Annotated in this window: 95 protein-coding genes and 1 other RNA gene (2 of these 96 running past the window's edge); 75 read left to right on the forward strand and 21 right to left on the reverse strand. The window is 60.2% G+C overall.

The window, feature by feature from the left end; all coding sequences use genetic code 11:
• The 7 genes from Q9R34_RS07025 to Q9R34_RS07055 all read left to right on the forward strand — a co-directional run.
• Nucleotides 1-4,441, forward strand: partial view of an Ig-like domain-containing protein gene (locus Q9R34_RS07025; protein ID WP_485892927.1) — the 3' end only. The gene continues 12,530 nt to the left of window position 1, outside the view; only the last 4,441 of its 16,971 coding nucleotides appear in the window; its start codon lies beyond the left edge, outside the window; the stop codon is at nucleotides 4,439-4,441.
• Nucleotides 4,442-4,447: 6 nt separating this feature from the next.
• Nucleotides 4,448-5,338: a type I secretion C-terminal target domain-containing protein gene (locus Q9R34_RS07030; protein ID WP_485892998.1), complete on the forward strand. Its 891-nt coding sequence runs from the start codon at nucleotides 4,448-4,450 to the stop codon at nucleotides 5,336-5,338.
• Between the two features lie 187 nt (nucleotides 5,339-5,525).
• Nucleotides 5,526-6,866, forward strand: coding sequence for a TolC family outer membrane protein (locus Q9R34_RS07035; protein ID WP_485892928.1), 1,341 nt, complete (start codon nucleotides 5,526-5,528; stop codon nucleotides 6,864-6,866).
• On the forward strand, nucleotides 6,863-9,043 hold the full coding sequence (locus Q9R34_RS07040; protein WP_485892929.1) for a type I secretion system permease/ATPase: 2,181 nt from the start codon (nucleotides 6,863-6,865) through the stop codon (nucleotides 9,041-9,043). The genes Q9R34_RS07035 and Q9R34_RS07040 overlap by 4 nt, the downstream gene beginning before the upstream one ends.
• A complete protein-coding gene (locus tag Q9R34_RS07045) occupies nucleotides 9,040-10,260 on the forward strand; it encodes an HlyD family type I secretion periplasmic adaptor subunit (RefSeq protein ID WP_434125777.1) in 1,221 nt (406 codons plus the stop codon). Before Q9R34_RS07040 ends, Q9R34_RS07045 begins: the two co-directional genes overlap by 4 nt.
• Nucleotides 10,261-10,443: 183 nt before the next feature.
• Nucleotides 10,444-11,367 carry an agmatinase gene (speB, locus tag Q9R34_RS07050; protein WP_485892930.1) on the forward strand — a complete coding sequence of 308 codons (924 nt, stop codon included), beginning with the start codon at nucleotides 10,444-10,446 and terminating at the stop codon, nucleotides 11,365-11,367.
• A gap of 18 nt (nucleotides 11,368-11,385) precedes the next feature.
• Entirely contained in the window at nucleotides 11,386-11,823 is a 438-nt protein-coding gene (locus Q9R34_RS07055) for a YidB family protein (RefSeq protein ID WP_485892931.1), read from the forward strand.
• A 37-nt stretch (nucleotides 11,824-11,860) separates the two neighbouring features.
• Here Q9R34_RS07055 and loiP read toward each other — a convergent pair whose 3' ends face one another.
• Nucleotides 11,861-12,619, reverse strand: a complete 759-nt coding sequence (gene loiP / locus Q9R34_RS07060; protein ID WP_434125780.1) for a metalloprotease LoiP — start codon at nucleotides 12,617-12,619, stop codon at nucleotides 11,861-11,863.
• A gap of 273 nt (nucleotides 12,620-12,892) precedes the next feature.
• Between loiP and tkt the strand changes: the two genes are divergently transcribed.
• From tkt to Q9R34_RS07095, 7 genes are all read left to right on the forward strand, one after another.
• A complete protein-coding gene (tkt, locus tag Q9R34_RS07065) occupies nucleotides 12,893-14,890 on the forward strand; it encodes a transketolase (protein ID WP_434125781.1) in 1,998 nt (665 codons plus the stop codon).
• Nucleotides 14,891-15,187: 297 nt separating this feature from the next.
• Nucleotides 15,188-16,207 carry an erythrose-4-phosphate dehydrogenase gene (gene epd, locus Q9R34_RS07070; RefSeq protein ID WP_485892932.1) on the forward strand — a complete coding sequence of 340 codons (1,020 nt, stop codon included), beginning with the start codon at nucleotides 15,188-15,190 and terminating at the stop codon, nucleotides 16,205-16,207.
• Between the two features lie 51 nt (nucleotides 16,208-16,258).
• Entirely contained in the window at nucleotides 16,259-17,422 is a 1,164-nt protein-coding gene (gene pgk / locus Q9R34_RS07075) for a phosphoglycerate kinase (RefSeq protein ID WP_485892933.1), read from the forward strand.
• A 104-nt stretch (nucleotides 17,423-17,526) separates the two neighbouring features.
• On the forward strand, nucleotides 17,527-18,606 hold the full coding sequence (gene fbaA, locus Q9R34_RS07080) for a class II fructose-bisphosphate aldolase (protein WP_434125785.1): 1,080 nt from the start codon (nucleotides 17,527-17,529) through the stop codon (nucleotides 18,604-18,606).
• A 209-nt stretch (nucleotides 18,607-18,815) separates the two neighbouring features.
• Entirely contained in the window at nucleotides 18,816-19,688 is an 873-nt protein-coding gene (mscS, locus tag Q9R34_RS07085) for a small-conductance mechanosensitive channel MscS (protein ID WP_434125786.1), read from the forward strand.
• 126 nt (nucleotides 19,689-19,814) lie between these two features.
• Nucleotides 19,815-20,438 (forward strand): arginine exporter ArgO, encoded by a 624-nt coding sequence (gene argO, locus Q9R34_RS07090; protein WP_485892934.1) that lies wholly within the window; start codon nucleotides 19,815-19,817, stop codon nucleotides 20,436-20,438.
• A 142-nt stretch (nucleotides 20,439-20,580) separates the two neighbouring features.
• Nucleotides 20,581-21,321, forward strand: a complete 741-nt coding sequence (locus Q9R34_RS07095; protein ID WP_434125790.1) for an oxidative stress defense protein — start codon at nucleotides 20,581-20,583, stop codon at nucleotides 21,319-21,321.
• Nucleotides 21,322-21,438: 117 nt separating this feature from the next.
• Here the strand turns inward: Q9R34_RS07095 and Q9R34_RS07100 are convergent, their stop codons facing one another.
• Nucleotides 21,439-22,344, reverse strand: a complete 906-nt coding sequence (locus Q9R34_RS07100; protein ID WP_434125791.1) for a LysR family transcriptional regulator ArgP — start codon at nucleotides 22,342-22,344, stop codon at nucleotides 21,439-21,441.
• Between the two features lie 207 nt (nucleotides 22,345-22,551).
• Here Q9R34_RS07100 and rpiA point away from each other — a divergent pair, with 207 nt between their 5' ends.
• Complete coding sequence (rpiA, locus tag Q9R34_RS07105) at nucleotides 22,552-23,211, forward strand: ribose-5-phosphate isomerase RpiA (RefSeq protein ID WP_434125792.1); 660 nt, start codon at nucleotides 22,552-22,554, stop codon at nucleotides 23,209-23,211.
• A 280-nt stretch (nucleotides 23,212-23,491) separates the two neighbouring features.
• A complete protein-coding gene (gene serA, locus Q9R34_RS07110) occupies nucleotides 23,492-24,730 on the forward strand; it encodes a phosphoglycerate dehydrogenase (protein ID WP_485892935.1) in 1,239 nt (412 codons plus the stop codon).
• A 75-nt stretch (nucleotides 24,731-24,805) separates the two neighbouring features.
• Here serA and Q9R34_RS07115 read toward each other — a convergent pair whose 3' ends face one another.
• From Q9R34_RS07115 to zapA, 3 genes are all read right to left on the reverse strand, one after another.
• The gene (locus Q9R34_RS07115; RefSeq protein ID WP_434125794.1) at nucleotides 24,806-25,399 is read right to left on the reverse strand and encodes a 5-formyltetrahydrofolate cyclo-ligase; all 594 of its coding nucleotides are present in this window, start codon (nucleotides 25,397-25,399) and stop codon (nucleotides 24,806-24,808) included.
• Nucleotides 25,400-25,475: 76 nt separating this feature from the next.
• Nucleotides 25,476-25,659, reverse strand: a non-coding RNA gene (gene ssrS, locus Q9R34_RS07120) — 6S RNA.
• A gap of 39 nt (nucleotides 25,660-25,698) precedes the next feature.
• Nucleotides 25,699-26,028, reverse strand: coding sequence for a cell division protein ZapA (zapA, locus tag Q9R34_RS07125; RefSeq protein WP_033752202.1), 330 nt, complete (start codon nucleotides 26,026-26,028; stop codon nucleotides 25,699-25,701).
• A gap of 170 nt (nucleotides 26,029-26,198) precedes the next feature.
• Between zapA and Q9R34_RS07130 the strand changes: the two genes are divergently transcribed.
• The 8 genes from Q9R34_RS07130 to Q9R34_RS07165 all read left to right on the forward strand — a co-directional run bounded on the left by Q9R34_RS07130 (nucleotide 26,199) and on the right by Q9R34_RS07165 (nucleotide 36,253).
• Nucleotides 26,199-26,777: a YecA/YgfB family protein gene (locus Q9R34_RS07130; RefSeq protein WP_485892936.1), complete on the forward strand. Its 579-nt coding sequence runs from the start codon at nucleotides 26,199-26,201 to the stop codon at nucleotides 26,775-26,777.
• A 50-nt stretch (nucleotides 26,778-26,827) separates the two neighbouring features.
• Nucleotides 26,828-28,150, forward strand: a complete 1,323-nt coding sequence (gene pepP / locus Q9R34_RS07135) for a Xaa-Pro aminopeptidase (protein WP_485892937.1) — start codon at nucleotides 26,828-26,830, stop codon at nucleotides 28,148-28,150.
• Entirely contained in the window at nucleotides 28,147-29,325 is a 1,179-nt protein-coding gene (ubiH, locus tag Q9R34_RS07140) for a 2-octaprenyl-6-methoxyphenyl hydroxylase (RefSeq protein WP_485892938.1), read from the forward strand. The genes pepP and ubiH overlap by 4 nt, the downstream gene beginning before the upstream one ends.
• 13 nt (nucleotides 29,326-29,338) lie before the next feature.
• Complete coding sequence (gene ubiI, locus Q9R34_RS07145) at nucleotides 29,339-30,541, forward strand: FAD-dependent 2-octaprenylphenol hydroxylase (RefSeq protein WP_485892939.1); 1,203 nt, start codon at nucleotides 29,339-29,341, stop codon at nucleotides 30,539-30,541.
• Between the two features lie 441 nt (nucleotides 30,542-30,982).
• Nucleotides 30,983-32,077, forward strand: a complete 1,095-nt coding sequence (gene gcvT / locus Q9R34_RS07150) for a glycine cleavage system aminomethyltransferase GcvT (protein WP_485892940.1) — start codon at nucleotides 30,983-30,985, stop codon at nucleotides 32,075-32,077.
• Nucleotides 32,078-32,099: 22 nt separating this feature from the next.
• Nucleotides 32,100-32,486, forward strand: coding sequence for a glycine cleavage system protein GcvH (gcvH, locus tag Q9R34_RS07155; RefSeq protein ID WP_485892941.1), 387 nt, complete (start codon nucleotides 32,100-32,102; stop codon nucleotides 32,484-32,486).
• Nucleotides 32,487-32,568: 82 nt separating this feature from the next.
• Nucleotides 32,569-35,442, forward strand: coding sequence for an aminomethyl-transferring glycine dehydrogenase (gene gcvP / locus Q9R34_RS07160; RefSeq protein ID WP_485892942.1), 2,874 nt, complete (start codon nucleotides 32,569-32,571; stop codon nucleotides 35,440-35,442).
• A 58-nt stretch (nucleotides 35,443-35,500) separates the two neighbouring features.
• Nucleotides 35,501-36,253, forward strand: coding sequence for an SDR family oxidoreductase (locus Q9R34_RS07165; RefSeq protein ID WP_485892943.1), 753 nt, complete (start codon nucleotides 35,501-35,503; stop codon nucleotides 36,251-36,253).
• A 39-nt stretch (nucleotides 36,254-36,292) separates the two neighbouring features.
• Here the strand turns inward: Q9R34_RS07165 and Q9R34_RS07170 are convergent, their stop codons facing one another.
• Nucleotides 36,293-37,732 carry a 6-phospho-beta-glucosidase gene (locus Q9R34_RS07170; protein WP_485892944.1) on the reverse strand — a complete coding sequence of 480 codons (1,440 nt, stop codon included), beginning with the start codon at nucleotides 37,730-37,732 and terminating at the stop codon, nucleotides 36,293-36,295.
• A 113-nt stretch (nucleotides 37,733-37,845) separates the two neighbouring features.
• The gene (locus tag Q9R34_RS07175; RefSeq protein WP_313590422.1) at nucleotides 37,846-38,565 is read right to left on the reverse strand and encodes a MurR/RpiR family transcriptional regulator; all 720 of its coding nucleotides are present in this window, start codon (nucleotides 38,563-38,565) and stop codon (nucleotides 37,846-37,848) included.
• 177 nt (nucleotides 38,566-38,742) lie between these two features.
• On the opposite strand from Q9R34_RS07175, the gene trhA reads away from it, so the two are divergent.
• Nucleotides 38,743-39,393 carry a PAQR family membrane homeostasis protein TrhA gene (trhA, locus tag Q9R34_RS07180; RefSeq protein WP_485892945.1) on the forward strand — a complete coding sequence of 217 codons (651 nt, stop codon included), beginning with the start codon at nucleotides 38,743-38,745 and terminating at the stop codon, nucleotides 39,391-39,393.
• 48 nt (nucleotides 39,394-39,441) lie between these two features.
• On the opposite strand, the gene ygfZ is transcribed toward trhA, so the two are convergent.
• The gene (gene ygfZ / locus Q9R34_RS07185) at nucleotides 39,442-40,425 is read right to left on the reverse strand and encodes a tRNA-modifying protein YgfZ (RefSeq protein WP_485892946.1); all 984 of its coding nucleotides are present in this window, start codon (nucleotides 40,423-40,425) and stop codon (nucleotides 39,442-39,444) included.
• A 217-nt stretch (nucleotides 40,426-40,642) separates the two neighbouring features.
• On the opposite strand from ygfZ, the gene sdhE reads away from it, so the two are divergent.
• Both sdhE and Q9R34_RS07195 read left to right on the forward strand, forming a co-directional pair.
• A complete protein-coding gene (gene sdhE / locus Q9R34_RS07190) occupies nucleotides 40,643-40,909 on the forward strand; it encodes an FAD assembly factor SdhE (RefSeq protein ID WP_434125814.1) in 267 nt (88 codons plus the stop codon).
• Nucleotides 40,884-41,297 carry a protein YgfX gene (locus Q9R34_RS07195; RefSeq protein ID WP_485892947.1) on the forward strand — a complete coding sequence of 138 codons (414 nt, stop codon included), beginning with the start codon at nucleotides 40,884-40,886 and terminating at the stop codon, nucleotides 41,295-41,297. Before sdhE ends, Q9R34_RS07195 begins: the two co-directional genes overlap by 26 nt.
• A gap of 8 nt (nucleotides 41,298-41,305) precedes the next feature.
• Here Q9R34_RS07195 and fldB read toward each other — a convergent pair whose 3' ends face one another.
• Nucleotides 41,306-41,824 carry a flavodoxin FldB gene (fldB, locus tag Q9R34_RS07200; RefSeq protein ID WP_434125817.1) on the reverse strand — a complete coding sequence of 173 codons (519 nt, stop codon included), beginning with the start codon at nucleotides 41,822-41,824 and terminating at the stop codon, nucleotides 41,306-41,308.
• A 68-nt stretch (nucleotides 41,825-41,892) separates the two neighbouring features.
• Here fldB and xerD point away from each other — a divergent pair, with 68 nt between their 5' ends.
• From xerD to recJ, 3 genes are read left to right on the forward strand one after another with little or no spacing between them, the layout of a single operon-like run.
• On the forward strand, nucleotides 41,893-42,819 hold the full coding sequence (xerD, locus tag Q9R34_RS07205; RefSeq protein ID WP_485892948.1) for a site-specific tyrosine recombinase XerD: 927 nt from the start codon (nucleotides 41,893-41,895) through the stop codon (nucleotides 42,817-42,819).
• A gap of 21 nt (nucleotides 42,820-42,840) precedes the next feature.
• The gene (gene dsbC / locus Q9R34_RS07210; protein ID WP_485892949.1) at nucleotides 42,841-43,551 is read left to right on the forward strand and encodes a bifunctional protein-disulfide isomerase/oxidoreductase DsbC; all 711 of its coding nucleotides are present in this window, start codon (nucleotides 42,841-42,843) and stop codon (nucleotides 43,549-43,551) included.
• Between the two features lie 6 nt (nucleotides 43,552-43,557).
• Nucleotides 43,558-45,291, forward strand: coding sequence for a single-stranded-DNA-specific exonuclease RecJ (gene recJ, locus Q9R34_RS07215; protein ID WP_485892950.1), 1,734 nt, complete (start codon nucleotides 43,558-43,560; stop codon nucleotides 45,289-45,291).
• A gap of 5 nt (nucleotides 45,292-45,296) precedes the next feature.
• Here the strand turns inward: recJ and Q9R34_RS07220 are convergent, their stop codons facing one another.
• On the reverse strand, nucleotides 45,297-46,223 hold the full coding sequence (locus Q9R34_RS07220) for an Rpn family recombination-promoting nuclease/putative transposase (protein WP_485892951.1): 927 nt from the start codon (nucleotides 46,221-46,223) through the stop codon (nucleotides 45,297-45,299).
• Between the two features lie 270 nt (nucleotides 46,224-46,493).
• Between Q9R34_RS07220 and prfB the strand changes: the two genes are divergently transcribed.
• The 12 genes from prfB to Q9R34_RS07280 all read left to right on the forward strand — a co-directional run bounded on the left by prfB (nucleotide 46,494) and on the right by Q9R34_RS07280 (nucleotide 58,854).
• Nucleotides 46,494-47,592 (forward strand): peptide chain release factor 2 gene (prfB, locus tag Q9R34_RS07225; protein WP_434125822.1). Its coding sequence is split into 2 segments (ribosomal slippage): nucleotides 46,494-46,568 and nucleotides 46,570-47,592, totalling 1,098 coding nucleotides; the frame shifts between segments, so codons are not numbered across the junction.
• Between the two features lie 9 nt (nucleotides 47,593-47,601).
• Nucleotides 47,602-49,122, forward strand: coding sequence for a lysine--tRNA ligase (gene lysS, locus Q9R34_RS07230; protein ID WP_485892952.1), 1,521 nt, complete (start codon nucleotides 47,602-47,604; stop codon nucleotides 49,120-49,122).
• Nucleotides 49,123-49,878: 756 nt separating this feature from the next.
• Nucleotides 49,879-50,424, forward strand: coding sequence for a helix-turn-helix transcriptional regulator (locus tag Q9R34_RS07235; RefSeq protein ID WP_485892953.1), 546 nt, complete (start codon nucleotides 49,879-49,881; stop codon nucleotides 50,422-50,424).
• A 601-nt stretch (nucleotides 50,425-51,025) separates the two neighbouring features.
• Nucleotides 51,026-51,586 (forward strand): fimbrial protein, encoded by a 561-nt coding sequence (locus tag Q9R34_RS07240; RefSeq protein WP_434125906.1) that lies wholly within the window; start codon nucleotides 51,026-51,028, stop codon nucleotides 51,584-51,586.
• A gap of 87 nt (nucleotides 51,587-51,673) precedes the next feature.
• The gene (locus tag Q9R34_RS07245) at nucleotides 51,674-52,207 is read left to right on the forward strand and encodes a fimbrial protein (protein WP_434125827.1); all 534 of its coding nucleotides are present in this window, start codon (nucleotides 51,674-51,676) and stop codon (nucleotides 52,205-52,207) included.
• A complete protein-coding gene (locus Q9R34_RS07250; RefSeq protein ID WP_485892954.1) occupies nucleotides 52,207-54,750 on the forward strand; it encodes an outer membrane usher protein in 2,544 nt (847 codons plus the stop codon). The genes Q9R34_RS07245 and Q9R34_RS07250 overlap by 1 nt, the downstream gene beginning before the upstream one ends.
• 32 nt (nucleotides 54,751-54,782) lie before the next feature.
• A complete protein-coding gene (locus Q9R34_RS07255; protein ID WP_434125830.1) occupies nucleotides 54,783-55,529 on the forward strand; it encodes a fimbria/pilus periplasmic chaperone in 747 nt (248 codons plus the stop codon).
• Between the two features lie 145 nt (nucleotides 55,530-55,674).
• Nucleotides 55,675-56,214, forward strand: a complete 540-nt coding sequence (locus Q9R34_RS07260) for a fimbrial protein (RefSeq protein WP_485892955.1) — start codon at nucleotides 55,675-55,677, stop codon at nucleotides 56,212-56,214.
• 67 nt (nucleotides 56,215-56,281) lie between these two features.
• Nucleotides 56,282-56,761, forward strand: a complete 480-nt coding sequence (locus tag Q9R34_RS07265) for a fimbrial protein (protein ID WP_485892956.1) — start codon at nucleotides 56,282-56,284, stop codon at nucleotides 56,759-56,761.
• 12 nt (nucleotides 56,762-56,773) lie between these two features.
• Nucleotides 56,774-57,283 (forward strand): fimbrial protein, encoded by a 510-nt coding sequence (locus tag Q9R34_RS07270; RefSeq protein ID WP_485892957.1) that lies wholly within the window; start codon nucleotides 56,774-56,776, stop codon nucleotides 57,281-57,283.
• The gene (locus Q9R34_RS07275; protein WP_485892958.1) at nucleotides 57,283-57,834 is read left to right on the forward strand and encodes a fimbrial protein; all 552 of its coding nucleotides are present in this window, start codon (nucleotides 57,283-57,285) and stop codon (nucleotides 57,832-57,834) included. Before Q9R34_RS07270 ends, Q9R34_RS07275 begins: the two co-directional genes overlap by 1 nt.
• A gap of 78 nt (nucleotides 57,835-57,912) precedes the next feature.
• Complete coding sequence (locus Q9R34_RS07280) at nucleotides 57,913-58,854, forward strand: fimbrial protein (protein ID WP_485892959.1); 942 nt, start codon at nucleotides 57,913-57,915, stop codon at nucleotides 58,852-58,854.
• A gap of 63 nt (nucleotides 58,855-58,917) precedes the next feature.
• Here Q9R34_RS07280 and Q9R34_RS07285 read toward each other — a convergent pair whose 3' ends face one another.
• On the reverse strand, nucleotides 58,918-59,544 hold the full coding sequence (locus Q9R34_RS07285; RefSeq protein ID WP_485892960.1) for a serine protease: 627 nt from the start codon (nucleotides 59,542-59,544) through the stop codon (nucleotides 58,918-58,920).
• 355 nt (nucleotides 59,545-59,899) lie between these two features.
• On the opposite strand from Q9R34_RS07285, the gene Q9R34_RS07290 reads away from it, so the two are divergent.
• Nucleotides 59,900-61,063: an MFS transporter gene (locus Q9R34_RS07290; RefSeq protein ID WP_434125840.1), complete on the forward strand. Its 1,164-nt coding sequence runs from the start codon at nucleotides 59,900-59,902 to the stop codon at nucleotides 61,061-61,063.
• Here Q9R34_RS07290 and Q9R34_RS07295 read toward each other — a convergent pair.
• Nucleotides 61,060-61,980, reverse strand: coding sequence for a LysR family transcriptional regulator (locus Q9R34_RS07295; protein ID WP_434125842.1), 921 nt, complete (start codon nucleotides 61,978-61,980; stop codon nucleotides 61,060-61,062). The genes Q9R34_RS07290 and Q9R34_RS07295 overlap by 4 nt on opposite strands.
• Before the next feature lie 98 nt (nucleotides 61,981-62,078).
• Here Q9R34_RS07295 and lysA point away from each other — a divergent pair, with 98 nt between their 5' ends.
• On the forward strand, nucleotides 62,079-63,335 hold the full coding sequence (gene lysA, locus Q9R34_RS07300) for a diaminopimelate decarboxylase (RefSeq protein WP_485892961.1): 1,257 nt from the start codon (nucleotides 62,079-62,081) through the stop codon (nucleotides 63,333-63,335).
• An 8-nt stretch (nucleotides 63,336-63,343) separates the two neighbouring features.
• Nucleotides 63,344-63,796 (forward strand): GNAT family N-acetyltransferase, encoded by a 453-nt coding sequence (locus Q9R34_RS07305; protein WP_485892962.1) that lies wholly within the window; start codon nucleotides 63,344-63,346, stop codon nucleotides 63,794-63,796.
• Here the strand turns inward: Q9R34_RS07305 and galR are convergent.
• Nucleotides 63,793-64,794: an HTH-type transcriptional regulator GalR gene (gene galR, locus Q9R34_RS07310; protein ID WP_485892963.1), complete on the reverse strand. Its 1,002-nt coding sequence runs from the start codon at nucleotides 64,792-64,794 to the stop codon at nucleotides 63,793-63,795. The genes Q9R34_RS07305 and galR overlap by 4 nt on opposite strands.
• Before the next feature lie 178 nt (nucleotides 64,795-64,972).
• Here galR and Q9R34_RS07315 point away from each other — a divergent pair, with 178 nt between their 5' ends.
• From Q9R34_RS07315 to lplT, 8 genes are all read left to right on the forward strand, one after another.
• Nucleotides 64,973-67,246, forward strand: coding sequence for a molybdopterin guanine dinucleotide-containing S/N-oxide reductase (locus Q9R34_RS07315; protein WP_485892964.1), 2,274 nt, complete (start codon nucleotides 64,973-64,975; stop codon nucleotides 67,244-67,246).
• A gap of 273 nt (nucleotides 67,247-67,519) precedes the next feature.
• Nucleotides 67,520-69,247: a penicillin-binding transpeptidase domain-containing protein gene (locus Q9R34_RS07320; RefSeq protein WP_485892965.1), complete on the forward strand. Its 1,728-nt coding sequence runs from the start codon at nucleotides 67,520-67,522 to the stop codon at nucleotides 69,245-69,247.
• Between the two features lie 462 nt (nucleotides 69,248-69,709).
• Nucleotides 69,710-70,939 carry an efflux RND transporter periplasmic adaptor subunit gene (locus Q9R34_RS07325; protein ID WP_485892966.1) on the forward strand — a complete coding sequence of 410 codons (1,230 nt, stop codon included), beginning with the start codon at nucleotides 69,710-69,712 and terminating at the stop codon, nucleotides 70,937-70,939.
• Nucleotides 70,936-74,142, forward strand: coding sequence for an efflux RND transporter permease subunit (locus Q9R34_RS07330; RefSeq protein WP_485892967.1), 3,207 nt, complete (start codon nucleotides 70,936-70,938; stop codon nucleotides 74,140-74,142). The genes Q9R34_RS07325 and Q9R34_RS07330 overlap by 4 nt, the downstream gene beginning before the upstream one ends.
• Nucleotides 74,139-77,240, forward strand: a complete 3,102-nt coding sequence (locus Q9R34_RS07335) for an efflux RND transporter permease subunit (protein ID WP_485892968.1) — start codon at nucleotides 74,139-74,141, stop codon at nucleotides 77,238-77,240. The genes Q9R34_RS07330 and Q9R34_RS07335 overlap by 4 nt, the downstream gene beginning before the upstream one ends.
• 3 nt (nucleotides 77,241-77,243) lie before the next feature.
• Nucleotides 77,244-78,632, forward strand: coding sequence for an efflux transporter outer membrane subunit (locus Q9R34_RS07340; RefSeq protein ID WP_485892969.1), 1,389 nt, complete (start codon nucleotides 77,244-77,246; stop codon nucleotides 78,630-78,632).
• Nucleotides 78,633-78,709: 77 nt separating this feature from the next.
• Entirely contained in the window at nucleotides 78,710-80,869 is a 2,160-nt protein-coding gene (gene aas, locus Q9R34_RS07345) for a bifunctional acyl-ACP--phospholipid O-acyltransferase/long-chain-fatty-acid--ACP ligase (protein WP_485892970.1), read from the forward strand.
• Nucleotides 80,857-82,059 carry a lysophospholipid transporter LplT gene (gene lplT / locus Q9R34_RS07350; protein ID WP_485892971.1) on the forward strand — a complete coding sequence of 401 codons (1,203 nt, stop codon included), beginning with the start codon at nucleotides 80,857-80,859 and terminating at the stop codon, nucleotides 82,057-82,059. Before aas ends, lplT begins: the two co-directional genes overlap by 13 nt.
• Here lplT and Q9R34_RS07355 read toward each other — a convergent pair.
• Nucleotides 82,056-82,223 (reverse strand): type II toxin-antitoxin system CcdA family antitoxin, encoded by a 168-nt coding sequence (locus Q9R34_RS07355; RefSeq protein ID WP_485892972.1) that lies wholly within the window; start codon nucleotides 82,221-82,223, stop codon nucleotides 82,056-82,058. The genes lplT and Q9R34_RS07355 overlap by 4 nt on opposite strands.
• Complete coding sequence (gene barA, locus Q9R34_RS07360) at nucleotides 82,213-84,942, reverse strand: two-component sensor histidine kinase BarA (protein WP_485892973.1); 2,730 nt, start codon at nucleotides 84,940-84,942, stop codon at nucleotides 82,213-82,215. The genes Q9R34_RS07355 and barA overlap by 11 nt, the downstream gene beginning before the upstream one ends.
• 78 nt (nucleotides 84,943-85,020) lie before the next feature.
• On the opposite strand from barA, the gene rlmD reads away from it, so the two are divergent.
• The 6 genes from rlmD to queE all read left to right on the forward strand — a co-directional run bounded on the left by rlmD (nucleotide 85,021) and on the right by queE (nucleotide 93,524).
• Entirely contained in the window at nucleotides 85,021-86,334 is a 1,314-nt protein-coding gene (rlmD, locus tag Q9R34_RS07365) for a 23S rRNA (uracil(1939)-C(5))-methyltransferase RlmD (RefSeq protein WP_485892974.1), read from the forward strand.
• Between the two features lie 33 nt (nucleotides 86,335-86,367).
• A complete protein-coding gene (gene relA, locus Q9R34_RS07370; protein ID WP_485892975.1) occupies nucleotides 86,368-88,599 on the forward strand; it encodes a GTP diphosphokinase in 2,232 nt (743 codons plus the stop codon).
• Between the two features lie 60 nt (nucleotides 88,600-88,659).
• Nucleotides 88,660-89,448 carry a nucleoside triphosphate pyrophosphohydrolase gene (gene mazG, locus Q9R34_RS07375; protein ID WP_485892976.1) on the forward strand — a complete coding sequence of 263 codons (789 nt, stop codon included), beginning with the start codon at nucleotides 88,660-88,662 and terminating at the stop codon, nucleotides 89,446-89,448.
• Nucleotides 89,449-89,677: 229 nt separating this feature from the next.
• Nucleotides 89,678-91,315 carry a glutamine hydrolyzing CTP synthase gene (gene pyrG / locus Q9R34_RS07380; RefSeq protein ID WP_434125864.1) on the forward strand — a complete coding sequence of 546 codons (1,638 nt, stop codon included), beginning with the start codon at nucleotides 89,678-89,680 and terminating at the stop codon, nucleotides 91,313-91,315.
• Between the two features lie 76 nt (nucleotides 91,316-91,391).
• Nucleotides 91,392-92,690: a phosphopyruvate hydratase gene (eno, locus tag Q9R34_RS07385; protein WP_103794806.1), complete on the forward strand. Its 1,299-nt coding sequence runs from the start codon at nucleotides 91,392-91,394 to the stop codon at nucleotides 92,688-92,690.
• A 162-nt stretch (nucleotides 92,691-92,852) separates the two neighbouring features.
• On the forward strand, nucleotides 92,853-93,524 hold the full coding sequence (gene queE / locus Q9R34_RS07390) for a 7-carboxy-7-deazaguanine synthase QueE (protein ID WP_434125869.1): 672 nt from the start codon (nucleotides 92,853-92,855) through the stop codon (nucleotides 93,522-93,524).
• A gap of 39 nt (nucleotides 93,525-93,563) precedes the next feature.
• Here queE and Q9R34_RS07395 read toward each other — a convergent pair whose 3' ends face one another.
• The gene (locus Q9R34_RS07395; RefSeq protein WP_485892977.1) at nucleotides 93,564-94,160 is read right to left on the reverse strand and encodes an inorganic diphosphatase; all 597 of its coding nucleotides are present in this window, start codon (nucleotides 94,158-94,160) and stop codon (nucleotides 93,564-93,566) included.
• A 128-nt stretch (nucleotides 94,161-94,288) separates the two neighbouring features.
• Complete coding sequence (queD, locus tag Q9R34_RS07400) at nucleotides 94,289-94,648, reverse strand: 6-carboxytetrahydropterin synthase QueD (protein WP_434125871.1); 360 nt, start codon at nucleotides 94,646-94,648, stop codon at nucleotides 94,289-94,291.
• A gap of 296 nt (nucleotides 94,649-94,944) precedes the next feature.
• Between queD and cysJ the strand changes: the two genes are divergently transcribed.
• Genes cysJ through Q9R34_RS07415 form a run of 3 tightly spaced genes read left to right on the forward strand, consistent with a single transcriptional unit; the run spans nucleotide 94,945 to nucleotide 99,205 of the window.
• The gene (cysJ, locus tag Q9R34_RS07405; protein WP_485892978.1) at nucleotides 94,945-96,750 is read left to right on the forward strand and encodes an NADPH-dependent assimilatory sulfite reductase flavoprotein subunit; all 1,806 of its coding nucleotides are present in this window, start codon (nucleotides 94,945-94,947) and stop codon (nucleotides 96,748-96,750) included.
• A complete protein-coding gene (gene cysI / locus Q9R34_RS07410; protein ID WP_485892979.1) occupies nucleotides 96,750-98,474 on the forward strand; it encodes an assimilatory sulfite reductase (NADPH) hemoprotein subunit in 1,725 nt (574 codons plus the stop codon). The genes cysJ and cysI overlap by 1 nt, the downstream gene beginning before the upstream one ends.
• Nucleotides 98,471-99,205: a phosphoadenylyl-sulfate reductase gene (locus tag Q9R34_RS07415; protein ID WP_434125874.1), complete on the forward strand. Its 735-nt coding sequence runs from the start codon at nucleotides 98,471-98,473 to the stop codon at nucleotides 99,203-99,205. The genes cysI and Q9R34_RS07415 overlap by 4 nt, the downstream gene beginning before the upstream one ends.
• Before the next feature lie 39 nt (nucleotides 99,206-99,244).
• On the opposite strand, the gene Q9R34_RS07420 is transcribed toward Q9R34_RS07415, so the two are convergent.
• Nucleotides 99,245-99,529, reverse strand: a complete 285-nt coding sequence (locus Q9R34_RS07420) for a YciI family protein (protein WP_485892999.1) — start codon at nucleotides 99,527-99,529, stop codon at nucleotides 99,245-99,247.
• A gap of 8 nt (nucleotides 99,530-99,537) precedes the next feature.
• On the reverse strand, nucleotides 99,538-100,557 hold the full coding sequence (locus Q9R34_RS07425; RefSeq protein ID WP_485892980.1) for an aminopeptidase: 1,020 nt from the start codon (nucleotides 100,555-100,557) through the stop codon (nucleotides 99,538-99,540).
• A 254-nt stretch (nucleotides 100,558-100,811) separates the two neighbouring features.
• On the opposite strand from Q9R34_RS07425, the gene cysG reads away from it, so the two are divergent.
• The 13 genes from cysG to rpoS all read left to right on the forward strand — a co-directional run bounded on the left by cysG (nucleotide 100,812) and on the right by rpoS (nucleotide 111,959).
• Nucleotides 100,812-102,227, forward strand: coding sequence for a siroheme synthase CysG (gene cysG / locus Q9R34_RS07430; RefSeq protein ID WP_485892981.1), 1,416 nt, complete (start codon nucleotides 100,812-100,814; stop codon nucleotides 102,225-102,227).
• A gap of 9 nt (nucleotides 102,228-102,236) precedes the next feature.
• Nucleotides 102,237-103,145 carry a sulfate adenylyltransferase subunit CysD gene (cysD, locus tag Q9R34_RS07435; RefSeq protein ID WP_033752098.1) on the forward strand — a complete coding sequence of 303 codons (909 nt, stop codon included), beginning with the start codon at nucleotides 102,237-102,239 and terminating at the stop codon, nucleotides 103,143-103,145.
• A 10-nt stretch (nucleotides 103,146-103,155) separates the two neighbouring features.
• Complete coding sequence (gene cysN / locus Q9R34_RS07440; protein WP_485892982.1) at nucleotides 103,156-104,583, forward strand: sulfate adenylyltransferase subunit CysN; 1,428 nt, start codon at nucleotides 103,156-103,158, stop codon at nucleotides 104,581-104,583.
• Nucleotides 104,583-105,188 carry an adenylyl-sulfate kinase gene (gene cysC / locus Q9R34_RS07445; protein WP_434125880.1) on the forward strand — a complete coding sequence of 202 codons (606 nt, stop codon included), beginning with the start codon at nucleotides 104,583-104,585 and terminating at the stop codon, nucleotides 105,186-105,188. The genes cysN and cysC overlap by 1 nt, the downstream gene beginning before the upstream one ends.
• Before the next feature lie 55 nt (nucleotides 105,189-105,243).
• Nucleotides 105,244-105,564 carry a DUF3561 family protein gene (locus tag Q9R34_RS07450; protein WP_434125881.1) on the forward strand — a complete coding sequence of 107 codons (321 nt, stop codon included), beginning with the start codon at nucleotides 105,244-105,246 and terminating at the stop codon, nucleotides 105,562-105,564.
• A 171-nt stretch (nucleotides 105,565-105,735) separates the two neighbouring features.
• Nucleotides 105,736-106,050 carry a cell division protein FtsB gene (ftsB, locus tag Q9R34_RS07455; RefSeq protein ID WP_033752087.1) on the forward strand — a complete coding sequence of 105 codons (315 nt, stop codon included), beginning with the start codon at nucleotides 105,736-105,738 and terminating at the stop codon, nucleotides 106,048-106,050.
• A gap of 3 nt (nucleotides 106,051-106,053) precedes the next feature.
• Entirely contained in the window at nucleotides 106,054-106,770 is a 717-nt protein-coding gene (ispD, locus tag Q9R34_RS07460; protein ID WP_434125883.1) for a 2-C-methyl-D-erythritol 4-phosphate cytidylyltransferase, read from the forward strand.
• Nucleotides 106,770-107,252, forward strand: coding sequence for a 2-C-methyl-D-erythritol 2,4-cyclodiphosphate synthase (gene ispF, locus Q9R34_RS07465; RefSeq protein WP_434125911.1), 483 nt, complete (start codon nucleotides 106,770-106,772; stop codon nucleotides 107,250-107,252). Before ispD ends, ispF begins: the two co-directional genes overlap by 1 nt.
• Complete coding sequence (gene truD / locus Q9R34_RS07470) at nucleotides 107,249-108,298, forward strand: tRNA pseudouridine(13) synthase TruD (RefSeq protein WP_485892983.1); 1,050 nt, start codon at nucleotides 107,249-107,251, stop codon at nucleotides 108,296-108,298. The genes ispF and truD overlap by 4 nt, the downstream gene beginning before the upstream one ends.
• On the forward strand, nucleotides 108,279-109,040 hold the full coding sequence (gene surE, locus Q9R34_RS07475) for a 5'/3'-nucleotidase SurE (protein WP_096073726.1): 762 nt from the start codon (nucleotides 108,279-108,281) through the stop codon (nucleotides 109,038-109,040). The genes truD and surE overlap by 20 nt, the downstream gene beginning before the upstream one ends.
• The gene (locus Q9R34_RS07480) at nucleotides 109,034-109,660 is read left to right on the forward strand and encodes a protein-L-isoaspartate(D-aspartate) O-methyltransferase (RefSeq protein WP_485892984.1); all 627 of its coding nucleotides are present in this window, start codon (nucleotides 109,034-109,036) and stop codon (nucleotides 109,658-109,660) included. The genes surE and Q9R34_RS07480 overlap by 7 nt, the downstream gene beginning before the upstream one ends.
• Before the next feature lie 164 nt (nucleotides 109,661-109,824).
• Nucleotides 109,825-110,916 (forward strand): murein hydrolase activator NlpD, encoded by a 1,092-nt coding sequence (nlpD, locus tag Q9R34_RS07485; RefSeq protein ID WP_485892985.1) that lies wholly within the window; start codon nucleotides 109,825-109,827, stop codon nucleotides 110,914-110,916.
• A gap of 50 nt (nucleotides 110,917-110,966) precedes the next feature.
• Complete coding sequence (gene rpoS, locus Q9R34_RS07490; RefSeq protein ID WP_485892986.1) at nucleotides 110,967-111,959, forward strand: RNA polymerase sigma factor RpoS; 993 nt, start codon at nucleotides 110,967-110,969, stop codon at nucleotides 111,957-111,959.
• A gap of 101 nt (nucleotides 111,960-112,060) precedes the next feature.
• On the opposite strand, the gene mutS is transcribed toward rpoS, so the two are convergent.
• A complete protein-coding gene (mutS, locus tag Q9R34_RS07495) occupies nucleotides 112,061-114,622 on the reverse strand; it encodes a DNA mismatch repair protein MutS (protein ID WP_485892987.1) in 2,562 nt (853 codons plus the stop codon).
• A gap of 359 nt (nucleotides 114,623-114,981) precedes the next feature.
• On the reverse strand, nucleotides 114,982-115,343 hold the end of the coding sequence (locus Q9R34_RS07500) for a prepilin peptidase (protein ID WP_485892988.1). 424 nt of this gene lie beyond the right edge of the window; only the last 362 of its 786 coding nucleotides appear in the window; the start codon falls outside the window, past its right edge — the gene reads right to left on this strand; its stop codon occupies nucleotides 114,982-114,984.

The raw sequence follows: 115,343 nt of genomic DNA on the forward strand, positions 1-115,343 counted from the left end.
CATCACCGATGACAACACGCCGACGCTGAGCGGCACGGCGGAGGCGGGCAGCCTCGTCAGCATCTATGACGGTGACACGCTGCTGGGATCGGTGACGGCGGGCGTCGATGGCGCATGGAGCTTTACCACCGGCGCGCTGAGCAACGGTCCGCACAGCTTGATCGTGACGCAGACCGACGTGGCGGGCAACGTCGGCGCGGCGAGCACGCCTTTCGCCATCACCGTTGAGAATGGCCTGCCGCCGACCACCAGTACGCTGCAGCTCACCGACGACAGCGGCAGCACGCTGGTCAGTCTGACTAACGGTTCCTTTACCCGCGACACCACGCCGGTATTGAGCGGTCAGGCAACCGCTGGCGACGTCATTACTATTCTTGACGGCACCACCACGCTGGGCAGCGTGACCGTGGGGTCAGGCGGCGTGTGGACCTTTACGCCAGCGGCGCTGGCGGAAGGGGCGCACAGCTTTACTATCAACACCGTGGATGCGACAGGCAATCCGGGCGCGTCGGCTGGCCCAGTTGCTATCACCATCGATACCACGGTGCCAGCCACGGCCACCGATCTGCTGCTGAGCAATAACAACGGCACCACGCCGGTAGAGATCGCCAGCGGTAGCGCCACTAACGACAACACGCCTGTGCTCACCGGCACTACTGAAGCGGGCGCGCTGGTTACCGTCTATGACGGCGACACCGTGATCGGCTCGACCACGGCGGGAACCGGTGGCGCATGGAGCTTCATCTCGCCGCTGCTGACCAACGGGCCGCACGCGCTGAGCGTCACGGTAACGGATGCGGCGGGCAATCTGAGCGGACGCTCTGAGGCGATCGGCTTTACTGTCGATACTATTACGCCCGCGCCAGCCGCCAGCCTGGTCATCACCAACGACGCCGCCGATACGGCGGTGCCGAACGGCGGCTTTACCAATGACGACACGCCGGTGGTCAGCGGCACTGCCGAAGCGGGCAGCCTGGTGACCATCTATGACGGCGCCACGGCGCTCGGCTCCGTCACGGCGGACGCTGGCGGCAGCTGGCGCTTTGTCTCGCGCGCGCTCTCCCAGGGGCCGCATACGCTGAGCGCTCGCGTCACCGACGCGGCGGGCAACGTCAGCGCGCCATCCAGCAGCGTGACGATGGTGATCGACACGGCGGCGCCCGCGCCGGTGACGCTGGCCGCCAGCAACAACAACGGCTCGACGGCGACGCCGATCGCCAGTAACGGCACCACTAACGACAGCACGCCGCTGCTGACGGGGACGGCGGAGGCGGGCAGCCGTATCCTTATCTCCGACGGCAACGTGGTGCTGGGCAGCGTTACGGCGGGCAGCAACGGGCAGTGGAGCTTCACCACGCCGACGCTGGCCGACGGCCCGCATACCCTGAGCGTGACCGCCACCGATGCGGCGGGCAACACCAGCGAAGCCGCGCTGCTGACGCTGACGGTCGCGACCGCCGCGCCGGCGCCGGTTGCTGACCTGATCGTTAGCGATAACGTGGGCAGCGTGCAGGGCAGCCTGGCCAACGGCGCAGTGACTGACGACACCACGCCAACGCTCACCGGCACCACCGGCGCGGGCAACATCGTGACCGTCTATGACGGCACCACGCTGCTTGGCTCGGTGACGGCGGGCGCAAACGGCGCCTGGACCTTTACCACCGGCGTGCTGAGCAACGGCCCGCATACCCTGAACGTGACGGTGACCAACGCCGCGGGCAACACCAGCGCGGCGACGCCGTTCAACCTGACGGTGGATACCGTCGCGCCAGCGGCGTCAACGCTGGTGGTCACCAACGACGCTGCCAACGTGACGGTGCCGAACGGCTCCACCACTAACGACAATACGCCGGTGCTGAGCGGCACGGCGGAAGCCAACAGCGTCGTCACCATTTATGACGGCACCGCAACGCTCGGCTCGGTCGCCGTGGGCACCAGCGGCGCATGGAGCTTTGCGTCGACGACGCTTGGCGAGGGCCCGCACGCGCTGCGCGTGACGGTAACGGATCTGGCGGGTAACGTCAGCGGCTCCACCACGGCCAGCATTGTGGTAGACACCACGCCGCCTGCGGCCGTGACGCTGGCGGCAAACAACAACAACGGCGCCACGCCGGTGGCGATCGCCAACGGCAGCGCCACCAACGACAACACGCCAGCGCTCACCGGCACGGCGGAGGCGGGCAGCCGCGTCACCATTACTGACGGCACCACGGTGCTCGGCAGCGTGACCGCCGGCAGCAACGGGCAGTGGAGCTTCGTCACGCCGACCCTGGCGGACGGCCCGCACACCCTGAGCGTCACCGCCACCGACGCGGTCGGCAACACTAGTACGCCGACCACGGTAACATTCACCGTCGATACCACCGCGCCAGCGCCGGTCACCAACCTGGCGATTAGCGACAACGTCGGCAGCATTCAGGGCGACCTGGCGAATGGCGCGGTCACCGATGACAACACGCCGACGCTGCGCGGTACGGCGGAGGCGGGCGCGACCGTGATCGTTTATGACGGCACCACCGCGCTCGGGTCGGTCACGGCGGGCGCCGACGGCGCATGGAGCTTCACCACCGCCGCACTGAGCAACGGCGTCCATCCGCTGAGCGTCACGGTGCGTGACGCGCTGGGCAATACCAGCACGGCATCCGCCACGGTTTCCATCACGGTGGACACCGTGCCGCCAGCCGCTTCGACGCTGCAGATCCTCAACGACGTCACCGGCACGGTGGTGGCGAACGGCGGATCGACCAACGACAGTACGCCAACCCTGAGCGGCACGGCGGAGGCGGGCAGCCGTATCACCATCTTCGACGGCACCACGCTGCTGGGCACGGCCACGGCAGGCGCCAGCGGCGCATGGAGCTTTACCACCAGCGCGCTGACGCAGGGCGCCCATCCGCTGAGCGTCACGGTGACCGATCTGGCGGGCAACGTCAGCGGTTCGACGGCGGCCACGGTGATTGTTGATACCACGGCGCCTGCGGCGGTGACCGCGCTGACGGTGAGCAACAACAACGGCAGCACGCCGGTGACCATCCCGAACGGCGGTGTCACCAACGACAACACCCCGCTGCTGAGCGGCAGCGGCGAAGTCGGCGCGCGGATTAGCGTCTATGAGGGCGCCACGCTGTTGGGCACCACCACGGTGGGCAGCAACGGCCAGTGGAGCCTGATTAGCCCGACCCTGGCCAGCGGCCCGCACACCCTGACCGTGACCGCGACCGATGTGGCGGGCAACGTGAGTCCGGGCGTTAACGCCACCCTGACCATCGACACCACGGCGCCAGCGGCCAGTACGCTGGTGATCACCAACGACTCGGTGACGCCGACCGTCACGGTGCCGAGTGGTGGCGCGACGCGCGATACCACCCCGGTGCTGAGCGGCACGACAGAAGCGGGCGCGCTGGTCAGGATCTATGACGGCACAGCGCTGCTGGGCAGCGTGACCGCCAGCAACGGCGGCGCCTGGAGCTTCACCACCCCTACGCTGACGCAGGGCGTTCATGCGCTGAACGTCACGGTGACCGACACGGCGGGCAACGTCAGCACCACCACGACGGCGAGCGTGACCATCGACAACGTGGCGCCGACGGCGGTCACTGGCCTGGCGCTCAACACGGCAGGCACCACCCTGACCGGTAGCGGCGAAGCAGGCGCGACGGTGACGGTACGCGACGCGGGCGGTAACGCCATCGGTAGCGGCACCGTGGCGGCCAACGGCAGCTTCTCGCTGGCGCTCTCCACGGCACAGACCACCGGCGCGACGCTGTCGGTCACCCAGGCCGACCAGGCAGGCAACGTCTCGCCCGCCGCGACGGTGCTGGGCGCTATTCGCGTGGTGGCGGCCAACGACGTCACCGAGGTGGATTACGCCACCCAGACCGGCACCATTACCAACGCGAATACCAGCACCAGCGGGGTTTCGCTGCTGAACGTGAACCTGGGCGGCGCGGTTACGCTCGGCGTGCTGCAAAGCGCCAACGCCTATCAGTTTTCCGTGGGCGCGGGCGACACCCGTACGGTGACGCTGCACGCCTCGGCGACCAGCCTGGTGGCGCTGACCTCAACCTATACGCTCTATCTCTATCAGCAGCAGGCGAACGGCACCTGGGTGGTGAAATCGAGCAACGCCAACTACATCTCTACCTTCCTGACGATAGGGACGCAGACGGGCGCGAACGTCACCTACAGCAACCTCGGCACCGGCAACTACGCCGTGCTGCTCGGCACCAGCAGCGGCATCGGCGTCCTGCCCTCCACCAATATCACCACCACGTCGGATATCACGACGCTGGCGGTGACGGTGGCGGCCACCGTGACGGGCAACCTGCTTGCGAACGACACCAGCTCGGTGGTCGGCACGATACCGGCCGGCACGCTGGTGACGGCGGTTGGCAGCAGCGCCATCGCGGCGACCGGCAATACGGTGATCAACACCACCTAGGGCACCCTGACCGTCAATGCGCAAGGTAACTACACCTATGCGCTGAAAGCGGGGCTGGATGTCGACAGGGTGCCAGCCACGGATGTGTTCACCTATTCGGTGCGCGACGCCAGCGGCGCGGTGACCTCGGCCGCCCTGACCGTGAACCTGCACAACGGCCCGGCCGCGACGCTCTTCTCGGTCAACAGCCTGTTTGCGGAAGCCAGCGTCGATGACGGCACCACGGCGAGCGGCAGCATCTACGGCGACAGCAGCGTGGCCCACAACGGCGCGCTGAGCATCACCAACGAGGCGGGGCTGACCACCGCCGTCAGCAGCACGGGCATTACGCTGGTGGCGGGCGAATACGGCACCCTGAGCATCTCCGCCGACGGTTACTACACCTACACCCTGAACTCAGCGGTTAACGTGCAGGATATCGCGCATAAAGAGGTGTTCAGCTATAGCCTGGTGGCAGCCGACGGCACCCTTACCACCAACAGCTTCACCATCGACCTGCATCCGCTTATTACCGGAACCGCAGGGGCGGATGCGCTGACCAGCAGCGCCTACGACGACACCATCACGGCCGGAGCGGGCGCCGATACCCTGGTGTATCACCTGCTCAACAGCGCGGATGCCGTCGGCGGCAACGGGCATGACACCTGGACCGATTTCTCTGTCGCCGAGGGCGACAAGATCGATATCAGCAGTCTGCTCGTCGGCTGGAACGACGCCACCAGCAACGTCAACGACTTCGTGAAGGTGGACCATACCGCCGATGGCAATACCGTTCTGTCGATCGATCGCGACGGCACCGGCACCGCCTACAGCAGTACGCAGCTGGTCACGCTGGAAGGGGTGAACGTTTCACTGGAGGAGCTACTGCAACAGCCGCACCAGAATCACACGGTCTGATCGCCGTGATGTCTGGCAGGGAAGCATTATCGGGCGCAGGGATGCGCCCCTTTCTCTAACTGACGAGTGGAAAACGAGGGACCGGATGCAATCAAGCGCAACATATCGCCGTTCTTTTAAGCTCAGCGTTCTCTGTGCTGGCATCGCTTTTTTTACAACTTCCTCTCTGGCGGCCAGCAGCGACCTGATGCAGTCGGCCAGCCAGATCGCCGCCACCGGCCTGGCGCAACAGCAGGATCTCCCTTCATTAAGCGGCGAAAGCGCCGAACCGGCACTTTCGCGCGTGCCTGATTCCCTGACCATCAATCAGGCGGTGCAGCGGGCGATCCAGTGGCATCCCGACATCGCCGAAGCGGTGGGACGGCTGCTTGAGCAGGCGGATCAGGTGGACGTGGCGAAAGCCAAATACTATCCGCAGATCAGCGGCGGCATGAATAACGGTTACAGCAACAGCTACAGCGAAAAGGGCTACAGCCCCTCGTTCGTGCTGTCGGTCTCCCAGATGCTCTATGACTTCGGCAAGGTCAGCAGCTCGGTGCGCTCCGCCGAGGCGGGCGTCGCCCAGCAGCAGGCCAACGTGCTGGTGAGCATCGACACCGTGGCGCACGACACGGCCGCGGCGCTGGTGCAGGTGCAGGGCTATCAGCAGCTGGTGAAGATCGCCCAGGAGCAGCTATCGGCGCTGATGAAAATCGGCGATCTCGCGCGTCAGCGCAACAGTGAGGGCGCCGCCTCGCTCTCTGACGCGACGCAAACCGACGCGCGTATCGAAGGGGCGCGCACCGTGCTGACGCAGTATCAGGCCAACCTCGACCGCTGGCGCGCCACGCTGGCGACCTATCTCGGCTGGCCGCAGGTGAAAAAGGTCAGCGACGACTTTCCCGCCAGCCTGACGCGCTCGTGCGAGGCCGCAAAAAGCGACGACCGCACCATTCCGGCGGTGCTGGCCGCCTGGGCGCAGGCCAACGAGGCGCAGGCGAAGCTGGATAACGCCAACGCACAGATGCTGCCCACTATTTCGCTGGAGCCGCAGGTCACGCACTATCTTAACAATCACTACGCCAGCAGCGAGACGCTGGACCGCACGCAATATTCCGCTTGGGTTAAAGTCGAGATGCCGCTCTATCAGGGCGGCGGCATGACCGCCAGCCGCAACGCCGCCGCCAACGCGCTGACCGCCGCCAACGCGGCGGTGAACTCGGCGCGGCTGAAGGCGCGCCAGCAGCTAAACGAATCGCAGAGCCAGTCGCAGAGCCTGGCGCTCAGCCTGGCGATTCAGGCGCGGCAGCAGAGCCTGGGCGAGAAAACCCAGGCGCTTTATCAGGATCAATATCTGCAGCTCGGCACCCGTCCGCTGCTTGACGTGCTTAACGCCGAGCAGGAGGTGTTTCAGACGCGCTTTACGCTGCAGCAGACCATCAGCCAGTTGCGCGCGCTGCAGCTCGACTGCCTTTACAGCACCGGCCATATGCGGTCGGCGTTCGCCCTGAATAATCAGCGGATCCAGTCCGTGGAGATCCAGCCATGACGCAAATGCAGCTTCCAGATTCGCCCGCCGGCAAGCCCGAAGAGGGCGAAGGCGGGGTGCCGCTCCAGGGCTGGGCGACAGCCATAATCCTGATCGCTGCGCACTACCGTCTGCCCTGTTCACCGGGCATGATCCTTGCCGCCAGCGAGTGGCAGGGCAAACAGACGCGCGACAAGGCGCTGCGCCATCTGGCGCGCCAGGCGGGCATGTCGCTGCAGCTTTATCAGGATAATAAGTGGGAGATTAACCATTGGCGGCTGCCGCTGGCGGTGGAGCTGGCGGATGGCCAGGTCGGGGTCATCGTCAGCTTCGACGGCGAAGACGAGGTGCGAGTGCACTTCAGCGGCGACGAGCAGCCGACGCCGCTGGCGCTCGGCGCGCTCTTGCCCGATATCCGCTTCGCCGCCGCTTTTCGTCCGCTCACCGCCGCCAAAGACAGCCGCGTCGACCGCTATCTGGAAACCATCAAGCCCGACTGGCTGCGGCGGCTGGTGCTGCGCGATCTGCGCCCCTACGGCTACGTGATGCTGGGATCTTTCCTGATCAACCTGCTGGCGCTGGTGGGCATTATCTTCTCGATGCAGGTCTATGACCGGGTGATCCCGGCGCAGTCCTACCCCACGCTTTACGTGCTCTACGGCGGGGTGATTATCTCGGTGATCTTTACCTATATCCTGCGCGTCGGGCGCGATCACGTCACCGATCTGCTCGGCAAGCGCGCCGATATGCGCGTCTCCGACCGGGTGTTCGGCCATGCGCTGCGGCTGCGCAACAGTGCGATTCCGCGATCCACCGGCACCTTTATTTCCCAGCTGCGCGAGCTGGAGGCGATCCGCGAAATGGTCACCTCGACCACCGTCAGCTCTATTGTCGATATGCCGTTTTTCCTGCTGTTTATGCTGGTGATGGCGATTATCGCGCCGCAGCTGGCGTGGATCGCGCCGGTGGCGGTGATCCTGATGATCCTGCCTGGCGTGCTGAAGCAGAAAACCCTGGCGAGGCTGGCGCACCAGTCGCTGAAAGAGTCGACCCTGCGCAATGCGGTGCTGGTAGAGAGCGTGCAGGGGCTGGAGGATATCAAGCTGATGCAGGCGGAGGATCGCTTCCTGCAGCAGTGGAACAGCTATATCCGCATCACCGCGCAGTCCGGCGTGGAGATGCGCAAGGTGATGCACTCGCTGATCAGCTGGGGCGTGACGGTGCAGGGGCTGGTCTATGCCAGCGTAATCGTCATCGGCGCGCCGATGGTGATCAACGGCGACATCACCACCGGCGCCATCGTCGCGGCGTCGCTGCTCTCGTCGCGCATGATCGCGCCGATGGGCACCCTGTGCGGCGTGCTGGCGCGCTGGCAGCAGGTCAAGGCGGCGAAAACCAGCCTCGACGCGCTGATGGCGCTGCCGGTTGAGAACAGCAAAGACGAAACCCGCATTCACTGCCCGGTGCTGTTCGGCCACTACCAGTTCAGCGAGGCGATGTTTCGCTACTACAGCGACTCCGCCACCATCGCGCTGCGCATCAAAAGCCTGACCATCAAGCCGGGCGAACGCGTCGCCGTGCTGGGGCGCAACGGATCGGGCAAATCGACGCTGCTGCAGGCGATGATCGGCGGCATGGATCTGGTGGGCGGCGAGCTGCGGCTCGACAACCTGAGCCTGCCGCATATCGATCTCGCCGACGTGCGGCGCAACGTCGGCCTGATGACGCAGAACGCGCGGCTGTTCCACGGCACGCTGCGCGAAAACCTGACGATGGGCGCGGCGCACGCCAGCGACGAGGCGATCTTCGCCGCGCTGACGGTGAGCGGCGGCGCGGACTTTATCCGTCGGCTGCCGCTCGGCCTCGATCATCCGGTGATGGAGGGCGGCGTCGGGCTGTCCGGCGGCCAGCGACAGTCGGTGCTGCTGGCGCGCATGCTGCTGCGCGATCCTAATATCGTGCTGCTGGATGAGCCGACCGCCTCGCTGGACGACCACACCGAAAAAGAGTTTATCGAGCGGCTCGGCCAGTGGCTCAACGGCCGCACGCTGGTGGTGGCGACCCACCGCGCCGCCATTCTCGCGCTGGTGGATCGCGTGCTGGTATTAAAAGAGGGGCAGCTGGTGATGGACAGCCCGAAAGAGAGCGCGCTGCCGCCTGCGCGGCCGACGCTCAATCGTCCGGAGGATCAGGCATGAGCGAGCTATCAACCAAACTGCGGCTGGTGGCGCCCGAAGCGGAGACCTCAGACGATCTCAACGGCGATCTGCGCTCGGAAGCCTACTACAGCGGCGCGGTGCGCCTGATCGTCATCAGCTTTTTTCTGCTGATGGCGGGGCTGATCTGGGCCTGGTTCGGCGTGCTGGACGAGGTGTCGACCGGCACCGGCAAAGTGATCCCCAGCTCGCGCGATCAGGTGCTGAGCTCGCTGGAAGGGGGGATCCTCGCCGAGCTTAACGTGCATGAAGGGGATCGGGTCGAGGCGGGGCAGATCGTGGCGAAACTCGATCCGACGCGATCCGTCTCCAGCGTCGGCGAAAGCGCGGCGCGCTATCGGGCCGCGCTGGCGGCCAGCGCGCGGCTCTACGCCGAGGTGAACGATCGGCCTTTGCGCTTTCCTGACGAGCTAAAGGCCTTTCCCGATCTGATCGCCTCGGAAACCCGGCTCTACACCACCCGACGGGCGCAGTTAAAAGATGCGACGGCGCAGATCCAGCACTCCCTCGAGCTGGCCAACCGCGAGCTGGGCATTACCCAAAGGCTGGCGAAAAGCGGCGCCGCCAGCAGCGTCGAGGTGCTGCGGCTGCAGCGCGACAAGTCCGATCTGGAGCTGAAGCTCACCGATATGCGCTCGCAGTATTACGTGCAGGCGCGCGAGGATCTGGCGAAGGCGTCGGCGGAAGCGGACAGCCTGGCGCAAACGGTGAAGGGGCGCGAGGATACCGTCAGTCGCCTGACCCTGCGCTCGCCGATGCGCGGCATCGTGAAAAACATCAAGGTCACTACCGTCGGCGGGGTGATCCCGCCCAACGGCGAGCTGATGAATATCGTGCCGATGGATGACCGCCTGCTGATTGAAGCGCGTCTCTCGCCGCGCGATATCGCCTTTATCCATCCCGGCCAGAAGGCGCTGGTGAAAATCTCCGCCTACGATTACGCCATTTACGGCGGGCTGCACGGCGTGGTGGAGAGCATCTCACCCGACACCATCCAGGATGAGGTAAAGCCGGAGATTTACTACTATCGCGTCTTTATCCGCACCGATACCGACTACGTGCAGAATAAAGCGGGACGCCGCTTCGCCATCAGCCCTGGCATGGTCTCTACGGTGGATATCAAGACCGGCGAGAAAACGGTGATGGACTACCTGGTCAAGCCGTTTAACCGCGCCAAAGAGGCGCTGCGGGAACGTTAATGCGATCGCAACAAACGCGTTTCCGGCGCGTCGCGCATTGCAGCGCGCGCCGAACTCCGCAATAATTGCGTAAACTGCGGCAACGCAAACATCCCTTCCTCGTCGGGCTTAACGACGCGGAGGGGATTTTTTTTATCTGGCCTTCACCTGTAACTTAATGCCATGCGGCAGCGAGGATGATTTATGTATAACACCCTGGGCAATCAGTACGACAATTCGCTGGTTTCAAACGCCTTCGGCTTCATGCGTTTTCCGGTCAACTTCCAGCCTTACGACAGCGACGCCGAGTGGGTCATCACCGGCGTGCCTTTCGACGCCGCGACCTCTGGCCGTCCGGGGAGCCGTCTGGGACCGGGCGCGATCCGTCAGATCTCCACCAACCTCGCCTGGGAAGGGTGCCGCTGGCCGTGGCAGTTCGATCTGCGTCAGCGCCTTAACGTGGTGGACTGCGGCGATCTGGTTTACGCCTTCGGCGACTCGCAGGATCTCTCTGACAAATTACAGGCGCACGCGGAAAAACTGCTGGCGAACGGCAAGCGTATGCTCACCTTCGGCGGCGATCACTACGTGACGCTGCCGCTGCTGCGCGCCCATGCGAAACATTTTGGCAAGCTGGCACTGGTGCATTTCGACGCCCATACCGATACTTACTCCAACGGCCCGACGTTCGATCACGGCACCATGTTCTATACCGCGCCGCAAGAGGGGCTGATCGATCCGCAACACTCGGTGCAGATCGGCATCCGCACCGAGTTCGACAAGAGCCTGGGCTTTAACGTGCTGGATGCGGCGCAGGTCAACGATCGCAGCGTCGACGATATCCTGGCGGAAGTGAAGCGCACCGTTGGCGATATGCCGGTGTACCTGACCTTCGACATCGACTGCCTCGATCCGGCGCACGCGCCCGGCACCGGCACGCCGGTAATCGGCGGCCTGACCACCGACAAGGCGACCAAACTGGTGCGCGGCCTGCAGGGCCTCAACATTGTCGGCATGGATCTGGTGGAGGTGGCCCCAGGCTACGATCATGCCGATCTCACCTCGCTGGCCGCCGCGACGCTGGCGCTTGATATGCTGCACGTGCAGGCGGCGAACAAAGGCGAATAACCCTTCAAACCGGGCGCAATGGCGCGCCCGGTGTTAACCGTAACGGAGAGCATGATGGGCTTACTTGATGACTTAGTTGGCACCTTAGGCAACGGACGCAGCACCTTAGGTGAACTGCAGGCGGTCTGGAACTGGGTGCAGGAGCAGGGCGGAGTGCAGGTTCTGCTGCAGAAATTCCAGCAGGGCGGGCTGGGCGAAATTTTAAGCTCATGGATCGGCAGCGGCAGTAACCAGTCGGTCAGCGGCGGGCAGCTGCAGTCGGCGTTTGGCGAAGAGGCGATGCAGTCGCTGGCGCAGAAGTTGGGCACCGACGTAAACGGCGCCTCCGGCAAACTGGCGGAGCTGTTGCCGCATCTGGTGGATCGCCTGACGCCGCAGGGCCAGATCGACGATCAATCCCTGCACGACAAGCAGCGCGATCTGGGATCGATGGTCGATCAGCTTTTTAAGCGCTAGTCTCCACGCGCGCCGCCGCAGGGCGGCGCGCGCTCGCTTATTTTCCGGCGTCCGCCGCGATGCGTTCGCGAATATGCTGCGCGCGCGCCGCGGAGTCGGGATGCGAATCAAACAGGCTGCTCTGCTGGCCCTGCTGCATTTTCGCCAGCTTCTCAAAGCTGGTCGCCAGCCCCATCGGGTCGATGCCGCGTTTTTTCAGTAGATCGTAGGAGTAGTCATCCGCCTGCGACTCCTGGCTTTGCGAGAACTGCGCATTGACCAGCTTTTCGCCCAGGTCCCCCAGCTGCGACTGCGACAGCGAGCCGATCACGCCGCCGACAGACGCGGCCGCGGTGCGCGCCGCCGTGGTGCCGAAGGCGACCTGCATCGCCTTGCGCGTATGGCCCAGCGCAACGTGGCCCATCTCATGCCCCAGCACCCCTTCAACCTCGTTGTCGTCCATCATATCCATCAGGCCGCTATAGACGCGGATGCAGCCGTTGGCCATCGCCCAGGCGTTGACATCTTTGGTGACGTAGACGCGGTAGTTGGCCGGCGTGCCGTTGATATTGTCGCCCAGCGCGGCGGCGATTTTGTTCAGACGCTGCTGGTAGGTGCTGTCGGCAGGCGCAAGCTGGTTCTCTTTATCCATCTGCGCGCAGGATTGATCGCTGAGCTGCTTCACCTGTGCGTCGTTGAGGGTGTAGGCCTGAAAAGCCTGCGCGCCCGACTGCAGCAGTGCGTTATTGTCCATGCCCTGGCAGCCGCTGAGCAGCGCCGCGAGGCTGATTGCCATGATGCCTGTCTTGATTGTCATGCGTACATCCTGTGAGTAACAAGAGAAGAAAAGCAGGTATCTGAAAAAGGGTCAGATACGGTAAAGAGTGGGTTATAGCCTGTCGTCGGCCACTTCGCTAGCAGACATTGCCGTAAATGCCAGACGAAGCGGCGACATTTAGCACGGCGCGGCATGTACTTTTGCCCCGATTTTCATGTACATTGATGGGCGACTTTTTCCTTGTTTTGCCTAATAAACCATTAATAACAATGCGTTAAACAGGCGAATCATTCATCCGACCTGGAGTAGAACATGCCCTCTCGTAAAGAGCTTGCCAACGCCATTCGCGCGTTAAGTATGGATGCAGTACAGAAAGCCAAATCGGGACATCCGGGGGCCCCGATGGGTATGGCAGATATTGCCGAGGTGCTGTGGCGCGGCTACCTGAACCATAACCCGACCAACCCACTGTGGGCCGATCGCGACCGCTTCGTGCTCTCCAACGGCCACGGCTCGATGCTGATTTACAGCCTGCTGCACCTCACCGGCTACGATCTGCCGATGAGCGAGCTGCAGAACTTCCGCCAGCTGCATTCAAAAACTCCAGGTCACCCGGAATATGGCTACACCCCAGGCGTAGAAACCACCACCGGCCCGCTGGGCCAGGGCATTGCCAACGCGGTCGGCTTCGCTATCGCCGAGCGCACGCTGGCGGCGCAGTTCAACCGTCCGGGCCACGACATCGTCGATCACAACACCTGGGTATTTATGGGCGACGGCTGCATGATGGAAGGCATCTCGCACGAAGTCTGCTCGCTGGCAGGTACCCTGAAGCTGGGCAAACTGGTCGCCTTCTATGACGACAACGGCATCTCTATCGACGGTCACATCGACGGCTGGTTCACCGACGACACCGCGAAGCGCTTTGAAGCCTACGGCTGGCACGTGGTGCGCGGCGTAGACGGTCACGACGCGGACGCTATCGCGAAGGCGATCGACGAAGCGAAAGCGGTGAGCGACAAGCCTTCACTGCTGATGTGCAAAACCGTTATCGGCTTCGGCTCGCCGAACAAAGCGGGCACCCACGACTCACATGGCGCGCCGCTGGGCGACGACGAAGTGGCGCTGACTCGCAAACAGCTGGGCTGGACGCACGCGCCGTTCGAGATCCCGTCGGAGATCTACGCCGAGTGGGACGCGAAAGAGGCCGGTCAGGCGAAAGAGGCGCAGTGGAACGAGAAATTCGCCGCCTACGCGCAGGCGTTCCCGGAGCTGGCCGCCGAGTTCAAACGTCGCGTCAGCAACGAGCTGCCGGCTAACTGGCAGGAAGAGTCGCAGAAGTTTATCGAACAGCTGCAGGCGAATCCGGCGAAAATCGCCAGCCGTAAAGCTTCGCAGAACGCTATCGAAGCGTTCGGCAAGCTGCTGCCGGAATACCTGGGCGGCTCTGCCGACCTGGCGCCGAGCAACCTGACGATGTGGTCCGGCTCTAAGCCGATCAACGTCGACCTGGCGGGCAACTATATCCACTACGGCGTGCGCGAGTTTGGTATGACCGCCATCGCCAACGGCATTGCGCTGCACGGCGGCTTCCTGCCTTACACCGCCACCTTCCTGATGTTCGTGGAGTATGCGCGCAACGCGGCGCGTATGGCGGCGCTGATGAAGATCCGTCAGATCATGGTCTACACCCACGACTCCATCGGTCTGGGCGAAGATGGCCCGACGCACCAGCCGGTCGAGCAGCTGGCCAGCCTGCGCACCACGCCGAACATGAGCACCTGGCGTCCGTGCGACCAGGTCGAGTCTGCGGTGGCGTGGAAATACGCTATCGAGCGCAAAGATGGCCCGAGCGCGCTGATCTTCTCTCGCCAGAACCTGGCGCAGCAGGAGCGTACGCCTGAGCAGCTGGCGAACATCGCTCGCGGCGGCTACATCCTGAAAGAGTGCGACGGTCAGCCGGAGCTGATCCTGATCGCTACCGGTTCTGAAGTCGAGCTGGCGGTCGCGGCCTGGGACAAGCTGAGCAGCGAAGGCGTCAAGGCGCGCGTGGTTTCCATGCCCTCTACCGATGCCTTCGACAAGCAGGATGCTGCCTACCGCGAAGCGGTGCTGCCGAAAGCGATCGGCGCGCGCGTCGCTATTGAAGCAGGCATCGCCGACTACTGGCAGCGCTATACCGGCCTGCACGGCGCGGTGGTCGGCATGACCACCTTCGGCGAGTCCGCCCCGGCCGAGAAGCTGTTCGAGGTGTTTGGTTTCACCGTTGACAACGTTGTTGCACAGGCGAAAGCGGTGCTGGCGTCATAAACCCTTAGCCTGAAGAGAAAGGGACGCCGTCGGGCGTCCCTTTTTTATAGCCCGCTGAATTATTCCTCAAGTAATAGTCCGCACCCTGGCAAAAATGTGACGCAGATCCAATAATCAGCGGCGCGTTTGATCGCAGTCATTCCCGTTATTCCTTCCATGCTTTATTGTAGCTGAACCGTTTCAGTTGGCCGTTTTTTGGCAGCGATTTCGGCGCGGTGCGCGCGAAAATCTCCTGTACAAACCCGCGTGAAACGCTCAGGCTATCGGCACGTTTATGAGCAGGAAGTGGCAGAAAAGATGACCATTCGGGTGGCGATAAATGGCTTTGGCCGCATTGGGCGCAACGTACTGCGCGCCCTTTATGAGACCGGGCGTCGTGCCAAAATTACCGTGGTGGCGATTAACGAACTGGCGGAGGCAGCTGGCATGGCACACCTGCTGAAGTACGACACCAGCCACGGCCGCTTCGCCTTCGACGTGCGTCAGGAGCGCGATCTGCTGTGGGTCGGCGACGATACCATCCGCATTCTGCATCACGCCGCTATCGACGCGCTGCCGTGGCGCGAGCTTAACGTCGACGTGGTGCTGGAGTGCACCGGCGTTTACGGCAGCCGGGCGGACGGCGAAGCGCATCTGCAGGCGGGCGCGAAGAAGGTGCTCTTCTCCCACCCGGGCGGCAGCGATCTCGACGCCACCGTGGTGTTCGGCGTGAACGAAGGGGCGCTTAAGCAAACTGACCGCATTGTCTCTAACGCCTCCTGCACCACTAACTGCATTATTCCAGTGATCAAGCTGCTGGACGACGCTTTCGGCATTGAGTCGGGCACCGTGACCACCATCCACTCGGCGATGCACGACCAGCAGGTGATTGACGCCTATCACAGCGATCTGCGCCGCACGCGTGCCGCCAGTCAGTCCATCATTCCGGTCGACACCAAACTGGCCGCCGGGATCACCCGTATTTTTCCGAAATTCGCCGATCGCTTCGAAGCGATTGCGGTGCGCGTGCCTACTATCAACGTCACGGCCATCGATCTTAGCGTCTCTGTACGCGAGGCGGTAAGGGCCTGCGAGGTCAACGCGCTGCTGCAAAACGCGTCAGAAGGGGCATTTCGTGGTATAGTTGACTATACGGAATTACCGTTAGTCTCAGTAGATTTTAACCACGATCCGCACAGTGCCATTGTGGACGGCACGCAAACGCGGGTCAGCGGTCAGCACCTCATCAAGACCCTGGTCTGGTGCGACAACGAATGGGGCTTTGCTAACCGAATGCTCGACACGACGTTAGCGATGGCCGCAAGCGGTTTCAGGTAAGGCGCGGTCTGCGCCTGGCAAAACTTATGAGAATCAACGAGAGGGTTCACCATGTCTGTAATTAAGATGTCCGATTTGGATCTGGCTGGTAAGCGCGTTCTGATCCGTGCCGATCTCAACGTACCAGTAAAAGAAGGGAAAGTGACGTCAGACGCACGTATCCGTGCTTCTCTGCCTACCATCGAATCGGCGTTGAAACAGGGCGCAAAAGTGATGGTCACCTCTCACCTGGGTCGCCCGACCGAAGGTGAATATAACGAAGAATTCTCCCTGCTGCCTGTAGTTAACTATCTGAAAGAGAAACTGAACGGTACCAACGTTACCCTGGCGAAAGAGTACCTCGACGGCGTTGAAGTCGGCGCGGGCGAGCTGGTGGTGCTGGAAAACGTTCGCTTTAACAAAGGCGAGAAGAAAGACGACGAAGCGCTGTCGAAAAAATATGCTGCCCTGTGCGACGTCTTCGTGATGGACGCCTTTGGCACCGCGCACCGTGCGCAGGCCTCAACGCACGGCGTCGGCAAGTTTGCGCCGATCGCCTGCGCAGGCCCGCTGCTGTCAGCTGAGCTGGAAGCGCTGGGCAAAGTGATGAGCAACCCGGAGCGCCCGCTGGTGGCCGTGGTTGGCGGCTCAAAAGTGTCGACCAAATTCGATGTACTGCAGTCGCTGGTGAAAATTGCTGACACCGTTATCGTCGGCGGCGGCATCGCCAACACCTTTGTTGCTATCGACAACAACGTCGGCAAATCTCTCTACGAGCCGGACTTCGTGGAAGCGGCGAAAGGCCTGCGCGACCAGTACGGCATTCCGGTTCCGACCGACTCGCGCGTTGGCACGGAATTCTCTGAAACTGCACCCGCAACGGTGAAAAAGGTTTCCGAAGTCGCAGATAACGAAGAGATTATGGACTTCGGCGATGAAACCGCGCAGGCGATGGCGAAGATGCTGAAAGAGGCGAAAACCATTCTGTGGAACGGTCCGGTCGGCGTGTTCGAGTTCCCGAACTTCCGTAAGGGCACCGAGATCGTGGCGAACGCCATCGCAGAGAGCGACGCCTTCTCTGTTGCAGGCGGCGGCGATACCCTGGCGGCTATCGACCTGTTCGGCATCGAAGACAAAATCTCTTACATCTCTACCGGCGGCGGCGCGTTTCTGGAGTTCGTCGAAGGCAAAAAACTGCCTGCGGTTGCCATGCTGGAAGAGCGTGCTAAGCAGTAACCCTTTGGGGGCGACGCCTGGCGCGTCGCCTGAAGACTTGCCCCGTTGGGCGTTTAAAGCGCTGTCCCCTCAGGGGATGGTCGGTCACGAAACAGGACACAATCATGTCTAAAATTTTTGATTTCGTTAAACCCGGCGTTGTCACTGGTGATGACGTTCAGAAGATCTTCCAGGTAGCGAAAGAGAACAAATTCGCGCTGCCAGCGGTAAACTGCGTTGGCACCGACTCCATCAACGCCGTGCTGGAAGCCGCCGCGAAAGTCAAAGCGCCGGTTATCGTCCAGTTCTCTAACGGCGGCGCCGCGTTTATCGCCGGCAAAGGTTTCAAAACCGACAAGCCGCAGGGCGCGGCGATTTTCGGCGCCATCTCAGGCGCGCACCACGTGCACCTGATGGCTGAACAGTATGGCGTGCCGGTTATTCTGCACACCGACCACTGCGCGAAAAAACTGCTGCCGTGGATCGACGGTCTGCTGGATGCAGGCGAAGCGCACTTCGAGAAAACCGGCAAACCGCTGTTCTCTTCTCACATGATCGATCTCTCTGAAGAGTCGCTGGAAGAGAACATTGAGATTTGCAGCAAATACCTCGCGCGCATGGACAAACTGGGTATGACGCTGGAAATCGAGCTGGGCGTGACCGGCGGCGAAGAGGACGGCGTGGACAACAGCCACGTTGACGCTTCCGCCCTCTACAGCCAGCCGGAAGATGTAGACTACGCCTACACCGAGCTGAGCAAAATCAGCAAGCGCTTCACCATCGCCGCCTCTTTCGGCAACGTACACGGCGTTTACAAGCCGGGCAACGTTAAGCTGACCCCGACCATTCTGCGCGACTCGCAGAAATACGTCTGTGAAAAACATGGCCTGCCGCACAACGCGCTGGACTTCGTTTTCCACGGCGGTTCCGGTTCTTCCGCGGCGGAAATCGAAGAGTCGATCAGCTACGGCGTGATCAAAATGAACATCGATACCGACACCCAGTGGGCAACCTGGGACGGTATTCTGCAGTACTACAAAAAGAACGAAGAGTATCTGCAGGCGCAGCTCGGCAACCCTCAGGGTCCGGACAGCCCGAACAAGAAATACTACGATCCGCGCGTCTGGCTGCGTGCGGCGCAGGCCTCAATGGTCGTGCGCCTTGAGCAGGCTTTCAAAGAGCTGAACGCTATCGATCGTCTGTAATCCGCGTCGCGGGTTAACAACAAAGGCCAGATCGTCGGATCTGGCCTTTTTTTATGCTGCGACCACGCGGTTTCGCCTAAATTTTCAACAAATTCAACGCAGATTTGGCATATACGACGAATGTTGTTTACCCTTGATAGCTGGTTTGCCGGAATTTTCTGGCTGTGATTTGATCTTCCCGGCAGGGAATTCAACAACAGGGCTCTCAAATGGAAGACTTAAACGTCGTAGACGGCATTCATAACGCCGGCGGCTGGCTGGTGCGCAATCAGGCGCTGCTCGTCAGCTATGCGGTAAATATCGTAGCAGCCGTGGTTATCTTAATTCTGGGGATGATCGTCGCGCGCATTATCTCCCGAGGCATCAACCGTGTGCTGGTGGCGCGCCACATCGATAAAACGGTGGCGGACTTTCTTTCGGCGCTGGTGCGCTACGGTGTTATCGCCTTCACCCTGATTGCCGCGCTTGGGCGGGTCGGCGTGCAGACCGCGTCTGTTATCGCCGTGCTGGGCGCCGCCGGTCTGGCGGTTGGTCTGGCGCTGCAGGGGTCGCTCTCTAACCTGGCGGCGGGCGTGCTGCTGGTGACCTTCCGTCCTTTCCGCGCGGGCGAATTCGTCGATCTCGGCGGCGTGATGGGCACGGTGCTCAACGTGCAGATCTTTTCCACCACGCTGAAAAGCGCGGACGGTAAAATGGTCGTCGTGCCGAACGGCAAAATTATTGCTGGCAACATCGTCAACTTTTCACGTGAGCCGGTGCGCCGCAATGAGTTCATCATCGGCGTCGCCTACGACGCAGACGTGGACGAGGTGATTGCGCTGCTGGAAGAGGTGGTTAAAAGCGATCCGCGCGTGCTGCAGGATATGGGCGTGCAGATTGGCCTCAACGAGCTGGCCGCCTCGTCGCTCAACTTCGTGGTGCGCTGCTGGAGCAACAGCGGCGATCTGCAGAACGTCTACTGGGATCTGCTGAAGAACTTTAAGCGCGCGCTGGATGCGAAGGGCATCGGCATTCCCTATCCGCAAATGGACGTGCATCTGCATCGCGTCAGCCCGCCGGACGCGGAAGCAAAAGCAGAATAAGCCTCTCAGGACGGCGCCCGCGCCGTCCTTATTAATCTGCCTAATAGCAGATTAAATCTTTCAATTTCCGCTAATAACCTCGCCTCTTTATACTTCTTTGCATCTCGCTGATGTAAGGAAAATTCTGTGTTATCAATGTATTTACAGGGGCTTGCGCTTGGCGCCTCACTCATTCTGCCGCTGGGGCCGCAAAACGCGTTCGTGATGAATCAGGGCGTTAAGCGCCAGTACCATTTAATGACGGCGTCACTCTGCACGCTGAGCGATATTGCGCTGATTTGCGGTGGCATCTTCGGCGGCAGCGCCTTGCTGCACCAGTCGCCGCTGCTGCTGATGCTTATCACCTGGGCCGGGGTAGCTTTTCTGCTGTGGTACGGCTGGAATGCGCTACGCCGCGCCTTTAGCGGCGATGTCGATCTCGCCAGCGACAGCGAGCTTAAGCAGAGCCGCTGGCGCATTGTCGCCACCATGCTGGCGGTCACCTGGCTTAATCCTCACGTCTATATCGATACCTTCGTAGTGCTGGGCAGCCTGGGTGGGCAGCTGCCGACGCAGGAGGCGCGCCGCTGGTTCGCGCTGGGCACCGTCAGCGCCTCGGTGTTCTGGTTCTTTGGGCTGGCACTGCTGGCGGCCTGGCTCTCGCCTCGCTTGCGCACCGCCAGGGCGCAGCGTGCGATAAATCTGCTGGTCGGTGCGGTGATGTGGCTTATCGCCAGCCAGCTGGCGCTGCAGGGAATAGCGAATTTCTGATTTGAATTGTCCTAAAGCGGCAGAACAGGATAAGCAAAACGCGAACTTTTGCGGTATAACACGCTCTTAGCAGTGCATACTATTCCGTTCAGGCTCTGGCCTTTGATGCCGCAGCAAAACAGAGATTCCAAGGAGGATTTTCGTGAAACTGAAAGCACTGGCGCTGGTCGCCATGACAGGCGCTCTGGCGCTGCCGTTAAGCGCATTAGCCGACGAACTGCCGAACGGCCCGCATGTCGTGACGTCAGGCCAGGCGACCGTGGATGCGCGCCCCGATATCGCCACGCTCTCTATCGTGGTTAACGTCTCCTCTAAAGACGCCGCGGACGCGAAAAAGCAGGCCGACGATCGCGTCGCACAATACTTTGATTTTCTGCAGAAAAATGGTATCGAGAAGAAAGATATCGATGCCGCTAACCTCAGCACCCAGCCGGAATATGACTATACCAAAGAGGGCAAGTCGGTGCTGAAAGGCTACCGCGCGGTGCGCCAGGTGCAGGTGACGCTGCGTCAGCTGGATAAGCTGAACGAGCTGCTGGATGGCGCGCTGAAAAGCGGCCTGAACGAGATCCGCTCGGTCGAGCTGGGCGTCACCAATCCCGACAGCTATAAGGCGCAGGCGCGCAAGGCGGCGATTGATAACGCGACGCAGCAGGCCGCCGCGCTGGCGGAAGGCTTTAACGCGAAGCTTGGCCCGGTTTACAGCATTCGCTACCACGTGTCCAACTATCAGCCGATGCCGATGGCGCGCATGTATAAGGCCGCCGCGCCAGCTGCGGATACCTCCGCGCAGCAGACCTACGAGCAGCAGAGCATTCACTTTGACGATCAGGTGGATGTGGTGTTCGATATCAAGCCCAATACCGCGGGTACGCAGCAGTAATGAAAAAAGGGGCGCTAAGCGCCCCTTTTTTTAGGTCTTTTTTAGACAGCAAATGAGTCAAATGCGGGCGGCATAAAGCGAAGGGCAAAGCGCCCCTTACTTCAGGCGCGCACGGACTCAGGCCGCTAAATCATCCTGGCGCAGCACGCGATGGCCGTGGGCGATCAGCGCGTCGGTAACGCGGCGCATCAGGCGGCTCTCCGGCGCAAAACGGTGCCAGTAGAGCATGCGGCGCTGGCAGAGGCCCGGCGTCAAATCGAGCAGCTCGCCGCCCGCCAGCTCGCGCTCAATCTGCAGATGCGGGATCATACAGCAGGTTGAACCCTGGCGCGCCAGCTGCACAAACGCCTCCGAGGAGTTCACGATATGGCAGGGGACGCTGCCCGGCGACAGATCGAAATTCTGCTGTAAAAAGGCCTGATGCATATCGTCGAGATGGTCGAAAGCGACCGCTGGCGCTTTGAGCAGCGCCGAGCGGGTGACGCCGTTGGGGAAGTAGCGCGCGGCGAACTCCGGCGAGGCGACGAACAGATAGTCGAGCGCGCCAAGCTGATCGACCAGGCAGCTCGGCAGCGGCTGCGGCTGAATACTGACCGCGCCCACCACTTCGCCGCGGCGCAGCCGTTCCTGCGTGCGGGTTTCATCTTCGACCTGCAAATTAAGGCGCACCGGCGAGTCCGCCAGCACATCCTTCAGCGCAGGCAGCAGCCAGGTCGCCAGACTGTCGGCGTTAACCGCCAGCGACAGCAGCAGCGGCGTGGTGCCGCCGTTCTCATCGCTCAGCCACTCCTCTTCCAGCAGCTCGACCTGATGCAGCAGCGCCAGCAGCTTCTGTCCCTGCTCTGTAGGGCGCGGCGGCACGGTACGCACCAGCAGCGGCTGGCCGAACAGGTTCTCCAGCTGCTTGATACGCTGCGATACGGCCGACTGCGTAATGCATAACTTTTGTGCGGCGCGCTCAAAGCCGCGTTCGCGAATCACTGCATCCAGCGCCTGAAGCGTTCGATAATCGGGGCGTTTCATTGTTGTTCTCTCTCCTTCAGGGTGGACGATACTATGCCACAAAAAATGCATCTGGCGCGCGTCGAAGGGGCTTTCCCTGCGCCGCGCGTCGCTTTTTTTGCGGAGTGGCTTCCAAAGCGATCACGTCAGCGGAAACAGCCGCGCACATTCGGCAGGCGTTGCTTTATACTACGCGCACTTCGTTGTCGCACAGGTTTTAAACATATCATGACCCAGGATGAACTGAAAAAAGCCGTAGGCTGGGCTGCACTGAAATATGTGCAGCCGGGTACTGTCGTCGGCGTCGGCACTGGCTCCACCGCCGCGCACTTTATCGACGCGCTCGCCACGATGAAACAGCAGATTGAAGGCGCGGTTTCCAGCTCGGAAGCCTCGACGCTGAAGCTGAAAGCGCTTGGCATTCCGGTCTTTGATCTCAATGAGATCGACGATCTGGCGATCTATGTCGACGGCGCGGATGAGATCAACCCGCAGATGCAGATGATTAAAGGCGGCGGCGCGGCCCTGACGCGCGAGAAGATCGTGGCGGCCGTCGCGCGCAAGTTCATCTGTATCGCCGACGCCTCGAAAGAGGTGGACGTGCTGGGGCGCTTCCCGCTGCCGGTCGAAGTGATCCCGATGGCGCGCGCCTTCGTCGCCCGCGAGCTGGTTAAGCTCGGCGGCCTGCCGGAGTATCGCCAGCATGTCGTCACCGACAACGGCAATATTATTCTCGACGTGCATAACCTGACGATTCTCGATCCTGTCGCGCTGGAAAAAAGCATCAACGCGCTGCCCGGCGTGGTCACCGTTGGCCTGTTTGCTACGCGCGGCGCTGATATTGCGCTGATCGGCACGCCGGACGGCGTAAAAACCATCGAAAAATGATCTGTCCGGCGCGATAAGCGCGCCGGTTATTTCCCTGCGCAAAACATCTTTTCTTTCGCCGCCTAAATTCGGTGACTTATGTCACATAACCGACATCCACAGCAGGTTCGTTCTTTGTTCGCGGTTCAGCCCCCGATTTTGTGCGGCAATGTGCTGGGCTCAGGCTTCCCCATGCTGGCCGCAAGGCAAACGGTTGTATTGCCGCAGGCGTAAATTTTGATATTTTGACAGAAGGCGCGCTTATGGCGGCCATTGTTGAAATCACAATAGGGTCGGGGAAATGGCAAAGGTATCACTGGAAAAAGACAAGATTAAGTTCCTGCTGGTGGAAGGCGTTCACCAGAGCGCGCTGGAAAATCTGCGCGCGGCGGGTTACACCAACATCGAATTCCATAAAGGCGCGCTGGATGACGAAGCGCTGAAAGCCTCCATTCGGGATGCGCACTTCATCGGCATCCGCTCCCGCACCCAGCTGACGGAAGAGATTTTCGCCGTGGCGGAAAAACTGGTCGCCGTGGGCTGTTTCTGCATCGGCACCAACCAGGTCGATCTTAACGCAGCGGCAACGCGCGGCATTCCCGTGTTCAACGCGCCGTTCTCTAATACCCGCTCGGTCGCCGAACTGGTTATCGGCGAAATGCTGCTGATGCTGCGCGGCATCCCTGAAGCAAACGCCAAGGCGCATCGCGGCATCTGGAACAAAAACGCCGTCGGCTCGTTTGAGGCGCGCGGCAAAAAGCTTGGCATCGTCGGCTATGGCCATATTGGCATGCAGCTTGGCGTACTGGCTGAAAGCCTGGGCATGCACGTCTTTTTCTACGACATTGAAAACAAACTGCCGCTTGGTAACGCCACGCAGGTGCGCCACCTGGCCGACCTGCTGAATATGAGCGATGTGGTCAGCCTGCACGTGCCGGAAACGCCCTCGACGCAGGATATGATCGGCGCGCAGGAGCTGGCGCAGATGAAGAAGGGCGCGTTGCTGATCAACGCTTCGCGCGGCACCGTGGTCGATATTCCGGCGCTGTGCGACGCGCTGAGTAGCAAACACCTGGCGGGCGCCGCGATCGACGTTTTCCCGCTTGAGCCCGCGACCAACAGCGAACCCTTTAATTCGCCGCTGTGCGAGTTCGATAACGTGATCCTGACGCCGCACATCGGCGGTTCGACCCAGGAGGCGCAGGAGAATATCGGTATCGAAGTAGCGGGCAAGCTGGCTAAATATTCTGATAACGGCTCAACGCTCTCGGCGGTCAACTTTCCGGAAGTGTCGCTGCCAATGCACGGCGCCAGCGCCAGTCGTCTGCTCCACATTCATGAAAACCGTCCGGGCGTGCTGACGGCAATCAACCAGATCTTTGCCGAGCAGGGCATCAACATCGCTGCGCAGTTCCTGCAAACCTCGCCAATGATGGGTTACGTGGTTATCGATATCGATGCGCCGCAGGATCGGGCGGACAAAGCGCTGCAGCTGATGAAGGCGATTCCGGGCACCATTCGCGCCCGTCTGCTCTACTGATTTCGCTTTACTGAAACCGGGCCGTCTGCCTTTTTCGCAGACGGCCCTTTCTTTTCCGCCACAGGCTCACTCCCGCTATTCCCACTGCCACAGGCGCGACGGCGTCAGTACGGCGGGCAGGGGCACATCCCACTCCTCTGCGGGCAACTGCTCTACGTGCTGGCAGTCATGCGCCACGCCTACCGGTAAAAAACCGTGCTGACGCCAGTTCTGCAGGGTGCGGTCGTAAAAGCCGCCGCCCATGCCGAGCCGCTGCCCGCTGCTGTCAAAGGCCACCAGCGGCACCATCATCACATCGAGCCGATCCAGGGTAATCAGCTGGCGGATATCAAGCGGCGGTTCAGGAATACGCAGTTTATTCGGCGTTAGCGCGGTTTCCGGCGTATAGCGCAGAAACAGCAGCTGGCCAGCGGAGAAAGGGTGCAGCACCGGCAGATAAACCTGCTTTTTCTGCTGCCACAGCTTAGCGATAAGCGGCCGGGTATTGAGTTCGCCGTCTACCGATAAAAAGAGCGCGATATGGCTGGCGTTGGCAAGAGGGGCGAAGTTAACGGCGTGCTCCGCCATCAGATCGGCGGCCTGTTCCTGCTGCTCAGGCGTCAGGGCGCGGCGCAGGTGGCGCACGTGCTGGCGGATATGGTGGCGATCGAGCTGAGAGGGCTGGGACACGAGAACCCCGTTGATATAGTCGCTGATTAAGCAACTATATCATTCATAACGGGGAAAGACAGATGCAGAACAGAAGGAGATCTCCGAGATGCCGCCGCAGGCTGTAACCCTTGAACCCTTGGTTCAAGGTGAATGTGCCGTCGCAACCATCAGGCTTCTCGGACGAACCGAGCATGCTCACAGGTTACAGAGCGCCACACTCTGTTGGTATGAAATATCGGCTCAGGGGACTGGCCCGCTTGCAAACATCTCAGAGAAACTGGACTTCACCGTTGCTACTGCGCAGCAACCATGAAGTATTATTCGAATTTCGCACCCTGGCGGTCGGTTATGCGACCTTGCTCCACAAGAGCCTGTTCAATTGTCTGCTGCAGAATACGGATACGTTGTTCCATATTAGCAGCATAATCGCGCGTTTTCATTTTCTCTTGCGCCAGTTCATGGCAAATGTTTAACGCGGCGATGAACACCAGTTGCTCGGTATTTGTGACTCTAGTGCGAACTTTTAAATCTTGCAACCGTTGATTGAGGTCATCGGCAGCCGCATTCAGCGCATCTTGCTGTTCAGGCGGACAATTCACTCTCAATGAACGACCAAAAATTTGTATATCTACTGGTTGTGCAGACATGCCACCTTCCTGACTGATTACTTCGCCCGCAGCTCCCTTTGGGCTCAATGCCTTGGGAGGCGGGCAACTATATAGACCCGCGAAATAAGTTACAACCCCTTTTCTGGAAACCTTGAGGCAGCTAGTGGTAGCATAACACGAACTTATTCTGCCAACGACGATGAATCCTTATGTCTTTACAGAACGTAACCCCCGATTACAACGCGCTCGCTTCAGCGCTCTCTCAACAAGGCGTGGGGATGACGCCAGCTGAAATGCATGGCCTGCTCAGCGGCATTCTGTGCGGCGGCAATCAGGATGTCAGCTGGAAAACGCTGGTGCACGATCTAACCAACGAAGGCATGGCCTTCTCGCAGAACCTGGCGTCACCGCTTCAGGCACTGCACGACAGCACCGCCAGCACGCTGGAAGAAGAGGGCTACCTGTTTCAGCTGATGCTGCCAGACGACGAAGATATCAGCGTCTTCGACCGCGCCGACGCGCTGGCGGGCTGGGTGAATCATTTCCTGCTCGGTCTGGGAGTCACGCAGCCGAAACTGGAGAAAGTGACCGGCGAAACCGGCGAGGCGATTGACGATCTGCGCACCATCGCCCAGCTCGGCTATGATGAAGATGAGGACCAGGAAGAGCTGGAGCAGTCGCTGGAAGAGGTAATTGAATATGTGCGCGTGGCGGCGCTGCTGTGCCACGACACTTTCACGCGTCCGCAACCTACCGCCCCCGAAGTGAAAAAACCGACGCTACACTAAGCCAGATATCTCAGGGCGCAAACGCGCCCGTTTCTACAGGGAGTGCAAACATGATTTCTCTGGATACTTTCCAGCAGCGTCGTCAGGCGCTGCTGACGAAAATGGCTCCCGGCAGCGCCGCCCTGATTTTTGCTGCACCGGAAGTGACCCGCAGCAACGACAGCGAATATCCGTTCCGGCAAAACAGCGACTTTTGGTACTTCACCGGCTTCAACGAGCCGCAGGCGCTGCTGGTGCTGATCAAAAGCGATGAAACCCACAACCACAGCGTGCTGTTCAATCGCGTGCGGGATCTTACCGCTGAGATCTGGTTTGGCCGTCGGCTAGGGCAGGATGCCGCGCCTGAAAAATTAGGCGTCGATCGCGCGCTGCCCTGGGATGACATTGGCCAGCAGCTGCACCTGCTGCTGAACGGGCTTGACGTGGTTTATCATGCGCAGGGCGAATACGCGGAAGCGGATGCGCTGGTGTTCGCCGCGCTGGAGAAGCTGCGCCGCGGCTTTCGCCAGAATTTCAGCGCGCCGGCGACGCTCACCGACTGGCGCCCCTGGGTGCATGAAATGCGTCTGTTCAAGGATGAGGAAGAGATTGCCATCCTGCGCCGCGCCGGGCAAATCAGCGCGCTGGCGCATACCCGCGCCATGGAAGCCTGCCGCCCCGGCCTGTTTGAATACCATCTGGAAGGCGAAATTCACTACGTCTTCAACCGCCACGGCGCGCGCTTTCCTTCTTATAACACCATCGTCGGCTCGGGCGAAAACGGCTGTATCCTGCACTACACCGAAAATGAGAGCGAGCTGCGCGATGGCGATCTGGTACTGATTGACGCGGGCTGCGAATTTCACGGCTACGCTGGCGATATCACCCGCACCTTCCCGGTCAACGGCAAATTCACTGCGCCGCAGCGCGCCATTTACGACATCGTGCTCGCCTCGCTTTATAAAGCGCTGGCGCTCTTTGGCCCCGGCGTCAGCATTCGCGACGTTAATGAAGAGGTGGTGCGCATTATGGTCAGCGGACTGGTGGAGCTGGGCATTCTGCAGGGCGAGGTAGAGACGCTGATCGCTGAAGAGGCGCACCGGCCGTTCTTTATGCACGGACTGAGCCACTGGCTGGGCCTCGACGTGCATGACGTCGGTCACTACGGCACCCCTTCGCGCGATCGTATTCTGGAACCGGGCATGGTGCTGACCGTTGAGCCGGGGCTCTATATCGCGCCGGATGCCGACGTGCCTGCGGAATATCGCGGCATCGGCATCCGCATCGAAGATGACATTCTGATCACCGAAACGGGCAACGAAAATCTGACCGACAGCGTGGTCAAGGACGCAGACGCAATTGAGGCGCTGATGGCAGCGGCGCGTCAGGCATGACGGTAATTATCGCCGGAGGCGGCATGACCGGCGCGACCCTGGCGCTGGCTATTTCCCACCTCACGCAGGGGCAGCTGCCGGTGACGCTGATTGAGAACAGCGCGCCCGACAGTCGCGCCCACCCCGGGTATGACGGCCGCGCCATCGCGCTGGCCGCCGGCACGCGTCAACAGCTGATCGATATCGATCTCTGGCGCAGCATCGAGAAAGTCGCCACGCCGATTACCGATATCCACGTCTCCGATCGCGGCCACGCCGGTTTCGTCACGCTGGACGCCGGGGCCTATCAGATCCCCGCGCTTGGCTACGTCGTTGAGCTTTTCGACGTGGGGCAGCGGCTGTTCGAGCGCCTGAAAAGTGCGCCGGGCGTGACGTTACGCTGTCCGGCACGCGTTACCGAGGCGCAGCGCCGCCAGGAGAGCGTGCAGGTGACGCTGGAGAGCGGTGAACAGCTGGAAGGGGCGCTGCTGGTGGCCGCAGACGGCTCGCGCTCGCCGCTTGCCGCCTCGTTCGGCATTCAGTGGCAGCGCGAGGATTATCAGCAGCTGGCGGTGATCGCCAATGTCTCGACGCAGTTACCGCATCAGGGACGCGCCTTTGAGCGCTTTACCGAGCACGGCCCGCTGGCGCTGCTGCCGATGTCGGACAACCGCCTGTCGCTGGTGTGGTGCCACCCTCTCTCGGCGCGTGAAGAGATCGCGTGCTGGAGCGACGACGAATTTCTGACGCAGCTGCAGCGCGCGTTTGGCTGGCGGCTGGGGCGTTTTACCCACGCGGGCCAGCGCGAGAGTTATCCGCTGGCGCTGCAGAGCGCCGGGCAGCAGACGTCGCACCGGCTGGCGCTGGTCGGCAATGCGGCGCAGACGCTGCATCCGATCGCCGGGCAGGGCTTCAACCTTGGGCTGCGCGACGTGATGTCGCTGGCGGAGACGCTGGCGGCCGCGCATCGTCAGCAGCAGGATGTGGGCAGCTACGCCGTTCTGCATCGCTATCAGCAGCGCCGTCAGCCCGATCGCGCGGCGACGATAGGCATCACTGACGGGCTGGTGCGGCTGTTCGCCAATCGCTATGCGCCGCTGGTGGTGGGACGAAATCTGGGGCTGATGGCGATGGATCATCTGCCGTGGCTGCGTAATCAACTGGCCGAGCGCACGCTGGGCTGGGTTAAGCGTTAACTAAGGGGCACCGATGCAAAGTTTTGATGTGGTTATCGCCGGCGGCGGCATGGTAGGACTGGCGGTCGCCTGCGGTTTGCAGGGCAGCGGGCTGCGCGTCGCCGTGCTGGAAAAAACGGCGGAGCCGCAGTTCGACGCCAGCGCTGCGCCGTCGATTCGCGTATCGGCGATCAACGCCGCCAGCGAGCGGCTGCTGCAGAAGCTGGACGTCTGGTCCGATATTCTGGCGCGTCGCGCCAGCGCCTATCACGGCATGGAGGTGTGGGATCGCGACAGTTTCGGTGCCATTAGCTTCGATGATGAGCAGCAGGGAGTGACCCATCTGGGACACATTGTCGAAAATCCGGCGATACACAGCGCCCTCTGGCAGCGCGCCAGCCGCTGCAGCGACGTTACCCTTATGGCGCCTTCGCAGCTGCAGCAGGTGGCGTTCGGCGAAAACGAAGCTTTTGTGACCCTGCAGGATGGCACCATGCTGACCGCGCGCCTGCTGATCGCCGCGGACGGGGCCAACTCCTGGCTGCGCAACAAAGCCGATATTCCGTTGACCTTCTGGGATTACGATCACCATGCGCTGGTGGCGAATATCCGCACCGAGCAGCCGCATAACGCGGTGGCGCGCCAGGTTTTCCACGGCGACGGCATTCTGGCGTTCCTGCCGATGCAGGATCCGCACCTGAGCTCAATCGTCTGGTCGCTCTCGCCGCAGGAGGCGAGTCGGCTGGAGAGCATGCCGCAGGCGCTCTTCAATCAGCAGCTGGCGGTGGCGTTCGATATGCGCCTCGGCCTCTGTGAACTGGCGAGCGAGCGTAAATCCTTTCCGCTGATGGCGCGCTACGCCCGTAATTTCGCGGCGCATCGTCTGGCGCTGGTGGGCGACGCCGCACATACCATTCATCCGCTGGCGGGGCAGGGCGTGAATCTCGGCTTTATGGACGCCGCAGAGCTGATTGGCGAAATCCGCCGCCTGCACCAGCAGGGCAAGGATATCGGCCAGCATCTCTATCTGCGTCGCTACGAGCGCAGCCGCAAACACAGCGCGGCGCTGATGCTGGCGGGCATGCAGGGCTTCCGCGAGCTGTTCGCCGGCACTCATCCGGCGAAAAAGCTGCTGCGCGATTTGGGGCTGAAGCTGGCGGATACGCTGCCCGGCGTCAAACCCACGATGCTGCGTCAGGCGATGGGGCTGCACGATATGCCTGCCTGGCTGCGCTAAGCCGCGCGGCGTCTTCTCGAAGCCAGCTTCGCGCTGGCTTTTTTACGCCTTTTGCTCAGCCTGCATCAAAAGCGAGCAGGGCTGCACCTTTAGCGCGCCTCGTTTGATTTATTCTAATTTCACCCCTCTCTTCGCATTAGTTTTATTTGTCTTATGCCTTCCTCTGCCAGGCGCGTTTTTAACATTTTGTGCGCCACCGCTGATTATCTTGCTGCGTATAACGGCGATGAACTTCTTTCCTGCGTGGTAAATCACAAAAACGCAGTTAATTATGCTGTCGTCTTTGCGCGGCGCTTAAGAGCCATGCTTCAATTCGACCCTGTACAGCTTATGGTTAAATCGTCTTTTCAATGATAACGTCAGGGAAAAGAGAACGTGTGCGCCGGGCGATAAGCAGGCTGACGCCCGCCCGAAACTTACCCGCTTCGCGACAGGATGGTTATGACTCAGCAAACCCCTTTGTTTGAACAGCATCAGGCCTGCGGCGCCCGCATGGTCGACTTCCACGGCTGGATGATGCCGCTGCACTACGGTTCGCAAATTGACGAACATCATGCCGTGCGTCAGGACGCTGGGATGTTCGACGTGTCGCATATGACTATCGTCGATCTGCACGGCGCGCAGACGCGCGACTTCCTGCGATATCTTCTGGCGAACGACGTTGCTCGCCTGACGCAGCCTGGCAAAGCGCTCTACACCGGCATGCTGAACGCCTCCGGTGGCGTCATTGACGATTTAATTGTTTACTTTATGAGCGAAGATTTTTTCCGTCTGGTGGTCAACTCGGCCACGCGCGAGAAGGATCTGGCGTGGATCGGCAAGCATGCTCAGGCTTATGGCGTGGCGCTGACCGAGCGCGACGACCTGGCGCTTATCGCCGTACAGGGGCCGCAGGCGCAGCAGAAGGCGCAGACGCTGTTCAACCCGGCGCAGCGCGACGCGGTCGCCGGGATGAAACCCTTTTTCGGCGTGCAGTCCGGCGACCTGTTTATCGCTACTACCGGCTACACCGGCGAAGCGGGCTATGAAATTGCGCTGCCTGCCGCCGCCGCGGCAGATTTCTGGCAGCGTCTGCTGGCAGCGGGCGTTAAACCGGCTGGCCTGGGAGCGCGTGACACGCTGCGTCTGGAAGCGGGCATGAACCTCTACGGCCAGGAGATGGACGAAGGCGTCTCGCCGCTGGCGGCCAATATGGGCTGGACCATCTGCTGGGAGCCAGCCGATCGCGATTTTATCGGGCGCGACGCGCTGGAGATGCAGCGTGAAAAAGGCACAGACAAGCTGGTTGGCCTGATCATGACGGAGAAAGGGGTGCTGCGCGGCGGCCAGCCGGTACGCTTTACCGACGCGCAGGGCCAGCCGCAGCAGGGCGTGATCACCAGCGGCTCCTTCTCGCCGACGCTCGGCTACAGCATTGCGCTGGCGCGCGTGCCGGCAGGCATCGGCGAAAGCGCTATCGTCGAAATCCGCCAGCGCGAAATGCCGGTAAACGTAACCAAACCTGTTTTTGTACGCGGCGGCAAGCCGGTTCAGTAATCTATTTTCAGGAGAAAGGGCGATGAGCAATGTGCCAAATGAATTGAAATACCGTGACAGTCATGAGTGGGTGCGTAAGGAAGCGGATGGCACCTTTACCGTCGGCATTACCGAGCACGCGCAGGAGCTGTTAGGCGACATGGTCTTTGTCGATCTGCCGGACGTCGGCAACAGCTACTCAGCGGGCGACGAATGCGCCGTCGCGGAATCGGTCAAGGCCGCGTCCGACATCTATGCGCCCGTCAGCGGCGAAATCGTCGCCGTCAATGAGGCGCTGGGCGATGCGCCGGAGCTGGTCAACAGCGAGCCCTACGCCGCCGGTTGGCTGTTCAGAATCAAACCCAGCGACGAATCCGAGCTCGATTCGCTGCTGGACGCGGACGCCTATAAAGCCTCCATCGACGAATAAGCAACAGGGCGGCCAGACCTCGCTGGCCGCTTTTTATCCCTTGCTTTCTCTCTACTCCAGCCCGATTCAGGATTGACTGCACATGACCCAGACTTTGAGCCAGCTCGAACACAACGGCGCCTTTATTGAACGCCATATCGGTCCCTCGCCGGAACAACAGGCTTTGATGCTGGAGGCGATAGGCGCCAGCTCGCTGGACGCGCTGATCGGCACTATTGTGCCCGCCGATATCCAGCTGCCAGGCCCGCCCGCGGTGGGCGATGCGGCGACCGAGCAGCAGGCGCTGGCCGAACTCAAGGCGATTGCCAGTCAGAATCAGCGTTACAAATCCTGGATCGGTATGGGCTACAGCGCGGCGATCACGCCACCGGTGATCCTGCGCAATATGCTGGAAAATCCGGGCTGGTACACCGCCTATACCCCCTATCAGCCGGAAGTGTCGCAGGGCCGCCTGGAGGCGCTGCTCAACTTTCAGCAGGTGACGCTCGATCTGACCGGTCTGGACGTCGCCTCCGCCTCGCTGCTGGATGAAGCCACAGCGGCGGCGGAAGCGATGGCGATGGCGAAGCGCGTCAGCAAGCTTAAAAACGCCGGCAAATTCTTTATCGCCGACGATATCCATCCGCAAACGCTGGACGTGGTGCGCACTCGCGCCGAAACCTTCGGCTTCGAGCTGATTATCGACCGCGCCGAAAAAGCGCTGGATCACGACGCGCTGTTCGGCGTGCTGCTGCAGCAGGTGGGCACCACCGGCGAGGCGCACGACTACAGCGCGCTGATCGCCGAGCTGAAAAGCCGCAAAGTCGTGGTCAGCGTCGCGGCGGACTTTATGGCGCTGGTGATGCTGGAAGCGCCCGGCAAGCAGGGGGCGGATATCGTGTTCGGATCGGCGCAGCGCTTCGGCGTGCCGATGGGCTACGGCGGTCCGCACGCCGCCTTTTTTGCCAGCCGCGATGAGCATAAGCGCTCAATGCCGGGCCGCATTATCGGCGTCTCGCGCGATGCTGCAGGCAACACCGCGCTGCGTATGGCGATGCAGACGCGCGAGCAGCATATCCGTCGTGAAAAAGCGAACTCTAACATCTGTACCTCTCAGGTGCTGCTCGCCAATATTGCCGGGCTCTACGCGGTTTATCACGGTCCGAAAGGGCTGAAGCGTATCGCCTCTCGCATCCATCGTCTGACGACGATTCTGGCGGCCGGGCTGCAAAACGGCGGGCTGAAGCTACGTCACAACAGCTGGTTCGACACCCTGACGGTTGAGGTGGAGGATAAAGGTGCGGTGCTTAACCGCGCGCAGAGCTTCGGCGTCAACCTGCGCAGCGATATTCATCACGCGGTCGGCATTACGCTGGACGAAACCACGCGCCGCGAAGATGTGCAGGCGCTGTTCGCTATTCTGCTGGGCGACGAGCACGGTCAGGATATCGACAAGCTGGACGCCGCCGTCGCGGCCGACAGCCAGGCGATTCCTGCCGCGCTGCAGCGTCAGAGCGCCATCCTGACTCATCCGGTCTTTAATCGCCATCACAGCGAAACCGAGATGATGCGCTACATGCACAGCCTGGAGAAAAAGGATCTGGCGTTGAACCAGGCGATGATCCCGCTCGGCTCCTGCACCATGAAGCTGAACGCCGCCGCCGAGATGATCCCCATCACCTGGCCGGAGTTCGCCGAGCTGCATCCGTTCTGTCCGGCGGAGCAGGCCACGGGCTATCTGCAGATGATCGGCCAGCTGTCGCAGTGGCTGGTGCAGCTCACCGGTTATGACGCGCTCTGCATGCAGCCGAACTCCGGCGCGCAGGGCGAATACGCCGGGTTGCTGGCGATCCGTCGCTATCACGAAAGCCGTAACGAAGGCGGGCGCAACCTCTGCCTGATCCCCAGCTCCGCGCACGGCACTAACCCCGCTTCGGCACAGATGGCGGGCATGGAGGTGGTGGTGGTCGCCTGCGACAAACAGGGCAATATCGACCTTGGCGATCTGCGCGAAAAAGCGGTGCAGGCGGGGGAGCAGCTCTCCTGCATTATGGTGACCTATCCCTCGACGCACGGCGTCTATGAAGAGACCATCCGCGAAGTGTGCCAGATCGTGCATCAGCACGGCGGCCAGGTCTATCTCGACGGCGCCAATATGAACGCGCAGGTGGGCATTACCACGCCGGGCTACATCGGCGCGGACGTCTCGCACCTCAACCTGCACAAAACCTTCTGCATTCCGCACGGCGGCGGCGGCCCAGGCATGGGCCCGATCGGCGTGAAGGCGCATCTGGCGCCGTTTGTGCCGGGCCACAGCGTGGTGCAGATCGACGAGATGCTGACGCAGCAGGGCGCGGTCTCGGCGGCGCCGTTCGGCAGCGCCTCTATTCTGCCGATTAGCTGGATGTATATCCGCATGATGGGCGCCGAGGGGCTGAAGCGCGCCAGTCAGGTCGCGATTCTCAACGCCAACTATATCGCCAGCCGTCTGCAGTCGGCTTATCCGATCCTCTATGCCGGCCGCGACGGCCGCGTGGCGCACGAATGTATTCTCGACATTCGCCCGCTGAAAGAGCAGACCGGAATCAGCGAGCTCGATATCGCTAAGCGGCTCATCGACTACGGCTTCCATGCGCCGACCATGTCTTTCCCGGTCGCCGGCACCCTGATGGTGGAGCCGACCGAGTCTGAAAGCAAAATCGAGCTGGATCGCTTTATCGACGCAATGCTCTCTATCCGCATGGAGATCGATCGCGTGGCCGACGGCGAATGGCCAGCGGACGATAACCCGCTGGTGAATGCGCCGCATACCCAGGTCGAAATTGTCGGCGAGTGGAGCCATGCCTACAGCCGCGAGCTGGCGGTCTTCCCGGCGGGCAGCGACAATAAGTACTGGCCGACGGTGAAGCGCCTCGACGACGTGTTCGGCGATCGCAACCTGTTCTGCTCCTGCGTGCCGATGAGCGATTATCAGTAAACGCCGCGCAACGCTGTTATCAAGGGCCGCTTATCCGGCCCTTTTTTGTGGAGAAAATATGACACTGGCTCTGGTGACCGGCGCAAGCCGGGGAATTGGCCGCGCGACGGCGCTTAAGCTGGCGCAGCGGGGCTACCGCGTGGCGGTTAACTATCTGAAGCGCGCTGACGAGGCGCAGCAGGTGGTGGCGCATATTCGCGAGCAGGGCGGGGAAGCCTTTGCCGTGCAGGCGGATATCGCCGAGGAGGCACAGGTCAGGGCGCTGTTTCAGCGGCTGGACGCGGAGGCGATGCCGCTCGGCGTGCTGGTCAACAACGCAGGCATCCTTTTTACGCAGTGCCGGGTAGAGGACCTCAGCGCCGAGCGCCTGCAGCGCGTCTTCGCCACCAACGTCACCGGCACCTTTCTCTGCTGCCGCGAAGCGGTGAAACGCATGGGCACGCAGCACGGCGGCCTCGGCGGTTCAATTATCAACGTCTCCTCTGCCGCGTCGCGGCTGGGCGCGCCGGGAGAGTATGTCGACTATGCAGCATCGAAAGGGGCGATGGATTCGCTGACGAAAGGATTATCGCTGGAGGTGGCGGCGCAGGGCATTCGCGTCAACAGCGTCAGGCCTGGCTTTATCTATACTGACATGCATGCGGACGGCGGCGAGCCGGGACGCGTCGATCGCGTGGCGGCCACGGCGGGCGCCATCCCGATGGGACGCGGCGGAGAAGCGGAAGAGATTGCTGAAGCGATTGTCTGGCTGGCGAGCGAGGCGGCCTCCTATATCACCGGCACCTTTATCGACGCCGCTGGCGGCCGCTGACCGCAGGGCCGCGCCCGTTACGGCGCAGCCCTGCGAGCATCAGAGGGTTTCGCCGTTGCTGGCAATGACCTGCTGATACCAGCCGAAGCTCTTCTTGCGCGAGCGGGCGAAGTCGCCGCTGCCGTCGTCGTTTTTATTGACGTGGATAAAGCCGTAGCGCTTGTCGTACTGGCCGGTGGTAAACGAGACGCAGTCGATGCAGCCCCACGGGGTATAGCCCATCAGCTCGACGCCGTCGTGCGCCACCGCTTTTTTCATTTCGGCGATATGCGCGCGCAGGTAGTCGATGCGGTAGTCATCCTCAATCACGCCGTGCTCATTCGGCTTGTCGATAGCGCCAAAGCCGTTCTCAACGATGAACAGCGGCTTCTGGTAACGCTCATAAAGCGCGTTCAGCGCATAGCGCAGCCCGGTCGGGTCGATCTGCCAGCCCCAGTCCGACGCGCCGACGTGCGGGTTTTTTACCACGCCGTCGAAGCCGGTAATGGGATCGTCAACGCCGCTGGCGTCATGTTTTACCGCGTTGCTCATGTAGTAGCTAAAGCCGACGTAATCGGCGCAGCCGTTGCGCAGCGTCTCAGCGTCGTCCGCTTCCATTTCAATCTGATAGCCTTTGCGCGCCCACTCTTTCAGGGTATAGGCCGGCCAGGCACCGCGCATCTGCACATCGCTAAAGACATAGCGCTGATGCATTGCTTCCTGCGCCAGCATCACGTCGTCAGGATGGCAGGAGTAGGGGTAAATCGGCACCATAGCGATCATGCAGCCGATCTGAAAATCGGGATTGATGGCGTGGCCGAGGCTGACCACTTTGGCGCTGGCGACAAACTGGTGATGCATCACCTGATACATCACCTCTTCCGGCTTCTCGTGCTCGGTGAACACCACGCCGGAGCAGCAGTAGCCGAACAGCGGATATTGCCAGTTGCGCTGGTTATTGATCTCGTTAAAGGTCATCCAGTACTTCACTTTGTGCTGATAGCGGCGCATCACCACGTCGCTAAAGCGCATGAAGAAATCGACCACTTTGCGACTGCGCCAGCCGCCGTACTGTTTCACCAGATGGTAAGGCATTTCAAAGTGGGAGAGGGTGATAACCGGCTCGATGCCATACTTGAGCAGTTCGTCGAACAGATCGTCGTAAAACTGCAGGCCCGCTTCGTTCGGCGCCTGCTCATCCCCCTCAGGGAAGATGCGCGTCCAGGCGATAGAGGTACGAAAACACTTAAAGCCCATCTCGGCAAACAGCGCGACGTCCTCTTTGTAGCGCGAGTAGAACTCCACGCCCTGATGGTTGGGATAGTGGTTACCCGGCTGCACGCCATCGGTGATGACGCGGCTGACGCCGTGCGAGCCGCCGGTCAGCACGTCGGCGATGCTGACGCCTTTGCCGCCCTGATCCCAGCCGCCCTCGACCTGATGCGCCGCCACCGCGCCGCCCCATAAAAAGTGTTGTGGAAAGCCTGATTCGTTATGCATATATCCCTCTCAGCGAAATAGATCTTGCCGCGAGTGTAGCAAAGCAAAAAAGGAAGTCACGCGATAACACCGGCGCGCCTGAGTAATATGTTACTTCGCTAAAACAGCCTGTTTTATTTATTCAGCAGGCGGCCAATAGCTTCGAGAATATACATAACCGGCACCTGCGTCGTGATGTCGGAATTGTCGCTCAGGCGGATAACCGGCACATGATAGGCCAGAGTGAAATCGCTCATTTTCGCCAGCGAGCTGCTCTCTGAATGAGTTATCGCCATGATCTGGCAGCGCCGCAGGCTGAACTGGCTGGCAAGGCGTAATATTTCTGGCGTCTCGCCAGAGACGGAGAGCAATATCGCCAGCGTATTTTCATCCACGTTGCCGCTGACCGGATAATAGGGATCGTCGATATAGTGGCTGAATTTTCCGACGTTAGAAAAAAAACGCGCCCCATATTTCGCCAGGCTGCCAGAGGTGCCGGCGCCAATAAAGAAAAGCTGCTCGGCGCGATTAATCATCTGCGCGGCGCGGGAAATAAGCTCGCTGAATTCATCGTTATTAATACTTTTAAAAAAGCTCAGCATTTCGCTGACGCCGACGTTCGCCTGCGCGGGCTGCGCCTGCTGCTGCGCCAGCCGGAAACGAATGCGAAATTCCGACCAGCCGTCGCACTGCATCTTGCGGCAGAAACGCAGCACGGTGGTGGTCGAGACGCCCGCCCGTTCCGCCAGTTCGCGGATGGTCATATAGCTGACGCTTTCCGGGTGTTTAATGATGTCGTGATAAACCTGCATCTCGAGGTCATTCAGGCTGGCAAGATCGTGATGAGAGAACATCTGCGGGCGCGCTCATAAAAACGAAACTGCGCGCAGTGTAGCAGATTTGCGCGCTCCGCAGGCGGTAACACGCATTCACAGATTAATTTTAGCGTACACGTGTACTCTCAAAATATTCCTGGCTATGCTGGAGGTCAGAAAATCTGCACCCATCACGACGTTGAGGAACGCGCCATCATGAAAAATCGCCTGGCCCTTCAGGGCTACTCGCTCGCTGAGGAGATCGCCAACAGCATCAGCCACGGTCTCGGCTGCCTGTTCGGCATTGTCGGTCTGGTGCTGCTGCTGGCACAGGCGACCGAAGCGGACGCTAACGCTATCGCTATCACCAGCTACAGCCTCTATGGCGGCAGCATGATACTGCTGTTTCTCGCCTCTACGCTCTATCACGCTATTCCCCACCAGCGCGCCAAACGCTGGCTGAAAAAACTCGACCACTGCGCCATCTATCTACTGATCGCCGGCACCTACACGCCTTTTCTGCTGGTAGGGCTGAAGTCGCCGCTGGCGCATGGGCTGATGGTGGTGATCTGGGGGCTGGCGCTGGCGGGCATCATCTTTAAGCTCACTATCGCGCACCGCTTCAAGGCGCTATCGCTGGTGACCTATCTCTGTATGGGCTGGCTGTCGCTGGTAGTGATCTATCAGCTGGCGCTGACGCTCTCGCCGGGCGGCGTCTGGCTGCTGGCGGCTGGCGGCATCATCTATTCGCTAGGCGTGATTTTCTACGTGGCGCGGCGTATCCCCTATAACCATGCTATCTGGCACGCCTTTGTGCTGGGCGGCAGCGCCTGCCACTTCTGCGCCATCTACTTTTACGTGAAGTAATCTACCGCGCCTGGCTCCCTGAGGGTAGGAGCCGGGCGCGGCCGGAGATTACGCTTCCAGCGAATAGGGCAGCGGCTTAATCAGCAGCCGTCCGCCTTCGTCGCCCTCGACGCGCAGCACGCTCTCGGGCTCCAGATCGTTGTTCATCACCACCTGTACCCACACCTCGCCATCGTCGAGCTGAACGGCGGCGAGCACCGTGCCGGTGCGGCGCCAGCGCTCGCCCATCTGTAGCTCCAGCGAATCGTTCGCCGTGGGCACCCGGCTCGCCTGACCGGCAAGCCAGTAGAGCGCGCGCTTGTTGGCGCCGCGGAATTTGGCGCGCGCCACCATCTCCTGGCCGGTATAGCAGCCCTTTTTAAAGCTGATGGCGTCAAGCGCCTGCAGGTTTGCGGCCTGTGGAATCAGCTGCGCGGCGGTCGCTGGCTCAATGACAGGGATACCCGCCTCGATGTCGAGCGCCAGCCACTGCGCGCTGTCATTCAGCTGCGCGTCGTCGGCCAGCTTCTGCTGCAGCGCCTGCGCCTGATTGCGCGTGGTGACGATCAGGAAACGCTCCGCGGGCGTCGGGAACCACAGCAGCGTGCTCTCCGCCTGCTGCACCACCGGATGATCGCCGTCCGGCAAGACGTCGAACAGGCTGGTCAGCGCCGCGCGCGCCTGGAACCCCGCCACCCCCAGCAGCACCGCCTCATCGTCCGGCGCCAGCGTCACTTTCGAGAATACCGCATATTTTTTCAGTTCCGTCAGCTGCGTGTCGCGCAGTTCGCGGCGCACCAGATAGGCGTAACCTTCACCGCGATGGAACAGGCGCAGATTGCTCCACATCTTGCCTTTCGCGTCGCAGTGCGCCGCCGGGCGATGCTGATCCGCGCCCAGCGCGGCGACATCCAGCGTGAGCTGGCCTTGCAGATAAGAAGTGCTGTCGGCGCCCTGCACCGATACCAGCGCCCAGCCCTCCAGCGACATCAGGGTTAACGGCAGGCGAGAAGCGGCCACGGGCTGGCGCGGCGGTAAGCTGAAAATAGGCATTGGCTGTCCTGATTAAAAAGGTGAATCCTGAACTCAATGTTAAAAGAGCGCACTGGCTTTGCAACCGGTTTACGGAATCGGGCGCACAAATCGCGAGTCGGCGCGGCAACGGCAGGCCGACGCGTGCGGCACGTCGCACAGCCCCACAACGGGCGCCTGCAGGCGTGAGAAAACCAGGTTACACTAGCCGCCTGTCTGAAATGCGGAAATCACACACATGGATATTCATGATAAATCGCGCATTCACTGGGCCTGCCGCCGCGGCATGCTGGAGCTGGATGTCGCTATTATGCCTTTCTTCAAATATGAATATGACACCCTTAACGACGTCGACAAACAGGCGTTTGTCGCCCTGCTTAAGGCCGACGATCCCGATCTTTTTAACTGGATGATGAATCATGGCGAACCCGCCGATCCGGAGCTGAAGCGTATTGTCCAGCTGATCCAGCAGCGCAACCGTGAACGCGGCCCCGTGGCAATGTAAGCTGCGGCCGTCGCGGCAGGCGCGCCTGCTGCACGGTGCACTCACGTCTGGCGCACTGCTCATCGTGGCGAGCGCGCCGCTGCCCGCCGCGTGCTGGCTGATTAAAATCCCGCTTTTGCTGCTGATGCTGCGTGAATGCTGGCAGCAGCAGCGTCGACTGACGCAGCGGCGCGGCATGTTGCAGCATAAAAGCGACGACAGCTGGCGCTGGCAGGGCGCGCGCTGGCGCATTAGCGGACCCATCCGCTGGCTGCCGGGCGCGGCGCTGCTGGTGCTGCGCAGCGAGAAAGGGCGGACGCGCAGGCTGTGGCTCATGCAGGATATGATGCCGCGCGCGCGGTGGCGTCAGCTGCGCGCGCGCTTGCTCAGCCACGTGGAGAGAGAGTAGGCCGGGCGCTACAGCAGCGCGGCGGTCTCGGTCAGGATCTGCTCGCACCACTGTTCGATACGCTCATCGGTGACGTCAAACTGATTGACATCGTCCAGCGCCAGGCCGACAAACTGCGTGCCGTCGGCGCTAAGCGGACGCGGGCTGGTAAATTCATAGCCTGCCAGCGGCCAGTAGCCGACGAACGTCACGCCCATCGGCTGCAGCAGCTCATGCAGCATGCCCAGCGCGTCGAGAAACCATTCGCCATAGCCAAGCTGATCGCCCATGCCGTAGAGCGCGACGATTTTTCCGCGCAGGTTGAGCGTCGACAGCCGCGGCCAGATCGCTTCCCAGTCCTCCTGCAGCTCGCCGAAATCCCAGGTAGGGATGCCTAAAATCAGCAGGTCGTACTGCTCCATCAGCAGCGGATCGTCATCTTTCACGTTGTGCAGCGTGACCAGCTCAGCGCCGATAAAGTCGCGGATTTTCTCTGCGGCCATTTCGGTATAGCAGGTGCTTGAGCCGTAAAAAAGACCAATTTTCATGCAGATAATGCTCGAATTAAGACTGACTTTGGCGCAATTGTATCAGAAGCAGGGCGGATTCAGGCATAATGAGCACGATTTCACCTCAAGGCGGGGATACCGTGCAAGACAGCGACCTGACAGAACAGTTTCTGGATGCGCTCTGGATTGAGCGCAACCTGGCGCAAAATACCCTGTCCTCGTATCGTCAGGACCTAAAAACCCTGACCGACTGGCTGACGCATCGGGGGCTGACGCTGCTGACGCTGCAGGCCGAGGATTTGCAACAGTTTCTCGCCGAACGGCTGGAAGGCGGCTATAAAGCCAGCAGTTCGGCGCGGCTGCTCAGCGCCATGCGCCGTATTTTTCAGTATCTTTACCGTGAGAAGCTGCGCAGCGACGATCCCAGCACGCTGCTGGCCGCGCCGAAGCTGCCGCAGCGGCTGCCGAAAGATCTCAGCGAAGCGCAGGTGGAACGACTGCTGCAGGCGCCCAGCACCGATATTCCGCTGGAGCTGCGCGATAAGGCGATGCTGGAGTTGCTCTACGCCACCGGGCTGCGCGTCTCTGAGCTGGTCGGCCTGACCCTGAGCGACGTCAGCCTGCGCCAGGGGGTGGTGCGCGTCATCGGCAAAGGGAATAAAGAGCGTCTGGTACCGCTGGGCGAAGAGGCCGTTTACTGGCTGGAGCACTATCTGGAACATGGCCGCCCCTGGCTGCTTAACGGAGAGACGCTGGACGTGCTGTTTCCCAGCAGCCGCGCGCAGCAGATGACGCGCCAGACCTTCTGGCACCGCATCAAGCATTACGCCGTGCTGGCGGGCATCGACAGCGAAAAGCTGTCGCCGCACGTGCTGCGGCACGCCTTTGCCACCCATTTGTTGAACCACGGCGCCGACCTGCGTGTCGTACAGATGTTGCTGGGACACAGCGATCTCTCTACCACGCAAATTTATACGCACGTCGCGACCGAGCGGCTGCGTCAGTTGCATCAACAGCATCATCCGCGCGCCTGACGCGGACATTAAGGAAAGAAGATGAAGAAATTTCTCCTGCTGGCCCTGTTGGCTGGCGCCTTCAGCAGCGTAGCGCAGGCCGATGACGGCGCGATCCTGCAGTCGCTGAAAAAGCTGGGACTGAAGCAGACGGAAATCGTGCCGTCGCCGCTGCCGGGGTTTAAAACCGTGCTGACGGAAAGCGGCGTCATTTACGTGACCGAAGACGGCAAGCATATGATTCAGGGCCCGCTCTACGACGTGAGCGGCGCGCAGCCGGTCAACGTCACCAATCAGCTGCTCGACAAAAAGGTCGAGGCGCTGGCACCGCAGATGATCGTTTATAAAGCGGCGAAAGAGCAGCACGTGATTACCGTTTTTACCGACGTCACCTGCGGCTACTGCCGCAAGCTGCATGAGCAGATGGCCGACTACAACGCGCTGGGCATTACGGTGCGCTATCTCGCCTTCCCGCGCGAAGGGCTGCACGGCCAGGTGGAAAGCGCCATGAAGGCAATCTGGTGCGCTGCGGATCGCAACAAGGCGTTTGACGAAGCGATGAAGGGCAACGCGCCGCAGATGAGCGCGCCAGAGAGCTGCAAGATCGATCTCGATCAGCACTACAAGCTGGGCATCCTTTACGGCATCCAGGGCACGCCAGCTATCCTGACCGACTCCGGCATGATGATCCCGGGCTATCAGGGGCCGCAGGAGCTGAAGCAGGTGTTGGATCAGCAGAAGCGCGGTGGCTAATTGGCAGTGATTAAAACAGTAGAACTGCGGCGGCGCGAGATCGGCGTCGAGGACGCGCTTCCGGCCGATCTTCCGCCGCTGCTTAAACGTCTCTATCTACAGCGCGGCGTGCGCAGCGCGGCTGAGCTGGAGCGCGGCGTAAAGCATTTGCTGCCGTTCTCCTCGCTTAACGGGCTGGATGCGGCGGTGGAGCTGCTGCATCAGGCGCTGCTCGACGGACGCCGCATTATGGTGGTGGGCGATTTCGACGCCGACGGCGCCACCAGCACCGCGTTGACGGTGCTGGCGCTGCGCAGCATGGGCGGCCATAACGTGCAGTATCTGGTGCCTAACCGCTTCGACGACGGCTACGGCCTGAGCCCGGAAGTGGTGGAGCAGGCGCGCGCGCGCGGTGCGCAGCTGATCCTGACGGTCGATAACGGCATCTCGTCCCACAGCGGCGTCGCCTGCGCCCATCAGTACAACATTCCGGTGCTGGTCACCGATCACCATCTGCCCGGCGACACCCTGCCTGAGGCGGAAGCGATAGTGAATCCTAACCTGCACGACTGTGCATTCCCGTCGCGCGCGCTGGCGGGCGTCGGCGTCGCCTTCTATCTGATGATGGCGCTGCGCGCGCATCTGCGTAAGCTGGGCTGGTTTGGCGCCACGCGCGCGGAGCCTAACCTGGCGGAGCTGCTGGATCTGGTGGCGCTTGGCACCGTCGCCGACGTGGTGCCGCTCGACGTCAATAACCGCATTCTGGTGTGGCAGGGGCTCGGCCGCATTCGCGCCGGAAAATGCCGTCCCGGCATTCGTGCGCTGCTGGAGATCGCCAATCGTGACGCGCGCCAGCTGGTGGCGCGCGATCTCGGCTTCGCCCTCGGCCCGCGCCTGAATGCGGCGGGGCGGCTCGACGATATGTCGGTGGGCGTTTCGCTGCTGCTCACCGACGACATTACCCAGGCGCGGATGCTGGCCAACGAACTCGATGCGCTTAATCAGACGCGCAAAGAGATTGAGCAGGGCATGCAGAGCGAGGCGCTGGCGCTCTGTATGGCGCTGGAGCGTCAGCAGACCGAGCTGCCGCTGGGGCTGGCTTTCTATCATCCCGAGTGGCATCAGGGCGTAGTGGGCATCCTCGCCTCGCGGCTGAAAGAGCGCTTTTATCGTCCGGTTATTGCGTTCGCGCCTGCGGGCGACGGGACGCTGAAAGGCTCTGGACGGTCGATTCCCGGCCTGCACCTGCGCGACGCGCTGGAGCGGCTCGATACGCTCTATCCCGGTATGATGCTGAAGTTCGGCGGCCACGCCATGGCGGCGGGTCTGTCGCTGGAAGAGACGCAGTTTGAGGCGTTTCGCCAGCGCTTTGCCGACCTGCTGGGGGAGTGGCTGAGCGAAGAGTCGCTGCAGAGCGTTATCTGGTCTGATGGCGCGCTGCAGCCAGGCGAGTTCAGTCTGCAGACTGCCGAGCTGCTGCGCGAAGCGGGCCCCTGGGGACAGGCGTTTCCTGAGCCCGCTTTCGACGGCAAGTTCAAGCTGCTGCAGCAGCGGCTGGTGGGGGAGCGGCATCTCAAAGTGATGCTGGAGCCGCTCGGCGGCGGCCCGCTAATCGATGGCATCGCCTTTAACGTCGACACCACCCTGTGGCCCGACAACAGCGTGCGTCAGGTGGAGCTGGCCTTTAAGCTCGATATCAACGAATACCGCGGCAATCGCTCAGTGCAGTTAATTATTGACCATCTCTGGCCGCTGAGTTAAGGCTCTCAATGGCGGATCTGCTGCAGATCCGCCGCCGACAGCCCGGTCACTTCCTGCACCAGCGTCAGGTCGATTCCTCTGGCCAGCATATTGCGCGCAATCGCCAGCCTCGCCTCGCGCTGGCCTTCATTGCGGCCTTCATTGCGGCCTTCGCTAAGGCCCTGCTCTCGTCCCATCTGCTTAAGCTGTTCTGCAATCGTCATCAGTTCCTCCTTTTGCTGCGGCACGCGCTGCGCCAGCTGCTCAATAAAGCTTTTCGCCTGCGCCGCCTCGCCCGCCTGAATCATATAATTAATCAGCGCCAGCCGCTGTTTGCGGGTCACTGAATCCTGCAGCATAAGCGTCACCAGCCGCTCAAACAACCCGGTGAGATCACGCTGGCGAATATGTTTCTGCAGCAGCGTCAGCGCGGCCATACTGCGATGACGCGCAATTTCGCTGTCGGCCATAACGGTGACGTCGACCAGCGGAAAGGGGCCGCCATAGAGGCGCGAGGCCAGTTCCGGCTCGCTGAAGAGCGCTGTCCAGCGCATGCTGAAGGGCCAGGGAGATTGCTTACCGTGATAGAAGAGCAGCGGGATCACCAGTGGCAGATGACGATGGCCAGCATCCAGATGGCGCTGCATCACCGCGATGGCGTACCGCATCAGCCGGAATGCCATCAGCCGGTCCGTCGAGCTTTGATGTTCAATGATGACGTAGACATAGCCCGTTTTTCCTGTGGTTTGCAGCGAGTAGAGAATATCACTGTAGTAAGCGCGCAGATCTTCTTCGATAAAACTGCCGGAGGTGAGGCGCAGCGTCGAGAGATCGCAGATGCGTAGCAGCCAGTCCGGCAGGTGCAGCGCTAAAAAGTCACGTGCGGTATGCACATGGGTAAGAAAGGTTTTGAATACGGCGTCATGCGGCGTAGTGCTTTTTATTCCTGTCATCATCATCCCTATGTTTTCGCTCCTGTAGCGCCAGGCTAGCACGATCCCTTCGGCGGCGAGGGCTGGGAGAGAGAGTAAAGGTCATCCGCGCGACGCACCGCACAACGCGGACTGCGCCGCGCCTGCCCATCACATAAAAGCGCGTGCCGCGCCGCACATTTCACAGGCTGTCGCCGCTGCCAGCGCGCGACTGAAACCCTACAATCTCACGGCTATTTCAGTTAGACTGCGGGGTTTCTATCCCGATATTCAGCGAAAAGACCCGAAGCCATGTTTGAAATTAATCCGGTTAAAAACCGCATCCAGGACCTCACCGAGCGCAGCGCCGTTCTTAGGGGGTATCTTTGACTACGATGCCAGGAAAGAACGCCTCGAAGAAGTAAACGCCGAACTGGAGCAGCCAGACGTCTGGAACGAGCCTGAACGCGCCCAGGCGCTGGGCAAAGAGCGCTCGTCGCTGGAAGCGATCGTGCAGACGCTGGATCAGATGTCACAGGGCCTGGAAGATGTGCAGGGTTTGCTTGAGCTGGCCGTAGAAGCTGAAGACGAAGAGACCTTTGACGAAGCGGTCGCAGAGCTCGATACGCTGGAAAGCAAACTGGGCGAGCTGGAATTCCGTCGTATGTTCTCCGGCGAATATGACAGTGCCGACTGCTATATCGATCTGCAGGCAGGTTCCGGCGGCACCGAAGCGCAGGACTGGGCCAGTATGCTGATGCGTATGTATCTGCGCTGGGCCGAATCCAAAGGCTTTAAAACCGAAATTATTGAAGAGTCAGAGGGCGAAGTGGCGGGCATCAAATCCGTAACTATTCGCGTCTCAGGCGACTACGCCTTTGGCTGGTTGCGTACCGAAACCGGCGTGCATCGCCTGGTGCGTAAGAGTCCGTTTGACTCCGGCGGCCGCCGCCACACCTCATTCAGCTCTGCGTTTATCTATCCGGAAGTGGATGACGATATCGATATCGACATCAACCCGGCGGATCTGCGTATCGACGTCTACCGCGCGTCGGGCGCGGGCGGTCAGCACGTTAACCGTACAGAGTCGGCGGTGCGTATCACCCATATTCCTACCGGCACGGTGACGCAGTGTCAGAACGACCGCTCTCAGCATAAAAACAAAGATCAGGCGATGAAACAGATGAAGGCGAAACTGTACGAGCTTGAGATGCAAAAGAAAAATGCTGAGAAGCAGGCGCTGGAGGATAACAAGTCCGACATCGGCTGGGGCAGCCAGATTCGCTCCTATGTGCTGGATGACTCCCGTATCAAGGATCTGCGCACCGGCGTTGAAACCCGCAACACTCAGGCGGTGCTGGATGGCGATCTTGACCGTTTTATCGAAGCAAGTTTAAAAGCAGGGCTATAAGGAACCGACATGTCTGAACAACAACCGCAGAGCGCTGATGCCGCCCTTGAGTTAAATAACGAACTAAAAGCGCGTCGCGAAAAACTCAGCGCGCTGCGTGAAAACGGCGTGGCGTTTCCTAACGATTTCCGCCGCGACACCACCTCGGACGCGCTGCACGCGCAGTATGACGAGAAGAGCAACGAAGAGCTGGAAGATTTAGGCGTTGAGGTCAGCGTTGCTGGTCGTATGATGACCCGCCGCATTATGGGCAAGGCGTCGTTCGTGACGCTGCAGGACGTGGGCGGTCGCATTCAGCTTTACGTGGCGCGCGACGATCTGGCGGAAGGCATTTATAACGAGCAGTTCAAGAAGTGGGATCTTGGCGATATCCTCGGTGCACGCGGCAAGCTGTTTAAAACCAAAACCGGCGAACTGTCGATCCACTGTCATGAGCTGCGCCTGCTGACCAAAGCGCTGCGTCCGCTGCCGGACAAATTCCACGGCCTGGCCGATCAGGAAACCCGCTACCGTCAGCGTTATCTGGACCTTATCGCCAACGACGAGTCGCGCAACACCTTTAAAATTCGCTCGCAGATCATGGCTGGGATCCGCCAGTTCATGGTCGGCCGTGACTTCATGGAAGTCGAAACGCCGATGATGCAGGTGATCCCGGGCGGCGCCTCTGCGCGTCCCTTTATTACCCATCACAACGCGCTCGATATCGATATGTATCTGCGCATCGCGCCGGAACTCTACCTGAAGCGTCTGGTGGTCGGTGGCTTCGATCGCGTGTTTGAAATCAACCGCAACTTCCGCAACGAAGGTATCTCGCCGCGCCATAACCCTGAGTTCACCATGATGGAACTCTATATGGCCTACGCGGACTACAAAGACCTGATCGAGCTCACCGAAAGCCTGTTCCGCACCCTGGCGCAGCAGGTTCTCGGTACCACAAAGGTCCCTTACGGCGACCAGGAGTTCGATTTTGGCAAGCCGTTTGAGCAGTTGACCATGCGCGAAGCGATCAAAAAGTACCGCCCGGAAACCGATCTGGCGGATCTGGATGATTTCGATAAAGCGGTAGCGATCGCCCGTGCGATCGGCATCAAGGTCGAGAAGAGCTGGGGCCTGGGCCGCGTAGTGACGGAGATTTTCGAAGAGACGGCGGAAGCGCATCTGATTCAGCCAACCTTTATCACCGAGTATCCGGCGGAGGTGTCACCGCTGGCGCGCCGCAACGACGAGAACCCGGAAATCACCGATCGCTTTGAGTTCTTTATCGGCGGCCGCGAAATCGGTAACGGCTTCTCCGAGCTGAACGACGCAGAGGACCAGGCGGAGCGTTTCCAGCAGCAGGTTAACGCTAAAGACGCTGGCGACGATGAAGCGATGTTCTACGACGAAGATTATGTGACGGCGCTGGAGCATGGCCTGCCGCCGACAGCGGGTCTGGGCATCGGCATCGACCGCATGGTGATGCTGTTCACCAACAGCCATACCATCCGCGACGTGATCCTCTTCCCGGCGCTGCGTCCGACGGCGAAGTAAGCAGCGGTAATAATCTAAAACGGGCGATTTGCTTGCCCGGTCGCTTATCTCCGCTCAGACACCTGTAAGCAGAGCAGAGCAGAACGGCAGCATTGAATAAGGCCAGGCGAAAGCCTGGCCTTTTTTTGTCTGAGCATGCTTCCGGATAATAACAGCCGTGTCTGAGTGCCGGGAGAAAAAGCGGCTGCGTTTAGCCTGCTGTAACAATAAAATTCATCTCAATAATTAATGCTGCCTGGTGTGCAAAAATAATATACCTGGTGAGGCCAGGCAATATTTAAGCTGATTATAGATTTATTGCTAAGCAATAAATAGCCTGCGCTTAACCGTCCTTAATGTTCGATAATTTTACAAGGTGCAATGCCAGGTAAACGTGTTACTGACAAGCCTCGCTTTCCTGGCGCTGCCGTTTTTTATATTTTACATAAACAAAAACCAGGTTCCATTTTGAATGGGCTGTGTTTTCATTTTCTTCGGCGAAGAGCCCGTTATGAAATCTTTTTTTACATTACAAAATAAATAATAAGCGCTCAGATTGCGGGTGGAATCTTGATGGGGGCGGTGATTTTTATAAAAAATCCTTTTAATACAATATAGTGAGCATTTCTATTTTGCAGAGCATGTTAATTAAATGATTGAGCACTTTTTGCCTGGTCTAAACCTTATATAAATATAGACGGCCTGAGCCAAGGCGTATTAGAGTGATTTCGTTTTTTTAATATGTTAATTTTTTGGGATCGGGAGATGTTTTTTCTAATGAATTGCGAACTTTTTGTTCTTGGTAATGATCAGATGCTGTTACACGGCGTAGAGCTGCTCGCGAATAAAGTCGTCGCTGGAAAACGAATATCGATTACCGTTAAACGCGTTAATCTGATGGGTCTTATGCAGGCAGATAAAAGGTTGAAGTTTAATAAAAGATATTCAATCGTGGTCGTGCCAGACAGAATTTATGATGCGCTGCGCGTGTTCACCGCGATGGAGAATATCAAAATGATTTCCTGCAAAACCAGTATTGAAGCGTTCAGCACACTCCTCATCAATACGATATATCGCTGCCCCAGTGACGAGGAGAGAACAAAGACGAAGAGAAATAATATGTTTCTCACGGCCAGGGAGAGAAGATTCTGCCATTACATCTATCATGGCGTATCCAATAAGAACATCGCGCGCCATTTTCAATGCTCAGAAAAATGTATCAGCTACATGAAAAAGAAGATCATGACAAAATGGCAGTGTAAGAACAGCGTGGAGTTCTATCGTATTATTAACTACTTTTTTTGTGAAGACAGAAACGATTAAGGTAAATGGAAAAGGCTTATCCAGAACGCCTTGCTTTAAACGACGACTACGCCCTTATACACCATCATCTTTTTTCCAGAATAGATTAACGCTTAATCTTTACGTTTTTCACTATGTCGCTTAAGGGATATCGCTCATTTTTAGCTGAGTCAGCTTTTTTGTGTCTTGAGGGTGGTGCGCAGAACGGATGTTTTATAGTGCTGGTACTTAATGCGAACAGGCGCTCTCTTATTGCATAAGCAAATTCATATTTGCTGTTTTCGTCTGTCGCGCGATGACGAAATATCTGAAAGCAATCTCTGTTTATACAGTTGAAATGGCACCTTTTAGGTTGCATAACTTGTTGATTGCTTTGCTTGTTTTCATTTGTTTCCTTTTTGGGGTGTCAAATGACTATTTATGGCAGTGCTTATTTGGAATGTTCTTATATTGGTTCTGTTTTACGACTTAATTCTATGTAGATATAAATACGCCGCAGCAAAGCCTAACGGGCTTATCGCTCAAGAAAGCGGTAGATGAAGAGGCCAGACGGCGCGTTCTCATCTATTGCATAAAATCAAAAATTTAAGGATGACTGAAAATGAAAAAAATTAAGCTGGCTATGGCGTTAGGCATGATTCTGGCAGCAGGCAGCGTATTTGCCGCCGATACCACTGCGGATAGCAGCAGTGTAGCAACCAAAGGCCAGGGACATGGGACCGTCAATTTTAAAGGCGAAATTATTGAAGCGCCTTGCTCAATTACCGCTGACACCGCTGAGCAGACGGTTGATCTGGGCCAGGTTTCAAGCTCCGCGCTAAAAGCGGGCGGAAAATCAACGCCGAAAAACTTCAGCATTAAACTTGAAGATTGTGATGTGACCGGCCTGAAAAACAAAACGGTAACCGCAACCTTTACCGGTAAAAATGCAAGTTTTGATACCACCTCAACCCTGCTGGCGCTGAGCGGTACGGCATCAGGTGCAGGTATTGCTATTACTGATAATAACAATAGCGCGGTTACACTTGGCTCTGCCAGCACGGCTTATACCTTTACGGATGCCTCTACTGAAGGCGAGCTGCTGTTCTCTGCTTATCTTCAGGGCGCTGCTGATAACTCCACTAACCCCATCGTCGCCGGTGAGTTCACCAGCGTCGCTAATTTTACCCTGGCATATCAATAATCTGATTAACCATACCAAACAGGCGTGAAAGCGCCTGTTTATTACGTTTTTACTTTCCCGTTTTTGACGCACCAGGTGCCAACCATTATGAGAACAACTCAGCTCTGTTTACTTGCATTGGCTGTGCTGAGTCTGGTTCCGTTTGCCAGCGCAGCGAATAGCATGCACGGTAATGTACGTATGCATGGTTCGATTATTGATACGCCCTGCGCCATAGCCGCTGACAGCCGCGATCAGAGCATCGATTTATCTGTTATTCCTGTCAGCACCATTATTAGTGAAGGGGTTAGTCCGTCCAGGCCTTTTACTATTCAGCTGATTAACTGCTCGCTGGAGACTTCGCAAAACAATAAAAACGACTGGTCGAAATTTGCTATTACCTTTGATGGCAAAACAACCAATGGAAATCTCTTCAGCGCTGACGGCGAAGCAACAGGCGTTGGTATTCAAATCAGCGATAGCGCAGGAAATATTGCTGTGCCAGGGCAAACAATGCCTGAAAGAAACATCGAAGCAGGCCAGATGAAACTGGACTACAGCTTGCGTCTGATGGCAAACCGGGAAACGGTCAGGGCAGGGACTTATCAAAGTACAATTCGTTTTAAAATGGATTATTACTGATGAATGGAAATCAGCAGAGTTCACAGATACCGCGACTGAGTGTTCCATTACGACCTTTATTTGTCTGGATCGCTCTGGCTTCAGGCGTGAGTTTTTGCACATTTGCAGCTGAACCTAATGATAATCAGAATATTCAGTTCAATACCGATGTGCTTGACGTTAAAGATCGCGAACATATTGACTTAAGTCATTTTGCACGGGCGGGTTATATTATGCCTGGCAAATATCCCTTAATGCTGCGAGTCAATCACCACGAGCTCAATGAGCTGGAGGTGATATTCACCGCCTCTGCCGACGATCCCCAGCGCAGTGAAGCCTGCCTGACGCCTGCGATTGTCGACCAGATTGGCCTGAAGAACAAAATGAGAAACCAGCTTAGGTGGAAAAGTAACGGTACCTGCCTGGATATCGAATCCCTACCTGGCGCGCAGACGCGCGGTAATCTGGCAGAGAATACGCTCGATATATCCATACCTCAGGCATATATCGAATATATTTCCGATAACTGGGATCCTCCTTCTCGCTGGGATGAGGGCATACCCGGCATGATTTTCGATTACAGCCTCAATGCTCACAACACAAGCCGCGCTGAAGACAGTAAAAACGAACAAGACCTCAGCGGGAATGGGGTGGTGGGTTTAAATGCGGGCCCATGGCGAATGAGAGCAGACTGGCAAGGTTATTATAACCATGTCACCGGCAAAGCAGCGCCCTCCCAGCAGAGTTTGCGCATGAGCCGATACTATATGTATCGCGCTATCGGGGCGCTGCGCGCCAAATTAACGCTTGGCGAAAACTATCTCTATTCTGATATTTTTGACAGCTTTCGCTTTACCGGTGCGACTTTAATTTCTGACGACAGCATGCTTCCGCCTAATCTGCGCGGCTATGCGCCGGAGGTGAGCGGCGTAGCGAAAACCGATGCCAAAGTCACGATTTCTCAGCAGGGACGCGTTATCTATGAAACGCAGGTGCCCGCAGGACCTTTCCGTATCCAGGATTTAAGCTCCGCGGTGTCCGGCACCCTGGATGTGCAGGTCAAAGAGCAGGACGGCAGCGTTCGGACGTTTCAGGTTAATACGGCTAACATTCCCTATCTTACGCGTCCTGGACTGGTGCGCTATAAGCTGGCGCTGGGCAAGCCTTCTGACTATCAGCGCAATAGCCGTGGACCAGGCTTTGCCAGCAGCGAATTTTCGTGGGGCATTAATAATGGCTGGTCGCTTTACGGCGGGGCGATCCTGGGGGGCGACTACAATGCGCTTTCGGCTGGCCTGGGTCGCGACTTGCTTGCGCTGGGCGCGCTCTCCCTGGACGTCACCCAGTCGCGCGCGCGTCTGCCAGAGCAGGGAACCAAAACGGGTGAGTCCTGGCGTCTCAGCTATTCAAAGCGTTTTGAAGAGATTGATAGCCAGGTGACCTTTGCTGGCTACCGGTTTTCTGAACGTGACTATATGAGCATGTCCCAGTACCTGGATTTGCGCTATCTGGGCACCACCGCGGGACAGGGGAAAGAGCTCTATACCATCACCTTCAATAAACAGTTCGAAAGTATTGGCCTGAGTGGTTACCTGAACTACAGCCATCAGACTTACTGGAATCAGGCAGCCAACGACAGCTATACGCTCTCTGTTGCTAAATACTTTGATCTGCTGCGCCTGAAAAATTTGAGTCTGAACCTCACAGCCTATCGTTCTGTTTATCACCACCAAAATGACGATGGCGCTTATTTAACCTTGACCGTTCCCTGGGGGAGTGGTGGGTCAGTGAGCTATGACGGACAGTATTACAATAATAAAACGTCGCATTCAGTTAGTTTATATAACCGCATCGACAGTAACAGTAATTATCAAATCAGCGCAGGCGTCGGATCGGACGGCAAGGGCACGCTCAGCGGTTATTATACCCATGACGGGGATCTTGCCAGTATGACGGCAAATGCGAGCTATAGCGGCAGTCAATATAGTTCGGTCGGGCTATCGCTCCAGGGCGGGATGACGGCGACAGCGCAGGGCGTGGCTTTGCATCGCATTACGACGCTGGGCGGGACGCGAATGATGATCGATACCGAAGGCGTTAAGGGCGTGCCGCTCGTCGGTAACGGTGGCGTCAGCCATACAAATTATTGGGGGAAAGCCATCGTTGGCGATCTTAATAATTATTACCGCAGCAGCGTGCGTATCGATCTGGATAAGCTGGCAGATAATGCTGATGCGCCTCGCTCAGTCGTGCAGGCCTCATTAACCGAGGGCGCCATTGGTTATCGTAAATTAGGTGTCATTTCCGGCGAAAAAGCCATGGCGGTTATCAAACTGTCAGACGGAACGTCTCCGCCCTTCGGCGCGACGGTCGAAAATAAAAATAATTATCAAACCGGCATTATTAATGATGACGGCAGCGTCTGGCTGACCGGAATAAATGCTGGAGAGAAAATGACGGTTAAATGGGACGGAAAAGCGCATTGCGCGGTGATATTGCCAGCGCCACTGCCACCTTTAACCCGCGGGCTGCTTTTACCTTGTGAAACGGTCAGTAAGCCTTAATGCCGCAGCTAACATCCTGAGTGAGAAGAAAGATGAAATTAACCTGTTTGAGCTCCTTTTTAACTGGCGTGCTGGCGAGCGCCATACTGGCACCGCAGGCCAGCGCCGCAATCGCCTTAGACCGTACCCGAATAATATTCGATGGCGGCAGTCGCTCTTTGAGCCTCAATATCAGCAACAAAAATAAAGATCTTCCCTATCTTGCCCAGGGATGGATTGAGAATGCAGACGGCGTAAAAATCGATTCGCCGCTGATTGTTTTGCCACCGCTGCAGCGGGTTGAGCCTCTGGCCAAAAGCCAGGTCAAGGTTCAGGCGTTACCTGCGGTCAATACCTTGCCGCAAGACCAGGAAACCCTCTATTACTTTAACCTGCGTGAAATTCCGCCGCGGTCGAACAAGGCCAATACGCTGCAAATTGCGCTACAAACGCGTATCAAAATGTTTTATCGCCCACAGGCGCTAATAAAAAACGCCGTGGGCATGATCAACGTCTGGAAAGAGAGCATTAGCCTGAAACGTGACGGCGCAAAATATCGCGTCGACAATCAGTCCCCCTATTTTTTTACGCTGGTTGGGGTGAGCGCAGCAGGCAAAGAGATTGATGACGTCAAGCCGTTAATGATCTCGCCGCACAGCAGCGCGCTATTGCCTGTCAGCGCAGAGCGGATCGGCAGCGCACCAGCGGTGACATTTATCAACGACTACGGCGGACGGCCACAGCTGGTGTTTCACTGTGCTGGCGCAGGCTGCAGCGTAGCGGATTATAAAGAAGGCTGAGGCCAGGCGACAGACGTTAAGCACTCATTATCAGGGATCGCATATATATAACAGGGCTTCTTCTTTAATAAAAAGTGGTTTGGCTATATGGCGTAAGGGCAACGGCTGTCGATGCCTGCTCGGTGTGCTGGCGGTGAGCGGATTAATGACTTTTCATCACGCTCAGGCCAAAGATTTCAGTCAGGTCGATGGCGAATGGGGAACGCTGCATGTGACGGGTGCCTTATCCCAGGGCGCCTGCAGGCTGGAAATGGAAAGCGCTTACCAGCAGGTTCAGCTCGGTACCATTGTGACGGGTGATTTAGCCAGGGTAGGCCAGCGCGGAGAGGCGACCCCTTTCCAGCTGATTTTACGTGACTGTCTGCTTAGCGGCGGCCAGCAGCGGGATAGCCTGACGCAGGGTTCAGTATGGGATAGCCGTCAGCCCGTGGTGTCGGTCTCTTTTATCGCACCGGCAGACACCGCGTCGCCTGATTTAGTGAAAGTCGACGGTGCTCAGGGGATAGGTCTGCGCCTGCTGGATAGCCGCATGCGGGATGTCCGGCTGGGCAGCAGAAGTGAACCGCGCTTTATCGCGCCATACCATGATGCACTGACCTGGTATGTGCTTCCAGAGCGAACCGTCGCGCCGCTGGTCGCTGGCGCCTTTAACGCCACCCTCAACTTCAGGCTGAATTATGACTAAGGGTAAAGAAATGCCTGTTTATTCACGGCTGCACCTTTTATGGCGGCTGAGCCTGTTAAGGCGTGTTGTGCAAGGCTGGCTCATCCTTAGCCTGGGATTAACCACAAAGCCGCTTTTTGCGCTCGACCCCGTCACTATCAATATCAGCGGAACGGTGGTCGCGACGGCGTCCTGCCTGTTTGGCAGTAACGAAAAGATCCAGGTTGAATTTGGCGATGTCTATATCAGTGAAATTAGCGGCGATTACTACAAAGAGTCGGTGCCCTATACGCTGAGCTGCGAAGGCGATGCCGACGGCAAAAGCGTCAGCATGCGATGGATCGGTAGTGCCGCCTCTTTCGATACGGCGCTATTAATGACGGATGTTGTCGGGTTAGGCATTAAATTACTGCAGAACAATAGCCAGATAAGCCCTAATACCTGGTTCACGCTTGATGCCGCTTCTCCGTCGGCGCTTGACGTTGTGCTGGTTAAGCAGTCAGGTGCCAGTTTTAGCAACGGGCAGGAGTTTAACGCCTCCGCTACCCTCGAAGTCGCCTATCAATAAGGAAGCAGAGAAATGAACGCCAGGCGTCCAGTACGGCACATCATAAAAGGATTCGCTGTTCTGCTGCTGCTGTTTGTTAATTTTTTTTCCAGCGCGGAACAGACGGGCGATACGCTCAGCGTCGTTATTCATGGCACACTGAAGCGAAAGCCCTGCCATATAAATAATGACGGCGTAATCGCGGTTGAATTTGGTAATGTCGGGATTAATAAAGTTGACGGCGAGCGATATAAGCAGACGATTCCCTATACGCTGGAGTGTGACGATCCGGACGAAACGGTGAATTTAAATATGACGCTTAAAGGAACGCAGACGGCTTATGACAGCGGAGCTATTGAAACCTCCGTGAGCGGCCTCGGCATCGAAATCCTGCAAAATGGAACGCCAGTCGTTATTAATCAGCCCTTTGTAATTGACTATAGTCGCCCCCCCGTGCTGGAAGCTGTGCCCGTTTCATCTGGCGCCCCCCTTATCGAAGGCGCATTTAGCGCGACCGCGACCCTGCTGGCGGAGTATGAATAATGTTAACAACAGCCAGATGTGCTTATTTTAGGGCGATCGCCTGTTCTGTTTTGTTAATAAGCGCGGTGATAAGCCCGTCCCGTAGCGTTGCCGTGACGAATAATTTGCAATTTTCCGGTAATTTAGTGGCCGAACCCTGCGTGCTCAATCCAGAGACGGAAACCGTTGAGCTCGATTTCGGCACCATTGTCGACAAATATCTTTATATCAATGAGCGAATCCACAGCCAGCCTTTTACTATTCGGCTGCTTGAGTGCGATTTAAGCCTTGGCGAGACGGTAAGCCTGACGTTTAGCGGAACGGCGGACAACGAACTCACCGATATGCTGGCCGTAACCGGCACCGCCAGCGGCATTGCCATTGGGCTGGAAACGCTGGATGGCACCGCGTTAGCCTTTAATAGCGCAACGCCAAATTTTTCATTAAGCGCAGGCACGACAAATTTGACGCTAAAAGGCTATGTCAGGGGAAAGCCGAGCGCTATTCAACATCACGCCATCGTAAAGGGCGAGTTTAACGCGACAGCCAACTTCACGCTGAATTATGAATAAGCTGGCTGGCATTAAGCGATGTTCTCAATCTGTTTAAAAACATATTGTCATGCAAAAGCGCCTGGCAGGAAAATAATGATGAATATATCCACGTTTTTTAATTCGAAGCTTATTAAAACGTTGCTGGCCGGAACGGTTATCTGGCTGTGGTCCGCTGGCTGCGATGCCTATGACTTTAGCGTCACCTGCTACGGCGCTAACGATCAGTGCGGACCCGGCACTAATTTCACCCTGACCAAGACCAGTACGGCGCATGACGCGGTAGGCCTGCCTTTTTCACCCTCGGGCGTTCAGCTCTACCTGGCAAACTGCACTTCGGACACCAGCTGCACAAAACTGGTGGGGCCTTTCTGGGAGAAGACCATTAGCTATCCCGCATGGGATCCCAAAACCTGGGGCAACCTGGGAAAGAAATTCCTTACCGGCACCATTCTGAATGGCACCATTAGCGCCGGCGCCAATGGTGGCGGCAGTAACGTGTGGAACGGCAAGGTATATAAAAATTTGTGCTTCAGCGTCACCGCCGTTAACGGCACCACGGGCTGGGGAATATGGGGGATCAACTATACCTATCCTGCCGGTCAGGTCATGTGTTCGGCACCGGTAAACCGCGTCGTAGCCGATACCTGTAGCGTATCGACGCCGAGTCTTAACGTCGCTTTCGATCCTATTGAACGCGCCTCTATAGGCACCACGGCGGGAACGGCGGCGGATAAAACCGTGAGCGTCAAGCTAAGCTGTACCGGTACCAGCACCCATAACTTTTCCCTGAAGCTCAATATGACGCCGGTCTCCTGGTCCACCTCGCAAATCGTCACCAGTAACAGCGCACTGGGCGTCAGCGTAAGAGAAGAGGGCGGCTCAACGCTTAACAACGGCGATGCATTTAGCATGAGCGTTACCGGATCGGGATCGAAAAACCTGATCTTTAGCCTGCTGAGAAACCCCTCCGTCGCCACTAGCGCTATCGCAACAGGCGGCTTTACGGCATCCGCGACGCTGATCATCACCGAACTGTAGATTGCAATACCCCGGGCGAGGGCTGCCAGATGCTCTCGCTCTTTATCCTGCCGAGGCAGATATTCAGGACTTCACCACGCCGTTCAGCCAGGCTTCGAAACGGGCATAGGGCACATAGAGCGCGACGTCGCGATAGAGCGTCTTCCCGCTCTGGTTATCATCAATGCGGCTGCTGTAGCCGACGATCACGCCCGCCAGGGTATCGTCGGACGCGTTATAGACCGCGCCGCCCGACATGCCTTTTACCACGCCCGCGTTAGCCGCCACCACGACGCACTGCGCCTTGTTCCAGCTGTTGGCCAGCGAGGTGTTAATCAGGTTCTCGCCGCTGGAGCTGACCGGCATCGCACTAATAAAGCTATAGCCGTAGAGATTCACCCTGTCGCCGATGCGGCTGTTGCGAAAGCGCGGCGGCAGGTTCGCTTCGGCATTTTTGTGATAGACCACGGCGATATCGCACTCGGGATGCCAGGCCTTGACGCGATAGAGCGAAAATTTAGCAACGTGCGCGGCGGTCAGGCTGTACTCCGCCGTCAGCGGGATCGTGGTGCCCAGTGTTCCCAGACCGAGCGCGGTGGGAATGCCGGTATAGGTCATATCGACGCGCTTTTGCGCTTCGCTGCTGTACTCGTAGTGGCCGACGGAGCAGCCGCTGAGACAGAGCGCCGTCAGGGCGATTAGCCGCTGCATAGTCTCTCCCCGCATAAGAATGGCTTCACATTTCCAGATAGGGCAACTGGAGTATCGGCAGCGCGCACCATTCCTTTACCTGATTGAATCCACACGCAAAGCGCGCCTGCGCGCCACGCCTCTGGCGCTTACCCTCAAGCGTAGCGCGTTAAAGCGGAGAAGATTGTTAAGATTCCATCACGCGAACGGCGCGCTATTATTGCGCCCGCGGCAAAAGTTCCTTGCCGCACGCAGGGTGTATGCACGCTGACGGCTATGATTTAATACTCACCGTGACGAAGTTCAAATTTTTATAACCGTCCGCGCCCGGCGTCCGCCGCGGCGTTCACCTGCAGATCGATTGGGAGAGTGTGTTATGCCTGTTGCTTTACTGGCGCTGGCGCTGAGTGCGTTTGCGATTGGAACCACCGAGTTCGTCATTATGGGGCTCTTGCCCGAGGTGGCGGGCGATCTGCAGGTCTCGATCCCGTCAGCAGGCTGGCTAATTAGCGGCTATGCGCTGGGCGTCGCCATCGGCGCGCCGATTATGGCGCTGTTAACCGCAAAGCTGCCGCGTAAAAAGACGCTTATCCTGCTGATGATTATCTTTATTGTCGGCAACGTGCTCTGCGCGCTCGCCTACACCTATAACCTGCTGATGATGGCCCGCGTCATTACCGCGCTCTGCCACGGCGCCTTTTTCGGCATTGGCGCGGTGGTGGCGGCAAGTCTGGTGGCGCCTGGCCGACAGGCCTCTGCGGTGGCGCTGATGTTTACGGGCCTGACGCTGGCCAACGTGCTTGGCGTGCCGCTCGGCACCTGGTTTGGTCAGCTGTTCGGCTGGCGCGCTACCTTCTGGGGCGTTGCCATTATCGGCGTACTCGCCTTTATCGCGCTGATCGTCAGCCTACCCACTAATAAAGAAGAGAAGCCGGTGCATTTGGCGAGCGAAATCAGCGCGCTGGCCAACGGCAAACTGTGGCTTTCGCTGCTGATGACGGTGTTCTTTGCCGCGGCGATGTTTGCGCTGTTCAGCTATATCGCGCCGCTGCTGCTGCAGGTTACCGGCATCAGCGCGCGCGGCGTGAGCTGGACGCTGTTCCTGATTGGCGCGGGCCTCACCGTCGGTAATATTCTCGGCGGCAAGCTGGCGGACTGGAAGGTCTCTTTCAGCCTGATTTTAAGCTTCTCGCTGATCGCCCTCTTCTCGCTGCTGTTTAGCTGGACCAGCCATGCGCTCTGGCTGGCGGAGGTGACGCTGTTTCTGTGGGCGATGGCGACGTTCGCCACCGTGCCGGGCCTGCAGATCAACGTGGTGCGCCACGGCAAAGAGGCGCCGAACCTGGTCTCGACGCTGAACATCTCCGCCTTTAACGTCGGCAACGCGCTGGGCGCCTGGGTCGGCGGCGCGGTAATCGGCCGAGGTTATGGCCTGACTGCCGTGCCGGTGGCCGCCGCCGCGCTGGCCGCTATTGGCCTGATTATCTGCCTGATCACCTTCCGTAAGTCGGGCGGCAATGCCGCCGCAGTGCGCGCTTAAGCCAGCCGTTCGGCGATGCGCTGAGGAAAATCGGCCACCTGCGCCTGCAGGTGGTCGACAAAAGCCGCCACCAGCGCCGACGCGGGGCGGTGCAGCGGTCGCACGAGGCTCACGGTAAAAGGCACCGCGACGCTAAATCGGCGCATCACCACGCCGCTGTCGGCATAGTCGAGCGCCGTCAGCGGATTCACCACTGAAATCCCCACGCCCGCGCGCACCATGGCGCACACCGACGCCGCGCTGTGCGTCTCCAGCGCCAGCCTGCGCTCCACGCTCTGCTCATGAAACAGCGTATCCAGCAGCTGACGATAGCTGTCGGCGCGCGACAGGCTGACGTAGTTCTCTCCGGCGAAATCCTGCGGCGTCAGCACCGCGCGCGCGCAAAGCGGGTGATCCCGCGGCAGCACGCAGACCTCGTCGCAGGTCAGCAGCGGCAGCCGCTCCGTGCCGGCGGGCGCATGCTGGGTTTCCGTCAGGCCGAGATCGTAGCGCTGCGCCGACAGCCACTCCTCCAGCAGCGGCGACTCCTGCGGAATAATATTCAGGCTGACATCGGGATAGCGCTGCATAAAGGGCTGCACCAGCGGCGGCAGCAGCGACTGCGAAAAGACCGGCAGGCAGGCGACCGACAGTTCGCCCTGGCGGAACTGGCGCAGCCCGTCGGCGGCTTCCATAATGCGATCCAGCCCGTACCAGGAGCGCTGCACCTCTTCGAACAGCCGCAGGCCCTGTACCGTGGGCTGCAGCCGACCGCGCACGCGGGTGAAAAGCGTCAACCCCAGCTGCTTCTCCAGCCGCGCCAGTTCGCGGCTGACGGTGGGCTGCGAAGTGTTCAACAGCGCGGCGGCCTGCGTCAGATTGCCGCTGGTCATCACCGCATGAAAAATCTCGATATGCCGCCAGTTGATTTTTGCCATGTGCTGCCATATCCATTTTGAATAGAAGCTATTAAAACAGATATTTTTCAGCATGGCACGCGTCTGGCCTAATAGGGGTAACTCACAGGAGAATGCTTATGCCCCGCGCCTTGACCGACCCTACTACCGCACTCAACGCCGCGCAGCTGCTGCCGCTCGCGCAGCAGTACAGCGGCCCGTTCTGGGCCTATGATGCCCAGATTATTCAGCAGCGCATCGAACAGCTGCGCGCCTTCGACGTGGTGCGCTTTGCGCAGAAAGCCTGCTCAAACATTCATATTCTGCGCCTGATGCGCGCGGCGGGCGTCAAAGTCGACTCCGTGTCCCTTGGCGAAATCGAACGCGCGCTGGCGGCGGGCTTTCAGCCGGGCGGCGAGGATATCGTCTTTACCGCCGACGTATTCGACCGGCCGACGCTGGCGCGCATTGCCGAACTCAAGGTGCCGGTGAACGCCGGATCGGTGGATATGCTGCACCAGCTGGGCCAGGTGTCACCAGGCCACGCGGTATGGCTGCGCATCAACCCCGGTTTCGGCCACGGCCATAGCCAGAAAACCAATACCGGCGGCGAAAACAGCAAGCACGGCATCTGGCACAGCGAACTGCCGCAGGCGCTGGCGGCGATCAAAACCTACGGGCTGCGCCTGATCGGGCTGCATATGCATATCGGCTCCGGCGTGGATTACGACCACCTGCAGCAGGTGTGCGACGCGATGGTGGAGCAGGTCATCGCGCTCGGTCACGACCTTGAGGCGATTTCGGCAGGCGGCGGGCTCTCAATTCCTTACCGCCTCGGCGAAGAGGCGATCGACACCGCGCACTATTTCGGCCTGTGGGACGCGGCGCGTCAGCGTATCGCCGATCACCTCGGCCATGCCGTTAAGCTGGAGATCGAGCCGGGGCGTTTCCTGGTTGCCGAGGCGGGCGTGCTGGTATCGCAGGTGCGCGCGGTGAAAGCGATGGGCAGCCGCCACTTCGTGCTGGTGGATGCGGGCTTTAGCGATCTTATGCGTCCCTCGATGTACGGCAGCTATCACCATATTTCGCTGCTGCCGGGCGACGGTCGCGCGATTGATGAGCACACCCTGCGCGATAGCGTGGTCGCCGGACCGCTGTGCGAGTCGGGCGACGTCTTTACCCAGCTGGAAGGCGGTAAGGTCGAAACGCGCGCGCTGCCGGCGGCGCAGGTGGGCGACTATCTGGTATTTCACGATACCGGCGCCTACGGCGCCTCCATGTCCTCTAATTACAACAGCCGCCCGCTCATCCCGGAAGTGCTGTTCGAGCAGGGCGAACCGCGTGAAATCCGCCGGGCGCAGACTATTCAGGAACTGCTGGCGCTTGAGCTGGGCTAAGGCGCGCGATGAAGATCCTCTCGTTGCGCGACGCGCCGCAGTTCGCCGAACAGGTGACCGACTGGCTGTGGCGCGCCTTTGATGCGGAAAACGGGCGCGACTTTATGGCCAGCGTGGTGGAGAGCTCGCTGCATGGGGCCGCGTTTCCCGTTACTTTCGTCGCGGTCGACGACGCGGGCAGGGCAGTGGGCACGGTGGGCTTCTGGCGCTGCGATCTGATTAGCCGTCAGGATCTCTTTCCCTGGCTCGCCGCGCTCTACGTCGATGAAAGCGCGCGCGGCACCGGCCTGAGCGCGGCGCTGCAGCAGCATGTGATTGACTATGCGCGGCAGCGCGGCCACCGCAGCCTGTGGCTCTGGTCGACCTTCGGCGGCTATTATGAGCGCTGCGGCTGGACGCCAGCGGGCGAGGCGCTGGAGTACCCCGATAAACCGGTCAAACTCTACCGGCGCGCGCTTTAACCCGGCCCGCTCACCGAATGGCGCCGTACCAGCGTTGGGCTGAATATATTGGTCACCTCCGGCAGCGGCTGCGCATGGGCCAGGGCCAGCGCCAGCTCCGCTGCCTGCTGCGCCATGGTGACGATGGGGTAGCGCACCGTGGTCAGGCGCGGGCGCACATAGCGCGACACCAGCACGTCATCGAAGCCAATCAGCGACATCTCTTCCGGCACGCGCACGCCGTTATCGCTCAGCACCGCCAGCGCGCCAGCCGCCATCGAATCGTTATAGCAGGCCACGGCGGTAAAGCTGCGGCCGCGTCCCAGCAGCTCGGTCATCGCCTGCTCGCCGCCTACTTCATCCGGTTCGCCAAAGGTCACCAGCCGATCGTTAGCGGGCAGACCGTGCTCTTTCAGCGCGTCGTAGTAGCCCTGCAGGCGATCTTCGGAGTCGGAAATGGGGTGGGTTGAGCAGATAAAGGCGATATTCTGATGTCCCTGCTGGATAAGATGGCGCGTTGCCAGCCAGGCGCCGTAGCGGTCGTCGAGCGCGATACAGCGCTGTTCAAACCCTTTCAGCAGCCGGTTCAGCAGCACCATGCCCGGCATCTGCTTCATCAGCTGCTCCAGTTCGGCGTCGGGGATCTTCTTTGCATGCACCACCAGCGCGGCGCAGCGGTGGCGCATCAGCTGCTCAATCGCCTGCCGCTCTTTTTGCTCATTGTGGTAACCGTTACCAATCAGCAAAAAGTTGCCGGTCTGTCCGGCGATCTCATCAACCGCCTTAACCATTGCGCCGAAAAAAGGATCGGAAACGTCGCCGACCACCAGGCCTAAGGTTTCGGTCGACTGCTGCGCCAGCGCGCGCGCGTTGGCGTTGGGATGATACTGCAGCTCCTCCATCGCCTGGCTGACGGCCTGACGCGAGCTCTCGCTGGCTTTAGGCGAATTATTAATCACACGGGACACCGTCGCGACGGAAACACCCGCCAGTCTGGCAACATCCTTAATCGTAGCCATGCCTCGACCTGCTCCAGGGAAAACGTTTACACATGGCAGCAGTGTTACGGAAAAGGCGGCCTGTATCAAGCTGACAGAATGTCTGCGCCGTCGCAAAAAGGGGGAAAACTCCAGGCTTAACCCGGCGCGGGGTCGCGTGGTATCCTGCCTTTTTCCCTTATCTGCCGTAAAAGAAACCATGAAAAAGCGAGTGCCACATCTGGCGCACTGGGGCGCGTTCAGCGCCGTGACTGAAAACGATCGTCTGATCGGCTGCGAGCCGTTCTTCGCCGACGCCGATCCGTCGCCGATGCTGAACACCATTCCCGAGCTGGTCTATTCCGACAAACGTATTCGGCAGCCGATGGTGCGCCGCTCCTGGCTGAAATCGCGCGAAAACAGCGACCGCACGCTGCGCGGCCGCGAAGATTTCGTCGCCGTCGACTGGGAGACCGCGCTGGATCTGGTGGCGGAGGAAAACCGCCGCATCCGCGAACGCTACGGCGCCTCCGGCATTTTCAACGGTTCTTACGGCTGGTCGTCCGCGGGCCGCGTCAACCACGCGCGCACCCTGGTGCGGCGCTTCTATTTTCAGGGCGGCGGCGGCGTCGATCAGCAGGGCAACTACAGCTGGGGCGCGGCGCAGTTCTTCCTGCCCTATGTGATCGGCACCTATATGCCGCTGACCGGCCGCGTTACCGACTGGCCGCAGGTGGTGGAGCATGCGGAGATTTTCGTCGCCTTCGGCGGGCTGGCGCTGAAAAACGCCCAGGTGGCATCGGGCGGAGCAGGCCAGCACAGCCTGAAACCCGCGCTGGAGCAGCTGGCGGCCAAAGGCACACCGGTCATCAACATCAGCCCGATGCGCGACGACTGCCCGGCATGGGTTAACGCCGACTGGATCCCGATTCGCCCCAATACCGACGTGGCGCTGATGCTGGCGCTCGGCTATGAGATCGCCCAGCGCAACGCGGTGGACGAGGCGTTTCTCGCCAGCCACTGCACCGGCTGGCCGCAGCTGCGCGCCTACCTGCTGGGCGAAAGCGACGGCGTCGCCAAAACCGCCGGCTGGGCGAGCCGCATCACCGGTATTCCGCCGGAGCGCATCGTTCGCCTGGCCGAACAGCTGATCGGCAAGCGCAGCTTTATGACCTGCTCCTACTCGGTGCAGCGCGCCCATCGCGGCGAGCAGCCTTACTGGATGATGATCGCGCTCTCGTCGATGCTCGGCCAGCCCGGCCTGCCGGGCGCGGGCTTCTCGTTCGGCCACGGTTCGATGAACAGCGTCGGCAACCCGCGTCAGGACGGCCCGGCGCCGCTGATGGCGACCGGCCCCAATCCTTCCGGCTTGTCGATTCCGGTGGCGCGCATCAGCGATATGCTGCTCAATCCTGGCCAGCCTTACGCGTTCCAGGGCGAGACGCTGACCTATCCCGACATTCATCTGGTGCACTGGGCGGGCGGCAATCCTTTCCACCATCATCAGCAGCTTAACCGGCTGGTCGAAGTCTGGCAGAAGCCCGACACCGTGGTGGTGCAGGATATCGTCTGGACGCCAGCGGCGCAGATGGCGGATATCGTCCTGCCCGCCACCACCACGCTGGAGCGCAACGATATCGGCGGCTCCTCGCGCGACCGTTTTGTGCTGGCGATGCATCAGGCGATTAAGCCGCAGCATCAGGCGCGCAACGACTTCGATATTTTCGCCGATCTGGCCGAACGCCTCGGGTATCGTCAGCAGTTCACCGAGGGGCGCAACGAGCGTCAGTGGATCGAACACCTTTATCAGCAGTGCGCGACGGCGCATGCGCGCAAGGGCATCGACTTTCCGGAATTCGCCGAGTTCTGGTCGCGCGGCTTCGTTGAGATCCCGGAAGGCGGCAAGCCCTACATCTTTATGGAGGATTTCCGCGCCGATCCCGTGCGTCACCCGATCAAAACCGCCAGCGGCAAGATTGAGCTCTTCAGCCAGACCATTGCCGACTACGATCTGGCCGATTTCGCCGGTCATCCGGAGTGGCGCGAACCTCAGGAGTGGCTGGGCGCGGCGCTAAGCGAGCAGTTCCCGCTGCATATGATCTCTATCCAGCCGTCAGATCGACTGCACAGCCAGCTTGACGCCACCCCGACGGTGCAGGGCAACAAAACCGCCGGCCATGAAACGCTCTATCTGCATTCGCAGGACGCGGCGGCGCGCGACATTGCCGACGGCGAGGTGGTTGAGGTGCGTAACGCGCGCGGCGCGATGCTGGCGGGCGCGCGCCTGACCGACGGGCTGACGCCGGGCGTGGTGATCGTCGCTACCGGCGCCTGGTTCGATCCCGGCTTCGGCGCGGAGTGGCAGCCGTTTGACCGTGCGGGCAATCCCAACGTGCTGACGCTGGATATCGGCACTTCATCGCTGACGCAGGGGCCCAACGCCATGAGCTGCCTGGTGGACATCAAAAAACATGCGGTTTGCAAAATCGCTTAACAAACACATGGCTGGTTACATTTTGCCGGACACTGTTGCGTTTAGGTGATGGCAGCCGGTCTCGTGGCCTTGTTACAGTCAGGGTCCCAGAGGTATTGATGGGTGAACATCAATAGATTTTCTTGATTACACCGACCTGCGCAGATGCGCAGGTTTTTTTTTGCCTGGCGCACCGATTACGAACTGATACACAGTTTTCCTGTTAACGGCGTAGCGCTTTCTTTATAACTGCTCGCGTGGATATTTTTTTACTTTTCTTTGCAGCGGACAGCTATGCCCCGGATAAAAAAACTACTGGGAAAAGACCAGATCAAAGCCCCGTTTAACCCGTTTCGCTTTCGCCTGATTTGCCTTGGCGTGCTGACCTGCATGGTGGTACTGATGGCGCGTATCGCCGATCTGCAGTTTCTGAATCAGCCGATGCTGGAGCATGAGGCGGATCAGCGCTCGCTGCGCACCGTGACGCTGCCAACCAACCGCGGCACGCTGCTGGATCGCAACGGCGAAGCGCTGGCGCTTTCGGTGCCGTCGCGCGACGTTATTGCTGACCCGATGCGCGTGCTGGAGGCGAACCCTGATTTCCTGAGCGCTAAGTGGGCCTACCTGGCCTCGGCGCTGAATATGCGCCCGGAACAAATTGCCGCGCAGATTACCGCCAATCCCAAACGCCGCTTTCTCTATCTGGGGCGCAAGATTGAGCTCGGCATTGCCAAAGATATCGCCGAGCTGCACCTGAAGGGCATCAGCGAAGTCTATGACGACAGCCGCTTCTACCCGATGAGCGAGGCGGCGGCGCCGCTGATCGGCATCGTCGGCGCGGACAATGTCGGCCTGAACGGGCTGGAAAAAGGCTATGACAAGGTGCTGCAGGGGACGCCGGGCAAAGAGGTTTATCGTCAGGACGCCGCGGGCAATATTATTTCCATGCTGAGCTATACGCCGCCGACCCAGCCGCCGACGGTACAGCTCAGCATCGACAAGTTCGATCAGTACACGCTCTACAGCCAGCTGCGCGACGGCGTGCTGCGCAACAAGGCGGACTCCGGCGCGGCGGTGCTGGTCAAAATCGATACCGGCGAAATTCTCGGTATGGCCTCTTATCCCTCCTTTAACCCAAACAATTATGATGGCGCCACGCCGGCGCAAATGCGCAATACGGCGATTAACGACAGCTATGAGCCGGGTTCGACGGTGAAGCCACTGGTGGTCATGGAAGGGCTGGAGCGTCATCTGGTCCGCCCTGATTCAGTAATTGATACCACGCCGTACAGCGTCAACGGCCACCTGATCCGCGACGTCGGCCACTGGCCGCGCCTGACCATGACCGGCATTCTGCAAAAGTCGAGCGACATCGGCGTTTCCCATATTGCGCTGGCAATGCCTGCCGAAGCGCTGGTTAATACCTATCAGGCGTTTGGCCTGGGTAAACCCACTGGTCTGGGGCTGACCGGCGAGAGCGTCGGCTACTTCCCGGCGCACCGCCAGCGCTGGGCCGATATCGAGCGCGCCACCTTCTCCTTCGGCTATGGTCTGCGCGTCACGCCGCTGCAGATTGCGCGCGAATATGCGACGCTGGGCTCGTACGGCATCTACCGTCCGCTGTCGATTACTCGCGTGACGCCGCCGGTGCTCGGCAGGCAGGTGGCGAATCCGGAAACGGTCAAGGAGGTGGTGCATATGCTGGAGAGCGACGTGCTGCCAGGCGGAACCGGTATCAAAGCGGCGGTGCCGGGCTACCGGCTGGCGACCAAAACCGGTACGGCGGAAAAGATGGGCAGCAGCGGAAAATATGACGGCGGCTATATCAACTACACGGCCGGTATCGCCCCCGCCAGCCATCCAGAGGTGGCGCTGGTGGTCATGATTAACCATCCTACCGCTGGCGATCACTTCGGTGGCTCGGTCGCCGCGCCGATCTTCGGCAACATTATGGGGCCGGTGCTGAAGCATATGAATATTGCGCCGGACGCCATCTACAGTAATCCTTCAGATAAATCTTAGTAAAATCAATCTGTAACCGGGTATGGAACTTATTCATACCTGGTTTCATTTCCCCGAATTCCGTTGCGTTTTCGCGCTGTTTTGTCGCGCCGCAGAGTGCGACGATAGCAGTCCCAGAGGTATTGATAGGTGCGAAAACGCGCTGCTCCAGGCAGCGGCATCCGCAAGGATAATCCACCCTGTTTATTGCACCAACCCACGCGGATGCGTGGGTTTTTTTTTGCCTGTTGTTAACCGCTTACCTTTTTTGGCTCACGTCGGCGCCAGCGCGGTAAATAGCGCTGCATGCGGCGCTGAACGTCGGCTGGAAAGTCTGACCATTCTTAACGCAACCCTTACGGTTTGCCGATAGAAAAACAGCCGGGGCTTCGCAGATAATACACGGCGTGATGATTGATAAACGTAATAATCCCCTGAAAAATAGGGGGTTTTTCTTTCTACCTCTGCAAAGACTTTTTAACCATGACGCATACCTCCCGCCTCTCCCGTTCCCGCTGGCTTAAATGGCTGCTGCTGTTCATCCTGATGGTGATGATTGCCGGCGCCGTCTGGCGCGTGTTGCCGTTCGGCAAAGGGCAGGGTGCGATGCCGCCTGGCGGTCGTCACGGCGGACGCGGCGGGCCGCCGGGCATGGCGATGATGGGCGGCGGCGCGACGCTGGTGCACAGCGGCGTGGCGACCACCGCCGACGTGCCGGTCTATCTCAACGCGCTCGGCACGGTGATCCCCAACGCCAGCGTCACCGTCACCAGCCGCGTCGACGGCCAGCTGGAGAAGGTTTACTTCACCGAAGGGCAGAAGGTAGAGGCGGGCCAGCTGCTGGCGCAGATCGATCCGCGCGGCTTTCAGGCGACGCTGAATCAGTATCAGGCGGAGCTGAGCGAAAACCAGGCGCTGCTGAAAAGCGCCGAGCTGACGCTGGCGCGCTACCGCAAGCTCTACGCGCAGGACTCGCTGGCACGTCAGGATCTCGACACCCAGACCGCGACCGTCGGGCAGTACCGCGGCGCCGTCGCCGCCGACCAGGCGCAGATCGCCAGCGCGAAGCTGAGCATTGAATATGCGCGCATCACCGCGCCGGTCAGCGGTCGCGTCGGGCTGCGGCTGGTGGATCCTGGCAATATGGTGCAAAGCTCCAGCAGCACCGGGCTGGTCACCATTACCCAGATGCAGCCCGCCGCCGTGACCTTTAGCGTGCCGCAGAGCTATATTCCCGCGCTGATTAAGGCGCTGCACAACGGTCAGGCGCTGCCCGCCACCGCCTTCGACCAGGACAACAGCCGCGCGCTGGCGCAGGGGGCAGTGAAATTCATCAGCAATCAGATCGACACCAGCACCGGCACCGTGGCGCTGAAGGCGACCTTCGCCAACGAGGATGAGGCGCTCTACGCCAACCAGTTCGTCAATCTGCGTTTGCAGATGGCAACCCTGACAGGGGCGACGGTGATCCCGTCGCAGGCGCTGCAGTTGAGCAGCGACGGCAGCTTTGTCTATGCGATCAATAAAGACAATACCGTGACGCGCAAGGCGGTCTCCGCTGGTCCGGCGTTCGGCGACGACAGGCAGGCGATTCTTAAAGGCGTCGAGCCCGGTGAGCGTCTGGTGACCGAGGGCATCGATCGCCTGACCAACGGCAGCAAAGTCGCGCTGGCGGATGAGACGCAACCGACCGCGACCACCGAGGCAAAATGAACCCGTCACGTCTCTTTATACAGCGGCCGGTCGCTACCATTCTGCTGATGGTCGGCGTGCTGGTTGCTGGCATTTTTGCCTACAAATTCCTGTCGACCTCGGCGCTGCCGCAGGTGGACTATCCCACCATCCAGATCACCACGCTCTATCCCGGCGCCAGCCCCGACGTGATGGCGTCGTCGGTGACCTCGCCGCTGGAGCGCCAGCTGGGGCAGATGGCGGGGCTGAGCCAGATGACCTCCACCAGCTCCGGCGGCTCCTCTGTTATCACCCTGAAGTTCAGCCTCGATCTTTCGCTCGACGTGGCGGAGCAGGAAGTGCAGGCGGCGATCAACGCCGCCAATAATCTGCTGCCGAGCGATCTGCCCAATCCGCCGACCTACAAAAAGGTCAATCCGGCGGACAGCGCGGTGATCACCCTGGCGGCCAGTTCAGACACCCTGCCGCTGACGCAGGTGCAGGATCTGGTCAATACCCGCGTGGCGCTAAAGCTGTCGCAGATTTCCGGCGTTGGCATGGTGACGCTGGCGGGCGGCCATCAGCCAGCGATCCGCGTGCAGATGAACCCGACCGCGCTTGCCGCTCATCATCTGACGCTGGAAGATGTCAACACGCTGATCGGCAACAGCAACGTTAACGGTTCCAAAGGCGGCTTCGACGGCAAATATCACTCGGTCACCATCGACGCCAACGATCAGCTGCGCACCGCCGCCGAGTACGGCAACCTGATTCTCACGTATCAGAACGGCGCGGCGCTGCGTCTGAAGGATATCGCCCATATTGAGCAGGGGCCGGAAAACAGCTTCCAGTCCGCCTGGGCCAACCGCAGCCCGGCAATTGTTATCAGCGTGCAGCGCCAGCCGGGCGCTAACGTGATTCAGGTGGTGGACAGCATCAAGGCGGCGCTGCCCACGCTACAGGCCGCGCTGCCGGACGGCGTGAAGATAACGATACTTTCCGACCGCACCCAGACCATCCGCGCCTCCATCAGCGACGTGCAGTTTGAGCTGATGCTGTCGATCGCGCTGGTGGTGATGGTGACCTTTCTCTTTCTGCGCAACGTGGCGGCGACGCTGATCCCCAGCGTGGCGGTGCCGCTGTCGCTGGTCGGCACCTTTGGCGTGATGTATCTGGCGGGCTTTAGCCTCAATAACCTGTCGCTGATGGCGCTCACCATCGCCACCGGCTTCGTCATCGACGACGCCATCGTGGTGGTAGAGAATATCTCGCGGCGGCTGGAGGAGGGCGAAATGCCGATGCAGGCGGCGCTAAAGGGCTCGCAGCAGATCGGCTTCACCATTATCTCGCTGACCTTCTCGCTGATTGCGGTGCTGATCCCGCTGCTGTTTATGGGCGACGTGGTCGGGCGGCTGTTCCGCGAGTTCGCCATTACCCTGGCGGTGTCGATCCTGGTGTCGATGCTGGTGTCGCTGACCTTAACGCCGATGCTGTGCGCTTATCTGCTGCACCATATTCCGCCGGAGCGGCAGTCGCGCTTTGCGCGCAAGGGCGGCGAGCTGTTCGACAAGCTCATCCGCGGCTACGATCGGCTGCTGACGGTGGTGCTCAACCACCAGAAGCTGACGCTGCTGGTGGCGCTGGCGACCTTTGCGCTCACCGCGCTGCTCTATATAGCGGTGCCGAAAGGCTTTTTTCCGACCCAGGATACCGGGCTGATTCAGGGCATTACGCTGGCGTCGCAGGATGTCTCCTTTAGCGAGATGGCAAAGCGTCAGCAGGCGCTGGCGAAGGTGGTGCTGGCCAACCCGGCGGTGCAGAGCGTCTCCTCTACCATCGGCATCGACGGCAGCAACACCAGCCTGAACAGCGGACGCCTGCAGATTAACCTGAAGCCTTTCGACCAGCGGGACGACAAGGCCGGTGCGGTGATTAAGCAGCTGCAGCAGGCGGCGACGCAGGTGGCAGGTATCCAGCTCTATATGCAGCCCGCGCAGGATCTGACGGTCAACGATCAGGTGACGCCGAGCCAGTATCAGTTCACCCTCGACGACGCCGACAGCGAAAATCTGGTGACCTGGTCGCCGAGGCTGGTGGCGGCGCTGCAAAAGCGCCCGGAATTTAACGGCGTGGTAAGTAACCTGCAGGATCAGGGCCGCGTCGCCTGGATCGAGCTGAACCGCGATAAAGCGGCGCGCTACGGCATTACCGCTTCGGACGTCGATACCGCGCTCTACAACGCCTTCGGCCAGCGTCTGGTCTCCACCATTTTCACCCAGTCGAACCAGTATCGCGTGGTGCTGGAGGTGGCGCCCGCTTACCAGCAGTCGCCCGCCTCGCTGGAGGAGGTCTATCTGCAGGCCGCGACCAGCGATAGCGCGACGAGCAGTTCGACGTCATCTGCGGGGGCGTCTTCGGCCACATCGGCGGCATCAACGTCAACGTCAACGTCAACCAGCGACGCCAGCGGCGGCATGGTAAAGCTGACCTCGGTCGCCACCATCCACCAGCGCGCCGGTTCGCTGATGCATATGCGGCTCAACCAGTTCCCGGCGGTGACGATCTCCTTCAACCTGAACAGCGGCTACTCGCTGGAGGAGGGGCAGAAGGCGATCGCCGAGGTGCAGCAGCAGCTGGGGATGCCGTCGAGCATCACGCTGCGTTATCAGGGCGAAACCGCCGCCTTCCAGAGCGCCACCGGCAATACCCTGTGGCTGATCCTCGCCGCGCTGCTCACCATGTACGTGGTGCTGGGCATTCTCTACGAGAGCTTTATTCATCCGGTCACCATTCTCTCCACGCTGCCCTCGGCGGCGGTCGGCGCGCTGCTGACGCTGCTGCTGGCGGGCAGCGAGTTCAGCCTGATTGCGCTAATCGGCGTGATCCTGCTGATCGGCATCGTGAAAAAGAACGCCATTATGATGATCGACTTTGCGCTGGAGGCGGAGAACAAGCAGCACCTCAGCCCGCGCGAGGCGATCCATCAGGCCTGCCTGCTGCGCTTTCGCCCGATCCTGATGACCACCATGGCGGCGCTGCTCGGCGCGCTGCCGCTGATGCTGGCGTCAGGCTCCGGCGCGGAGCTGCGCCAGCCGCTGGGGCTGGTGATCGTCGGCGGGCTGATCGTCAGCCAGGTGCTGACGCTCTTCTCCACGCCGGTGATCTACCTGTGGTTTGACGCCGTCGCGCAGCGCGGCAACGCTTGGGTAAAACGTCGCCAGCAGCGGTCGCGAGGCGCGTCATGAACCTGACGCGGCTGTTTATCTTCCGCCCGGTCGCCACGCTGCTGCTGACGCTGGCGATCCTGCTGCTCGGCGCGCTCGGCTACCGGCTGCTGCCGGTCGCGCCGCTGCCGCAGGTCGATTTTCCCACCATTATGGTGAGCGCCAGCCTGGCGGGCGCCAGTCCGGAAACCATGGCGGCGACGGTGGCGACGCCGCTGGAGCGCGCGCTGGGGCAGATTGCGGGCATTACCGAAATGACCTCCAGCAGCTCGCAGGGATCCGCCAGCATCATTTTGCAGTTTGAGCTGGACCGCGACATCAACGGCGCGGCGCGCGACGTGCAGGCGGCGATCAACGCCTCGCGCAGCCTGCTGCCGAGCAGCATGGCGTCGCTGCCGACCTACCGCAAGGCTAATCCCTCTGACGCGCCGATCGTGATGCTGGCGCTCACCTCGGCGACGCGCACCCCCGGCGAGCTGTACGATCTGGCCGAAAGCAAGATTGAGCAGGCGATGGGACAGGTGAAGGGCGTGGGCGAGGTGTCGCTGATGGGCAGCGCGCTGCCTGCGGTGCGCATCGACCTGCAGCCGCAGAAGCTGACGCACTACGGCATCTCGCTGGATAGCGTGCGCAGCGCCGTTGCCAACAGCACCACCAATTTGCCGAAAGGGATGCTGCAGGGCAGCAGCCAGTCGTGGATGATAGACAGCAACGGCCAGCTCGATAAAGCGGCGCAGTATCGGGATCTGATCGTCGCTTATCAGGACGGCAACGCGGTGCGGCTGCATGACGTCGCCACCGTCTATGACTCGGTGGAGGATCAGTATCAGGCCGGTTTTCTCAATGCCGCGCCGTCGGTGATGATCGGCATCAAGCGCCAGGCGGGCGCCAATATGCTCGACACCATCGACGCGATTAAGGCGCAGCTGCCAGCGCTGGAGAACGATCTGCCCGCCGATACGCAGCTAAAAGTGGTGATCGACCGCTCGCCAGGGGTGCGCGCCTCGCTCTACGACACCGAAGAGACGCTGCTGATTGCGGTGCTGCTGGTGATCGCCGTGGTGTTTCTGTTTCTGCGTAACCTGCAGGCGGTGGTGATCCCGGCGCTGGCGCTGCCGGTGTCGCTGATCGGCACCTGCGCGGTGATGTACCTGCTCGGCTACAGCCTCGACAACCTCTCGCTGATGGCGCTGATTATCTCTACCGGCTTTGTGGTGGATGACGCAATCGTGGTGCTGGAGAACATTACGCGCCATATCGAAGAGGGGCTGGGCCCGGTGCGCGCGGCGGTCCGCGGCGCGCGCGAGGTGAGCTTTACCGTGCTGTCAATGACGGTGTCGCTGATCGCCGTTTTTATCCCCATCCTGCTGATGGGCAGCATCGTAGGACGCCTGTTCCGCGAATTCGCCGTTACCCTCACGGTGTCGCTGCTGATCTCAATGTTCGTCTCCCTCAGCCTGACGCCGATGCTCTGCTCGCGGCTGCTGAAGCGCAAACCGCGCGTGACCACACGACCGCATCCGGTTTATCAGTTTATCGAGAACCGCCTCAACGCGCTGCTGGCCGCCTATGCGCGCGGGCTGAACTGGGTGATGCGCCATCAGAAGCTGACGATGTTTAGCCTGCTGCTCACCGTGCTGCTCAATCTGTTTCTCTATAGCGTGGTGCAGAAGGGCTTCTTTCCCAATCAGGACACCGGCCTGCTGATGGGCGCGCTGCGCGCCGACCAGAACATCTCGTTTCAGGCGATGAAGCCGAAAATGCTGATGTTCACCAGCATCATTCAGGCCGATCCGGCGGTAGAGAGCGTAATGTCGTCGATGGGCAGCGGCATGTTCGGCTCGCGCAACAGCGCCAACTTCTTCGTGCGGCTGAAGGCGCTCGACCAGCGCGACGCCACCGCCACCGAAGTGGCCAACCGGCTGAGCATGAAAACCAGCCATATCGCGGGCGCGCAGATGTTCCTGATGGCGGCACAGGATCTGCATATCGGCGGCCGCAGCGCCAACGCCAGCTATCAGTACAGCCTGCAGGCGGACGATCTCGATCTGCTGCGCACCTGGACGCCGAAGGTGCAGGCGGCGCTGGCGGCGATCCCGCAGCTCAACAGCGTCGACTCTGACTCGCAAACCGGCGGCCAGGAGGTGGTGATCACCATCGATCGCGATCGCGCCACGCGCCTCGGCGTCAATGTGCAGATGCTCGACACCCTGCTCAACAACGCCTTCAGCCAGCGCCAGGTCGCCACGCTCTATCACACGCTGAATCAGTATCACGTCGTGATGTCGCTGAACAGCAGCTACACGCGCGATCCGGCGATCCTCAACGAGCTTTATGTGATTAACGACAGCGGCGATCGCGTGCCGCTCTCCGCTTTCGCTACCCTGAGCAGCGGCAACGCGCCGCTGTCGGTGGCGCATCAGGGGCAGTCGGCCACCAGCACCGTCGCCTTTAACCTCAACGACGGCGTCTCGCTGGAAGAGGCGCAGGCCTTGATCAAGCAGGCGATGGCGAAGCTCGGTCTGCCCTCCAGCATCCAGGCCGGTTTCGCCGGCACCGCCGCCGCCTTCGGCCAGCTGACGGCCACCATGCCCTGGCTGATTCTGGCGGCGCTGGCGGCGGTCTATATCGTGCTGGGCGTGCTCTACGAGAGCTACGTGCATCCGCTGACTATTCTCTCCACGCTGCCGTCGGCGGGCGTCGGCGCGCTGCTGCTGCTGCTGCTCACCAACACGCAGCTCACGGTGATTGCGCTGATCGGCATCATCCTGCTGATTGGCATCGTCAAGAAGAACGCCATTATGATGATCGACTTTGCGCTCGACGCCGAGCGCCGTCTCGGCCTGACGCCGCAGCAGGCGATCGTGCAGGCGTGCCTGATGCGCTTTCGCCCCATCATGATGACCACGCTGGCGGCCTTTTTCGGCGCGCTGCCGCTGGCGCTCGGCAGCGGCGGCGACGCCGATCTGCGCAGCCCGCTCGGCATGGCGATTGCCGGTGGTCTGGCATTGAGCCAGCTGCTGACCCTGTTTACCACGCCGGTGGTTTATCTCTGGCTCGACCGTTTGAGTCGCGCCACTCAACGTCAGTGGCGCCGTTTGCGCCATGCGGAATCCTGATTGATGAAAAACGTTTCTCTCGCTTTACTGCTGCTGCTCGGCGGCTGCGCCGTCGGCCCCGACTATCAGCGCCCCAGCGCCAGCGTGCCGCTCCATTACAAAGAGGCGAGAGGCTGGCAGCGCGCCGCACCGCAGGACGATCAGAGCAAAGGTGAATGGTGGGCGGTCTATCACGACGACACCCTGAGCGGCCTGCTGCGGCAGGTCAGCCTCTCTAACCAGAACGTCGCCAGCTACGCCGCGCAGTACCGCGAGGCGCAGGCGCTGGCCGCTCAGTCGCGCGCCGCGCGCTTTCCCACGCTCGGCTATGACGCCAGCGCAACGCGCAGCGGCACCCGTTCCACCAACAGCGGCGCGCGCAGCGTCACCAGCAGCAACGCGGCGCAGCTAAGCGCCAGCTGGGAGGCGGATCTGTGGGGCAAGCTGCGCCGCACCCGCGAAGAGAATGTTGCCAGCGCCCAGGCGAGCGCCGCCGAACTGGCGAACGTGACGCTCAGCGCCCAGTCGGCGCTGGCGCAGGACTATTTTCAGCTGCGTATTATGGATGAGAAGATCGCGCGCTATCAGCAAAGCGTGGCGGCCTACGATCGCTACCTGAAGGTCATTGAGAATAAATACCAGGCGGGCAGCGAATCGCGCGCCACCCTGGCGCAGGCGCAGATGCAGCTGGAGAGCGCGCGCGCCTCGGCGCTCGACCAGCAGTGGCAGCGGGCCCAGATGGAGCATGCTATCGCGCTGCTGATCGGCAAAGCGCCAGCCGACTTCAGCCTGCCAGCGGCGAAGCTGACCGCGACGCTGCCGCCGTTGCCGCAGGCGCTGCCGTCGCAGCTGCTGCAGCGCCGTCCCGATATCGCCTATGCCGAACGCAACGTCGCCGCCGCCAACGCCGCGGTCGGCGTGGCGATTGCCGGCTACTATCCCGATCTGACGCTGAGCGCCAGCGGCGGCACCAGCGCCTCGGCGCTGCATAACCTCTTTTCGCTGCCGTATCGCGTCTGGTCGCTCGGCCCCGATCTGAGCGGCACGCTGCTCGATTTCGGCGCTACCTCGGCGAAGGTGGATCAGGCGCGCGCCGCGTATGATGCCAGCGTCGCCAGCTATCGCCTGGCGGTGCTGACGGCGATGCAGGAAGTCGAAGATGATTTGGTAGAGCTAAACACCCTCACCAGCGAACTGGATGCGCAGCAGCGTGCCACCGATGCCGCGCGCGAATCGGCGCGCGTCACCCGCAACCAGTATGAAGCGGGCATGATCGACTATCTGGACGTCGCCACCACCGAGGCCAGCAGCCTGAGCGCGCAGCAGAGCCTGCTGACGCTGCAAAGCACGCAGTGGGTCGCCAGCGTGGCGCTGATTGCCGCGCTCGGCGGCGGCTGGCAGAGCGCGCCCTAAATCGCGCCTTTACGCTTGTCGAACGACGTCAGATCCTGCATCGTTAGGAACCTTTTTAGCGATGCTATGGAGCTGGCATGTTGTTTACATTTTTACGGCTGGTCTGCCGCCTGCTGTGGCGAGTGGAACTGCGCGGTGATACCGCCGCGCTGCATCAGGGAAAAGTGCTGATCGCGCCGAATCATCTCTCTTTTCTCGACGGCGTGCTGCTGGCGCTGTTCCTGCCGATCAGACCGGTTTTCGCAGTTTATTCCGCGATCAGCGATCGGTGGTATATGCGGCTGGTGAAGCCGCTGATCGATTTCGTTCCGCTCGATCCGACCCGGCCGATGTCGATCAAGCAGCTGGTGCGGCTGATCGACAGCGGCCGTCCGGTGGTGATCTTCCCGGAAGGGCGCATTACCGTGACCGGCTCGCTGATGAAAATCTACAGCGGCGCGGGGTTCGTCGCCGCCAAATCGCAGGCCAACGTAGTGCCGATGCGCATTGAAGGCGCAGAGTACACCCCCTTTGGCCGCCTGGCGGGCGTCTTCAAGCGCCGCCTTTTTCCCCGTATCACCCTGAGCATTCTGCCCGCCACGCGCATTCCGATGCCGGAGGCGAAGCGCGCGCGCGACCGGCGCCAGCTCGCTGGTGAGCACCTGCACCATATTATGATGGAGGCGCGCATGGCGGTGCGCCCGCGCGAAACGCTCTATGACGCCTTCCTCAACGCCCGCACCCGCTACGGCGCCTTCAAGCCCTGCATCGAAGACGTCAATATGCAGCCCGACAGCTATACTGGGCTGCTGAAAAAGGCGCTCGGCGTCGGGCGCATTCTGGAGCGCTACAGCCAGCCGGGTGAAATCGTCGGCCTGCTGCTGCCGAATGCGACGGTGACCGCCGCGGCGATCCTCGGCGCGTCGATGCGCGGGCGCGTGCCGGCGATGCTCAACTACACCGCCGGGGTCAACGGCATGCGCGCGGCGCTGAGCGCGTCGCAGGTGAAAACCGTCTTCACCTCGCGCCAGTTTCTGGAGAAGGGCAACCTCTGGCATCTGCCGCAGGGGCTGACCGAGGTCGAGTGGATCTATCTGGAGGATCTGCGCGATACCGTGACAACGCAGGACAAGCTCTGGATCCTCGCGCATCTGCTGCTGCCGCGTCGCGCGCAGGTGGCGCGCCAGCCGGAAGAGGCGGCAATGGTGCTCTTCACCTCCGGCTCGGAGGGGAACCCCAAAGGGGTGGTGCATTCGCATAAAAGCCTGCTGGCGAACGTGGAGCAGATCCGCACCGTGGCGGATTTCACCCCACGCGATAAATTTATGTCGGCGCTGCCGCTGTTCCACGCCTTCGGCCTGACGGTGGGCCTGTTCACGCCGCTGATGACCGGCGCGCAGGTGTTTCTCTACCCCAGCCCGCTGCACTATCGCATCGTGCCGGAGCTGGTCTACGACCGCAACTGCACCGTGCTGTTCGGCACCTCGACCTTCCTCGGCAACTACGCGCGCTTTGCTGCGCCTTACGATTTCGCCCGCCTGCGCTACGTGGTGGCGGGCGCGGAGAAGCTGCAGGAAACGACGCGTCAGCTCTATATGGAGAAATACGGCATTCGTATTCTGGAAGGCTACGGCGTAACCGAATGCGCGCCGGTGGTGGCGATCAATGTGCCGATGGCGGCGAAAGCGCACACCGTCGGCCGCATCCTGCCGGGCATGGATTCGCGGCTAATGTCGGTAGAGGGCATTGAGCAGGGCGGACGTCTGCAGCTGCGCGGGCCGAACATCATGAACGGCTATCTGCGCGTCGAGAACCCCGGCGTGCTGGAAACGCCCGCTGCCGACAACGGTGAAGGGCAGATGGAGGCGGGCTGGTACGATACCGGCGACATCGTCTCCTTTGACGAAGGCGGTTTCTGTCAGATCCAGGGGCGCGCCAAACGCTTTGCCAAGATCGCCGGCGAGATGGTATCGCTGGAGAGCGTCGAGCAGATCGCCCTGAAGGCGTCGCCGGAGAAACAGCACGCGGCGTCGCTGCGCGCCGACGGCAACCGCGGCGAAGCGCTGGTGCTCTTTACCACCGACGCCGGGCTGAAGCGCGACGCGCTGCAGAAGGCGGCGCGCGAGCTGGGCGCGCCGGAGCTCGCCGTGCCGCGCGATATTCGCGTGATGAAACAGCTGCCGTTGCTGGGCAGCGGCAAACCGGACTATGTCAGCCTGAAAAAACAGGCGGAAGAGGAGCAGGCATGGGCAGGCTAAACACGCAGGCGATGTCGCTGAGGTCGCGCGGCATGCTGGCGGTGATGGGCGCGCAGTTTTTCTCCGCCTTCGGCGACAATGCGCTGCTGTTCGCCACCCTGGCGCTGCTGAAAAGCGAGTTCTATCCCGACTGGAGCCAGCCGGTGATGCAGATGCTGTTCGTCGCCGCCTATATTCTGCTGGCGCCCTTTGTCGGTCAGATGGCGGACAGCTTCGCCAAAGGCCGGGTCATGATGTTCGCCAACGGCCTGAAGCTGCTGGGGGCGCTGCTAATCTGCTTCGGCTTCAATCCTTTCGTGGGCTATACGCTGGTGGGCATTGGGGCAGCCGCTTATTCACCCGCCAAGTACGGCATTCTTACCGAGCTGACCTCTGGCGAGAAGCTGGTGAAGGCCAACGGCATGATGGAGAGCTCGACCATCGCCGCGATCCTGCTCGGATCGGTATCGGGCGGGGCGCTCGCCGACTGGAGCCTGACGGCGGCGCTGGCGCTCTGCGCAGCCACTTACGCGGTGGCGGTGGCGGCAAACCTGTTTATTCCGGCGCTTGCCGCGGCGCGGCCGGGACAGAGCTGGCACCCCGGCGTGATGCTGCGTGCTTTTTTCCAGGCGTGCTCAACGCTGTGGCATAACGCGGAGACGCGCTTTTCCATCCTCGGCACCAGCCTGTTCTGGGGCGCAGGCGTGACGCTGCGCTTTCTGCTGGTGCTCTGGGTGCCGGTGGCGCTCGGCATCGGCGACAACACGACGCCGACCACGCTCAACGCCATGGTGGCGATCGGCATTGTGGTCGGCGCCGGCGCCGCGGCGAAGCTGGTGACGCTGGAGACGGTGCGCCGCTGTATGCCTGCTGGCGTACTGATCGGCGTGATGGTGGTTATTTTTTCGCTACAGCATTCGCTGCTGAATGCGTACCTGCTGCTGATAGTGATCGGCGCGCTGGGCGGCTTTTTCGTGGTGCCGCTCAACGCGGTGCTACAGGCGCGCGGCAAAGCGAGCGTCGGCGCGGGCAATGCGATTGCGGTGCAGAACTTCGGCGAGAATATCGCCATGCTGGTGATGCTGGGGCTCTATACGCTGGCGGTGAAGGCGGGCGCGCCTGCGGTGGCGACCGGCGTCGGCTTCGGCGCGCTGTTTGCGCTGGCGATTGCGGCGCTCTGGCTGTGGCGGCCGAAAGCCGCCGCGCGTTAAAACTGAAGGTGCTGGTCCGAGAGTAAACCGTACGCTTCTGTTATTCGGTTGAGTCCGGCCAGCGCCGCCTCGTTAGCCTGTCGCCACTGCTGTGGCGATACGGCGACGGAAGGCTCTCTGCGTTGCCTGCCGCCGCGCTCTTTTTTGCTCTGGTTAGCTTTCACCCAGCAGCCTCCGCGCCTCGCGCGCCACGTTTTCCATCACGTCCTGCAGCTCAAGCAGCTCCGGCTCCAGGTCGTCGATATCGCCGCTCTGGCGCAGGTTCTTCTCCAGCTGGCGGCAGAGCTGCTTCATGCGCGGCACGCCGCTGTAGCTGGCGCTGCCGTGCAGCTTATGAATAATTTCGCGTATTCCCTGCACATCTTTCGCCGCCATAAAGGCGTCAAGTTTTTCATGCACCTCAGGCAGAAAGTCGAGCAGCATTGTCAGCATGTCGCGCGCCAGATCGGGCTTGTTCGCCGCCTGACGCAGCGCCAGCTCCCAGTCGAGCGACGGCGAAACGGCAGGCACCGCCGGCAGCACCGCAGGCAGCGCCGGGCTGTAGCGCGCCAGCAGTTGGCTGAGCCGGGCTTCGTCGATCGGCTTCGCCAGATAGTCGTTCATCCCGGCGTTGATCAGATGTTCGCGCTCGCCGTCGATGGCGTGCGCGGTGACCGCCACAATCGGCGTACTGGCGTGCAGCGGCAGGCTGCGAATGATTTCGCTGGCGCGAATGCCGTCGATCTCCGGCATCTGGATATCCATCAGGATGATATCCAGCGGCTGCGCGCGCGCCGCGGCGATCGCCTGCTCGGCGTTGTTGCATAACAGGCTATGCTGCACCTGCTCCTCCAGCAGCGCGCCGATCAGCTTGAGGTTGGCGGGGTTATCGTCCACCGCCATGACCCGCAGCGGCAGGCGCGCGCCGTTCGGCAGGTCGCTGCGCTGGCGGCTATGCAGGTCGGCCAGCAGCGGCAGCAGACGCGTGGTGGAGACCGGTTTGGTGATGCAGCCGTGAATGCCGCGCACCTTGAGCCGATCCGCCAGCAGCATCATGGCGCTCGGCAGCGCCAGCAGCACGCAGTCGGCACGGTTGAGCAGGGAATCGATAAAGGCGTCGTCCAGCAGCGCTTGCTGCGTGATGTCGATCGGCAGCCCGACCAGCAGCAGCGGATAGTGCGGCTCGCGCAGGCCCGACAGCGTTTCGCTGTGCTCGACCTGCAGCGGGGTAAGGCGCAGCATCTTCAGCGCCGCATCGGCCGAGGCGGCGTGCGCCTCGACGTAGGCCATGCGCGAGCGCGACAGGGCGTCGAGCGCGCGCGGCAGCGTCGGCGCGTTGGGATTGAGCTCGAGCTGTATCCGCACCCAGAAGGTCGAGCCTTCGTTAACGCGGCTGTGGAAGGCGATTTCACCGCCCATTTCGCTGACCAGCTTCTGGGTAATCACCAGCCCCAGCCCGGTGCCGCCGTGGCGGCGGGAAATGCTGGCGTCCGCCTGGCGAAACGCCTGAAACAGCTGGCTTTGCTGCTGCTCAGAAATGCCGATGCCGGAGTCGTGCACCTGAATCTCCAGCTCGACGCGCGTGGCGCTAACGGCGCGCTGTCCGACGCGCAGATCGATTGTGCCGCGCTCGGTAAACTTGATGGCGTTGCCCAGCAGGTTGATCAGAATCTGCTGCAGGCGCAGCGGATCGCCGATCACGTTATCCGGCACGCTGCTGTCGCACAGCACCGTCAGCTCCAGCCCTTTTTCGTGCGCCGACGGCGCCAGCAGCACGATGGTTTCATCCAGGGTGGCGCGCAGCGGGAAAGGAATCGACTCCAGCACCAGCTTGCCCGCTTCCAGCTTGGAAAAGTCGAGCACGTCATTGATGATGCTGAGTAAGTTATTCGCCGAGCGCTCAATGGTGTGCATATAGTCGCGCTGGGTGGTGCCGAGCGCCGTTTTCAGCATCTGACGGGTAAAGCCGATGACGCCGTTGAGCGGGGTGCGCAGCTCGTGAGACATATTGGCGAGAAACTCCGACTTGATGCGCGCCGCTTCCTGGGCGCGCTTTTTCGCCAGATCCAGCTCGACGTTCTGAATCTCCAGCTGCTCCAGCGTTTCTCGCAGATCCCAGGTCGCCTGATCGATATTGTGCTGCATCTCTTCATGATAGGCGGTGAGCGACATCGCCATGGCGTTGATGCCGTTTTTCAGAATGCTCAGCTCGCCCAGCATATAACCCTCGACGCGGCTGTCGAGCTGGCCGCGGCGAATGCGGTCGACGGTTGTCACCATGTTGCGAATCGGGCCGGTAACGTCGCGCATCAGGCGATAGGCAAATAGCATAGCGATGCAGAGACAAAACAGCAGCATCAGGGTGGCGATAAATACCTCTTTATACTGCTGCAAACGCACTGACTGCAGATCGAGCTCGATCGCCACGTAGCCGAGCGGATTACCCGCTGGTTTCGCCTCTTCGCTCGGCTGTTCATCTATCGCATAGTGCTCAGAGGTTATCGGCGTGCGCAGGATCAGCAGCGTGCCGTGGCGCTCTATCGAGACATCGTCCGGCAGCGCGTGGATATCCTCTTCCTGCATCAGGCTCAGATTCTGGTTGTTATTCGAGGTGACGTAGAGACGGTTAGTGTTGTCGAACACGGAAATGGCGCGGACAATATCAGAATGACGGCGGTGCAGCAGGCTGACCAGCGCGCGCAGCGCGTCGCGATCGTGCCAGGTCATGCTGTATTCGCTGGAGATCGCCAGCGGCTCAATAATGCTGGCGCCCGCGTCCACGACCTGCCGCTGCAGTTCGTTATAGCGATGCACCACGAAAAATGAGCTGAGCAGGAGTCCAATCATTAACGTCGGGGCCAAAATTAGAATCATCATTCGCGCCCGCAGGCTGTATTTCGTCATAATAGTCGCTGGCTGAGCCCGTTATCCCTGTGCGCGACAACGCGCGCACGCTGAATTTTATTGAGAATGTAGAACACTATGGCGCAATTTTACTCCGCAAAACAGCGCGTGACGACGAAGCAACGCATCACCGTCACCGTAGACGAGCTCGATCCTTTTGGTCAGGGCGTGGCGCGGCATCAGGGCAAGACCCTGTTTATCAACGGCGCGCTGCCCGGCGAGCAGGCGGAAGTGACGCTGGTGGAGGAGAAACGTCAGTATGCGCGCGGCAAAGCGACGCGGCTGCTCAGCCTCAGCCCGGAGCGCGTGACGCCGCGCTGCCCGCACTTTACCCGCTGTGGCGGTTGTCAGCAGCAGCACGCCGCCGAGTCGCTGCAGCAGCGCAGCAAAGCGGCAGCGCTGTCGCGTATGCTGGGCCAGACGGCGCAGCGTGCCGTCGCGGTGGATGAGATCCTCGCCGGACCTGCCTGGGGCTATCGTCGCCGCGCGCGCCTCGGCCTGCAGTGGCAGCCGAAAACGCGCGAGCTGCAGATGGGATTTCGCCAGGAGGGGAGCAACGAGCTGGTAGCCATTCGCGTCTGCCCCATTCTGGCGCCCGAACTTGAAGCGCTGCTGCTGCCGTTGCGCGACTGCCTCAGCGCGCTAAAGGCGGCCAGCCGGCTGGGGCATCTTGAACTGGTGCTGGCGGACAACGGGCCGCTGATGGTATTGCGCCATCTCGACGCGCTGCAGGCCGCCGACCGCGAAAAACTGGAACGTTTTTCGCATGAGCAGAGGCTGATGCTGTTTCTCGACGACGGCAAGCGGCTGGAGCAGGTGCGCGGCGAGGAACCTTTTTACCATTCGGGCGAGGTGCGGTTGACCTTTAGTCCGCAAGACTTTATCCAGGTCAACGACGCGGTCAATCAGCAGATGGTGGCGCAGGCGATCGCCTGGCTCGATCTGCGGCCGGAAGACCGCGTGCTCGATCTTTTTTGCGGCATGGGAAACTTTACGATCCCTGTAGGAAAATTCGTACAAAATGCTGTGGGTGTGGAGGGCGTTGCAGCATTAGTGCGGCAGGCAGCGTATAATGCGCAACTGAATAATCTTAAAAATGTCCGCTTTTTCCAGCATAACCTGGAGGAAGACGTTACGCGTCAGCCGTGGGCGGCGCAGGGATTTAACAAGGTATTGCTCGATCCGGCGCGCGCCGGGGCCGCGGGTGTGATGACGCATGTGGTTAAACTTGCGCCAGAGCGCGTGGTCTATGTTTCGTGTAATCCCACAACGCTTGCTCGTGACAGCCAGACATTGCTGTCGGCGGGCTACCATCTGGAAAGGGTCGCGATGCTGGATATGTTCCCTCATACCCGTCATCTCGAGTCCATGGTGCTATTCAGCAAAACATAAGCGGCAATTGATGCTGCTGTGGCAGGAGAGGATATGGTTGCGGTCAGAAGTGCGCATTTAAATACGGCAGGAGAGTTCGCTCTCGATCAGTGGATCGCCAGTCTTGGCATTGCCAACCCGCAATCATGTGAACGTATCGCCGAGACCTGGCGCTATTGCGAGGCCCAGACGCAGGGCCACCCCGATCAGTCGCTGCTGCTGTGGCGCGGTATCGAGATGGTTGAGATCCTCTCAATGCTCAGCATGGATATCGAAAGCTCCTGCGCCGCGCTGATCTTCCCGCTGGCGAGCGCGGAAGTGGTGAGCGAAGAGGAGCTAGGCGAAACCTTCGGCAACGGCATCGTTACGCTGGTGCACGGCGTGCGCGATATGGACGCCATTCGCCAGCTCAAAGCGATCCACAACGACTCCATGGCCTCTGAGCAGGTGGATAACGTGCGCCGCATGCTGCTGGCGATGGTGGAGGATTTCCGCTGCGTGGTGATAAAGCTGGCGGAACGCATTATGAACCTGCGCGAGATGAAAGACGCGCCGGAAGATGAGCGCGTGCTGGCGGCCAAAGAGAGCACCAATATCTATGCGCCGCTCGCCAACCGGCTCGGCATCGGCCAGCTGAAATGGGAGCTGGAGGATTACTGCTTCCGCTACCTGCATCCCGATGAATACAAACGCATCGCCAAACTGCTGCACGAGCGCCGTATCGACCGCGAGCAGTATATCGAGAACTTCGTCGACTCACTGCGCAAAGAGATGGTGAAAGAGGGGGTACGCGCCGAGGTTTACGGTCGTCCGAAACATATCTACAGCATCTGGCGCAAGATGCAGAAGAAGTCGCTGGCGTTCGACGAGCTGTTTGACGTGCGCGCGGTGCGCATCGTTGCCGAGCGTCTGCAGGACTGCTACGGCGCGCTCGGCATCGTGCATACGCTCTATCGTCATCTGCCGGCGGAGTTCGATGACTATGTCGCCAACCCTAAACCGAACGGCTATCAGTCGATTCATACCGTGGTGCTCGGGCCGAAAGGCAAAACCGTGGAAATTCAGATCCGCACCCGGCAGATGCACGAAGACGCCGAGCTGGGCGTCGCCGCACACTGGAAATATAAAGAGGGGCCGAGTACCGGCAGCGCCCGCGGCGCCTCTGGACACGAAGGGCGTATCGCCTGGCTGCGTAAGCTGATCGCCTGGCAGGAAGAGATGGCTGACTCCGGCGAGATGCTGGAAGAGGTGCGCAGCCAGGTGTTCGACGATCGCGTGTACGTCTTTACCCCAAAAGGCGACGTGGTGGATCTGCCTGCTGGATCGACGCCGCTCGACTTCGCCTATCACATTCACAGCGATATCGGCCACCGCTGCATCGGCGCCAAGATTGGCGGCCGCATCGTGCCCTTTACCTATCAGCTGCAGATGGGCGATCAGGTTGAAGTGATCACCCAGAAACAGCCGAACCCGAGCCGCGACTGGCTGAACCCCAACCTCGGCTATATCACCACCAGCCGCGGACGCGCCAAGATCCATAACTGGTTCCGCAAGCAGGACCGCGACAAAAACATCGCTGCGGGCCGTCAGATCCTCGACAGCGAGCTGAACCAGCTCGATATCAGCCTGCGCGAAGCGGAGAAGCTGCTGCTGCCGCGCTATAACGTTACCTCGCTCGATGAGCTGCTGGCGGCGATTGGCGGCGGCGATATTCGCCTCAACCAGATGATTAACTTCCTGCAGGCGAAGCTCAACAAGCCGAGCGCGGAAGAGGAAGATCGCGAGGCGCTGCGCCAGCTGACGCAGAAAAGTTACTCGCCGCCGTCGCGCAAAGAGAGCGGCCGCGTGGTGGTGGAAGGGGTCGGCAACCTGATGCACCATATCGCGCGCTGCTGTCAGCCGATTCCGGGCGACGATATTGTCGGGTTTATCACCCAGGGCCGCGGCATCTCTATCCACCGCGCCGACTGCGATCAGCTCGCTGAGCTGAGCGACCACGCGCCAGAGCGCATTGTCGATGCGGTGTGGGGCGAGAGCTACTCCAGCGGCTACTCGCTGGTGGTGCGCGTGACCGCCAACGATCGCAGCGGCCTGCTGCGGGACATCACCACCATTCTCGCCAACGAGAAGGTCAACGTGCTGGGCGTCTCCAGCCGCAGCGACACCAAAAAACAGCTGGCGACCATCGATATGGACATTGAAATCTACAATCAGCAGGTGCTGGGTCGCGTGCTGTCGCGGCTGAACCAGGTGCCTGATATCATCGACGCCCGACGTCTTCACTGATATTGCGGGATGGGCAGGTGCCCATCCCGCTTCTGCTCCCCGATTTAACAAGGACTGACTATGAGCGCACTCGATCGCCTGCTGGGCATCATGCAAACCCTGCGCGATCCGCAACGCGGCTGCCCGTGGGATCGCGAACAAACCTTCGCTTCGATTGCGCCCTATACGCTGGAAGAGACCTATGAAGTGCTGGACGCCATCCAGCGAGAAGACTTCGACGATCTGCGCGGCGAGCTGGGCGATCTGCTGTTTCAGGTGGTGTTTTACGCGCAGATGGCCAGCGAGCAGGATCGCTTTACCTTCGACGACATCTGTAATGCTATCAGCGACAAGCTGGAGCGCCGCCATCCACATATTTTCGGCGACGCCAGCGTAGAGGGCAGCGCAGAGGTGCTGAAAAACTGGGAGGCGATCAAGGGCGCAGAGCGGGCGGAAAAGGCGCAGCACTCGGCGCTCGACGATATTCCCAAAGCGCTGCCGGCGCTGATGCGCGCGCATAAAATCCAGAAACGCTGCCATAACGTCGGCTTCGACTGGACCTCAATCGGCCCGGTGCTGGATAAAGTGCATGAAGAGATCGACGAAGTGATGCACGAGGCGCAGCAGGCGACCATCGATCCGCACAAGCTGGAAGAGGAGATCGGCGATCTGCTGTTTGCCACGGTCAACCTGTCGCGCCATCTGGGCAGCAAAGCGGAAACCGCGCTGCAAAAGGCGAACGACAAGTTTGAGCGCCGTTTCCGCGCGGTAGAGTCGATTATCGCCGCGCAGGGACTCGCCATGTCCGAGACGACGCTGGAGCAGATGGAGGCCGCCTGGCAGCAGGTTAAAGAGGGCGAAAAGCGCTGATTATTCCAGCGCCGCATACAATTTAGCCGGTCACGCTTACTCGATTCAGCCTGAGAAAAAAGTTGTGACCTGCGTCAACATTTCCCTGGCCGCTATCCGCTATGTTACCCGCTGCAATGCGTTGGAGGATGGCGGTGATTCATCAATTGTGGCTAACAGGGGTTTCAGGTATACTGTTTTCCCGTCCTGGTTATTCCACCGTCTTTAAACCTAAACTCTCAGGTTCAGCATGACAACGAATTATATTTTTGTGACCGGCGGGGTCGTTTCCTCTCTGGGTAAAGGCATTGCCGCAGCCTCCCTCGCAGCCATTCTCGAAGCACGTGGTCTCAACGTGACCATCATGAAGCTGGATCCCTATATCAACGTCGATCCGGGCACCATGAGCCCTACCCAGCACGGTGAAGTGTTCGTCACCGACGACGGGGCCGAAACCGATTTGGATTTGGGTCACTACGAGCGCTTCATCCGTACGAAAATGACGCGCCGCAACAACTTCACGACCGGCCGCATCTACTCTGAAGTGCTGCGCAAAGAGCGCCGCGGCGACTATCTCGGCGCGACCATTCAGGTTATCCCGCACATCACCAACGCCATCAAAGAACGCATTATTGCAGGTGGCGAAGGTCATGACGTCGTTCTGGTGGAGATCGGCGGCACCGTCGGCGATATCGAATCGCTGCCGTTCCTGGAGGCGATTCGCCAGATGGCGGTTGATGTCGGCCGCGAGCACACCATGTATATGCACCTGACGCTGGTGCCTTATATGGCGGCGGCGGGTGAGGTGAAAACCAAGCCAACACAGCATTCAGTAAAAGAGCTGCTCTCTATCGGCATCCAGCCCGACGTGCTGATCTGCCGTTCCGACCGCGCCGTGCCGGCAAACGAACGCGCCAAGATCGCGCTGTTCTGTAACGTGCCGGAAAAAGCGGTTATCTCGCTGAAAGATGTCGATTCTATCTACAAAATCCCGGGCCTGCTGAAATCACAGGGTCTGGATGATTATATCTGCAAGCGCTTCAACCTGAACGCGCCGGAAGCCAACCTGTCCGAATGGGAGCAGGTGATCTACGAAGAGGCCAATCCGGGCGGCGAAGTGACCATCGGCATGGTCGGCAAATATGTCGAACTGCCGGATGCGTACAAATCGGTGATTGAAGCGCTGAAGCATGGCGGCCTGAAAAATCGCGTAACGGTCAATATCAAGCTGATCGATTCGCAGGACGTCGAGACGCGCGGCGTCGAAATTCTCAAAGATCTGGATGCGATTCTGATCCCCGGCGGCTTCGGCTACCGCGGCGTGGAAGGCAAGCTGATGACCGCGCAGTACGCGCGTGAAAACAACGTGCCTTATCTGGGCATCTGCCTCGGCATGCAGGTGGCGCTGATGGAGTTCGCGCGCAACGTTGCCGGGATGGAAGGCGCCAACTCCACTGAATTTGTGCCAGACTGTAAATACCCGGTGGTAGCGTTGATCACCGAGTGGCGCGATGAAAACGGCAATGTGGAGCAGCGTACGGAGTCCAGCGACCTGGGCGGCACCATGCGCCTCGGCAGCCAGCAGTGCCAGCTGACGCCGGACAGCAAAGTTCGTCAGCTCTACGGTTCCGACACTATCGTCGAGCGCCATCGCCACCGCTACGAAGTCAACAATCTGCTGCTAAAGCCGATTGAAGCCGCAGGGCTGCGCATTGCCGGACGTTCTGGCGACGACCAGCTGGTCGAGATCATCGAGATCCCGAATCACCCCTGGTTTGTGGCCTGCCAGTTCCATCCGGAGTTCACGTCAACACCGCGCGACGGTCATCCGCTGTTCGCTGGCTTTGTTAAGGCCGCGCAGGATCACCAGAAGCGTTTAGCGAAGTAAGTTTCACGAGCAACGCGCGAACTTTTCGCGCGTTGTTTGTCTTAGGATTGACTAACTTGTACTGAGGAAAATCGTAATGGCCAAAATCGTTAAAGTCATCGGTCGCGAAATCATCGACTCCCGCGGCAACCCAACTGTAGAAGCGGAAGTGCATCTGGAAGGTGGTTTTGTTGGTCTGGCAGCGGCACCGTCAGGCGCTTCTACCGGTTCACGCGAGGCGCTGGAACTGCGCGACGGCGACAAATCTCGTTTCCTGGGCAAAGGCGTAACGAAAGCCGTTGCTGCGGTTAACGGTCCGATTGCGGATGCGGTAAAAGGCAAAGACGCGAAAGATCAGGCGAACATCGATAAAATCATGATCGACCTGGACGGTACTGAGAACAAATCCAACTTCGGCGCAAACGCCATCCTGGCGGTATCGCTGGCTGCGGCGAAAGCGGCAGCGGCCTCTAAAGGTCAGCCGCTGTACGAGCACATCGCTGAGCTGAACGGCACCCCGGGCAAATTCTCTATGCCGCTGCCGATGATGAACATCATCAACGGCGGTGAGCACGCCGACAACAACGTCGATATCCAGGAGTTCATGATCCAGCCGGTTGGCGCTTCAACGGTGAAAGAAGCGATCCGTATGGGTTCTGAAGTGTTCCATCACCTGGCGAAAGTGCTGAAGGCGAAAGGCATGAACACCGCTGTTGGTGACGAAGGCGGCTACGCGCCGAACCTGGGCTCTAACGCTGAAGCGCTGGCTGTCATCGCAGAAGCGGTAAAAGCGGCGGGCTACGAGCTGGGCAAAGATATCACCCTGGCGATGGACTGCGCAGCCTCTGAATTCTACAAAGATGGCAAATATGTGCTGGCTGGCGAAGGCAACAAAGCCTTTACCTCTGAAGAGTTCACGCACTTCCTGGAAGATCTGACTAAACAGTACCCGATCGTCTCTATCGAAGATGGTCTGGACGAGTCAGACTGGAACGGCTTTGCTTACCAGACTAAAGTGCTGGGCGACAAAATCCAGCTGGTGGGCGACGACCTGTTCGTAACCAACACCAAAATCCTGAAAGAAGGCATCGAGAAAGGCATTGCTAACTCCATCCTGATCAAGTTCAACCAGATCGGTTCTCTGACCGAAACTCTGGCGGCGATCAAAATGGCCAAAGACGCAGGCTACACCGCGGTGATTTCACACCGTTCAGGTGAAACCGAAGACGCCACCATCGCTGACCTGGCGGTCGGTACTGCAGCAGGCCAGATCAAAACCGGTTCAATGAGCCGTTCTGACCGCGTTGCTAAGTACAACCAGCTGATTCGTATCGAAGAAGCCTTGGGTTCAAAAGCGCCGTTCAACGGTCTGAAAGAAGTGAAAGGCCAGGCGTAATCGCCTGCTGGTGCCGTCATCTGACGGCCTTTGCCTGAGTCAAAGCCCCGCCTTGTGCGGGGCTTTTGCTTTATCTGGCGCAGAGAAAAGGCACGTCGCGTGGTTGAGCTGCACGGCAAATCTGCCATAATCAGCGCCCTGTTTTTTTCAAGCGAGTCCGTAATGCAATACCCGATTAATGAAATGTTCCAGACGCTGCAGGGAGAAGGATTTTATACCGGCGTTCCGGCCATCTTTATCCGCTTACAGGGATGTCCGGTGGGTTGTAGCTGGTGTGATACCAAACATACCTGGGAGAAGCTGGCCGATCGGGAAACGGCGCTGGGCGATATTCTGGTCAAAACGGTGGAAACAGATGCCTGGGGCCACGCCGATGCGGCGCTGCTGATTGAGACTATCCAGCGTCAGGGCTGGACGGCGCGCCATGTGGTGATTACCGGCGGCGAGCCGTCGATTTACGATCTGCGCCCGCTGACCACGGCGCTGGAAGCGCAGGGGTTTCAGTGCCAGATCGAAACCAGCGGCACGCACGAAGTGCACTGCTCCGAGAAAACCTGGGTGACGGTATCGCCGAAGGTGAATATGCGCGGCGGCTATGACGTGCTGGCCCAGGCGCTGCAGCGTGCGGATGAGATCAAGCATCCGGTGGCGCGCGAGCGCGACGTAGAGGCGCTGGACCAACTGCTGGCAACCCTGAGCGACAGCAAAGCGCGCATTATTGCGCTGCAGCCCATCAGCCGCAAAGACGCGGCGACGAAACTCTGTATTGAAACCTGTATCGCGCGCAACTGGCGCCTGTCGATGCAGACTCACAAATATCTTAATATCGCCTGACGGCAGAGAGCAGGGCGGCGGCCGCGCCGCCCGCTGGCATTACTGCTTCGCTTTATAGGCGTCAAACGCCTTCTTGATTTCGCTCTTCGCCACGTCGGCACCCTCAAATCCGTTCAGCTCGACCTTTTTGCGCCCCTCGGGCAGTTGCTTATAAACGCGGAAAAAGGCCTCGAGGCGTGCCCGTTCCATCTTCGGCAGATCGCTGATGCTCTGAATATCGTCCCAGGTCGGATCGATTTTACTGGTCGGCACCGCGACGATCTTGTCGTCCACTTCGCCGCCGTCAATCATCTTCAGCACGCCGATAGCGCGCAGTTTAATCAGCGTGCCTGGCTGCAGCGGCGCGCGGGTATAGAAGATCACGTCGAGCGGATCGTTATCACCGCCCAGCGACTGCGTCAGGGATCCGTAGTTAGCCGGATAGGCCACCGGCATCGACTGAAAGCGATCCGCCACGATAAAGCCGGTTTTGGCGTCGGTCTCATATTTGATTGTGCCGCCGGCGGGAATTTCGGTCACGGCGTAGAACTCGTCCGGCACGTTGTCCGGCTGGGGAAAGTCGAGCACGTTTTGCGCCTGTACGGCGGCAGAGGCGGTAAAAAGCAGCGCAAGGGCAGCAAGGCGTTTCAGGTTCATTGTTGATTCTCTTGATCTTTAATGAAGGAGAGAACAACGTAGAGAGGTCAGATGACAGAGAGATGACGCAGGCGTAAAGAAGCGTAGGGCGGAAAGAGCGGGCTGTGCGGTCCACAGCCCTGACGGGATTATCCTTTATAGACGCAGCCCGCTGTACAGGTCTCTTTGATCATTACCGCGCTCAGCTCCGGCAGCTGCGGCTTCATCCGATCCCAAATCCACTTCGCCAGCACTTCGCTGGTGGGGTTCTCAAGGCCAGCGATCTCGTTCAGATAGTGGTGATCGAGGCGCTCGTACAGCGGCTTGAACGCCGCTTTCAGTTCGGCGAAATCCATTACCCAGCCGGTATGCGCGTCCACTTCGCCGGTAATTTCCAGTCGCACCAGAAACGAATGGCCATGCAGGCGACCGCATTTATGTCCTGCCGGGACGTTAGGTAAATGGTGAGCAGCTTCGAACTGGAACTCTTTAAACAATGTGGTAGACATAATGGCTCTCAGGCTAAAAAACCGGGGAATTCTACCTGAAATACGGAATTTTCGCATCCGTACCGTTGTAAAGAGGGATTTGCGCGGTCACTGCAGCAGCGTGCCATTATAAGATAATGATAAATATAAATTTTCTATATCAGTTTTACCGATTATGCCTACCTGGAAAACCACTTAGTCATTTTGGTTATTAATTATGTCGAAGCCGTATTTAATCGTTAATATACGGGCCGGTAACCTACCACTCTTCCTGCTACTTTACCGTCCGGACTCTGAATACTGGAATTCTTAACGCGATGACGACTCAGGCACCCCCAGGTTCTCTGCTCCCGCTTAACCCGGAGCAACTTGCGCGCTTACAGGCGGCAACGACTGATTTTTCTCCCACCCAGCTGGCGTGGATCTCTGGCTACTTCTGGGGAATGATCAATCAGACGCCCGGCAGCGTCGCGGCCAGTGCGCCAACGGCGGCGGAGATCCCGGCGATTACGCTGATCTCCGCTTCGCAAACCGGCAACGCGCGCCGCGTCGCCGAGCAGCTGCGCGACGATCTGCAGGCGGCGAAGCTGAACGTCAAGCTGGTTAACGCCGGCGATTACAAATTCAAGCAGATCGGTCAGGAGAAGCTGCTGGTGGTGGTGACCTCCACGCAGGGTGAAGGCGATCCGCCGGAAGAGGCGGTGGCGCTGCATAAATTCCTGATGTCGAAAAAAGCGCCTGCGCTTAATGGCGCCGCCTTCGCGGTGCTGGGCCTCGGCGACACCTCTTACGAATTCTTTAGCAAAGCGGGCAAGGATTTCGACAGCCGTCTGGCGGAGCTGGGCGCAGAGCGCCTGCTGGATCGCGTCGACGCCGACGTCGATTTCGCCGAAGCGGCTGCCAGCTGGCGCCGCGCGCTGGTCGAGGTGCTGAAGCAGCGCGTGCCGAGCGAAACGCCGGCGCAGGCCGTGGCGACCGCGACCGGCAGCGTCAATGAAGTGCACAGCAGCCCCTACACCAAAGAGGCGCCGCTGTCCGCCAGCTTTGCCGTTAACCAAAAGATTACCGGCCGCCACTCCGATAAAGACGTGCGTCATATCGAAATCGACCTGGGCGACTCCGGCCTGCGCTACCAGCCAGGCGACGCGCTGGGCGTCTGGTATGAAAATGACCCGGCACTGGTTGCCGAGCTGCTGAGCCTGCTGTGGCTGAGAGGTGATGAGCCGGTGCAGATGGAGAGTGAAACCTTGCCGCTTAGCGAAGCGCTGCAAACGCGTTTTGAGCTGACGGTGAACACTGCCCAGATTGTCGAGCAGTACGCCGCGCTGTCGCGCAACGACGCGCTGCTGGCGCTGGTGGGCGATAAGGCGAAGCTGCAGCACTATGCGCAGACCTTCCCGATCGTCGATATGGTGCGTAACGCGCCGACCGAACTCAACGCCGAACAGCTGACGACGCTGCTGCGTCCGCTGACGCCGCGCCTCTACTCCATCGCCTCGTCGCAGGCGGAGAATGAAACTGAAGTCCATATTACCGTCGGCGCGGTACGCTTCGATATCGACGGCCGCGCACGCGCAGGCGGCGCCTCCAGCTATCTGGCCGACCGGCTGGAAGAGGATGCGGAAATTCGCGTCTTTATCGAGCATAACGATAATTTCCGTCTGCCCGCTAACCCGGATGCGCCGGTGATTATGATTGGCCCGGGCACCGGCATCGCGCCGTTCCGCGCCTTTATGCAGCAGCGCGATAACGATGGCGCAGGCGGCAAAAACTGGCTCTTCTTCGGCAACCCGCACTTCACAGAGGATTTTCTCTATCAGGTGGAATGGCAGCAGTATGTGAAGGATGGCCTGCTGACCCATATCGACCTCGCCTGGTCGCGCGACCAGGAGCAGAAAGTCTACGTGCAGGACAAAATCCGCGCCAAAGGGGCGGAAGTGTGGCGCTGGATCGAAGAGGGCGCACATATTTATGTCTGCGGCGACGCCAACCGTATGGCGAAGGATGTCGAGCAGGCACTGCTGGATGTGGTGGTCGAACACGGCGCAATGGATCGTGAAACGGCCGACGAATTTTTAAGCGAGCTGCGCATTGAGCGCCGCTATCAGCGAGACGTTTACTAATGAGCGAAAAACACCCCGGACCGCTGGTCGTTGAAGGCAAGCTGGTTGACGCCGAGCGTCTTAAAAAAGAGAGCAACTATTTACGCGGCACCATTCTGGAGGATCTGGATGATGGCCTGACCGGCGGCTTTAACGGCGATAACTTTCTGCTGATCCGCTTCCACGGCATGTACCAGCAGGACGATCGCGACATTCGCGCCGAGCGCGCCGAGCAGAAGCTGGAGCCGCGTCACGCCATGATGCTGCGCTGCCGACTGCCTGGCGGTATCATCACGCCGACGCAGTGGCTGGCGATCGACAAGTTCGCCACCGAAAAAACGCTGTACGGCAGCATTCGTCTGACTAACCGCCAGACCTTTCAGTTCCATGGCATTCTGAAGAAGAACGTCAAGCCTTCGCACCAGATGCTGCACGAAGTCGGGCTCGACGCGCTGGCGACCGCTAACGACGTCAACCGCAACGTACTCTGCACCTCAAACCCGGTCGAGTCGGAGCTGCATCAGGAAGCTTACGAGTGGGCGAAGAAGATCTCCGAGCATCTGCTGCCGCGCACCCGCGCCTACGCAGAAATCTGGTGGGATAAAGAGAAGGTTGCGACTACGGATGAGGAGCCGATCCTCGGCGAGACCTATCTGCCGCGTAAGTTTAAAACCACGGTGGTGATCCCGCCGCACAACGATGTCGATCTGCACGCCAACGACCTGAACTTTATCGCGGTGGCGGAGAAGGGCAGGCTGATCGGCTTTAACCTGCTGGTCGGCGGCGGCCTGTCGATCGAACACGGCAACAAAGCGACCTATGCGCGCACCGCCAGCGAGTTCGGCTTTCTGCCGCTGGAGAAAACGCTGGAGGTCGCGGCTGCGGTGGTGACTACCCAGCGCGACTGGGGCAACCGCACCGATCGCAAAAACGCCAAAACCAAATATACCCTGGAGCGCGTCGGCGTTGAGACCTTCAAAGCGGAAGTGGAGAAGCGCGCCGGGCTAACCTTCGAGCCGATTCGTCCTTACGAGTTTACCACCCGCGGCGACCGCATCGGCTGGATCAAGGGCATCGACAAGATGTGGCACCTGACGCTGTTTATCGAAAACGGCCGCCTGCTCGACTACCCGGACCGTCCGCTGAAAAGCGGCATCGCGGCGATTGCGCGCGTGCATCAGGGCGACTTCCGCCTGACGGCGAACCAGAACCTGATCGTGGCCGGCGTGCCGGAGAGCGAAAAGGCAAAAATCGAGGCGATTGCGCGTGAACACGGCCTGATGGAGAGCGTGACCGCGCAGCGCGAAAATTCGATGGCGTGCGTCTCGTTCCCGACCTGCCCGCTGGCGATGGCGGAAGCGGAGCGTTTTCTCCCCGCCTTTGTCACCAAAGTCGAAGAGATCATGCACAGCCACGGCGTGGGCGAAGAGCACATAGTGCTACGCGTCACCGGTTGTCCCAACGGCTGCGGCCGTGCCATGCTGGCGGAAATCGGGCTGGTGGGCAAAGCGCCGGGCCGTTACAACCTGCATATCGGCGGCAACCGCATCGGTACGCGTATTCCGCGTATGTATCGCGAGAACATCACCGAAAGCGAGATCCTCGCCAGCATCGACGAGCTGGTGGGCCGCTGGGCGCGCGAGCGCCACGGCGCTGAGGGCTTCGGCGACTTCGCGATCCGCGCAGGCATCGTCAAGCCGGTTGTCGATCCGGCACGAGATTTCTGGGATTCGGAGGCAGTATGAGTCAGTTCGACCTCGCAGCACTGGGTGAAATGAACAAAGTCGAGCGCACGCTGGCGCTGGCGTCCGTCAATGCGCAGCTGGAGAAAAGCTCGGCGGAGGCGCGCGTCAGCTGGACGCTGGAGAACCTGCCGGGCGCCTTTGTGCTCTCGTCGAGTTTCGGCATTCAGGCGGCGGTGTCGCTGCATCTGGTCACGCGGCAGATGCCCGATATTCCGGTGATCCTCACCGATACCGGCTATCTCTTCCCGGAAACCTACCGTTTTATCGATCGGCTGACGGATCAGCTGGGCCTGAATCTGCAGGTGTTTCGCGCCGAAACCTCGGCGGCCTGGCAGGAGGCGCGCTACGGCAAGCTGTGGGAGCAGGGGGTGGAAGGCATTGAGCAGTACAACCAGATCAACAAGGTTGAGCCGATGAACCGTGCGCTGCAGACGCTGGGCGCGCAGACCTGGTTCGCCGGGCTGCGGCGCGATCAGTCGGGCAGCCGGGCGAATCTGCCGGTGCTTGGCGTGCAGCGCGGCGTGTTCAAGGTGCTGCCGATTATCGACTGGGACAACCGTCAGATTCATCACTATCTGCAGCAGCACAATCTTCAATACCATCCGCTGTGGGACGAAGGCTATTTGTCGGTGGGCGATACCCACACCACGCGCAAATGGGAGCCCGGCATGGCAGAAGAGGAGACGCGCTTCTTCGGCCTCAAGCGCGAGTGCGGCCTGCACGAAGGCTAAATTTCCAGGCGCGCGGCGATATAACCGCGCGCCTGCTGACTACATCCCTACCAGAGCGGCAAACTCCTCTGTCGCACGCGTGACGTTCAGCCTGGTCACCTCATAATTCGCCACCGCGACAAAGGGATCCTCCGCCAGAATCGTATCCAGCCGCGCGCGATCGATATCTTTGACCAGCACGATACCGCCGGTGCGCGGATCCTTGCGTCCAGCCGCGATAAAGACGCCAGCAGCGAAATAGCGATTCAGCCACTGGATATGCGGTTCCAGCAGTGTTTCCACCTCTTCGACCGGCCGAAAATAGCTTAACGAAACGATATACATCATTATCCTCACACTTTGGGATTGGTCAGCTCGCCCAGCAGCGGCAGCAGCACCTTCACGCTGTCGCGCGTGCGCAGGGAAATACGGCCCGGCAGCCAGCGATCGAGATAGCTGAGGTTATCACGATCAATCTGATGGCGTGTGGTGCCGTCGGGGAAATGCGTCGAGCGGCGGCGCTGCTGCGCGCCATCTTTGTCACCCAGCGCCCAGTTGCTCGCCGTCACGTCCAGCAGCGGAAAGCCCGCCTTATCGAAGGCGTTAGCGGCGTTATAGTCGCGCGCGGTCATCTGATGGCTGGCGGCGGGGATGCCGAGCTGCTGCGCGAGGCGCAGCGCGCGTTCGCTGGTCTGCTTGCGCACCGCGCGCGGCGTATTGCTGCCGCTGTTGAAATAGAGATGGTCGCCGGCGATCAGGCTGTTGAGATCGACCACCAGCAGCGTGTTCTTTTTCTCTTTCTCGCTCATGCGCGCCACGTAGTCCTGCATGCCGCCCAGCGCGGTTTCGCCTGCGCTCAGCGCCACAAAGCGCACGCCGTAATGCAGCGGCCGATGGCTCAGCTGCTGCGCCAGCTCCAGCATCACGCCCAGCCCTGACGCGTTATCGTCGACGCCCTGCAGACGCAGGCCACCAAGGTTATGCTCCGCGTCGCTGCTGCTGAGCGGCGTCCAGGTGTCGAGATGCGCCACAATCAGGATCTCCTGCGGGGCGCTGCCGGCGCGCGCGGCGATTACCGAGGTCGCGGTCACTTTATGCCAGCGCAGATCGCCGTTGGCTTCGCGCCAGCGGTAGCCGGTATTGAACTGACGGGTATTACTCTGAAAACCGAGCGCGGTGAACTGCTGCTGCAGGTAGTCGGCGGCCATCATTTCGGCTGGGCTGCCGCTCATGCGGCCGGGGAAGTAAGTGGCGATATGGCGAAGCTGCTGCTCGGCAAATTTCCCCGGCGCGACGCTGGCGGCCTGGGCGTGCAGAGCGAAACCGCAATTCAACAGCGCAGCCAGCGCGGTCAGGCGGAGAAGGGCAAACATGGGGTGTTCCTTGTGGGTCATCCTGTGACGAAAAGCCAAAATTTTTTGGCTATCCAGTATGAAACTGTGATCGCCATTAGACAATTTGATTCGCTCTGAAAGCCTTGCCAGATCATCCGTTAAGCACATTTTGTTATGAGCTTCCCTGGCGCGTTATTCCATTCGGTAACTACTCATTCCAATTCGTAATTTCATCTGCCAGAAGGGCGCAACGTATAGTCGCGTTAAATTACGGTTACAACGCCAGGGTTATCGTGGACTATTTGCCTCTTTTCGCCGATCTCAAAGGTCGTCCGGTGCTGGTCGTAGGCGGCGGCGACGTCGCGGCGCGCAAAATTGAACTGCTGCGTCGCGCCTCTGCGCAGGTGCGCGTGGTGTCGCGCGAGCTCTGCCCTGAACTTCAGGCGCTGCATCAGGAACAGCAGATCGAATGGCTGGCGACGGCGTTCGAGCCGGCGCAGCTCGACGCGGTTTTTCTCGCCATCGCCGCGACCGACGATAACCTGCTCAACCGCCAGGTTTACGACGAGGCCAACGCCCGTCACCGGCTGGTTAACGTAGTGGACGACCAGCCAAAGTGCAGCTTTATCTTTCCCTCTATCGTAGACCGCTCTCCGCTGGTGGTCGCTATCTCCTCCAGCGGCACCGCGCCGGTGCTGGCGCGTATGCTGCGTGAAAAGCTCGAAGCGCTGCTGCCCGCCAGCCTGGGACAGATGGCAGAGGTCGCGGGCGGGTTTCGCGACCGCGTAAAGCAGCGTTTTAGCCGCATGTCCGATCGCCGACGCTTCTGGGAGCGCGCCTTTAACGGTCTGTTCGCCAGCCAGATGTCGGCGGGCAACGTGGACGAAGCGACGCGTACTTTACAGCGCGAGCTGCAGGAAGAGCCGAACCGCGAAGGGGAAATCATTCTGGTCGGTGCCGGACCCGGCGACAGCGGGCTGCTGACGCTGCGCGGCCTGCAGGTGATGCAGCTGGCGGACGTGGTGCTCTACGACCATCTGGTCAGCGACGAGGTGCTGGATCTGGTGCGCCGCGACGCGGATCGCATCTGCGTCGGCAAACGCGCCGGTGCGCACTCGGTGCCGCAGGAAGAGACCAATCGCCTGCTGGTGGAGCTGGCGCGCAAAGGCAAGCGCGTGGTGCGCCTGAAAGGGGGCGATCCCTTTATCTTCGGTCGCGGCGGCGAAGAGCTGCAGGCGGCGCAGGAGGCGGGGATACCGTTCCAGGTGGTGCCCGGCGTGACGGCGGCGGCAGGCGCGACCGCCTATGCCGGTATTCCGCTGACGCACCGCGATCACGCGCAGAGCGTGCTGTTTATCACTGGTCACTGTCGCGCCGACGGCGACGACATCGACTGGCCGTCGCTGGCGCGCGCGCGTCAGACGCTGGCGATCTATATGGGTACGGTAAAGGCTGCGGTGATTAGCCAAGGGCTGATACATCACGGCCGCGACCCCGCGACGCCGGTGGCGGTGATTGGCCGCGGCACGCGGCAGGATCAGCAGGTGCTGACCGGCACGCTGGAGCACCTTGAGACGCTGGCTGCCGCCGCGCCGACGCCAGCGCTGCTGGTGATCGGGGAAGTGGTGAAGCTGCACGAGCAGCTGGCGTGGTTTCAACATTCTGCACAGCAGGCGACCCGCGAGTCCGCCGTTGTCACACTGGCTTGAGGAAAAATCATGGACCAAAAAAGACTCACTCATCTGCGTCAGTTAGAGGCGGAAAGCATTCATATCATCCGCGAGGTCGCAGCGGAGTTCGGCAATCCGGTAATGATGTACTCCATCGGCAAAGATTCGTCGGTGATGCTGCATCTGGCGCGTAAAGCCTTCTATCCAGGCACGCTGCCGTTTCCGCTGCTGCATGTCGATACCGGCTGGAAATTCCGCGAGATGTACGCGTTTCGCGATCGCACCGTAAAAGAGATGGGCGCCGAGCTGCTGGTTCACCGCAATCCGGAAGGCGTGGCGATGGGCATCAACCCCTTCGTGCACGGCAGCGCTAAGCACACCGATATTATGAAAACCGAAGGGCTGAAGCAGGCGCTGAACAAATATGGCTTTGACGCCGCGTTCGGCGGCGCGCGTCGCGACGAAGAGAAGTCGCGCGCCAAAGAGCGTATCTACTCTTTCCGCGACCGTTTCCACCGCTGGGATCCAAAGAACCAGCGCCCGGAGCTGTGGCATAACTACAACGGTCAGATCAACAAGGGCGAAAGCATTCGCGTCTTCCCGCTGTCGAACTGGACCGAACTCGATATCTGGCAGTACATCTTCCTTGAAAACATTGAAATCGTGCCGCTCTACCTCGCCGCGCCGCGTCCGGTGCTGGAGCGCGACGGCATGCTGATGATGGTGGATGACGACCGTATCGATTTGCAGCCTGGCGAAGTGATCAAGCAGCGTATGGTGCGCTTCCGCACCCTTGGCTGCTGGCCGCTTACCGGCGCGGTGGAATCTGAGGCGCAGACGCTGCCGGAAATTATCGAAGAGATGCTGGTCTCTACCACCAGCGAACGTCAGGGCCGCGTGATTGACCGCGATCAGTCCGGTTCGATGGAACTGAAAAAACGTCAGGGTTATTTCTAAGGAGACGCAGATGAATACCGTTATTGCACAACAGATTGCCGATCAGGGCGGCGTGGAAGCCTGGCTGACCGCGCAACAGCATAAAAGTCTGCTGCGTTTTCTCACCTGCGGCAGCGTCGACGACGGCAAAAGCACGCTGATTGGCCGCCTGCTGCACGATACGCGCCAGATTTATGAAGACCAGCTCTCCTCGCTGCACAACGACAGCAAACGTCACGGCACCCAGGGTGAGAAGCTCGACCTGGCGCTGCTGGTGGACGGGCTGCAGGCGGAGCGCGAGCAGGGCATCACCATCGACGTGGCCTACCGCTACTTCTCCACCGAGAAGCGTAAATTTATTATCGCCGACACGCCGGGACACGAGCAGTACACCCGCAACATGGCGACCGGCGCCTCGACCTGCGACCTGGCGATTCTGCTGATCGACGCGCGTAAAGGCGTGCTGGATCAGACCCGTCGCCACAGCTTTATCTCGACGCTGCTGGGCATTAAGCACCTGGTGGTAGCAATCAACAAAATGGACCTGGTGGAGTATCGCCAGGAGACCTTTGAACAGATCAAACAGGATTACCTCGACTTCGCGGCGCAGCTGCCGGAGGACCTGGATATCCGCTTTGTGCCGATGTCGGCGCTGGAGGGCGACAACGTCGCCACGCCGAGCCAGACCATGCCGTGGTACAGCGGTCCGACGCTGCTTGACGTGCTGGAAACCGTTGAGGTGAAGCGCGTGGTAGATCAGCAGCCGATGCGCTTCCCGGTGCAGTACGTTAACCGTCCGAACCTGGATTTCCGCGGCTATGCGGGTACGCTCGCCTCCGGCGCGGTACGTGTCGGCCAGCGCGTGAAGGTGCTGCCGTCGGGCGTAGAGTCCACCGTTGCGCGCATCGTTACCTTTGACGGCGATCTGCAGGAAGCGGGCGCGGGCGAAGCCATTACTCTGGTGCTGAACGACGAGATCGATATCAGCCGCGGCGATCTGCTGGTTGACAGCGACGCCGAGCTGGAGGCGGTGCAGTCCGCCACCGTTGACGTGGTATGGATGGCGGAGCAGCCGCTGCAGCCTGGCCAGAGCTACGATATTAAAATTGCCGGCAAGAAGGCGCGCGGCCGCGTGGAGAAGGTGATTCATCAGGTCGAGATCAACACGCTGGAGAAACGCGCCGCGGAGACGCTGCCGCTGAACGGCATCGGCCTGGTGGAAATGACCTTCGACGAACCGATGGTGCTGGATAAATACCAGCAGAACCCGGTGACGGGCGGCATGATCTTTATCGATCGCCTGAGCAACGTCACCGTGGGCGCCGGGATGATTCATGAGCCGCTGATCGGCGCGGCGCGGCAGGCGGGTCAGTTCAGCGCGTTCGAGCTGGAGCTGAACGCGCTGATCCGCCGCCACTTCCCGCACTGGAACGCGCGCGATCTGCTGGGCGGTGAGTAATGGCGCAGCACGATGAAAACGTGGTGTGGCACGATCATCCGGTGACGCGCGAGGCGCGCGAGCGGCAGCACGGCCATCAGGGCGCGGTGCTGTGGTTTACCGGCCTCTCCGGCTCCGGCAAATCGACGGTGGCTGGCGCGCTGGAGCAGGCGCTGCATGCGCTCGGCGTCAGTACCTATCTGCTTGACGGCGATAACGTGCGTCACGGCCTCTGCCGCGATCTGGGCTTCAGCGACGCGGATCGCAAAGAGAACATCCGCCGCGTCGGCGAAGTGGCGAAGCTGATGGTGGATGCGGGGCTGGTGGTGCTCACCGCCTTTATCTCGCCGCACCGCGCGGAGCGTCAGATGGTGCGCGATATGCTGCCAGAAGGGCGCTTTATCGAGGTCTTCGTCGATACGCCGCTGGCGGTGTGCGAAGCGCGCGATCCCAAAGGGTTATATAAGAAAGCGCGCGCGGGCGAGCTGCGTAATTTTACCGGCATCGACAGCCTCTACGAGGCGCCGGAGCAGCCGGAAATACGCTTAGCGGGCGAACAATTGGTTACAAAACTGACCGGCCAATTGTTAGACCTGCTGCGTCACCGCGATATCATCGAATCCTGAACAGACAAGCGGCAAATCGAGGCTGATTTGCCGCCTTCGCGTCAACAGGATCTCTATGCAGAACGTTACTCCTATGCTGGCCCGCAAAGATGACACCTCTCCGGACGAGCCGCGCTCGTCGCTGCCGGGCGGCATCATCGGCTTTCTCTCTTACTGGTGCGCGCTGGCGATCCCTTTCCTGTTGTACGGTTCCAACACGCTTTTCTTCTTCCTCTATACCTGGCCTTTTTTCCTGGCGCTGCTGCCAGCGTCAGTGCTGATCGGCATCATTTTCAGTATGGCATTGCGCGGCAGGCTGCTCTGGACGACGCCCGCTACGGCGATAGTCGTTGTCTGCCTTTTCTGGCTGCTCTTCTCTTTTTTATCCGGCTGGTAATGCTTCCCGATGTAGAAACGCGTCGGCAGGTTACAAAACTTTACCTGTCTGCTTTCCTGCCATCCTAATCAGAATTTGTGCAGACAGCCGGTAAAGCGGGCCATTTTCACCGCTGGAGTGGAGTCCTGCAGCAAGTTATGGGATGATTGAGCCGTTTTTCAGGGGGCGGGGATGGGAAAACTGACGTTACTGCTACTGGTGCTGCTCGGCTGGCTGCAATATTCGCTGTGGCTGGGCAAAAACGGTATTCACGACTACACGCGCGTCAATGATGACGTCGCGGTGCAACAGGCGAACAACGCCAAACTTAAAGCGCGTAACGATCAGCTGTTTGCCGAAATTGACGATCTCAATGGCGGCTCGGAAGCGATCGAGGAGCGCGCACGCAACGAGCTGGGCATGATAAAGCCCGGTGAGACCTTCTATCGTCTGGTGCCGGATCAGAACAAACGCAACGCGCAGGCTGCGCAAAACCAACAACGATAACTCATGAACATGCACTCTCTCCCTGCGGAGGTGATCGCCGTGGTGCCCGCTGCCGGTATCGGCAGCCGCATGCAGGCGACCTGTCCTAAGCAGTATCTGACCATCGGTCAGCAGACGCTTCTGGAACACAGCATCGCACGTCTGTTTTCCCATCCCGCTATCAAACAGGTCATCGTCGCGCTTAGCCCGGATGACGCGCAGTTCGCCTCGCTGCCGCTGGCGCGGGACCCGCGCGTGCTCAGCGTAACGGGCGGCGAAACGCGCGCGGAGTCGGTGCTGGCGGGGCTGCAAGCCGCGCAGGGCGCAGGCTGGGTGCTGGTGCACGACGCGGCGCGTCCTTGCCTGCATCCTGACGATCTCGCGCGTCTGCTGCAGGTGCGAGAAACCAGCCGCGTTGGCGGCATTCTGGCGGCGCCGGTGCGTGACACCATGAAACGCGGCGAGCCGGGCGTTGCCGCCGTGGCGCATACCGTCGAGCGTGAAGATCTCTGGCACGCGCTGACGCCGCAGTTTTTTCCTCACCCGCTGCTGACCGCCTGCCTGACGCGCGCGCTGGCGGAAGGTGCGACCATTACCGACGAAGCCTCGGCGCTCGAATATTGCGGCTATCATCCCCTGCTGGTCAGCGGACGCAGTGATAACATCAAAGTCACCCGGCCGGAAGATCTGGCGCTGGCGGCATTTTACTTAACCCAGATTCAGTTAAAGGAGAGCGCATGATGCGTATCGGTCACGGTTTTGACGTTCACGCTTTTGGCGGAGAAGGTCCGCTGGTGATTGGCGGCGTGCGGATCCCGTTTGAACAGGGTTTTCTTGCCCATTCCGACGGCGACGTGGCGCTGCATGCGCTGACCGACGCGCTGCTTGGCGCGGTGGCGATGGGCGATATCGGCAAGCTGTTTCCCGATACCGATCCCGCCTATAAGGGCGCGGACAGCCGCGGCCTGCTGCGCGAGGCCTGGCGACGCATCGCGGAAAAGGGCTATCGCATCGGCAATGTCGACGTCACCATCATCGCTCAGGCGCCAAAAATGCTGCCCCATGTGCCGCAGATGCGCGTCAATATCGCTGAAGATCTGGGCTGCCATATGGATCAGGTCAATGTCAAAGCCACCACCACCGAGAAGCTGGGCTTTACCGGCCGCGGCGAAGGCATCGCCTGCGAAGCGGTCGCGCTGCTGCTGAAGGCGGATGCGTCATGACGCTGGAGAGCCAGGCTTTTCTGCACGGCAAGCCAACCGCGTGCGGCACAATCAAAGCGAGCCCGGAAGATTTTGTGGTGGTGGAGGATCTCGGCTACGGCGCCGACGGCGAGGGGGAGCATCTGCTGGTGCGCATCCGTAAAACCGGCGCAAATACGCGTTTTGTGGCGGAGGCGCTGGCGAAGTTCCTCGGCGTGCATCAGCGCGATATGAGCTATGCAGGAATGAAAGACCGCCATGCGGTGACCGAGCAGACACTCTGTTTCCGCATTCCGGGCAATGCGATGCCCGACCTGAGCGGTTTTTCGCTGGAAGGGGTCGAGATTCTCGAAGCGACGCGCCACAAGCGCAAGTTGCGTATCGGCGCGCTGGCGGGTAACGCTTTTCGTCTCGTGGTGCGCCAGATCAGCGACCGCGACGCGGTGGAATCGCGCCTGGCGCTGATCCGCGACGCCGGTGCCCCCAACTACTTCGGCACGCAGCGCTTTGGCCGCGGCGGCCATAACCTGACCATGGCGCAGCAGTGGGCGCGTGGCGAAATCAGCCTGCGCGACCGCAACAAGCGCAGCCTGATCCTTTCGGCGGCACGCAGCGCGCTGTTTAATCAGGTCACCAGCGCGCGCCTGCAGCAGCAAGGGTCGCTAACGCAGGTCCTGGAGGGTGATGCGCTGCAGCTTACCGGCCGCGGCAGCTGGTTTGTCGCACAGGCGGCGGAGCTGAGCGAGCTGCAAACCCGCGTCGACCACCATGAGCTGCGCATTACCGCGCCGCTGCCGGGACGCGGCGAACCGGGTCCGCAGGCGGAGGCGCTCGCCTTTGAGCAGCAATCTCTGGCGGGCGCAGCAGAATTGGTTACACTGCTTGAGCGAGAGCGAGTGGATGCGGCGCGGCGCGCGATGCTGGTGGTGCCGCGCGATCTGCGCTGGAACTGGTGGGACGACGTCACGCTGGAGATGCAGTTCTGGCTGCCGGCAGGCAGTTTCGCAACCAGCGTGATTCGGGAACTTCTGCAACAGGAAGGTGACGATGCGGATATTGCTGAGTAATGACGACGGAATTCATGCGCCGGGCATTCAGACGCTGGCAAAGGCGCTGCGCCATATCGCTGAGGTGCAGGTGGTCGCACCCGACCGCAACCGCAGCGGCGCCTCTAACTCCCTGACGCTGGAGACGCCGCTGCGCACCTTTACCCATGAAAACGGCGACATCGCCGTGCAGATGGGGACGCCGACCGACTGCGTTTATCTCGGCGTCAACGCGCTGATGCAGCCGCGCCCGGATATTGTGGTTTCCGGCATCAACGCTGGCCCCAATCTGGGCGACGACGTTATCTACTCAGGCACCGTGGCGGCGGCGATGGAAGGGCGTCATCTCGGCCTGCCCGCGCTGGCGGTATCGCTCAACGGGCATCAGCATTACGATACGGCAGCGGCGGTCACCTGCGCGCTGCTGCAGGCGCTGACGCGCGAACCGCTGCGCACCGGGCGTATTCTCAACATCAACGTGCCGGATCTGCCGCTGGAAGAGATTAAAGGCATCCGCGTGACGCGCTGCGGCAGCCGTCACCCCGCCGATCAGGTTATCGCGCAGCAGGATCCGCGCGGCAACACGCTCTACTGGATTGGACCTCCGGGTGAAAAGTTCGATGCTGGCCCGGATACCGATTTCGCCGCCGTGGATCAGGGCTACGTCTCCGTGACCGCGCTGCATGTCGACCTCACCGCGCACGGCGCGCAGGATGTGCTGATTGACTGGCTGGAGAAGTCGGAGGTCAGTCTCGTATGGTGAACCGGCGTATCGAAGCGTTGCTGGCGCAGCTGCGCCAGCAGGGCATCCACGATGAGCTCCTGTTACGGGCCATCGCGGAGGTGCCGCGCGAACGTTTTATCGACGAAGCCTTCGAGCATAAAGCCTGGGACAATGTGGCGCTGCCCATCGGTTCCGGGCAGACAATTTCGCAGCCCTATATGGTGGCGCGCATGACCGCGCTGCTGGAGCTGCATCCCCATTCGCGCGTGCTGGAGATCGGCACCGGTTCCGGCTATCAGACCGCTATTCTGGCGCACCTCGTGGACCACGTTTACTCCGTCGAACGCATCAAGGGGCTTCAGTGGCAGGCAAAACGCCGCCTCAAACAGCTCGACCTGCATAACGTTTCGACGCGCCACGGCGACGGCTGGCAGGGCTGGCCCGCGCGCGGTCCTTTCGACGCCATCATTGTCACCGCCGCGCCGCCCGAAATTCCGACTGCGCTGATTGCGCAGCTCGACGAGGGCGGCATTATGGTGCTGCCGGTGGGGGAGGATCAGCAGGTGCTGAAGCGTCTGCGCCGCCAGGGTGGCGACATTGTGGAGGAAACTATTGAGCCGGTGCGGTTCGTTCCGCTGGTTCAGGGTGATTTGGCCTGAGATTTTCCCTACGTATTTCTTCACAACTGTTTCATAGCACCATCCTTTTGATCTTGTTACTATCCATTTTCATGCGTTATACGCAGGCTTTAATACGCCTCACAGAGCTTTGTGCTGGTGCGTTAGCAAGAAGCGTTATTCAGGTTTGCCATCACGGGGGAACAATGAGCACGGGAAGCCCAATATTTCAGTTACGCCGCCTTGCGGCGCTTTCTCTGGTTGGATTTTGGCTGGCAGGCTGTAGTTCAGGCGACAACACACAAGCACCCATTAGCCAGGTTGGAGATAATGGCAGCAGCGGCGGCATGCTTAGCGCGTCAGGCGGCGTTCCGTCGACGCCACGTCAGGGAGGTATGATTAGCAATACTGTACTTTCCGCACCCAGCAGCGGTGCAATGATTAGCGGCAATGATAATGTGCAGACGCAAAACGGTCGCATCGTATACAATCGCAGTTATCAGAATATTCCGAAAGGTAGTTACGCTGGCGATACATATACCGTTAAACGTGGCGACACGCTGTTCTATATCGCCTGGATTACCGGCAACGATTTCCGCGATCTGGCGCAGCGTAACAACGTGCAGGCCCCGTACAGCCTGAATGTCGGCCAGACGCTGCAGGTTGGCAACGGCTCCGGCCAGCCGATCACGGGCGGCAATGCGATCACTGCCGCCGACGCAACGCAGGGCGGCGTCCCGACCGCGCCGCAAATTAAACCCGCGCCTGTTGCACAGCAACCAGTTATTACGTATTCTGATGATTCGGGTAACTCGTCTGGCAGCAAATTGTTGCCGTCGAGAGGGACAAATGTTGCAACGACAACAGCTCCCCCCGTGGTTGCCGCACCGCCCACGGTTAGCAGTACAACGAACAGTTCGACGCCGGTTGGAAGCTGGCGTTGGCCGACCGATGGGAAGATCATCGATAACTTCTCCGCCTCTGAAGGGGGGAACAAAGGAATCGATATCGCTGGTTCGCGTGGACAACCTGTCGTCGCTACCGCATCAGGAAGAGTAGTGTACGCAGGCAACGCGCTCCGGGGTTATGGCAACCTGATCATCATCAAGCACAATGATGATTATCTCAGTGCCTACGCCCACAACGATACAATGCTGGTCCGGGAACAACAGGAAGTTAAGGCGGGGCAAAAGATCGCTACCATGGGTAGCACCGGAACCAGTTCAGTTAGATTACATTTTGAAATTCGTTACAAGGGGAAATCCGTAAACCCGTTGCGTTATTTGCCGCAGCGATAAACCGGCAGAACCCTGCTGTTCTGCCCTGGGATCACGGGTAGGAGCCGCTTATGAGCCAGAATACGCTGAAAGTAAACGAGTTACATGAAGATGCGGAATTCGAGGAGAACGGAGCTGAGGTTTTTGATGAGAAGGCTCTTGTTGAAAACGAACCCAGTGATAACGACGTAGCGGAAGAAGAGTTGTTGTCACAGGGTGCGACGCAGCGCGTTTTGGATGCGACGCAGCTCTATCTCGGGGAGATTGGCTATTCTCCGTTGTTAACGGCAGAGGAAGAAGTGTTCTTCGATCGCCGTGCATTACGAGGCGATATTCCTTCTCGTCGCCGCATGATTGAAAGTAACTTACGACTGGTGGTGAAGATTGCCCGCCGCTACAGCAATCGCGGTCTTGCGCTGCTTGACCTGATTGAAGAGGGCAATCTCGGATTAATCCGTGCCGTTGAGAAGTTTGACCCAGAACGTGGGTTCCGTTTCTCAACCTATGCTACCTGGTGGATTCGTCAGACGATTGAACGGGCGATTATGAATCAAACCCGTACCATCCGCCTGCCGATTCACATTGTTAAAGAGCTGAACGTTTATCTGCGCACCGCGCGTGAACTCTCCCACAAGCTCGATCATGAGCCGAGTGCGGAAGAGATTGCGGAGCAGCTGGATAAGCCCGTTGACGACGTCAGCCGTATGCTGCGTCTTAACGAACGCATCACCTCGGTTGATACGCCGTTAGGCGGAGACTCCGAAAAAGCGCTGCTGGACATTCTGGCCGATGAAAAAGACAACGGTCCGGAAGACACCACGCAGGATGACGATATGAAGCAGAGTATCGTTAAGTGGCTGTTCGAACTGAACGCCAAGCAGCGCGAAGTGCTGGCGCGTCGTTTCGGCCTGTTAGGCTATGAAGCGGCAACGCTTGAGGATGTGGGCCGCGAAATCGGTCTGACCCGCGAGCGCGTACGCCAGATTCAGGTTGAAGGCCTGCGTCGTCTGCGTGAAATCCTGCAGGCACAGGGTCTGAACATTGAAGCACTGTTTCGTGAGTAACTGACAAGTTGTAAGTACAAAAAAGCGGTGGCCGTGGGCCTCCGCTTTTTTTTTGCTGCGGCAGTGGCGGCAGGGCCGTAAAGGCCTGCCGCCAGGGATCGCTACACCAGCGACTTCAGTCGGTAAATCCACTCCAGCGCCTGACGCGGCGTCAGGGTATCAGGATCCAGCGCTTCAAGCGCTTCGACGGCTGGCGAACTCTCTTCCACCAGCAGGGGCAGCTGCGATCCGTCGATGGTTGAAGAGGCAGAATGATTCGATAGCGTCTCCAGCTCCTTGAGCTTATTGCGGGCGCGCTTGATCACCTCTTTCGGCACCCCCGCCAGCGCCGCAACGGCCAGACCGTAGCTTTTGCTGGCGGCCCCTTCCTGCACGCTGTGCATAAAGGCGATGGTGTCACCGTGTTCGACCGCGTCCAGATGGACGTTGAACACGCCCTCCATTTTTTCCGGCAGCGTAGTCAGCTCGAAATAGTGGGTGGCGAACAGCGTCATCGCCTTGATGCGGTTCGCCAGGCTCTCTGCGCAGGCCCAGGCTAGCGACAGGCCGTCATAGGTCGAGGTGCCGCGCCCGATTTCATCCATCAGCACCAGGCTGTTTTCGGTGGCGTTGTGTAAGATATTGGCGGTTTCCGTCATCTCCACCATAAAGGTCGAACGGCCTGAGGCAAGATCGTCTGCCGCGCCGATACGGGTAAAGATACGATCCAGCGAGCCGGTCACCGCCTCTTCCGCCGGCACAAAGCTGCCAATCCAGGTCATCAGGGCGATCAGCGCCGCCTGACGCATGTAGGTGCTTTTACCGCCCATATTGGGGCCGGTGATAATCAGCATACGGCGCTGCGGCGTTAGCGACAGCGGGTTGGCGATAAAGGGCTCTTTCAGCACCTGCTCAACCACCGGATGGCGGCCACCGGTAATTTTAATGCCGGGTTTTTCCTGTAGCGTCGGGCGGCAGTAGTTCAGCGTCCAGGCGCGTTCCGCCAGGTTGCTCAGCACGTCCAGCTCGGCGAGCGCGGCGGCGCTGAGCTGCAGCGCTTCCAGATGCGGCAGCAGCTGGTCAAACAGCGACTCGTAGAGGCTTTTCTCCAGCGCCAGCGCCTTGCCCTTCGAGGTCAGCACCTTATCCTCGTACTCTTTCAGTTCCGGGATGATATAGCGCTCGGCGTTTTTCAACGTCTGGCGGCGTACGTAGTGGATCGGCACATGGTCGCTCTGGCCGCGGCTGACCTGAATGTAGTAGCCATGGATCGCGTTGTAGCCAACCTTGAGCGTATCGAGGCCAAGCTTTTCGCGCTCGCGGATCTCCAGTCTGTCCAGATAGTCGGTGGCGCCATCCGCCAGCGCGCGCCATTCATCCAGCTCCGCGTTGTAGCCCGGTGCGATAACGCCACCGTCGCGGATCAGCACCGGCGGCGCTTCGATAATCGCCGCCTCAAGCAGCCCGCGCAGCTCGGTGAACTCGCCCATCTGCGCGCGCAGACGGATCAGCGCCGTCGATTCGACGCTGGCCAGCAGGGCGTTCAGCTCCGGCAGCTGCTGAAAAGCGTGACGCATGCGGGCTAAATCGCGCGGACGGGCGGTACGCAGCGCCAGACGCGCCAGAATACGCTCCAGATCGCCCACCTGGCGCAGCACCGGCTGCAGGGTGTCGCTCAGCGGCTGAAGCTCGGCGATGGCGTCCTGGCGCTGACCGATCGTCTGCGCGTCGCGCAGCGGCATATGCAGCCAGCGCTTGAGCATGCGGCTGCCCATCGGCGTCACGGTGCGGTCCAGCACCGCCGCCAGCGTGTTCTCCGTGCCGCCAGCAAGGTTCTGCGTAATTTCCAGATTGCGGCGTGTCGCCGCGTCCATAATGATGCTGTCCTGCTGCCGCTCCATGCTGAGCGAGCGGATATGCGGCAGGCTGGTGCGCTGCGTATCCTTAACGTACTGCAGCAGGCAGCCTGCGGCACGCAGTGCCTGATGCGCCTGCTCGACGCCAAATCCATTCAGATCGCGGGTGCCGAACTGCATATTTAACTGCTGACGCGCGGTCGCGATCTCAAACTCCCACAGCGGACGACGGCGCAGGCCGCGACGCTGGTCAATCAGCGACATCGCCTGCAGATCTTCTGGATAGAGCAGTTCGGCGGGATTGGTGCGCTGCAGTTCGGCCGCCATGGTTTCGGCGTCCGCCGGTTCGCTCAGGCGAAAACGGCCGGAGCTGATATCGAGCGTGGCGTAGCCGAACCCCTGGGGGCTCTGCACGATGGCGGCCAGCAGGTTGTCGTGGCGCTCCTGCAGCAGCGCTTCGTCGCTGATGGTACCCGGAGTGACGATGCGTACCACCTTGCGTTCAACCGGCCCTTTGCTCAGCGCCGGATCGCCGATTTGCTCGCAAATTGCCACTGACTCGCCCAGCTGCACCAGCTTAGCCAGATAGCTCTCTACCGCATGGTAGGGCACGCCCGCCATCGGGATCGGTTCGCCCGCCGAAGCGCCGCGTTTGGTTAGCGAGATCTCCAGCAGCTGCGAGGCGCGTTTCGCGTCGTCATAGAAGAGCTCGTAAAAGTCGCCCATGCGGTAAAACAGCAGAATGTCAGGATGTTCAGCCTTGAGACGCAGATACTGCTGCATCATGGGCGTATGAGCGGTGATGTCCTTATCGACTGATTTGTTCATAAATAATGTGCTCTTAAATCATTCGGTTATTGGGCAAGCCTTGCATCGGACTGCACGATCTGGCGTATGTAACGGGATCAATCCATTCGAAAAACAGAGAGGATGCCCGGAAAATGCGGTCATGGCTGTGAGATAAGCGGCGTCTGAAAGCCATTATGAAAAGTTGCCTGCTGAACATCAAGGCTGCCGCTTTTTCACCGCCAGGATAAAGGCGCTCTGGACCGGGCGGATAAGGCGAGCGCCACCCGCGTCGGGCGAAAACCTGGGTTAATGCGCATGACGTTATCAGGCTGCGCGCTAAAAGCCTAACGGAACCCTGTCTGATGGCGAACCCGTGCGAGACGCTGCGCAAAAAGCGCTTAGCCGTAGCAGGACACCAGCCGATCCAGCAGCAGCGCTTCGCCCGCCAGCGCCAGACAGGGGCCGAAAGGCAAGGGAAGATGCAGCGGACGCTGCATCCACAGGCGCGCCAGCAGCGCGGCGCTTAAACCGGCGTAGGAGGCGATCAGCAGCAGCAGGGGGAGCGACTGCCAGCCCAGCCAGGCGCCGAGTGCCGCCAGCAGCAGGGTGTCGCCGCCGCCCAGCGCCTCCCGATGGCGGAACAAGCGCCAGGTCCAGGCCAGCAGCCGGAACAGCAGATAGCCGCTGGCGGCGCCAAGGATCGCCTCTACCGGACTGCTACGCGGCAGAACGCCCCAGGCGTGAAACAGCAGCCCGAGCC

The sequence above is a fragment of the Enterobacter sp. BRE11 genome (assembly GCF_031844285.1).
Taxonomy (GTDB): domain Bacteria; phylum Pseudomonadota; class Gammaproteobacteria; order Enterobacterales; family Enterobacteriaceae; genus Pantoea.

What these genes read in the sequence shown, in the direction of transcription:
- Q9R34_RS07035 (WP_485892928.1), top strand. Translation starts at nt 5,526, where the DNA reads ATGCAGTCGGCCAGCCAGATCGCCGCCACCGGCCTGGCGCAACAGCAG.
- Q9R34_RS07040 (WP_485892929.1), top strand. Translation starts at nt 6,863, where the DNA reads ATGACGCAAATGCAGCTTCCAGATTCGCCCGCCGGCAAGCCCGAAGAG.
- Q9R34_RS07045 (WP_434125777.1), top strand. Translation starts at nt 9,040, where the DNA reads ATGAGCGAGCTATCAACCAAACTGCGGCTGGTGGCGCCCGAAGCGGAG.
- speB (WP_485892930.1), top strand. Translation starts at nt 10,444, where the DNA reads ATGTATAACACCCTGGGCAATCAGTACGACAATTCGCTGGTTTCAAAC.
- Q9R34_RS07055 (WP_485892931.1), top strand. Translation starts at nt 11,386, where the DNA reads ATGGCGCGCCCGGTGTTAACCGTAACGGAGAGCATGATGGGCTTACTT.
- loiP (WP_434125780.1), bottom strand. Translation starts at nt 12,619, where the DNA reads ATGACAATCAAGACAGGCATCATGGCAATCAGCCTCGCGGCGCTGCTC.
- tkt (WP_434125781.1), top strand. Translation starts at nt 12,893, where the DNA reads ATGCCCTCTCGTAAAGAGCTTGCCAACGCCATTCGCGCGTTAAGTATG.
- epd (WP_485892932.1), top strand. Translation starts at nt 15,188, where the DNA reads ATGACCATTCGGGTGGCGATAAATGGCTTTGGCCGCATTGGGCGCAAC.
- pgk (WP_485892933.1), top strand. Translation starts at nt 16,259, where the DNA reads ATGTCTGTAATTAAGATGTCCGATTTGGATCTGGCTGGTAAGCGCGTT.
- fbaA (WP_434125785.1), top strand. Translation starts at nt 17,527, where the DNA reads ATGTCTAAAATTTTTGATTTCGTTAAACCCGGCGTTGTCACTGGTGAT.
- mscS (WP_434125786.1), top strand. Translation starts at nt 18,816, where the DNA reads ATGGAAGACTTAAACGTCGTAGACGGCATTCATAACGCCGGCGGCTGG.
- Q9R34_RS07100 (WP_434125791.1), bottom strand. Translation starts at nt 22,344, where the DNA reads ATGAAACGCCCCGATTATCGAACGCTTCAGGCGCTGGATGCAGTGATT.
- rpiA (WP_434125792.1), top strand. Translation starts at nt 22,552, where the DNA reads ATGACCCAGGATGAACTGAAAAAAGCCGTAGGCTGGGCTGCACTGAAA.
- serA (WP_485892935.1), top strand. Translation starts at nt 23,492, where the DNA reads ATGGCAAAGGTATCACTGGAAAAAGACAAGATTAAGTTCCTGCTGGTG.
- zapA (WP_033752202.1), bottom strand. Translation starts at nt 26,028, where the DNA reads ATGTCTGCACAACCAGTAGATATACAAATTTTTGGTCGTTCATTGAGA.
- Q9R34_RS07130 (WP_485892936.1), top strand. Translation starts at nt 26,199, where the DNA reads ATGTCTTTACAGAACGTAACCCCCGATTACAACGCGCTCGCTTCAGCG.
- pepP (WP_485892937.1), top strand. Translation starts at nt 26,828, where the DNA reads ATGATTTCTCTGGATACTTTCCAGCAGCGTCGTCAGGCGCTGCTGACG.
- ubiH (WP_485892938.1), top strand. Translation starts at nt 28,147, where the DNA reads ATGACGGTAATTATCGCCGGAGGCGGCATGACCGGCGCGACCCTGGCG.
- ubiI (WP_485892939.1), top strand. Translation starts at nt 29,339, where the DNA reads ATGCAAAGTTTTGATGTGGTTATCGCCGGCGGCGGCATGGTAGGACTG.
- gcvT (WP_485892940.1), top strand. Translation starts at nt 30,983, where the DNA reads ATGACTCAGCAAACCCCTTTGTTTGAACAGCATCAGGCCTGCGGCGCC.
- gcvH (WP_485892941.1), top strand. Translation starts at nt 32,100, where the DNA reads ATGAGCAATGTGCCAAATGAATTGAAATACCGTGACAGTCATGAGTGG.
- gcvP (WP_485892942.1), top strand. Translation starts at nt 32,569, where the DNA reads ATGACCCAGACTTTGAGCCAGCTCGAACACAACGGCGCCTTTATTGAA.
- Q9R34_RS07165 (WP_485892943.1), top strand. Translation starts at nt 35,501, where the DNA reads ATGACACTGGCTCTGGTGACCGGCGCAAGCCGGGGAATTGGCCGCGCG.
- Q9R34_RS07170 (WP_485892944.1), bottom strand. Translation starts at nt 37,732, where the DNA reads ATGCATAACGAATCAGGCTTTCCACAACACTTTTTATGGGGCGGCGCG.
- Q9R34_RS07175 (WP_313590422.1), bottom strand. Translation starts at nt 38,565, where the DNA reads ATGTTCTCTCATCACGATCTTGCCAGCCTGAATGACCTCGAGATGCAG.
- trhA (WP_485892945.1), top strand. Translation starts at nt 38,743, where the DNA reads ATGAAAAATCGCCTGGCCCTTCAGGGCTACTCGCTCGCTGAGGAGATC.
- ygfZ (WP_485892946.1), bottom strand. Translation starts at nt 40,425, where the DNA reads ATGCCTATTTTCAGCTTACCGCCGCGCCAGCCCGTGGCCGCTTCTCGC.
- sdhE (WP_434125814.1), top strand. Translation starts at nt 40,643, where the DNA reads ATGGATATTCATGATAAATCGCGCATTCACTGGGCCTGCCGCCGCGGC.
- fldB (WP_434125817.1), bottom strand. Translation starts at nt 41,824, where the DNA reads ATGAAAATTGGTCTTTTTTACGGCTCAAGCACCTGCTATACCGAAATG.
- xerD (WP_485892948.1), top strand. Translation starts at nt 41,893, where the DNA reads ATGAGCACGATTTCACCTCAAGGCGGGGATACCGTGCAAGACAGCGAC.
- dsbC (WP_485892949.1), top strand. Translation starts at nt 42,841, where the DNA reads ATGAAGAAATTTCTCCTGCTGGCCCTGTTGGCTGGCGCCTTCAGCAGC.
- Q9R34_RS07220 (WP_485892951.1), bottom strand. Translation starts at nt 46,223, where the DNA reads ATGACAGGAATAAAAAGCACTACGCCGCATGACGCCGTATTCAAAACC.
- lysS (WP_485892952.1), top strand. Translation starts at nt 47,602, where the DNA reads ATGTCTGAACAACAACCGCAGAGCGCTGATGCCGCCCTTGAGTTAAAT.
- Q9R34_RS07235 (WP_485892953.1), top strand. Translation starts at nt 49,879, where the DNA reads ATGAATTGCGAACTTTTTGTTCTTGGTAATGATCAGATGCTGTTACAC.
- Q9R34_RS07240 (WP_434125906.1), top strand. Translation starts at nt 51,026, where the DNA reads ATGGCGTTAGGCATGATTCTGGCAGCAGGCAGCGTATTTGCCGCCGAT.
- Q9R34_RS07245 (WP_434125827.1), top strand. Translation starts at nt 51,674, where the DNA reads ATGAGAACAACTCAGCTCTGTTTACTTGCATTGGCTGTGCTGAGTCTG.
- Q9R34_RS07250 (WP_485892954.1), top strand. Translation starts at nt 52,207, where the DNA reads ATGAATGGAAATCAGCAGAGTTCACAGATACCGCGACTGAGTGTTCCA.
- Q9R34_RS07255 (WP_434125830.1), top strand. Translation starts at nt 54,783, where the DNA reads ATGAAATTAACCTGTTTGAGCTCCTTTTTAACTGGCGTGCTGGCGAGC.
- Q9R34_RS07260 (WP_485892955.1), top strand. Translation starts at nt 55,675, where the DNA reads ATGACTTTTCATCACGCTCAGGCCAAAGATTTCAGTCAGGTCGATGGC.
- Q9R34_RS07270 (WP_485892957.1), top strand. Translation starts at nt 56,774, where the DNA reads ATGAACGCCAGGCGTCCAGTACGGCACATCATAAAAGGATTCGCTGTT.
- Q9R34_RS07275 (WP_485892958.1), top strand. Translation starts at nt 57,283, where the DNA reads ATGTTAACAACAGCCAGATGTGCTTATTTTAGGGCGATCGCCTGTTCT.
- Q9R34_RS07280 (WP_485892959.1), top strand. Translation starts at nt 57,913, where the DNA reads ATGAATATATCCACGTTTTTTAATTCGAAGCTTATTAAAACGTTGCTG.
- Q9R34_RS07285 (WP_485892960.1), bottom strand. Translation starts at nt 59,544, where the DNA reads ATGCAGCGGCTAATCGCCCTGACGGCGCTCTGTCTCAGCGGCTGCTCC.
- Q9R34_RS07290 (WP_434125840.1), top strand. Translation starts at nt 59,900, where the DNA reads ATGCCTGTTGCTTTACTGGCGCTGGCGCTGAGTGCGTTTGCGATTGGA.
- Q9R34_RS07295 (WP_434125842.1), bottom strand. Translation starts at nt 61,980, where the DNA reads ATGGCAAAAATCAACTGGCGGCATATCGAGATTTTTCATGCGGTGATG.
- lysA (WP_485892961.1), top strand. Translation starts at nt 62,079, where the DNA reads ATGCCCCGCGCCTTGACCGACCCTACTACCGCACTCAACGCCGCGCAG.
- Q9R34_RS07305 (WP_485892962.1), top strand. Translation starts at nt 63,344, where the DNA reads ATGAAGATCCTCTCGTTGCGCGACGCGCCGCAGTTCGCCGAACAGGTG.
- galR (WP_485892963.1), bottom strand. Translation starts at nt 64,794, where the DNA reads ATGGCTACGATTAAGGATGTTGCCAGACTGGCGGGTGTTTCCGTCGCG.
- Q9R34_RS07315 (WP_485892964.1), top strand. Translation starts at nt 64,973, where the DNA reads ATGAAAAAGCGAGTGCCACATCTGGCGCACTGGGGCGCGTTCAGCGCC.
- Q9R34_RS07320 (WP_485892965.1), top strand. Translation starts at nt 67,520, where the DNA reads ATGCCCCGGATAAAAAAACTACTGGGAAAAGACCAGATCAAAGCCCCG.
- Q9R34_RS07325 (WP_485892966.1), top strand. Translation starts at nt 69,710, where the DNA reads ATGACGCATACCTCCCGCCTCTCCCGTTCCCGCTGGCTTAAATGGCTG.
- Q9R34_RS07330 (WP_485892967.1), top strand. Translation starts at nt 70,936, where the DNA reads ATGAACCCGTCACGTCTCTTTATACAGCGGCCGGTCGCTACCATTCTG.
- Q9R34_RS07335 (WP_485892968.1), top strand. Translation starts at nt 74,139, where the DNA reads ATGAACCTGACGCGGCTGTTTATCTTCCGCCCGGTCGCCACGCTGCTG.
- Q9R34_RS07340 (WP_485892969.1), top strand. Translation starts at nt 77,244, where the DNA reads ATGAAAAACGTTTCTCTCGCTTTACTGCTGCTGCTCGGCGGCTGCGCC.
- aas (WP_485892970.1), top strand. Translation starts at nt 78,710, where the DNA reads ATGTTGTTTACATTTTTACGGCTGGTCTGCCGCCTGCTGTGGCGAGTG.
- lplT (WP_485892971.1), top strand. Translation starts at nt 80,857, where the DNA reads ATGGGCAGGCTAAACACGCAGGCGATGTCGCTGAGGTCGCGCGGCATG.
- barA (WP_485892973.1), bottom strand. Translation starts at nt 84,942, where the DNA reads ATGACGAAATACAGCCTGCGGGCGCGAATGATGATTCTAATTTTGGCC.
- rlmD (WP_485892974.1), top strand. Translation starts at nt 85,021, where the DNA reads ATGGCGCAATTTTACTCCGCAAAACAGCGCGTGACGACGAAGCAACGC.
- relA (WP_485892975.1), top strand. Translation starts at nt 86,368, where the DNA reads ATGGTTGCGGTCAGAAGTGCGCATTTAAATACGGCAGGAGAGTTCGCT.
- mazG (WP_485892976.1), top strand. Translation starts at nt 88,660, where the DNA reads ATGAGCGCACTCGATCGCCTGCTGGGCATCATGCAAACCCTGCGCGAT.
- pyrG (WP_434125864.1), top strand. Translation starts at nt 89,678, where the DNA reads ATGACAACGAATTATATTTTTGTGACCGGCGGGGTCGTTTCCTCTCTG.
- eno (WP_103794806.1), top strand. Translation starts at nt 91,392, where the DNA reads ATGGCCAAAATCGTTAAAGTCATCGGTCGCGAAATCATCGACTCCCGC.
- queE (WP_434125869.1), top strand. Translation starts at nt 92,853, where the DNA reads ATGCAATACCCGATTAATGAAATGTTCCAGACGCTGCAGGGAGAAGGA.
- Q9R34_RS07395 (WP_485892977.1), bottom strand. Translation starts at nt 94,160, where the DNA reads ATGAACCTGAAACGCCTTGCTGCCCTTGCGCTGCTTTTTACCGCCTCT.
- queD (WP_434125871.1), bottom strand. Translation starts at nt 94,648, where the DNA reads ATGTCTACCACATTGTTTAAAGAGTTCCAGTTCGAAGCTGCTCACCAT.
- cysJ (WP_485892978.1), top strand. Translation starts at nt 94,945, where the DNA reads ATGACGACTCAGGCACCCCCAGGTTCTCTGCTCCCGCTTAACCCGGAG.
- cysI (WP_485892979.1), top strand. Translation starts at nt 96,750, where the DNA reads ATGAGCGAAAAACACCCCGGACCGCTGGTCGTTGAAGGCAAGCTGGTT.
- Q9R34_RS07415 (WP_434125874.1), top strand. Translation starts at nt 98,471, where the DNA reads ATGAGTCAGTTCGACCTCGCAGCACTGGGTGAAATGAACAAAGTCGAG.
- Q9R34_RS07420 (WP_485892999.1), bottom strand. Translation starts at nt 99,529, where the DNA reads ATGTATATCGTTTCGTTAAGCTATTTTCGGCCGGTCGAAGAGGTGGAA.
- Q9R34_RS07425 (WP_485892980.1), bottom strand. Translation starts at nt 100,557, where the DNA reads ATGTTTGCCCTTCTCCGCCTGACCGCGCTGGCTGCGCTGTTGAATTGC.
- cysD (WP_033752098.1), top strand. Translation starts at nt 102,237, where the DNA reads ATGGACCAAAAAAGACTCACTCATCTGCGTCAGTTAGAGGCGGAAAGC.
- cysN (WP_485892982.1), top strand. Translation starts at nt 103,156, where the DNA reads ATGAATACCGTTATTGCACAACAGATTGCCGATCAGGGCGGCGTGGAA.
- cysC (WP_434125880.1), top strand. Translation starts at nt 104,583, where the DNA reads ATGGCGCAGCACGATGAAAACGTGGTGTGGCACGATCATCCGGTGACG.
- Q9R34_RS07450 (WP_434125881.1), top strand. Translation starts at nt 105,244, where the DNA reads ATGCAGAACGTTACTCCTATGCTGGCCCGCAAAGATGACACCTCTCCG.
- ftsB (WP_033752087.1), top strand. Translation starts at nt 105,736, where the DNA reads ATGGGAAAACTGACGTTACTGCTACTGGTGCTGCTCGGCTGGCTGCAA.
- ispD (WP_434125883.1), top strand. Translation starts at nt 106,054, where the DNA reads ATGAACATGCACTCTCTCCCTGCGGAGGTGATCGCCGTGGTGCCCGCT.
- ispF (WP_434125911.1), top strand. Translation starts at nt 106,770, where the DNA reads ATGCGTATCGGTCACGGTTTTGACGTTCACGCTTTTGGCGGAGAAGGT.
- truD (WP_485892983.1), top strand. Translation starts at nt 107,249, where the DNA reads ATGACGCTGGAGAGCCAGGCTTTTCTGCACGGCAAGCCAACCGCGTGC.
- surE (WP_096073726.1), top strand. Translation starts at nt 108,279, where the DNA reads ATGCGGATATTGCTGAGTAATGACGACGGAATTCATGCGCCGGGCATT.
- Q9R34_RS07480 (WP_485892984.1), top strand. Translation starts at nt 109,034, where the DNA reads ATGGTGAACCGGCGTATCGAAGCGTTGCTGGCGCAGCTGCGCCAGCAG.
- nlpD (WP_485892985.1), top strand. Translation starts at nt 109,825, where the DNA reads ATGAGCACGGGAAGCCCAATATTTCAGTTACGCCGCCTTGCGGCGCTT.
- rpoS (WP_485892986.1), top strand. Translation starts at nt 110,967, where the DNA reads ATGAGCCAGAATACGCTGAAAGTAAACGAGTTACATGAAGATGCGGAA.
- mutS (WP_485892987.1), bottom strand. Translation starts at nt 114,622, where the DNA reads ATGAACAAATCAGTCGATAAGGACATCACCGCTCATACGCCCATGATG.